This is a genomic window from Streptomyces sp. SID5469 (assembly GCF_009862865.1).
GTDB classification, from domain to species: Bacteria; Actinomycetota; Actinomycetes; order Streptomycetales; family Streptomycetaceae; genus Streptomyces; species Streptomyces avermitilis.
Window position 1 is genome coordinate 4,467,289 of the sequence record NZ_WWIN01000001.1, and the last position, 115,343, is coordinate 4,582,631.

The following is a 115,343-nucleotide window of genomic DNA, read 5'->3' on the forward strand; positions in this document are numbered from 1 at the left end:
GGCTGGCCGAACGGGCGGAGTCGGCGGCGGCACAGAGCCGCTGACCTGACCCGCCCGCAACCTGCCGCGGGTTACCCGCGGTTGCCGACCCCTGACCGCGAACGGGCGCCTACCGGCCGGTACCTTGTGCACAATGTACTTGCGCACTTCGGTGTTGCCGTAGTTCGTCACGTTGTCCGCCCTGGGGGAGGCCCTGCCATGATCGACGGTGCCGCTGTCGACACCCGCCCGACGAAGATCATGTACGTCGCCGAGGCCACCGCACACGGCGGCCGCGACGGCTACGTCACCAGCCAGGACGGCCGGCTGGAGCTGAAGGTCGCGATGCCGCCGGCGCTCGGCGGGAACGGCGACGGCACGAACCCGGAGCAGCTGTTCGCGGCCGGATACAGCGCCTGCTTCCACAACGCGCTGGTGCTGGTCGGCCGCCGCGAGGGCTACGACCTGTCCGGCTCCACGGTCGCCGCGAAGGTCGGCATCGGCCCCAACAAGCAGCGCGGTTACGGCCTCGCGGTCGCCCTCAGCGTGTCCCTGCCGGTGGTGGACCAGGACCTGGCGACGAAGCTCGTGGACGCGGCCCACGAGGTCTGCCCGTACTCGAACGCGACCCGCGGCAACATCGAGGTCACGATCGTGCTGGGCTAGGCACGGCTCAGGAATCGCCGGGGACGGGTGTGTGTTGCATCCACTGTCGTTGAACGGTGGAAGGAGCACGGGCGTGGATGTGAACGGCACGGTGGCCGAGGGCTTCGAGCCGGTCAGGGACGCGTTCGCGCGGAACTTCGAGACGCTCGGGGAGCGGGGCGCGGCCGTCGCCGTGTACCGGGACGGGCGCAGGGTCGTCGATCTGTGGGGCGGCACCCGGGACGTCGACGGTACGGCGGGCTGGGAGCGGGGGACCGCGCAGATCGTGCGCTCGGCGACCAAGGGTGTCGCCGCGGCCGTCCTGCTGATGCTCGCCGAGCGCGGGGAGCTGGACCTGGACGCTCCGGTGGGCCACTACTGGCCGGAGTTCAAGGCGCAGCACAAGGAACGGACGCTCGTCAGCCATGTTCTGTCGCACCGCGCCGGGGTCCCGGTCCTCGACCGCCCGCTGACGCCCGCCGAGGCCGCGGACCCGGACCTCGGCGCCGCCGCGGTGGCCGCGCAGGCGCCCGCCTGGGAGCCGGGTACGGACCACGGCTATCACGCACAGACGTACAGCTGGCTGACGGGCGAGCTGGTCCGCCGGGTCACGGGCCGCGGGATCGGCGAGTGGATCGCGGCGGAGATCGCCGGGCCGCTGGGTCTCGACCTGTGGGTCGGGCTGCCGGCGGCGCGGGCCCACCGGGTCGGCCGGGGCGGACAGACCGAGGCTCCGGCGGCGGACGGCGCCCTGCGCACCCGCCCCAAGCGCGCGGTCGCTCAGGCGTACGCGGACCCCTCCTCCCTCACCCGCCGGGCCTTCGCCGCGATCACCCCGCTCCCGGACGAGAACGACCCCGGCTACCGCGCCGCCGTCCTCCCCGCCTCCAACGGCATCGCGACGGCGGACGCTCTGGCCCGCTTCTACGCGGCGCTGACCGGCGAGGTGGACGGCGTACGGCTGTGGCGGCCGGAGACGGTCGCCCTGGCCCGCGCGGAGCGGTCCGCGGGCCCCGACCGTGTCCTGGTCGTGAACACCCGCTTCGGCCTCGGTCACATGCTGCACGGCAGCGCGTCCCCGCTGCTGTCCCCGGCCTCCTTCGGCCACCCGGGCCGTGGCGGCCCCCTCGGCTTCGCCGACCCCGAGTCGGGCATAGCGTTCGGCTATGTGACGAACGGCTACCGCACGAGCGTCACGGCGGACCCGCGGGCGCAGGCACTGGTACGGGCGGTACGGGCGGCCCTGGGGAACTGAGCGTCACCGGGACCGGGTTCGCGTCACCGGGACCGGGGTTCGCGTTACTGGGTCAACGGATGCGACGTCCGCCCCGACGCGCCGTCGATCTCGTCGTGCGCCTTGGTCAGTAGCTGCATCGCCAGCTCGTTCAGCGCCCGCGCCGCCGCGATCTCCTCGCCGACGCGCGGCTGATTCTCGTCGGAACGGTGACGGCTCGCGTAGCCGTGCGCCCGTACTTCGCTCCCGTCGGGAAGCCGTACGAGGGCCGCCGCGCGGGTGCGCTGGTCGTCCTCCTGGAATTCCAGCTCGACATGCCATCCCACAATGGTGTGCGTCATGACGATCACCTCCGGAACCGGTAATTCCAGAGTGCTCCTCGGGTGGCGTCCGGCGCCAGCGCGGGCCCGAGCCGGTGGCCGCGGGCGAGTACGCGCGGTCAGCCCGCGTGCAGCATCAGGCCGATCCCGACGACCAGCAGGCCGGCCGCCGCGATCCGCGGCGCCCCGAAGCGCTCCTTGAAGAAGACCGCCCCGATCGCCGCGCCCACGATGATCGAGGACTCGCGCAGGGCGGCGATGGGCGCCAGTTCGGCCCGGGTCTGGGCCCACAGGACCAGGGCGTACGCCGCCACGGACAGCGCCGCGCCGACGAGGCCGAGCCCGGCGACCGGCCGCAGCAGCCCCACCGCCGCACCGCGCCAGCGGTACAGCGCGTACGCCGGGATCACCACGCCCTGGATCGCCATCAGCCACGCGATGTACCCGAACGACGAGCCCGAGGCGCGCACTCCGAGGCCGTCCACCACGGTGTACGCCGCTATGGTCAGCCCCGTCGCCAGTGCCGCGCCGATCGCCGCCCAGTTCGGGCGGCGCCCGCGCAGGCCCCACAGCGCCACACCCGTCAGCCCCGCGCACGACACGACGACGCCCGCCGCCGCCCAGCCGTCCGGCACCTCGTGCGCGAAGACCGCCGCCAGCACCGTGACGACGAGCGGGGCGGTGCCGCGCGCGATGGGGTAGGCCTGGCCGAAGTCGCCCAGCCGGAACGATCGCATCAGCAGCGCGTAGTAGGCGATGTGGATGGCGCAGGAGATCAGCAGATACGGCCACGACCCGCCCGCCGGGAGCGCCGCGAACGGGATCGCCGCGAGGCCGATCAGCATGCCGCCGCCCGAGATCAGCGTAAATCCGACCAGCTTGTCCGTGACGCGGTGGGCGATCGCGTTCCAGCTCGCGTGGGTGACCGCGGCGAGCAGGACGGCCGCCGTGACGGCCGGGGTCACGCGGTGCGCTCGCGCACGTCCACCAGGGCGGCCCCCGCGTGGGCGATCAGGGCCTCGGGCTCCATCGGGAACACGGCGTAGGGGGTCCCGGCGGCGGCCCACACCGTGTCGTGCTCCAGCAGCGAACGGTCCGCGAGGACGCGGGTCCTCGTGCGGTGCCCGAAGGGCGGGACGCCGCCGATCGCGTACCCGGTCGTCTCCCGCACGAGGTCGGCCTTGGCTCGCGTGACCTTCGCGGCGCAGAGCTCCCGCCGGACGAGCTCCACGTCGACGCGCGACGCCCCGTCCATGAGGACGAGCACCGGCACCCCGTCCGCCGCGAAGATCAGCGACTTGCAGATCTGGTCCAGCTCGCAGCCGATCGCGGCGGCGGCCTCGGCGGCGGTGCGGGTGCCGTCCGGGAACCGCCGGATCCGTGTCTGCAGGTCACCGAGCCCCATCTCGCGCAGGGCCTCGGTGAATCGGGGGTGGGCGCCGGAGTCTTCCGTGCCTTCGGTGGCAGTCGACGTCGTCATGCACGGCACGCTAGCGGTGCGTGTACCGGGCACGCGAACGGGTTCCTCGCGCGGAGCCCGCCGGTCACTTCCCGGACACGTACGCGAGGAAGCCGGTCCAGGTGGCGGGCGTCAGGGTGAGATGGGGGGTGTGGGGGGTCTTGGAGTCGCGGATGTGGATCGTGGCGGGGGTCGTGGCTATTTCGACGCAGTCACTTGGGTTGCTGCTGTCGCTGTAGCTGCTCTTGAACCAGTGGAGTTCCGAGGTGCTCATAATTCCCCCAGCGCTTGCTCGATGAAGTCCAGCGACTCCCCTGGCGAGAGAGCCTGCGCCCGGATGATGCCATACCGCAGTTCGAGGATCCGGAGCTGCCTCGGGTCGGAGACCGGCCGTCCGCCGAACTCGTCGTCGGTGCGCCCGGCTCCCGTGCCGTCCGCGAACTTCAGTACCTGGATCCGACCGCCCGTACCCGGGTGCTCCGCGCGTGCGGTCGGCATCACTTGGAGTTCGACGTTCGGCAACCGGGCGACCTCCAGGAGGTGTTCCAGCTGTCGGCTCAGCACCATTTTCCCCCCGACCGGACGTTCGAGCGTCACCTGCTCCTGAACAAAGCTGAGTTCGGGACCCGACTCCTTTTCCAGGATGGACTGACGAGCCATCCGTGCGGCCAACGCCCGCTCCATCTCGCCCGCCGACAGCTTGGGCCGCCGTGTCCCCAGCAGCGCCCGTGCGTACTCCGGCGTCTGCAACAGCCCGTGGAGGTTGTGGTTGCCGTACAGCTGAAGCTCAACCGCACGCTCCTCCAGCTGCGCCAGCTCGCGCACCTTCTTCGGATACCGGGCCTTCTCCAGACGGTGGAGGGCGACTTCCTCCTTGCCGTCGAGGCGCAAGGAAAGAAGGATCTGGACAAGCCCCACAGTTGGGCCTACTACTTGGCCCACTTGTACGCCAAGTACAAGCTGCCCCCGGTACTCCTCGTCGTCTGCCAGGACCGGAACACCGCCGCCTGGGCTGCCCTCCCTGTGGATATCGGACCGCCAGAGTGGCCCGCCCTCACGGTGCGTCCCCTGGTCCTGGGGCCGGACAACGTGCCTATGGTCAGCGCCCCGGCCGAAGCCGCCCGCGACATCCCGCTGGCCGTCCTCTCCGCCATGCTGCACGGCCGAGACCGGGGTATCGATGCGATACTGAAAGCGCTGGCAGCGGCCTTGAAGGGCTTGGAAGTCCTCGACCCGGAGACCGCAACGATCTTCGTAGAACTCACATCTCAAGGCTTGGACAAGACCTGGGCCGCCAAAATCTGGAGGGACCTCGTGGCCGTCGATACTTCGTTCTTCACGTCATCGCTGTCCCAGGAGATCCGGGCCGAAGGGGAGGCCAAGGGCCGGGCCGCCGACATACTGCGTATCCTCGACCGCCGCGGCATCCCCGTCGCTGACACCGACCGCGAGCGCATCACCTCCTGCGACGACCTCGACGCCCTCACCCTCTGGTTCGACCGCGCCATCACCGCTGCCTCCATCGCCGAGGTGTTCGCGGAAGACCTGTCCGACCAGGAGCAGTAAGAACAGGCCACGTCAGAGGCAAGACAGGGCGCCCCACCAGCGTGGGGCGCCCTGTCAGCGTCTACGGACAGCTACGGACGGCTCAGACCCGTGCCAGCTTCCGGTCCTCGTCCGCGTCCCCGTCCTTGGGCCGGTCGGTGTCGTGGGCGCGCAGGCCCTCGCCCTCCACGTCCACGTTGGGAAGCGCGCGGTCCAGCCACTTCGGCAGCCACCAGGCCCGCTTGCCCAGCAGCGCGAGCACCGCCGGGACGATCGCCATGCGGACCACGAACGCGTCGAAGAAGACGGCGATCGCGAGCCCGAAGCCGATCATCTTGATCATCGACTCGCTGGAGCCGATGAAGCCGGAGAAGACGGCGATCATGATGACGGCCGCGGCCGTGACCACCCGTGCGCCGTGCTTGAAGCCCGTGACGATCGCCTGGGCGGGCTTCTCCCCGTGGACGTACGCCTCGCGCATCCGGGTCACGAGGAACACCTCGTAGTCCATCGCGAGGCCGAAGACGACGCCCACCATGAAGATCGGCATCATCGACATGATCGGGCCGGTCTCCTCGACGCCCATCAGGCCGGCCAGCCAGCCCCACTGGAAGACCGCGACGACGGCGCCGAGCGCGGCCATCACCGAGAGCAGGAAGCCGAGGGCCGCCTTCAACGGGACCAGGACCGAGCGGAAGACCACGATCAGCAGCAGGAACGCCAGGCCGACGACGAGCGCCAGGTACGGGACCAGCGCGTCGTTCAGCTTCTGCGAGAAGTCGATGTTCATCGCCGTCGTGCCGGTGACCAGCACCTCCGCGTCCGTGCCGGCCTTGATCTCGCCGCCCGCGTCACGGATGGCGTGCACCAGGTCCTCGGTCTTCACGGAGGACGGCTTCGAGTCGGGGACGACCGTGATCATCGCGGTGTCGCCGGCCTTGTTGTACGTCGCCGGAGTCACCGACACGACGCCCTTGAGGTCCTTGACGGTGTCCGTCACCTTGGTGACGGCCGCCTTCGGGTGGGTGCTCGACTTGGCGTCGACGACGACCATCAGCGGACCGTTGAAGCCGGGGCCGAAGCCGTCCGACAGCAGGTCGTAGGCCCGGCGCTGCGTCGTGGACGTCGGCTGCGAACCGTCGTCCGGCAGGCCCAGCTCCAGCGAGGTGGCGGGCACGGCCGCGGCACCGAGCCCGACCACGCCCAGCAGCAGGACCGCCACCGGACGCCGGACGACGAAGCTCGCCCAGCGCGTACCCATGTTCGGCCTGGCCGGCTTCTTCGCCGCGCGCCCGCCGCCGAGCAGCTTGCTCTTCTTGCCCGCCGGCTGCACCATCCTGCCCGTGTAGCCGAGCAGCGCCGGGATCATCGTCAGCGCGATCAGTACGGCGATGGCGACCGTGCCCGCCGCGGCGACACCCATCTTCGTCAGCATCGGGATGTTGACCACGGCCAGGCCGACGAGGGCGATCACGACCGTGAGACCGGCGAAGACCACCGCGGAACCCGCCGTGCCGACCGCCCGGCCCGCCGCCTCCTCGCGCTCCCTGCCCTCGGCCAGTTCGGCCCGGTAGCGGGAGACGATGAACAGGGCGTAGTCGATGCCGACGGCGAGGCCGATCATCATCGCCAGCGTGGAGGTGGTGGAGCCCAGGTCGAGCGCCTTCGCGAGTGCCGTGATCGTGGAGACGCCGATGCCCACGCCGATCAGCGCGGTCAGCAGCGGCAGCCCGGCCGCGATCAGCGAGCCGAAGGTGATGACGAGGACGACCGCGGCGACCGCGATGCCGATGACCTCGGTGGACCCGGTCTCGGGTGCCGCCTGGAGCGCGTCACCGCCGACCTCCACGGTCAGGCCCGTGTCCCGCGCCTCCTGCGCCGCCTCGTTCAGGGCGTCCTTGGAGGCGTCCTTCAGCTCCATGCCGGAGACGTCGTAGCGCACCTGCGTGTACGCGATCGCCCCGTCCTTGGAGAGCGAGTGCGTCTTGAAGGGGTCGGTGACGGAGGTGACCTCCGAGCCGTCGCCCAGCGCCTTGACGGTCTTCTTGACGGCCGCCTTGTTGGCCGCGGCCGACATCTTCTCGCCGCTCGGCGCCCGGAAGACGACCCGTGCGGTCGCGCCGTCGGCGCTCATGCCCGGGTAACGGCTCTCCAGCAGGTCGAAGGCCTTCTGCGCCTCGGTGCCGGGGATCGAGAACGAGCTGGAGCCCGCGGTGGGCGCGGAGGCGGCGCCGACACCCGCGAGCGTCAGCAGCGCCACCCATATCAGGGCGACGAAGTGCCGTCGCCTGAAGGCGAACCGGCCGATTTTATAGAGGAACGTGGCCACGAGGGCGTACTCCCGGTCAGGTCGTGGAGGTGCGTGTGGGCAGGGGTCATCAGCCCGACGACGTGAGCGGTCGCGTCAGGTGGAGCAGGGAATGCGCGGGGAGGGAGGGGAGAGAGGGGAAGCAGGGAATCAGGCGCCGAGGGCGGGGAGGACCACGGCGTCGACGTACGAGGTGAGGAATTCCTGCGTGGGAGGCAGTTCGTCGATCAGGGTGCGGGCCGCGAAGGCACCGATCAGCATGTGCAGCACGTACTGCGTCGCGGGGTTGTCCGCTCTGATCTCGCCCCGGTCGACGGCGCGTTGCAGCAGTCGCTGCATCTCGTTCGTCTCGGGATCGATGATCAGGTCCCGGAAAGCGTCCAGGAGATCGGGGTTCGCGTGCACCGCCACGGCCAGACCCCGCATGAGCGCGGAGTTCTGCTCCATCTCGCAGTTGTTCTCCCGCGTCACGAGGGCGTGGAAGTCACCGCGCAGCGAGCCGGTGTCGACCTCGCCGAAATGCGAGTGCTTCTGGTGCCGCAGCGCCTTCACCACCAGCTCGGCCTTGCCGCCCCACTGGCGGTAGAGAGTGGCCTTGCTGGACCGGGTGCGGGAGGCCACGGCGTCCATGGTCAGGGCGTCGTAGCCGACTTCCCGGAGCAGGTCGAGCACCGCCGAGTACAGCTCGGCCTCGCGCTCGGGCGTGATCCGACTGCGGCGCACCGTTGCGGTCTCAGTCATCGCACTCGCCTCTCCTGCTTCGAACGACACGGTTTCCGGTTGCGTACGTCTACCCGTACGTCTTCCTCGTACCTTCCTGAAGATACCCCGAGAGCGAGCGAAACGAAACCGTTTCGTACGTGTCGTGGGTCACGCACATGTTTTCACAAGTTGCCGGGGCCCGTCGCGCGGAAAAGCATGGGTTAGGTGAACCCCGAGTCCGAGAACGTCCCCGGCTATCTCCGCTTCCCGCATCTCCACGGCGCGCGGCTGTGCTTCGCGGCCGAGGACGACCTGTGGCTGGCCCCCCTCGACGGAGCGGGGCGGGCCTGGCGGATCACCGTCGACCGCACCAAGGTCGGCCATCCGCGCTTCTCGCCCGACGGCCGCCACATCGCGTACACGAGCTGGCGCAGCCTCGTCCCGGAGATCCACCTGGCGCCGGTGGACGGCGGCCCCGGCCGGCGGCTCACCTACTGGGGCAGCACCGACACCCGGGTGTGCGGCTGGTCGCCGCCCGACAAGGAGGGGCACAGCGACATCCTCGCCGTCGCCTCCCACGGCGAGCCCTTCTCCTACTTCACCTGGGCCTACTGCGTCCCCACCGACGGCGACCCCGGCGGCCGGCTCCCCTGGGGCCCGGTCTCCGACATCGCGGTCGCCGACATCGACGGCGAGCGCAAGACCCTGCTGCTCACCGGCACCCCACCGCACGAACCGGCCTCCTGGAAGCGCTACCGGGGCGGCGCGACGGGGCGGCTCTGGCTGCACGGACAGCGGCTCCTCGCGGACATCGACGGGCACCTCGACAGCCCCCTGTTCGTGGGCGGCCGGATCGCGTTCCTCTCCGACCACGAGGGCATCGGGAACCTCTACTCGTGCGCCTACGACGGCTCGGACCTGCGGCGCCACTCGGACCACGACGCGTTCTACGCGCGGCACGCGTCGAGCGACGGCACCCGGGTCGTGTACCAGTGCGCCGGTGACCTGTGGATCGTCGACGACCTGTCCCCCGACTCGGTGCCCCGCCGGCTCGACGTGCGGCTCGGCGGGCCGCGGGCCGGACGCCGTACGTACCAGGTGCCGGCCGCGCAGCACGTCGACGGGATCTCCGTGGACGAGACGGGCCGGGCCAGCGCCGTCGTCGTACGCGGCAGTCTGTACTGGCTCACGCACCGGGACGGACCCGCGCGCACGATCACGGACACGCCGGGGGTGCGGGTGCGGCTGCCCGAGATGCTCGGCTCGGGCGGTCAGGTCGCGTACATCACGGACGCGGAGGGCGAGGACGCCGTCGAGATCGCCCATCTGCCCAGGGTCTCCGGCGAGCGCGAGCCGCGCCGCCTCGCCTCGGGGCGGCTCGGCCGCGTACAGGAACTGGCGGCGGACCCGCGGGGCGAACGGCTCGCGATCGCCTCGAACGACGGGCGGCTGCTGCTCATCACGGTGTCCGAGGCCGCCGGCGAGGAGGCCGGGGCCGACGCCGTGGAGAGCGGGGAGCCGGACGGCGAGGTCACCGAGCTGATCCGGTCGATCAACGGGCCGGTGCGGGATCTCGCCTTCTCCCCGGACGGGGCGTGGCTGACGTGGTCGCATCCGGGCATCGGGCGGTCGCTGCGGCAGATCAAGATGGCGCGGATAAAGGACCGGCTGATCGTCGATGTCACCAACGGGCGCTTCGAGGACGAGAATCCGGTGTTCACCCGGGACGGACGGTATCTGGCCTTCCTCTCCTGGCGCGGCTTCGACCCCGTGTACGACGTGCACACCGGGGATCTGTCGTTCCCGCTGGGCTGCCGCCCGTACCTGGTGCCGCTGTCCTCGGCGACCCTCTCCCCGTTCGCGCTGAACCCGGAGGGGCGGCCGGTGGCCGGCGGTCTCGATCCGGTCGAGGACGAGAGCGGCGACGGCGCGGTGACCGTCGAGCTGGAGGGACTGGAGAGCCGGGTCACGCCCTTCCCGGTCACGGCGTCGAAGTACTCGGCGCTGTATCCCGTCGCGGGCGGCGGCCTGGTGTGGCTGCGGTGGCCGATCTCGGGCGCGCTCGGCGAGACCTTCGCGAACCCCGACGACACCAGCGGCCGGCCGACCCTCGAGTACTTCAACATCAACAAGGCGAAGAAGTCCGAACTCGTCGGCCACCTGGACTGGTTCGCGGTGAGCGGGGACGGGTCACGGCTGGTGGTCGTGGACGAAGGAGATCTGCGGGCGGTGCCCTCCACCGAGTCCGGGGACGGCGACACCACCGTCTGGATCGACCTGCGGCGCATCATGCACGAGGTGGATCCGGGGGCGGAGTGGCGGCAGGCGTACGCGGAGGCGGGCCGGATCACCCGCGCGTACTTCTGGGACCCCGGTATGTCCGGCGTCGACTGGGACGCGGTCCTCGACCAGTACCGCCCGCTGGTCGAACGGGTCGCGTCGCCCGACGAGTTCGCGGATCTGCTGCGGGAGGTGCTGGGCGAGCTGTGCACCTCGCACGCGTATGTGACCCCCGCCCGCCGCAACGAGGGGCCGCGGCACTACCAGCGCTGGCAGGGGCTGCTGGGCGCCAACTTCGTCCGCCGGGAGGGTGGCTGGATGCTGAAGCGGATCCTGCCCGGCGACTCCTCCGACTCCAAGGCCCGCTCGCCGCTGGCCGGTACGGGGATCAGGGAGGGCGCGATGCTGACGCATGTGGACGGGCGCCCGGTGAACCTGGTGACGGGCCCGTATCCGCTGCTCGCGGGGGCGGGCGGTACGACGGTGGAGCTGACGTTCGCCCCCGCGGAGGGGGACGGGCCCCCACGGCGGGTGGCCGTGGTCCCGCTGATCGACGAGCGGCCGCTGCGCTACCAGGACTGGGTGGCCAAACGGCGCGAGGTGGTACGGGAGTTGAGCGGGGGCCACTGCGGCTATCTACACATCCCGGACATGGGCGGCTCGGGCTGGGCCCAGTTCAACCGGGACCTGCGGATGGAGGTGTCGCGGCCCGCGCTGATCGTGGACGTCCGCGGCAACGCGGGCGGGCACATCAGCGAGCTGGTCGTCGAGAAGCTGACCCGCAAGATCCTGGGCTGGGACCTCACGCGCGACGCCCAGCCGGTGTCGTACGCGTCGAACGCGCCACGCGGTCCGGTGGTCGCCCTCGCCGACGAGGCGACGGCCTCGGACGGCGACATGATCACGGCGGCGTTCAAGCTGCTGAAGCTGGGGCCGGTGGTGGGGCAGCGCACCTGGGGCGGCGTCGTCGGCATGACCGGCCGGCACCGCCTCGGCGACGGCACGGTGATCACGGTGCCGATGAACGCGGCGTGGTTCGAGGAGTACGGCTGGTCCATCGAGAACCACGGCGTCGCCCCGGACCTGGAGATCCTCCGCACGCCCCTGGACTGGGCGGAGGGCCGCCATGCCCAGATGGACGACGCGATCCAGCTGGCCCAGGACCTGCTCCGCACCCATCCGGCGGCCACGCCTCCGGACCACCACGACGTCCCGGTCCACACCCGGCCGAAGCTGCCGCCGAGACGATGAACAAGGCAGAAGGAAGGGGTGCCCCCTCGTCAGGGGACACCCCTTCTTCTCGGCTGACCGCGTCAGGCGTCGTAGTCCTGGTTCATGCGGTCGTCCATGTCCTGCTGCGTGTCCTCCAGGCTCTCGCGGGAACGGTCACGCTGCTCGGAGGAGCGCTTGCCGGCCTCTTCCTTGGCCTTCTGCGCCTGGTCCTTGAGCTCGTTCGCCTTGTCCTGGAACTTGTCCTTCTTACCCATGTGGGTTCACTCCCGTACTGATGAGGCGGTCAGGCGCCCCGGTGCTCGTCAAGCTCGTCGAGCGGGTCGTCCATGGGGTCGTCCATGGACTCGCGCATCGGGTCCCGCATGGGCTCGCGCATGGGGTCCCGCATCGGCTCGCGCATGGGCTTCTGCCCCTGCTCGCGGTCCTTGCGGGCCCGCTGGCTCATGTCGTCGCGGTCGCCGGACCTGGCCTTCTTCGCCTTGTCCTTGAGCTCGTTCGCCTTGTCCTGGAACTGGTCCTTCATACCCATGTGGGTTCACTCCCGTGGTGGGTGAGGGGATCGGGCCTCGACCAGACTTGCACGGGGGGACATAGCGCGCATTTCGATCAATTACGCGCTGTGTTCCGCGCCTCCTCATCAGCCGCCCCACCTGCACCGACGAGCTTCGTTCCCACGTTCTTCAGCCGCGGCTCGAAGCGGCGCATCTCCCGCTGCCCCACCGCCCCGATGACCATCGGCAGATACCCGCGCACGCCCTGCATCCCGCGCAGCCACCACTGCGCGTACACATGGCTCGACCTGCGCTCGATCCCGGCCACGATCCGGTCGACCGCGGGACCCAGCGGATACGTCTTGCCGGCCGGCCACGGCAGCCGCTGCCGCAACTCCCGCATCACCTCGTCCTGGTCGGCGCCCCGCACCATGTCCGTGTCGGTCCAGGAGAGGTAACCCACCCCGACCCGCACGCCCTTGTGGCCGACCTCGGCGCGCAGACTGTGCGCATACGCCTCCACGCCCGCCTTCGAGGCGCAGTACGCGGTCATCATCGGCGCCGGGGTGATCGCCGCGAGCGAGGCGATCTGGAGCAGGTAGCCACGGCTCTCCGTCAGCACCGGCAGGAACGCGCGGGCCGTCACCGCCGAGCCGATCAGGTTCACCTCGATCACCCGCCGCCACGCCACCGGGTCGGACTCGGCGAACGGACCGCCGTTCGCCACACCCGCGTTGGCGACCACGATGTCCACCTTCCCGAACCGCTGCTTCACCTCCGCCGCGACCCGCACCATCGCCTCATGGTCGGTGACGTCGGCGTACCAGTGGCCGCTGTCGGTGTGCAGCCGCTCGGCGACCTGCTTGAGCGCGTCCGGCTCCAGACCGACCAGAGCCACCTTCGCGCCGCGTGCCGACAGTTTGCGGGCCAGCAGCTCGCCGACACCGCGCGCGGCCCCGGTGACGACCGCGACCTGGCCCTCCAGGCTCACCCTGCTCATGCGCCCTCCTTGATGTGTACGTATGCCGCGACGAGTTCACGCATCCGGGCGGTGACCAGCTCGGGGGCCTCGACCGGTGTCATGTGCCCGAGCCCCGGCAGCTCGGTGACACCGACGCAGTTCGGCAGCGCGGCGACCAGGGCACGGGCGTGCACCGGCGGTGTCATCCGGTCCTCGGCGCCCACCAAGACCGCCGTCGGCACCGTCAACTCCCGTACGCCGTGGTCGAGATCGAGCAGGCCGAGCACCCGCGACCAGGCGTACCGCACCTGCCGCGGACAGGCGTGCACGATCCGCGCGCACGCCTCGACCATGACCGGGGACGAACCGGCGCCCATGGTGCCGTACTTGAGGACCCGCATCGCCACCGGCGTGACGGGGCCGAGCGGGGCGCGGGAGCGGAGGATCCGCCCGGTGAGCCAGGTACGCAGCCGCCCGGCGACCAGCGGCACCACCTTCGCCTCGGCGACCAGCCTCGAACTGGCCGTGCTGCACAGCAGGGCCGCCGCCGCGTGCTCCCTGAACCGCGCCCGCCCGGCCGTGGCCATCAGCGCCATCCCACCCATGGAGTGCCCGACCAGCACCGCCTTCTCGCCGGGTGCGAGCGTGGCGGCGAGGACGGCTTCCAGGTCGTCGGCGAGCGCCTCGGTGCCGCACAGGGCACTCGCCGGGCTGCGTCCGTGCCCGCGCTGGTCGTAGGCGATCACACGGTGGTCGGCGGCGAGGTCCCGGATCTGCGCCGCCCAGAAGGCGGTCGAGCAGGTCCAGCCGTGCGCGAGGACGACGGCGGGCGCGTTCTCGGGTCCGTGCACCTCGACGTGCAGCCGGGCGCCGTCGGCGGAGACCGCGGTCAGCGCGCGGACGGGGACGGGCGGGGCGTAGGGACCGCTCGCCGCGCCCGTGTGCGTCAGCCTGCTCACGCGTCCGCCTCCGCCTTCGCGCGGACACCCGCGGCGGCGGGCCTCGGAGCCCGTACGACCTCGTACTCCGCGAGGTCCACACGCCGCGTGGCGTTGCGGAACTCCGTCGTCGTCCCCGGCCAGACGGTGGTGTTGACGCCGTTCGCGTCGAGGTACCAGCTCGTGCAGCCGCCGGTGTTCCACACCGTGCGCCGCATCCGCTCCTGGACCTTGCTGTTCCAGGCGTGCACCGCGCCGGGACGGGCGTCGAGGGCGACTTTGCCGCCGAGGACGTCCAACTGCCGTATGAAGTCGGCCAGGTAGTTGAGCTGGGACTCGATCATCAGGATCATCGAGGAGTTCCCGAGCCCGGTGTTGGGGCCGATGATCGACATCCAGTTGGGGAAGCCGGGGGCGGACGCGCCGCGCAGCGCCTTCATGCCGCCGCTCCAGGACTGGGCGAGCGAGGTGCCGTCGGCGCCGACGACCCGCTCGGCGATCGGCATGTCCGTGACGTGGAAGCCCGTACCGAAGACGATCGCGTCGACCTCGGCGCTGCTGCCGTCGGCGGCGACGAGCGTGGATCCGTCGATCTTCGCCAGGCCGCTCGCGACCACGTCGACATTGGGCCGCGCGAGCGCCGGATAGTAGGTGTTGGAGAGCAGGATGCGCTTGCAGCCGATGCGGTAGTCGGGGGTCAGCCGGGCGCGCAGGCCGGGGTCCTCGATGGCGCGCGCGATGTTGCGCCTGGCCAGCCGCTCCACGAGACCGAGCTCGTCGGGGTGCTTGGTGAACGCCTGGACCTGCAACTCCCTGATGCCCCAGAGCAGTCCGCGGCGGACCTGGGTGGTGAACGGCAACATGCGGTGCAGCCCGCGCTCGGCCCGGCCGATGGCGCGATCGACGCGGGGCATCACCCAGGGCGGGGTGCGCTGGAAGAGGGTGAGCTTCGCGACCCGCGGCTGGATCTCGGGAACGATCTGGATCGCGGAGGCACCCGTGCCGATCATCGCGACGCGCTTGCCGCGCAGGTCGTAGTCGTGGTCCCAGCGGGCCGAGTGGAAGACCTTGCCGGGGAAGGTCTCGATGCCGGGCACGTCCGGGATCCTGGGGTCGGACAGCGGCCCGGTGGCGGAGACGACGAGGTCGGCGGTGAGCGTGCCGGTGGCCGTCTCGACCGTCCAGTGGAGCTGGTCCGCGTCCCAGGTCATGCGCTTGACCTCGGAGTTGAAGCGGAGGTGCGGGCGGAGCCGGAAGGTGTCCGTGACGTGTTCCAGGTACGCGCGGATGTGCTCCTGGCCGGAGAAGGTGCGCGGCCAGTCGGGGTGGGGCGCGAAGGAGAACGAGTAGAGGTGGGACGGCACGTCGCAGGCGCAGCCGGGGTAGCTGTTGTCCCGCCAGGTGCCGCCGACGCTGTCGGCCCGCTCCAGGACCACGAAGTCGGTCACGCCCTCGCGGCGCAGCCGCACCGCGGCCCCGAGCCCGCCGAACCCGGACCCGATCACCGCCACCCGCACATGGGGCACCCGCTCGCGCCGCACCTGATCGCCCTCGGTCATCCCGACGCCTCCTAGCCGCACAACCTTGCCGGTGATTACTGGCGCAATGGGGAGAGTAGGGCAGCGCCGTACTGATGGGTAGGGGTCGGGAGCGGGAAAGTTACCGGGAGTACGACGTAGGGTTCGGGCGTGGCAGAGAAGGCAGGCAGGCGTGAGTACCGCATGGAGGAGCTGGCCAAGGAGGCCGGCATCACGGTGCGCACCCTGCGCTTCTACCGCGAGCGCAAGCTGATCCCGCCGCCCCGCCGGGAGGGCCGTATCGCCTGGTACGACGAGACGCACCTGGCCCGGCTGCGCACGATCTCGGGGCTGCTGGAGCGCGGCCACACGCTGAGCGGCATCGCGGAGCTGGCGGAGGCCTTCGACCACGGACGGAACGTGGGGGAGCTCCTGGGCCTCGGCGCGCCCACCGAGGAGACCCCGGTCCGCCTCTCCCCCGAGGAGCTGGCCGACGTGTTCGCCGGCCAGGCGACCCCGGAGAACCTCGCCGCGGCGCTCGACCTCGGCTATCTCGGCACGGACGGCGGCGAGATCGTGCACATCAGCCGGCGCCTGCTGGACGTCTCGGCGGCACTGGTCCGCGAGGGCATCCCGCTCGCCGACGTCCTCGCGGCGGCCGGCCGGGTTCGCGTCCACACGGAGGCACTGGCGGCGCTCTTCACCGACCTGGTCCTGAAGCGAGACCGCACACCGGAGGACCTGCGCCGGCTGCGCCCCCTGGCGAAGAGCGTGGTGGAGGCGGAACTGTCGATGGCACTGGACCGGCGGCTGTCGGCCGCGCGGGATGAGAGGCCGTAGACCCGCGCGGGATCAGAGGCCGTGGACCCGCGGCGGATCAGAGGTCGTAGACCACCGTCACCGGGGCGTGGTCCGACCAGCGCTCCTCGTGCGTGGCCGCCCGCTCCACGAAGCCCTTGACCGCCTTGGCGGCGAGGCCCGGCGTGGCGACCTCGTAATCGATCCTCCACCCTGAATCGTTGTCGAAGGCCCGCCCCCGGTACGACCACCACGAATAGGGGCCTTCGACGTCCGGGTGCAGGGCTCGCATGACGTCGACGTATCCGCCGTCCTCGGGCGAGAGGACGCGGCCCAGCCACTCCCGTTCCTCCGGCAGGAACCCCGCGTTCTTCCGGTTGCCGCGCCAGTTCTTGAGGTCGGCCTCCTGGTGGGCGATGTTCCAGTCGCCGCACACGAGGACCTCGCGGCCGTCGGCGGCGGCGCGCTCGCGCAGGTCCTTCAGGTGGGTGAGGAACTCCCCCATGAACCGGTACTTCTCGTCCTGCCGTTCGGTGCCGACCTCGCCGGAGGGCAGGTAGAGGCTGGCGACGGTGACGCCGGGCAGGTCGGCCTCGACGTACCGGCCGCCGCCGTCGAACTCCGCCGACCCGAAGCCGACGCGGACGCGATCGGGCTCGCGGCGGGTGTAGAGGGAGACGCCCGCGCGCCCCTTGGCGGCGGCGGGCGCGTGGACGACGTGCCAGCCGTCGGGCGCGCGCACGCCCGCGGGCAGCTGGTCCGGCTCGGCCCGTACCTCCTGAAGGCACAGCACGTCCGCGGAGGTCTCCGCGAGCCACTCCACGAAGCCCTTCTTCGCGGCGGCGCGGAGTCCGTTCACATTCACAGAGGTCACAGTGAGCACCCCGGCACGATACTTAATCCAGGAGAGCGGACGTGCGCATAGATGTACGCTTGCGCGCATGACTATCCAGCTTCTCCAGCTTCGCCCCGTCGCCTTCGATCACCCCGACGCCGTCCGGCTCAACGACGAGGTGCAGCTCGAGTACGCCGAGCGCTACGGCGACGACGGCGACGCGACCCCGCTCGACCCGACCATGTTCGCGCCACCGCGGGGGCTTTACCTGATCGCGTACGACGAGCGGGACCAGCCGGTCGCCACGGGCGGCTGGCGCTCCCAGGACGAGAACGGCGAGGGGTACACGGACGGCGACGCCGAGCTCAAGCGGATGTATGTGATTCCCGCCGCACGCGGGCTCGGCCTGGCCCGCCGCATACTCGCGGCCCTGGAGGACGACGCGCGTGCGGCGGGCCGGCTGCGGATGGTCCTGGAGACCGGGGCCAAGCAGCCGGAGGCGATCTCTCTGTACGCCTCCAGCGGCTATGAACAGTGCCCCAAGTTCGGCTACTACCGTTTTCACGAGCTGAGCCAGTGCTTCGCGAAGGCCCTGTGACCCCGGTCACCGTCGCGGGCGGTGGTCAGCCCAGGTTGACGACCGCCTGGTAGTAGGTCCAGGCCGTCGCGTCGCACGACGCCTTCTTCACTCCGGAGTAGGCCGTGCAGACCCGCTTGAGGTCGGCGTAGAAGGCGCTGTCCAGGCGGGACTTGTTGGCGTCGAAGGAGCCGGCCGCCGTGTAGTTGCGGTAGCCGAAGTCGTGCCGGACGCACGAGTTGGCGAAGGGGAAGCCGAACGGGTTGTCCGGCGAGGTGGTGCAGTAGTCGGTGGACCAGTCGAAGCCGTACGCGCTCCAGGCGCCCTGGTCGGCGCGGGCCGCGAAGAAGGCGTTGTAGCTGGCGGCGCTGGTCTGGGTCCAGTTGCTGAGGACCGTCGCCTTGTCGGCGGGTGCGGCGGATGCCGACGTGACGGGTACGAGGGCGGCGGTCAGCGCGAGGGCGGTGGTGGCCAGCGTGGCGGCGACGCGACGGCGCATGGGGGGGGTACCTCCGTGGGAGAGCGCGGGCTGCTCCGACGGGGTCCGCCGAAGCGCGCCCAGCGTTCGCCGGGGGGCTATGGCGGTCGTATGCGGCTCCTATACGGGGAGCCGGCGGGGTGCGTACGTCAACTTGTCTGAGTGCACGCCGACTTGGTGTTCAGATGCGGGACGGGGGGACCGGCCCCCGGGCCTCACGCCCGCAGAAAGGCCAGTACCGCCAGGACCCTGCGGTGGGTCTCGTCCGCCGGGGGCAGGTCCAGCTTGGTGAGGATGCTGCCGATGTGCTTGCCGACCGCCGCCTCGGAGACCACCAGTTCACGGGCGATCGCGCCGTTCGACTTGCCCTGCGCGATCAGTGCCAGGACCTCCCGCTCGCGCGGGGTGAGGCGGGCCAGTGGGTCCCGGCGGCGGCGCAGCAGCTGGCGCACCACCTCGGGGTCGACGACGGTGCCGCCGTCCGCGACCTCGCTCAGCGCGTCCACGAACTCCTCGACCTGGCCGACCCGGTCCTTCAGCAGATAGCCGACGCCCGAACCGTCGCCGGAGTCCAGCAGTTCGGACGCGTACGCCCGCTGCACGTACTGGCTCAGGACCAGGACCGGCAGCGCGGGCTGCTTCTCGCGCAGCCGGACCGCCGCGTGCAGCCCCTCGTCCTGGAAGCCCGGCGGCATCCGGACGTCCGTCACCACGATGTCCGGTGCGTGCTCGGCGACCGCGACGAGCAGCGCCTGCGCGTCGCCGACGGCCGCCACCACCTCGTGACCGCAGCGGGTGAGCAGGCCGATGAGGCCCTCCCGCAGCAACACGCTGTCCTCGGCCAGGACTACGCGCAGGGGTCGGTTCGCTCGCAAGGAATCTCCACACGCAGCAGGGTCGGTCCACCCGGCGGGCTGGACAGCGCAAGTCTGCCATCGAGCACCGACACCCGGTCGGCGAGTCCGGTCAGCCCGCTGCCGTCCGCCGCGTTCGCGCCACCGCCGCCGTCGTCGTGCACCTCGAGGACCAGTCGGCCGTCCCGGTGTCCGCCGCTCACCTCGGCGCGGCTCGCCCCGCTGTGCTTGGCGACGTTGGCGAGGGCCTCGCAGACCACGAAGTAGGCGGCGGCCTCCACCGCTTCGGGCAGCCGGCCGGGCAGCTCCAGGCCTACGTCCACGGGGACCACGGAGCGGTCGGCGGCGTCGGCGACGGCCGCCTCGAGGCCGTAGTCCGCGAGGACCTTGGGGTGGATGCCGTGGATGAGTTCCCGCAGCTCCTCCAGGGCCTTGCCGGCCTCTTCGTGCGCCTTGGCGAGCTGGTCGGCGAGCGGTCCCGGCGGGGCGTCCAGGCGGGCCAGGCCGAGTGTCATCGTCAGGGCGACGAGCCGCTGCTGGGCCCCGTCGTGCAGATCTCGTTCGATGCGGCGCCGCTCGGCCTCGAACGCGTCGACCAACCGGACGCGTGAGCTGGCGAGTTCGGTGACCTTGGCGTCCAGGTCGGCTTCTCTGGAGGCGATCAGAAGCCGCGTCAGTTCCGCCCGGGCGCCGCCCGCGAGGCCCAGCGCGTAGGCGCAGAGCACCAGCAGGACCAGGCCGAGCACGGCGACCCCGAACGCTCCCGGCCAGGTGGTGACCGTCCACTGCTTGAGCACCTTCGCCTCGTCGCCGCCCCCGATGGTGGCCATCAGCAGCGGAGTGGCCACCATCGACACGGGGAACAGCAGGCCCACCGTGACCACGAGGGCGTCGACGGGCCAGAGCAGCCCCGCGAACAGCAGCGCGTAGCCGAGTTCCCGCCAGGTCGCCTGTTCCCGCAGCCGGGTCCGCAGCCAGGCCCACAGCCCGGGGGCGGAAGGCGTGCGGTGCTGGTCCGTCGCCGGGTCCAGGTCGATCAGCGCCAGCCTGCGCCGCTCCATGGAGGCGACCGGGATTCCGGCCAGCGCCACACAGACCAGCAGCGGCAGCCCCACCAGGACGACGGCGAGGGCGCCGCCGATCACGGCCACGGTCACGATCCCCACCAGCGCGGCGATCCCGGCCGCCGCCCCGGTGAGCAGATACAGGACCGACCGCCACGGCCACGACGACAGCAGGAAGCCCGGCCTGGACATGGCCTGCCACACATTCCGAGGGTGCATGGGCTCACCGTAGAAGGGCCGCTCCCGCCGGTGCCATCGGTCCAGTGGGCGGACCGGGGGTAGTGCCAGCCCTACCTTCCGCCGGCAGGGGCGGGCGGAACGTCCCTGGCGGGGACGGCCGAAAGGTCCCTGGCGGGGTCGGCGGACGGGGCACGGGACAGGGCCGCGAGGGCACGATTCACGGGCCGCGGGGTCACGGGGGTGGGGCTGCAGAGACCTGCCACGGCAGCCTGTTGCCATTTTGAAGGCTCAATTCCGCCACACGTTGGCGCAAACAATGACCGTGAGCGGCACGCCCGGCGCGTCGCTTTCGGCCACTGCCGCACAGGGCGGCCACGGCCGTACACCGTGGGGGAGTCACGATGGAATTCCAGCTTCTGGGACCCGTGGAGGCCAGAGAGGGCGCGCGCCGCGTCGCCCTGTCCGGCTCGAAGGTGCACACGGTTCTCGCTGTACTGCTGCTCGCGCGAGGCCGCGTGGTGGGTGACAGCCGGCTGAGTTCGCTGCTGTGGGGGTGGGACCCGCCGGCCACGATGAACGCCCAGATCTACACGTACATATCAAGGCTCAGGAAGCATCTGGGCTCCGATGTCGAGCTCGTCCGCCGGCAGCCCGGGTACCAGTTGCTCGCCGAGGGCTCCCATGTCGACATGGTGGAGTTCGAGCGTCTGGACCGGCTCGGGCGCGGGGCGCTGGAGGAGCGGCGGTTCCCGGAGGCCGGGGAGCTGCTGCGGCGCGCGCTCGACCTGTGGCAGGGTCCCGCGCTCTCGAATGTGACGCCCCATCTCGCCGAGGCCGAGCTGCCGCGCCTCGAGGAGTCCAGGATGAGCGCCCTCGAGCGTCGCATCGAGGCCGATCTCGCCCTCGCCCGGCACCAGCGCCTGGTTCCCGAACTCACCGGCCTGGTGGGCGAGTTCCCGGTGCGGGAGCGGCTGCGCGCCCAGCTGATGACGGCGCTGTACCGGTGCGGCCGGCAGGCCGAGGCGCTGCGCGCCTTCCACGAGGGCCGCGACGTGCTCGCCGAGGAGCTGGGGGTGGACCCCGGCACCGATCTCACGGACACCTACCAGGCCGTGCTGACCGGCGAGCTGAGCCGGTTGCCGCAGCCCGCGCGGCTGCCCACGTCCGCCCCGTACGCGTCGCCGTACTCCGCGCCGTACGCGTCGCCGTCCGCACCCGTCATGCTGCCGCCCGACACCGCCGACTTCACCGGCCGGGAGAACCAGTTCACCGAGCTGTGCGCCCGGCTCGCTCCGCCCCCGGCCGACCGGCGCTCCGCGTTCCGCCCGCGCCGACTGCTGATCACCGGCATGGCCGGTGTCGGCAAGACGGCGCTCGCCGTCCGCGTCGCACACGCCGTCGCCGCCGAGTTCCCCGACGGTCTGCTGTACGCCCGGCTGCACCACGAGGACGGCACCGTCAAGGACTCCTGCGCGGTCCTCGCCCAACTGCTGCGCGCACTCGGCGATCCGTCCGCCGGCCTGCCGGCCCCCGACGGGTCGCCGCTCCAACTGGACGAGCTGATCCGCCGCTACCGCACCCGGACGGCGGGCCGCAGGCTGCTGATCCTGCTGGACGACGCGGCGAACGAGCTTCAGCTGGACGCGCTGCTTCCGGGCACCTCGGACGCCGCCGTCCTCGTCACGAGCCGCAGCAGGCTGTCCGCGGTGCCCGGCTCGCGCACGGTCGCCCTGGACCCGATGGACCGGAAGGAGTCGCTCGCCCTGCTCGCGGCCATCGCCGGGAACGCGCGTCTCGCCGTGGAGCCGGAAGCCGCCCGGACCGTCACCGAGGTGTGCGCGGGGCTGCCGCTGGCGCTGCGGATCGCCGGGACGCGGCTCGCCTCCCGGCCGCTGTGGCCGGCGGCCCGGCTCGCCCGGCGGCTCGCCGACCCGGCCACCCGCCTCGGCGAGCTGCGGGTCGGTGAACTCGACGTACGGCGCCGCCTCGACGCGGCACTGCGGCAACTGCCCGCGCCGGAGCTGGAGCTGCTGCGCACGCTCGTCCGCCGCGGTGCCGAGCCGTTCGCGGCGACCTCGGCCGCGCTGCTGCTCGGTCTGCCCGAGACGGCGGCCGAGGAGTTCCTGGAGCGGCTCGTCGAGGTGTCCCTCCTGGAGATGACCGGCATCGACTCCGCGGGCGAGCCCCGCTACCGGCTGCACGCCCTGGTGCGGCTCGTCGTGCGGGCCGGCCGGGAACAGCGCACGGACCGGCCGTTCACCAGGGCGAGCTGAACCGAACGCGGGAGGTAGGTCTGGCCCTACCCCAAGTCTCGGTTCTGCCGCACTGCGCCGCCCCGCCCTCCCGCGGTTTCGTTGAGTCATCGACATGACGAGAGAGGCGGCGCCCCGATGATGGCTTGGCTGGCCGAGCGCGTCCTGGCCTACGGAAGCTTCGGCATCCTCGCCACGGTGCTGCTGCTGCCCGCGCTGGAGGCGGCCCTGCCGCTGGTCGGCGCGCTGCTGCCGGGGCAGACCGCGGTGGTGATGGGCGGCCTGCTCGCCTGGCACGGGCGCGTTCCCGTCGTGGCGGCCCTGGTGACCGCGGTCGTCGGAGCGGTGCTCGGCAACGTCGCCGGGTACGCCGTCGGGCGGCGCTTCAGCGCCCGGCTCCTCGCGCGGGTACCGGCCGACGGGCGGCGCCGGCGCTACACCGACCGCGCCCTCGGCCTGATCGAACGGCGCGGTGGCAGCGCCGTGTTCGTCGGCCGCTTCACCGCCGTCCTGCGGACCCTCGTGCCCACCCTGTGCGGAGCCACCCGGATGCCGTTGCGCCGCTACCTCGCCTGGTCGGTCGTCAGCAGCGTCGTATGGGCGCCCGCCTTCGTCCTGATCGGGTACGTCATGGGGCCGGCCGGGCCCGGGTGACGCACCTCCTCCGCAAGCTGCTGCCACGGCAGGAACCTGCCGACGCAGCGCCTTATCCGGCCACCCGGCCGCCTCAACAATGGCCACGCCGGGACCAGTTCCCGACGACTTCCGTCCCGCCCTGTCGCGCGGGAGGACCGACACCGAATGAGTGGGACAGATGAGTAACGACGCGATCCAGTTGCGTTCCGTGAGCAGGCGATACGGTGCGGGAGGCGGCGCGGTGACCGCCCTCGACCAGGTGTCGCTCGCCTTCCCCAGGGGCACCTTCACCGCCGTCATGGGGCCGTCCGGCTCCGGCAAGTCCACCCTTCTGCAGTGCGCGGCCGGACTCGACCGGCCCACCTCCGGCTCGGTCACCGTCGGCGACACCGAACTGACGAAGCTCAGCGAGACGAAGCTGACCCTGCTGCGCCGTGACCGCATCGGCTTCGTGTTCCAGGCGTTCAACCTGCTGCCGTCGCTGACCGCGGAACAGAACGTGGCGCTGCCGCTGCGCCTGGCCGGACGCCGCCCCCGCAAGACGGAGGTCCGCGAGGTGCTGGCGCAGGTCGGGCTCGGCGACCGGGCCGGGCACCGGCCCACCGAGATGTCCGGCGGCCAGCAGCAGCGCGTCGCCCTGGCCCGGGCCCTGATCACCCGCCCCGACGTCCTCTTCGGCGACGAGCCCACCGGCGCGCTCGACTCGCAGACCAGCCGGGAGGTGCTCACCCTGCTGCGCGGCATGGTCGACAGCGAGGGCCAGACGGTCATCATGGTCACGCACGACCCGGTGGCCGCCTCGTACGCCGACCGGGTCGTCTTCCTCGTCGACGGACGGGTCAACGGCGAGCTGATCGGGGCGAGCGCCGAGGACATCGCCGCACGCATGACCAAGCTGGAGGCCGCGCCGTGCTGAGCGTCGCCCTGCGCACCCTGCGCGCCCGCTGGGTCACCTTCGTCGGCAGCTTCGTCGCGCTCTCCCTGGGCGTCGGTCTGCTCGCCGTCATGGGCCTGGCCCTCGCGTCGTCCCTGGACGCACCGGACCGCGAGCCCGAGCGGTTCGCCGCGGCCCCGGTCGTGGTGAAGGGACCGGACACCCTGCGCGTGCCGACCCCCATCGGGGACCGGGTCCAGAAGCTGGCCCAGCCGCGCGCCGTACCGGCCGCCCTGAAGACCGAGCTGAAGAAGCTGGGTCCCGTGGTCGAGGACCGTGCCTTCGCCGTACGCGCCCGGGGCGGCCCCGGCGAGCTGGTGGGCCACCCCTGGTCGACCGCCGCCTTCGCCCCGTACGAGATCAGTGCCGGAAGCGCGCCCCGGGCCGCCGACCAGGTCGTCGTCAGCGGCGACTGGGCCACCGTGGGACAGCGGCTGCGGACCGACCGCGGCACCGTGCGGGTCGTCGGCACGGTGGCCGGGCTCGGCTTCGAGAACGCGGTCTTCTTCAGCGACGCGCGGGCCGCCGAACTGGCGCCTGTCAGCGTTCAGTTGGTGGTGGACGCCGACGCGGCCGCCGTGCGGGACGCGGCGCGGGACAGCACCGGGGTGAGCGTGCTCACCGGTGACAGGCGCCGGCTCGCCGACGCCGATCCCGACCGCGACAGCGAGGCCCTGGTCGCGATGAACGCCATGTTCGGCACGGCCGGCGGGGTCACCGCCTTCGTGTCGGTGTTCGTGGTGGCGTCGACCTTCGCGTTCGCCGTCGCCCAGCGGCGCCGCGAGTTCGGTCTGCTGCGCACCGCGGGCGCGACACCGGGCCAGATCCGCCGGATGGTCATCTCCGAGGCGTTCCTCGTCGGTGTCCTCGCGTCCGCCGCGGGCTGCGTGTTCGGCGCGTACGGTGCGCCGCGCCTCGCCCAGTGGGTGGTCGACAACGAGCTGGCCCCGTCCTGGTTCACCATCGGCGACTACACGTGGCCGTACTACATGGCCTTCTGGACGGGCCTGCTCGTGGCCCTGTGCGGCGCGGTGGCCGCGTCCTGGCGGGCCGGCAGGACCGGGCCGACCGAGGCGCTGCGCGAGGCGTCCGTCGACACCAGGACGATGACCTGGGGCCGCTGGCTGTCCGGTCTGGCCCTGCTGCTGACCGCCGTGGGCACGCTGGTCTTCGCGCTGGCCACCGAGCCGGGCGACCTGCTGCACCGCAAGACGTACGTCAGCCGGCCGATGCTGCTGATCACCGCGGTCGCGCTGCTCGCCCCCGTCCTGGTGCGGCCCATGACCCGGCTGATCGCCTGGCTGCCGGCCCAACTGCCGGGCGCCACCGGGATGCTGGTGCGGGAGAACGCCGCCGCGGGCGTGCGCCGTACCGCCGCCGTCGCGGCGCCCGTCCTGGTCACGGTCGCCCTCGCGGGCTCGCTGCTCGGCGCCACGGCGACGCTCAACGAGGCGAAGGCCACCGAGACCCGGGCGCAGACCGCCGCGAACTTCGTGGTGTCGCCGGGGAGTTCCGAGGGCTTCGACGCGGCCGCTCTCACCCGGCTGCGTGAGGTGCCGGGCGCCAAGGTCTCCGCCACCTCCACGAGCGCCGTGTACGTCCTCGAGGACGGCGTCGCGCTGATCAAGTCCGAGGCGCGGGCCGCCGATCCCGCGATGCTCGCCACCACGACGCGGCTGCCGCTGGCGGCGGGCCGGGTGACCGACCTCGACGACGACTCGATCATCGTGAACGAGGAGTGGGCGCGGCACACCGTCGGGCAGAGCGTGGCCGTCTGGCTCGGCGACGGCACGAAGAAGACCCTGAAGATCGCCGCGGTGATGCACACCGGCACCGGCAACAACGGCGTCTACGTCACCCCGGGCAACGCCCAGGGCGCGAGCGTCGACCGGGTCGACGTGTCGGTCGCGGACGGCGCCGACGCCTCGGCCGTGGCCGCCGGTCTGCGCGAGGCCGTGCGGTCCGAGGGCGGACAGGTCCTCACCAAGGACGCGTGGGTGCGGGCGAGCTACCCCGAGACCAACCGGACGACCCGCCTCGGCTTCATCCTGGTCCTCGGTATCGCCCTCGTCTACACGGCGATCGCCCTGGCCAACACGCTGGTCATGGCGACGTCCGACCGGGTGCGCGACCTGGCGGTGCTCCGCCTGGCCGGGGCCACCAGGTGGCAGGTGCTGCGCCTGGTGGGCGCGGAGGCGCTGATGGTGGTCGCGGTGGGCGGGGTGCTCGGGCTGCTGGCCGCGGGGCTCAACCTGGCCGGGATGTGGGGCGCCCTCGGGCTCCTCGAGGTGTGGTCCTCGATCGAGCTCCCCTGGCCGGTGCTCGGCGCGGCGGTGGCCGTCTGCGCCGTCCTGGCGGTCGTCTCGGCGATGGCCCCGGCCGGGGTCTCCCTGCGGCGCAGGGCCGTGGAACTGGCCGGCATGCGGGAGTGAACCCAGGGACCGCGTGCCGGAGGGACCCTCCCCCCGTCGCCTCCGGCGCGCGCCGCGGTCCGGGTCCGATCCGCCGGATCGGCCCGGACCGCAGCACAAAGGGCCGGGGCGCCGACTCCCACGAGGGAGCCGGCGCCCCGGCCTCGGTGCAGTCGGCGTCAGTGCGGTCGGGCTTGGTGCAGCCAGCGTTGGTGGATCGGGCTTGGTGGATCGGGCTTGGTGGAACCGGCTTGGTGGACCGGCGTCGGTGCCGTCGGCCTTGGTGGGCCGGTCGGCGAAGGACAGGCGGCAAGGGGGCAAGGGGCAGCGTCAGGCGGCGGGCGGGCGTGAGGGTTCGGCCATCGCCACCGCGATCTTGCGGGGGCCCGTGAACGGCTCCCGGCCGTGCGCGGCCAGCATGTTGTCGACGATCAGCACGTCGTCGCGCTGCCAGTCGAAGCGCGTCGTCGCCGAGCGGTACGCGGCCCGCAGATGCGCGACCGTCTCGTCCGGGATGCGTCCGCCGTCGCCGAAGTACGTGTTGGTGGGCAGGTCCTCGTCCGGGAAGATCTCCCGCAGCCCCTCCTGGACCTCCGGCGCCAGCGAGGTGACATGCCAGAACGTGGCGTGGTTGAACCACACCTCCTCCCCCGAGCCCGGGTGCGTGTGCACGGCGGCCCGCACCGTCGTCGTCCGCAGCCCCCCGTCCGCGCGCCACTCGGCCGTGATGCCCTTGCCGCGGCAGTACTCCTCGACCGCCGCCGGGTCGCCGGTGCCGAACGCCTCCTGCCAGGGCACGCCGAAGTCCGCGTGGAAGTTGCGCACCACCTGCCAGCCGCCGCGCCGCACGAACTCCTCGCGCACCGCCGGGTCGATGGCCCGGTACACCTCACGGATGTCGGCGAGCGGGGTCGCGCCCCGGGTGTGGGCCGGCTCGATGCAGTAGAAGTACAGCGTGTGCGGCCAGACGGCCTGGTAGGAGTTCTCGTTGTGCAGGAAGATCTCCTCGTCGGCCGGATAGTCGGTCGACGTGTAGACCTGGCCCTTGATGGTGGAGCGGGGCGAGGACCGCTCGGCGTAACTGAGCGGCCTGCTCCCGGAGAACGCCTGGACCACGCCGTCGAAGCCGTCGACTCCGCCGACCTCGAAACCGCGCAGCAGGAGCGCTCCCCGCTCGCCCAGGACCCGCCGGAGCTTCTCCCGGTTCTCGGCGATGTAGTCGTGCACCGGCGTTCCCGGCTGTGCCGTGTACTCGATCGCGGTCATCGGACCAGAACCCCCGTCGCCTTCGCCTGCTCCTGCTGCTGTTCCTGCTGCTGTTCCTGCCGCTCCTCGTCACCGCGCCGCACCACCGGGCCCGTGGAACCGGCCTCCCGGGCCAGCGCCGCGAACACCCCGTCGGCCACCGACAGGTCCTGCACCAGCCAGGTGTCGGGGCCCGTCGGCTCGGTGTGGGTGACCACGACCGGACCGTCGAGGGCGGGCCGTACGTCGACCGCCTTGAGGTCCGTGATGATGCCGACCCCGCTCGCCTTGACCACGGCCTCCTTCCGCGTCCAGCAGCGGAAGAAGGCGTGCGAACGCGCGGCCTCGTCCGGTGCCGACCGGACGTGGGCGAGTTCGGAGGCGCTCAGCACGAGCTTCGAGGCGCCCTCCACGTCCAGGCTGCGGCCGTCCTCCACGTCGATGCCGACCTGCCGGCCGACCACCACCGCGAGCAGCCAGCGCGGCCCGGACCGCGAGAGGTTGAAGTCGAGGTCGGTGGGCGGCCAGTCGACACGGGGTCTGCCGTGCCGTGGATGCGCGCAGCGCGGGCACGGGCGCCTGCCGAGGACGATGTCCCCCGGTGCCACGTCCAGGTACTCGGCGAGCACCCGGCGCAGCGCCGCGTGCGCGGCCGCGTAACGGACCGCGGCCGCGTCCGGCAGGCGTTCGACCAGGTGCCGTTCTTCTTCCGAGAGCAGGTCGGTGTCACCCGGCGCGAGCGCGTCGGGGGCCCGGCCCTGCCAGATGTGGACCGCGTCGCGGTCCCTCAGGTTCTCGTATGCGGCGGTCATCGCCTCAGTCCGTTCCGTCCGTTCCGTCCGTCCGCCTGGTCAGTCCGACATCGCGACCAGCACCCGGCGGTCGCCCACGAAGGGGCGGCGGCCGTGCGCCAGCAGGACGTTGTCGATGAGCAGCAGGTCGCCGGCGCGCCAGTCCACGTCGACGGCGTTCGCGAGGCCGCGGTCGCGGATCTGGGCGACGTACTCCGCGGGGATGGGGCTGCCGTCGGCGAACGTCACACTCTGCGGCAGTTCGTCCTCGGGCAGGATCTGCGCCAGCGCCGCCGCGGTGTCGTCGCCGAGGCCCGCCGGGTGCCACTGGTCGGACTGGTTGAACCACACCTCGGCGCCGGTGACCGGGTGCCGGGTGGTGGCCGGGCGCACCGAGGAGACCCGGATGCCGCCGTCGGCCTTCCACTCCCAGGTGGCGCCGGTCGGGCCGAGGAAGGCCTCCACCTCCTCGCGGCTCGTGGTCTCGAAGGTGTCCTGCCAGCTCTTGCCGAGCCCGTAGCCGTCGTGCAGGTTCTGCACGTAGCGCACCCCGCCCGCGAAGGCCTCGCGCACCTCGGCGTCCAGGGACCCGTACCAGACGGCCGCGTCGACGACGGGGGTCGCGCCGCCGCCGCCGGGCTGCACCTGGCAGTAGAAGGCCAGCCGGGACGGCCAGGCGTGCGCGTAACTCATCTCGTTGTGCATGGAGATGGTGAATTCCCGCGGGTACTCCGTGGAGGTGTACACGTTGCTGCCGACCTTGGTGCGCGGCGAGTTGCCGTGGACGTAGGCGAGCCGGTTGGGCAGCAGCGCGTCGAGCGCCCGGTCGAGGTCCTCGGGGGTGACCCCGAAGCCACGGAAGACCAGGCCCTTCTCCGCCACGAGCAGCTTGCCGAACTCCTCCCCCATGCCGGCCACCCGCTCGACGAGTTCCTCCGCCCCGCCCTCGCACTCGGTCTCGATCTCCAACGGCGTCCAGGTCTGCGTGTCCGTCATGAGTCATTCCTCCAGATCTTTACTGACATCGGCGACCAGTTCGGCTTCCCGCTGCGCGAGATAGAAGTGGTCGCCCGGGTAGGTGCGCAGGGCGAAGTCCCCGGCCGAGGACAGCTCTGACCAGGCGAGGACGCTGTCGCGGTCGCAGCCCGGATCGCTGCGGCCGAGATACGCGGTGACCGGCGACGCCACCGGCTCCGGGGGCGTCGCGGGCCGGTAGCTCTCGATGAGCCGGTAGTCGGCGCGCAGCGCGGGCAGCAGCAGCTCGCGCAGTTCGGGGATGTCGTACGCCTGCGAGCCCAGGTCGCCGAGCCGGCGCACCCCGGCGACGAGTTCGTCGTCGGTGCGCAGATACAGCCCGGAGGGGCGGGCGCGGTGCGGTGCGGAGCGGGCCGAGACCATCAGCCGCCGGGGTACGACGCCGTGCCGGGCCCGAAGCCGCAGGGCCGTCTCGTAGGCCACCGTCGAGCCCATGCTGTGCCCGAACAGGGCGAGCGGGACGTCGAGGTGGGGCAGCAGCGCGTCGGTGACCGCGTCGGCCAGTGTGGCCATGTCGGTGACGCAGGGTTCGGCGAGCCGCTCCTGGCGCCCGGGGTAGCAGACGGCGAGCAGCTCCAGGTCGGACGGCAGACGCGCCGGCCAGCCGTGGTAGAGCTGGGCGTTGCCGCCGGCGTGCGGAAAGCAGACGAGCCGGAGCCGGGGGCGGCCTCCCGACCGGGCCGGGTAGCGCCTGAGCCACGGCTCGCCGCGCACGCCGTGCACACGTCGTTCAGTCATCGGTCCCCCTCTCCTTTCTCCGTCGGCTCCACCGGTTTCTCCGTCGGCTCCACCGGTTTCTCCGTCGGCTCCACCGGATCGACCGGCTCCGCTGTCCGTGGCGTCGCCGCCGTTTCTCCCCTGAGGCCCGGTGCCACCGCCGCGAGCAGGGCCAGTACGGCCATGGCGGCGGCGATCGCGCGGACCGTGGGCAGCGCGCCCCACGCCGTGAGCAGCAGGCCGCCCGCGAACGAGCCGAGCGCGTTGGTGCCCGAGCCGATCAGTCCCGCGGTGGCGGCCACCCGGCCCTGGAACGCGTCGGGGGTGATGCGCACCTGGTAGACGGCGGCGGCGACGTTGAACACGGCGCCGACGAATCCGGTGCCCGCGTACAGCGCGCCGAGGAGCACGGGGCGGGCGGTCAGTGCCATGGCGCCGATCAGCAGCGTCCAGGCGACGGCGCCCCCGATCAGCAGGGTGCGCTGGGACATCAGGCGCTGGAGGCGGCCGCCGGCGAGCGCCCCGCCCAGGCCGCCGACGCCGCCGATGCCCACGACGACCGCGAGCGTCGCCGACGGCAGTCCCGCCTCCTTGATCCGCAGGATCAGGGCGAGTGCCAGCATCTGGAACAGGACGTTGGTGCCGGCGACATAGCCGAGTGCCGCGCGCAGGAACCGCTGGCGCCACAGCCAGCGCATGCCTTCGGCGACCTCACCGGTGAGCCGTCCCGGACGCGCCGGGGCGGTGCGCTCCGCCTGGAAGTCCTTGCGGACGAACAGCAGGGTGACGAGCGAGACGAGGTAGCCGAGCACGCCGAAGCCGAAGGGCAGCCACCGGGCCGCCGAGTGCAGCAGCACCCCGCCCGGCTGGCCGAGCAGACCGGCCGCCCGCCCGCGCGCCTCGTTCTGCGCGAGGGCGGCGGGCAGGTGCGCCGGGTGGACGAGGTTGCGTACGGCGCCGCGTTCGGCGAGCCGGTAGAACACGGCCAGGGCCGATTCGAGGAACGCCACCGCCGCCAGGTGGGCCACGTCCACCCGGCCCGCCGCGAGCGCCAGCGCCACGCTGCCCACCGCGAGGACCCGGCCCGCCTCGCAGCCCAGCATCAGCCGGCGCCGGTCCCAGCGGTCCACCAGGGCGCCGGCCGGCAGCTGCACCAGGAGCAGCGGCAGCAGGGCCGCCGTGGACACCACGGACATCGCCAGCGGGGAGCCGGTGTGCCACAGCACGATCAACGGGTAGGCCACCGCCGTCACCCGCGTGGCGAGGAACGACATGCTCGCGCCGGACCACAGGAGCAGGAACTCCCGGTTGCGGCGCAGCGGTTCGGGTGGGGCGCCGGTCCGGGGACCGGCGCCCTCGACGAGGGTCACGGCCTGCACCACTCCAGCACCGCCATCGCGCTGTGCATCTTGTTCTCCGCCTGCGCGAAGGCGATGCTCGCCGGGCCGTCCAGCACCTCGGCGGTGACCTCGTCACCGCGGTGCGCGGGCAGGTCGTGCAGGAAGACCGCCTTGGGACTGGTCTCCCACAGTGCCGCCGACACCTGGAACGGGGCGAAGATCTCCCGCCAGTCCGGGTCCGGCTTGCTGGTGCCGGTGGTCTGCCAGCGGGAGGTGTAGACGGCGTCCTGATCGGCGGGCAGGTCGTCCATGTCGTGCCGCTCGCGGAACGTGGCGCCGTGGCGGCCGGCCTGGTCGGCGGCGCGTTCGCGGTAGTACGGGGCCAGCCCGTAGCCCGGCGGCGTGCGCAGTTCGAGGGAGACGCCCGGATAGCGAGTCAGTGCGAGCGCCAGCGCCGACGCGGTGTTGTTGCCCTCGCCCACGTACAGCACCCGCAGCCCCTCGATGCCGCCGAAGTGCCCTTGCAGGGTGGTCAGGTCGGTCAGTGCCTGGGTGGGGTGCTCGTCCGCGCTCATCGCGTTGACGACCGCCATCCGGTCCTGCGCGGCCCAGGCCCGCATCTCGGCGGGGTCGCCGGCGGTCCGGGCGACCAGGACGTCGAGCATGCCGGACATGACCCGTCCGGTGTCCTCGCTGGTCTCGCCGGTGTTGAGCTGGAGGTCGTCGGGGCCGTACGCGATGATCTGCGCCCCCAGTCGCAGAGCTCCGCTGGAGAAGGCGGTGCGGGTGCGGGTCGACGTCTTGCGGAAGTAGATGCCGACGACGTCCCCGGCCAGCGGCGCGGGGCGGCCCGCGGTACCGGCCGAGAAGGCGGCGCCACGGAGTACGAGGGAGTACAGGTCGGTGTCGGAGAGGTCGTCGATGGAGATCAGATGCCGTACGGGTGCCACGGTGTCCTCCTGCGGATGGGTCACCTTGCGGATGGGGGCGGGACGGCGTGCGGGCCGTCGTGCGGGCGCTTCGCGGGGGCCGGCCGTCATGCGCGCTCCTCGTCCGTGACGACGGGGGCGAGCACCGCCGGGAGCGCGCCTGCCGGGTCCTCGCGACGCCAGTCGGCGGCGAGCCGGCCGCTGCCGAACGTCGCGTCCCTGCGGCCGAGTTCGGCGGTGAGGTACTTGACGACGGCCTTGCCGGAGTCGGCGTTGGTGAGCGCGACGAACCCGGTGCCGCCGTGCATCCGGCTGATCGCCATGTTCCAGTAGCCCGAGGGTTCGCCGCCGTGGCCGAACTCCAGGTCGTCGCCGGTGTCGTCGACGATGGTGCCGAGCCCGTAGAAGGTGCCGGTCTCGCCCGCGAGCAGTTCCCGGGCCAGGGCCTGCGGGACGAGGGCCCCCGGTGCGCCCAGGAGGGCGTCCCGTACGGCGAGTACGAAGCGGGCGGCGTCGCCCGCCGTGGTCCACAGGCCGGCGGCCGCCAGGTGGGCCCGCTCGCGCCAGCCGCCGCTCAGCGGGGTGCCGTGGGCGTCGTGCCCGAGTGCGACGGGCAGGCCCGCGGTGCGCGGGTGTTCCTGGTCGAAGCTGGTGTCGGCGAGGCCGAGCGGGTCGAGGACCAGCCGGCGCATCAGCGTCTCGAAGGGCTCGCCCGTGACGTCCTCCAGCACCTGCTGGAGCACCCAGTAGTGCGTGCTGCTCTTGCGGAACACCTCGCCGGGCGGCAGTTCCCGCCGTACGCGCGGGGTGGTCACCGGGGGCCTGCCCTCCAGGAGGTCCAGGAGGGTGGGCAGCTGTTCGCCGGGGCGGAACCCGACGCTGCGGTGCCGGGCGAGACCGGCGCGGTGGCCGAGCAGCGTGCGCACGGTGACGGTGCCCGGCGCTGCCGGGTCGTCGGCCAGGTGCCAGGAGGTGAGGTAGCCGTCGATGTCGGCGTCCAGGTCGATGAGGCCCTCGTGGACGAGACGCAGGACCGCGAACGCGGTCAGGTGCTTGCTGATGGAGCCGACCTGGAAGAGGGTGCGCTCGGTCACCGGGTCGCTGCCGCCGGCCTCGAGGGTGCCGTGGCCGCGCAGTTCGGCGACCGCGCCGTCGCGGATGACGGCGAGGGCGACGCCCGGCACATGACGCTCGGCCATGGCGGCCGTGAGCCCCTCGGCGAGCGGATCCCGGTCCTCGCCCCGCACCCCGGGCGCCTCCCGGCGCGCGGCCCCGAGCAACGCGGCGGCCTCGGGCACCACCCCGCTCCCCGCCCGCCCCGGGTCACCCCCGGCGGCCTGCTCCAACAGAGCGGCAAGCAACTCGGCGGAGACGGCGACGGTGGGGGCGGCGGCGTCCACGCCGGGAGCGGGAGTGGGGACGCCGGGAGCGGCAGCGGCAGCGGTGAAGACCACAGCCTCCCCGGAAGAGCCCGCAGCAACCGCAGCGGGGGCGACAGCCTCCCCGGAGGAGCCCGCAGCACCGGAGGCACGAGCGCCCCCAGCCGAGACGGCACCCACAGCAGACCCGGCAGCCTCCGCCGGAGACCCGCCAGCCTCCGCCGAAGAGGCCGGTGCCGTGCCGGCCGAGGCCTGTGTTTCGGCGGCGGCGCCGCTCGTGGCCGACTCCGCGTCGGCCGACTGCGAACCGCCCGCGCGGGCCCCCGCCGCCGTGTCCTCGTCCACCGCCGCCGCCAGGTCGATCAGCGTGTCGTGCTGGTACATGCGGTAGACGGAGACCGCGAGGCCCGCCGCGCGGGCCGCCGCCAGCACCTTGATCATCAGCAGCGAGTGGCCGCCGAGGTCGAAGAAGCGGTCGTGGACGCCGATCTCCTCGACGCCGAGGACCTCGGACCAGATGGCGCCCAGCGCCTTCTCCGTCGGGGTGCGCGGCGGCACATGCGCGGTGCCGCTGCGCAGCGCCCCCCGGCCGGGGACGGGCAGGACCCCCCGGTCGACCTTGCCGTTGGCGTTCAGGGGCAGCGCCTCCAGGGCCACGAACGCCGACGGCACCATGTAGTCGGGCAGCCGCACCGCGCAGTGCGCCGCGAGCTCCTCCGGCCGCGCCCCGGCGCCCGCGGCGGGCGTCCAGTAGCCGACCAGACGCCGGTCGCCGGGAACGGGCTCGTGGACGGTGACGAACGCGTCGCGCACGGCCGGGTGTTCGGCGAGCACCGCCTGCACCTCGCCGAGTTCGACCCGGTAGCCGCGGATCTTGACCTGGTCGTCGACCCGGCCGAGGAACTCGACGTTCCCGTCCGGGAGGTGACGTACGAGGTCACCGGTGCGGTACAGCCGGGCGCCGGGCTCGGCCGCGTACGGGTCGGGCAGGAACCGCTCCGCGGTCAGGTCGGGGCGGCCCGCGTAGCCGCGGGCGACACCCGTGCCGCCGACGTACAGCTCCCCCGTGACTCCCACCGGCACCGGCTGGAGCGCCGAGTCCAGCACGTACACCCGCATGTTGGGCAGCGGACGCCCGATCGGTACGACGTCGCGCCCGACCGGCGCGAGGACGGGGAAGACCGTGGTCCCGACGGAGGCCTCGGTCGGGCCGTACTCGTTGATGAGGCGGCCCGGACCGAGGATGTCCAGGGACCGGTCGGCCGTGGCGCCGGGCAGCGCCTCGCCCGCCACCACCATGACCTCGGCCAGCTCCTGCGCCTGTTCGGTGGTGAGCTGCTCGGCGAGCAGGTCGAGGTGGCCGGGGGTGAGCTTGACGAAGCTGTACGGGGCGCCGGCCAGCAACCGGTGTCCCAGCTCGGCGGGTTCGGTGTCCTGCGGGACGGCGAACACCCGCTGCCCGGTGACCAGCGGCGCCCACAGGTTCGGGACGATCAGGTCGAAGGCGACCGAGGAGAACAGGGGCGCGCCGCCCGTCCCCCGCGAGGCCAGCTCCCGTGCCGCCCAGCCGACATGGCCCGCGAGGCCGCGGTGCGGCACCTCGACGCCCTTGGGCCGGCCGGTCGAACCGGAGGTGAAGATGACGTAGGCGAGCTGGTCGAGGTCGTCGGCGCGGGCGGGCGCGGCCGACGGCAGGGCGCTGACGTCCTCGTCGTCGAGCAGCAGCGACACGGCACCGAACCGGTCCGCGTACGCCGCCGAGGTGACCGCCACCGCGGCGCCCGACGTCCCGACGATCGACGCGACGCGCTCGGCCGGGTAGGACGGGTCGACGGGCACGTACGCGCCGCCCGCCTTCCACACCGCGAGGAGCGCGGCGATCAGCACGGGGCCGCGGTCCAGCTGGACCGCCACCCGGGACTCGGCGCCGACACCGCGCGCCCGCAGCGCGTGGGCCAGCCGGTTGGCGTGCTCGTCCAGTTCGGCGTAGGTCAGGGTCCGCTCGCCCAGGGTCACGGCGGGCGCCCGCGGGGTGCGGGCCGCCTGTTCCTCGAAGCGCCGGAGCACGGAGGCGGTCTCGGCCTCGTACGCCGTGTCGTTCCATTCGACGAGCTGGCGCCGCAGCTCGTCCGCCGGCAGCGGCACGGCCCGGGCGTCGCCCGCCGGGTCCTGTGTCATGGCGGTGAGCACGCCCGCGTACAGCGCGGTGAGCCGGTCGGCGTTCGCCCGGGACAGGGCGTGGGTGTGCGTGGTCATCAGCAGGTAGCCGGAGACAGCGGACACGGCGAGGGAGAACTCCGTGGCGCCCTCGCCCGAGCTGTCGCCGACGTCGACGCGCTCGGTGTCCACGTGGTCGAAGTCCTGGTAGCTGAAGCGCACGTCGAGCAGCCGCTCCACCCCGGCGTCGCGCTGGATCGCCGGCATCGGGTAGCGCCGGTACTCCCACATGCCCGCCTCGTGGGCGAAGACCTCGCGGACCAGCTCCTCCCAGGTGCGGTCGCGGTCGGCGTCGAAGGCGAACGGCAGGGTGTTGAGGTACATGCCGTAGACGCGGTCGGCGCCGGGCGCCTCGGGGCGGGCGCTGAAGACGAGACCCGAGTGGAAGCGGTCCTCCTCGGTCAGCACGCTCAGCGCCTTCAGGTGCGCCGCGAGCAGCACGCTCTTGAGGGAGACCCGGGCCCGCGCGGCCAGGGCGCGCAGCCCCTGCTCGAAGGGGCGCAGCTCCACCGCGACCCGGAAGGTCTCCCGCGGGGCCGAGCGGTCGCCCGCCCAGGCCGCCGGCAGCGCGAAGCGCGCGAAGCCGCCGGTGACGTCACGCCAGTACGCCCGGTCGTGCTCCGACTCCAGGGAGCGCACCTCGGTGGCGACGAAGTCCGCGTAGCGGACGGCGGGCGCGGGGGCCTCGGACGGCTGTCCGCCGTCGCGCAGCCGCCGGTATTCGTCGAGCAGCTCCATCAGCAGCGCGCGGTGGCTCCAGCCCTCCGTGATGGCGTGGCACACCGTGAGGCCGAGGCGCCAGGCGCCGTCCTCCTCGACGTGTGCGGTCATCCGCAGCAGCGGGGCCCGCTCCAGGTCGAACAGGTCGGCGCGTTCCCGGGCGATGAACTCCTCGACGGCGCGCCGCCGCCCCGCCTCGTCGAGCGCGGTCAGATCGTGCACGGCGACGGGGATCGCCGCGTGTGCACGCACCACCTGGAGCGGCTGCGAGAAGCCGTCGAGGTGGAAGGAGGTGCGGAGCATCTCGTGGCGGCCGGCGACCACGGCGGCGGCGCCGCGCAGCGCGTCGGCGGAGAAGGGCGCGGCCTCCGTGATCCGGAACGAGGACACGTTGTGGTAGGCGTGCTTGGTGTCGTCGGCGAGCATCTCCAGGACCATGCCGAGCTGTACCTGCGTCAGCGGATAGGCGTCCACCGCGTCCTCGGGCAGCCGCGCGCGGTCCTCGGCCGGCACCAGCGCGAACCGCGCCACGGGGGTGTCCACCTCGGTCCGGGCGGGGCGCCCGGTCAGGTGCTCGCCGAGGGCGGCGACCGTGCGGTGCTCGAACACGTCGCGTACGCCGATGTCGAACCCGGCGGAGCGCAGTGCCCCGACGAGGGCGACGGCGCGGATGGAGTGGCCGCCGATCTCGAAGAAGCCGTCCTCGACACCGACGCGTTCGAGGCCGAGGACCTGCGCCCACACGGCGGCGATGCGCTCCTCGGTGTCGGTGCGCGGGGCGACGTACCCGTCGTCGTCGGCCGCGGCGGCGTCGGGTGCGGGCAGCGCCTTGCGGTCGATCTTGCCGTTGGCGTTCAGGGGCAGGGCGTCGAGGGCGGTCAGGGTCGCCGGGACCATGTAGTCGGGCAGCCGGTCGGCGAGGTGCTCGCGGACCCCTTCCGCGCCGGCGGGCGCGTAGTAGCCGGCCAGTTCGCCGTCGACGGTCGTCACGAAGGCGTCGCGGATACCGGGGTGGGCGGTGAGCACTGCCTGGATCTCGCCGAGTTCGACGCGGTAGCCGCGGATCTTGACCTGGTCGTCGACCCGGCCGAGGAACTCGACGTTCCCGTCCGGGCGTTGGCGTACGAGGTCGCCGGTGCGGTAGACGCGGGCGCCGGGCTCGGTGCCGTACGGGTCGGGCAGGAAGCGCTCGGCCGTCAGGTCGGGGCGGCCCGCGTAGCCGCGGGCGATGCCCGTGCCGCCGACGTACAGCTCACCCGTGACCCCGACCGGGACCGGCTGGAGCGCCGGGTCGAGGACGTACACCCGCATGTTGGGCAGCGGGCGCCCGATGGGCAGTACGTCGGTCTCGGCGTCCCGCGGCACCTCGTGGACCGTCGTGCCGACGGATGCCTCGGTCGGCCCGTACTCGTTGATCAGCCGGGTGTCCGGGGCGAGCGCGCGCCAGCGCTCCAGGGTGGCGCGGGTGAACGCCTCGCCCGCCACCACCAGCACCGGCGCGAGGGCCGCCGCCTGCTCGGGTGCCAACTGCTGGGCGAGCACGTCCAGATGGCCCGGGGTGAGCTTGATGAAGCTGTACGGGCCCGATGCGACGAGGTGCTCGCCCAGGTCGGCCATGTCGACGTCCTGGCTCACGGTGTGCACGGCCTGGCCGGTGACCAGCGGCGCCCACAGGTTCGGGACGACCAGGTCGAAGGCGACCGAGGAGAACAGCGGGGCTCCGCCGTCCCCCTGGGACGCCAGTTCCCGCGCCGCCCAGGCGACATGGTTGGCCAGTCCCCGGTGGGTGACCTCGACGCCCTTCGGGGTGCCGGTCGAACCCGAGGTGAAGATGACGTACGCGAGCCGGTCCAGGTCGTCGGTCCTGGCGGGAGCGCCGGTGGGCAGGCTGATCAGGGCCCGCACCGGGATCTCCGTGAGGGTCACGGGGGCGCCGGACAGCTCCCGCATGGCGGTGACGCGGTCGGCCGGGTAGGAGGGGTCGACCGGGACGTAGGCGCCCCCGGCCTTCCACACCGCGAGCAGCGCCGTCAGCAGGTCCGGGCCCCGGTCGAGCCGGACCAGGACCCGCGACTCGGCACCGACGCCCAGGCCTCGCAGATGGTGCGCCAACTGGTTGGCGCGCACGTCGAGTTCGCCGTACGAGAGCGTGCCGTCCTGGTGACCGACGGCCACCGCGTCCGGGGTGCGGGCCGCCTGCTCCTCGAAGCGCCGGAGCACGGAGGCGGTCTCGGCCTCGTACGCCGTGTCGTTCCACTCGACGAGCTGCCGCTCCCGCTCCCCCGCCGGCAGGAACGACGCCTGCGCGTCGCCCTCCGGGTCCGCCGCCATCGCCTCCAGGACGCCGCGCAGCATGGCCGCGAGGCGGTCCGTGCCGGCGCGGCTCAGGGCCTTCGGGGACGCGGTGAGGACGAGGTGGCCGACGCGGGCCGAGACGCCGAGCGGGAACTCGGTGGGGCTGTCGTCGATGCTGGCCAGGTAGTCGACCTGGGCGCGGTCGACCTGGTCGAAGTCGTGATAGCTGAACCGCATGTCGATCAGCCGCTCGCCGCCCGCGAGTTCACGCTGGATGACCGGCATGGGATAGGTGCGGTGGGGCCACAGCTCGATCTCCCGGGCGAACACGGCGGCGGCCAGGTCGCGCCAGGTGGCGGCCGTGCGGTCGTACGCGAACGGCAGCGTGTTCAGGTGCATGCCGTAGACGCGGTCGGCGCCGAGCACCTCGGGCCGGGCGTTGCACACCAGACCGCTGAAGAAGCGGTCCTCCTCGGTGAGCATGCTCAGCGTCTTCAGGTGGGCCGCGTGCAGGACGCTCTTGAGGGAGGCGCCCGCCTTCGTGGCCAGGGCGCGCAGCCGGTCCTCCAGGTCGTGGAAGGGCACGGGCACCCGGTACGGGGCGCCGGTGTCGTCCGGGTCGCCGCGCCAGGGGGCCGGCACGGTGAGCCGGGCGTAGCCGTCGACGACCGACTGCCAGTAGGCGCGGGTCCCGGCGGAGTCGAGCACGTCCAGCTCGGCGGCGACGAAGTCGGCGAAGCGGACGCCCGGCACGGGGGCCTCGGACGGCTGTCCGCCGTCGCGGACGCGGCCGTACTCCTCCAGGACCTCCATCAGCAGGGAGTGGTGGCTCCAGCCGTCGAGGATCGCGTGGCACTCGGTGTTGGTGATCCACCAGCTGCCGTCGCCCGCCATGTGTGCGTGCAGGCGCAGCAGGGGCGGGGTCGCCAGGTCGAACAGCTCGGAGCGCTCCTTGGCCGTGAACTCCCGCAGGGAGGAAAGGAGTTCCTCCTCGGTGAGGGAGGTCAGGTCGCGGGCACCGACCGGCATCTCGGCCGTGGTGTGGACCAGTTGCAGGGGCACGGAGTAGCCGGTGAGGTCGACGGAGGTGCGCAGCGCCTCGTGGCGGGCGACGACGGCCGCGGCGGCGGCGCGCAGGGCGTCGAGCGAGAAGGGCCGCTCGTCGCGGATACGGAACGAGGTGACGTTGTGGTACGGGTGCTTGCCGTCGTCCGTGAGCATCTCGACGACCATGCCGAGCTGCACCTGGGACAGCGGGTAGGCGTCGGCGAGCCCGTCGGGCAGCCGGGCCGCGTCCTCGGCGGTGAGCAGGGAGAACGGCTCGGTCCTGCGGTCGGCGTCCTCCGGTGCCGGGCGCCCGGTGACCAGTTCGGCGACGCGGGCGACCGTGCGGTACTCGAAGACGTCGCGCACGGCGAGGTCGTAGCCGATCGCGCGGAGCCGGCCCACCAGGGTGACGGCGCGGATGGAGTGACCGCCGAGCTCGAAGAAGCCGTCCTCGACACCGACCCGGTCGAGGCCGAGGACGTCGGCCCACACCTCGGCGATCCGCTCCTCGGCGACGGTGCGCGGGGCGACGTGGCCGGCGGCGCCGAGGGCGTCCTGGCCGGGGGCGGGCAGGGCGCGCTTGTCGAGCTTGCCGTTGGTGGTCAGGGGCAGCGCGTCGAGGGCGACGAACGCGGCCGGGACCATGTACTCGGGCAGCCGGGCCGCCAGGTGGGAGCGCAGGTCGCCGGGGGCCGGGGCCTGGTCGGCGGCCGGCGTCGTGTAGGCGACGAGGCGCTTGTCGCCGGGGGTGTCCTCGCGGACCAGGACGACGGCGTCACGGACCTGCGGATGCGCGGCCAGCGCGGTCTCGATCTCGCCCAGCTCGATCCGGAAGCCGCGGATCTTGACCTGGTCGTCGATCCGGCCCAGGAACTCCAGGCTGCCGTCGGGCAGCCGGCGCGCGAGGTCGCCGCTCTTGTAGAGACGCGAGCCCGCCGGACCGTACGGGTCCGGGACGAACCGCTCGGCCGTCAGCTCCGGCCGGTTGAGGTAGCCGCGTGCCACGCCGGGGCCGCCGACGTGGATCTCACCGGGCACGCCGACCGGGACCAGCTGTCGGTCCGCGTCCAGGAGGTACACCCGCAGGTCGGCCAGCGGATGGCCGACCGCGTTGCCCGCCCGCGGGTCCAGGTCCCGCTCGGTCAGCCGGTGGTAGGTGGTGTGGACGGTGGTCTCGGTGATCCCGTACATGTTGACGAGCGCGATCCGGTCGAGCCCGAACCGGTCGGCCCAGGGGCGCAGTTCGGAGATCTCCAGCTTCTCGCCCGCGAAGACCACCGCGCGCAGCGACAGTTCGGCGTCCGCGGCGACCAGCGAACGGAAGGCGGAGGGCGTCTGGTTGAGCACGGTGACGCGCTCGCGCACCAGCAGGTCGAGGAACTCCTCCGGGGAGCGGGTGACGTCGTAGGGGACGACGATCAGCCGGCCGCCGTGCAGCAGGGCACCCCACATCTCCCAGACGGAGACGTCGAAGGCGTAGCTGTGGAAGAGGGGCCAGACGTCGGTGTCGGTGAAGGCGTAGTGCTCGTTGCCGCGCTCCAGGAGGCGTACGACGTTGGTGTGGGTGAGGGCGACGCCCTTCGGCCGGCCCGTCGAGCCGGAGGTGTAGATCGTGTAGATCAGGTTCTCGGGGCTGCCGGGCACGCCCGGGTCGGAGTCCGGCCGCGCGGCCAGGTCCGGCGCGTCCGTGTCGAGGAGCAGCAGCTCCACGTCGAACAGATGCGCGTGCTCGGCGGTGGTCACCACCACCGGGGCCTGTGCGTCCCCGACGATGTACGCGATCCGGTCGGCCGGGTTCGCCGGGTCCAGCGGCAGATACGCGGCACCCGACTTGAGGATGCCGAGCAGGGCCGGGATCAGTTCGATGCCGCGCTCCAGGCTCAGCCCGACGAGCGTCTCCGGGCCGACCCCCTTCGCGATCAGGGCGTGGGCGATCCGGTTGGCGCGGGCGTTCAGCTCCGCGTACGTCAGATCCGTCCCCTCGAAGGAGACCGCGACCCCCTCGGGGGTCCGCGCCACCTGCTCCTCGAACACCTCGTGCACGCGGCGCGTCACGGGCTCCACGGCCTCGGGGGCGCCGAGCAGGACGGCCTTCTCCCGCTCGCCCACGATCTCGTACGCGGACAGGCGCGCCCCGGGCGTGGCGGCGATCCCCGTGAGCAGGCGCAGCAGATGGCCGGCGAACCGCTCGACCGTCGCCCGGTCGAACAGCGAGGTGGCGTACTCCAGGTGCCCGCCGAACGAGCCGTCCGCCCGCTCACGTATCTGGAGGTCCAGGTCGAACTTGGCGACCCGGCCCGCGCCCTCGAACGGCGCCACCTCGACGCCGGGGAACGCGAACGCGGAGCTGCGGTCGCCGTGCATCGTGAACGCGACCTGGAACAGCGGGGTGCGGGAGAGGTCGCGCTCGGGGCCGAGGGCGTCGACGACCTGGGCGAAGGCGACGTCCTGGTGGTCGTAGGCGTCCAGGACCGTGGCCCTGGTGCGGGCCAGCAGGTCGGTGAAGGCGGGGTCGCCGGAGAGGTCGCCGCGCATCACCAGGGTGTTGATGCCGTAGCCGATGAGCCGTTGCAGCTCGGGGCGGCCGCGGCCGGAGACCACGGTGCCGACGGCGATGTCCGCGCGGCCGGTGTGGCGGGCCAGCAGGCTCTGGTAGGCGGCGAGGAACAGCATGAACGGGGTGCTGTCGTGCGCGGCGGCCAGCTCGCGCAGCCGGGTGCCCAGCGGGGCGGGCACGTCGAAGGCGACGGCGGAACCGGCGCCGTCGCGCACGGCGGGGCGCGGCCGGTCGGTGGGCAGTTCGAGCGGCGCGAGGTCCGCCAGCCGGCCCTTCCAGTGGTCGAGGTGACGTTCGACGACCTCGCCGGTCAGCTCGGCGCGCTGCCAGGCGGCGTAGTCCGCGTACTGCACGGTGAGCGGGGCCGGGGCCGAGCCCGTGTACAGGGCGCTGAGTTCCTGTCCGAAGACGCCGGTGGACCAGGCGTCGCAGGCGATGTGGTGGAAGACCACCGCGAGGACGTGCTCGTCGTCGGCGAGCCGGATCAGGCGCGCCCGCACCGGCCAGTCGCGGCCGAGGTCGAACGGGCGGGCCAGGTCCGCCTCGACCAGGGCGCGGACCGCGTCGTCGTCCGCGGCCCCGGACCGGTCCAGGGGCAGGGGGCGCGGCGCGTCGATGATCTGGACGGGCTCGTCGCCGTCCAGGGCGTAGCGGGTGCGCAGGATCTCGTGCCGCTCCAGCAGTTGGTGCCAGGCCTTGTCGAGGGCCTCGGTGTCGAGGGCGCCGCGCAGCCGCAGCACCAGCGGGACCAGGTATTCGGGGCTGTCCGGCTCCAGGCGGCTGAGGAACCACATCTGCTGCTGGCCGTACGACAGCGGCAGCGGGCCGTCCCGGTCGGCGCGGGGGATGTCCGGGCGGCGGGTGGCGCCGGTGCGCCGGCCCGCGAGACGGCGGCGCAGCAGTTCGGCGCGGAGCGCGTCGGCATCAGTGCCCGAGAGGACGGGCTTCTCCATTTCCCCGGTGCTCATGCCTGGTGCTCCTTCAGCGCTGGGTTGTTCGTGAGGTGTGTGGTGTCGGTGCGGGCCGCGTCGTCGAGGAGGTCGGCGTCGGAGAGCGCGGCGATCTGGGCGGTGACGCGCTCCTCGACGGTGGCCGCGATACGGGCGACCGTCGGTCCCTCGAAGACCGTGCGGACCGCGAAGTCGATCTCGAACTCCTGCTGGAGGTGGGAGATCAGGCGGATCGCGAGGATCGAATTGCCGCCGATGTGGAAGAAGTTGTCGTGTGCTCCGGCCTGGACGCCGAGCAGTTCGGTCCAGATCTCGGCGACGCGCTCCTCGACGGGGCCGCTGGGTGCGACATGGCTCTCGTCGTCGGCGGTCCGTCCCGGCGCGGGCAGGGCGCTGCGGTCGACCTTGCCGTTGGCGTTGACCGGGATCGTGTCGAGCGCGGTGAAGGTGGCCGGGATCATGTACTCGGGCAGGCGTGCGGCGCAGTGGGCGGCGAGGTCGGGCAGCGGCGCGGCGGCGTCGGCGGGCACCACGTGGGCGGCCAGCGTCGGTTCGCCGTTCTCGGGCCGGTGCACGGTGACGACGGCGTCGCGGACGGCGGGGTGCGCTGTCAGCACGGCCTGGATCTCGCCGAGTTCGACGCGATAGCCGCGGATCTTGACCTGGTCGTCGACCCGGCCGAGGAACGCGACGTTCCCGTCCGGGAGGTGGCGGACCAGGTCGCCGGTGCGGTACATGCGGGCGCCGGGGCCGGTGCCGTACGGGTCGGGCAGGAAGCGGTCGGCCGTCAGGTCGGGGCGGTTCGCGTAGCCGCGCGCCACACCCGTGCCGCCGACGTACAGCTCGCCGGCGACCCCGACCGGGACGGGCTGGAGCGCCGGGTCGAGGACGTACACCCGCATGTTGGGCAGCGGGCGTCCGATGGGCAGTACGTCGGCGTCGGCATGCTCGGGAATCTCGTACACCGTCGTGCCGACGGACGCCTCGGTCGGCCCGTACTCGTTGATCAGCCGGGTGTCCGGGGCGAGTGCGCGCCAGCGCTCCAGGGTGGCGCGGGTGAACGCCTCGCCCGCCACCACCAGCACCGGCGCGAGCGCGCCCGCCTGGGCCGGGGTGAGCTGGAGGGCGAGGATGTCGAGGTGGCCCGGGGTCAGCTTGACGAAGCTGAACGGCTGGGCCTCCGCGAGCCGCTTGCCCAGCTCGGACATGTCGGTGTCCTGCGGCAGCAGGAACAGCCGCTGCCCGGTGACCAGCGGCGCCCACAGGTTGGGGACGACGAGGTCGAAGGCGGCCGAGGAGAACAGGGCGCCGCCGCCGTAGTCCTGCCCGGCGAGTTCGCGGGCCGCCCAGGCGACGTGGTTGGCGAGACCCTGGTGGGTGACCTCGACGCCCTTGGGTGTGCCGGTCGAGCCCGAGGTGAAGATGGTGTACGCGAGCCGTCGCGGGTCCCTGGTCCGGGCGGGCGCGGCGGCCGGGCGCCCGGCGATGTCGTCGGCGTCCGTGTCCAGGAGCAGCAGGCGGGTGCCGGAGGAGGTGAAGCGGGCCGCGTACGCGGAGGTGGTCACCGCCGTGCGTACGCCCGCCGTGTCGCACATCGCCGCGATGCGCTCGGCCGGGTAGGACGGGTCGACCGGCACATAGGCGCCGCCCGCCTTCCACACCGCGAGCAGCGCGGTGACCAGTTCGGGACCCCGGTCGAGCAGGACCGCGACGCGTGACTCGGCGCCCACGCAGCGGGTGCGCAGGTGCTGCGCCAGCCGGTTGGCCGCGGCGTCCAGTTCGCCGTACGTCACGGTCTCGGTGCCGAAGGTCAGGGCGGTGCGCTCGGGGGCGCTGCGGGCCTGCTCCTCGAAGCGTTCGAAGACCGTACGGTCGTCGGTGTCCTCGGCCGTGTCGTTCCACTCGACGAGGAGGCGGTGGCGTTCGTCGGCGGAGAGCAGCTCCAGAGCGCCGAGCGGGGTCTCGGGCTGCTCGGCCACCTGTTCGAGGAGGGTGAGGAAGTGGCCGGTCATGCGCTCGGCGGTGCCCCGCTCGAACAGCGAGGTGGCGTATTCGAGGACCCCGTCGAGGGAGCCGTCGGGCGTCTGCCGCATGAACAGCGACAGATCGGTCTTCGCGACCTGCCAGGCCTCGGCGAACGCGGCCAGGTCACTGTCATGGGTGACGACGCTGGTCACGCCCTCGCTGTGCAGGTCGAAGGCCACCTGGTAGAGCGGGGTGCGGGACAGGTCGCGCTCGGGCTGAAGCTCCTCGACCAGCCGCTCGAAGGGCAGCTCCTGGTGGACGAGGGCGGCGCGGGCCGCGTCCCTGACCCGGCGCAGGGCCTCGGTGAAGCCCAGGTCCGCGGTGAGGCCGCAGCGTACGACGAGGGAGTTGAGGAAGAACCCGACCATGTTCTCGGTCTCGGGCCGGGTGCGGCCGGCCACCGGGGTGCCGACCGGGACGTCCCACTGGCCGGTGTGGCGGGCGACCAGCGTGGCGTACGCCGTCAGCAGCGTCATGAACGGGGTGGCGCCGTGGGCTCGGCCCAACTCGGCTAGTTTGACGGCGAGTTCGGGGGCGACGCGGAACGGTACGACCGCGCCGCGCGGATCACGCACCGCCGGGCGGGGGTGGTCGGCGGGCAGGTCGAGCGGGGCGATGCCGTCGAGGGCGGCGCGCCAGTGGGTCAGCTCGCCCTCGACGACGGCGTCGGTGAGGCGGGCACCCTGCCAGGAGCCGTAGTCCGCGTACTGGAGGGGCAGTTCGGGCAGGTCCGGCGCGCGGCCGGCCCGGTCGGCGGCGCACAGCTCGCGCAGCTCCCGTTCCAGGATCACCGTCGACCAGCCGTCGCAGGTGATGTGATGCATCGTCAGAAGGAGGACATGGTCCTCGCCGGCCACCCGGGCCAGCAGCGCGCGCCACAGCGGGCCCGCGGCGAGGTCGAAGCCCCGCTCGAACTGTGCGCCGAAGAGCGCGGCCACCCCGTCGCGGGCGGTGTCCTCGACGCGCAGCTCGACGGTGCCGGCGCCCGGCGCGTCGATGATCTGGCGCGGCTCGCCGCCCTGGTCGACGTAGCGGGTGCGCAGCGGCTCGTGCCGGGCGGCGAGCGCGTCCAGGGCCCGGCCCACGGTCCCGGCGTCCAGGGAACCCGGCAGCCGCAGGAAGAGCGGGGCGACCCACTCGGGGCTGCCGGGGTGCATCCGGTCCAGGAACCAGAGGCGGCGCTGACCGGAGGAGAGGGGGAGGTCGCCGGTGCGCGGGACGGGGCGGATCTGGGGCCCGTCGTCCACGTCGGCGCCCGTGCCGCCGTGGACGGCTCCGCCCGTGCCGCCCGTGCCCTCGTGCCCGGCATCTGTCGTGCCGCCGGTCACGGCACCGCTCGTCCCGCCGTCGGCCGCCCCCGTGGGTGTGCCGATCAGCTGGGCCTGGGCCTGGACCGTCGTCGCGGCGAACAGGCCGCGCAGGGAGACCTTCTCGCCCGACGCGGCGCGCAGCCGGGCCGCGAGCCGGGTCAGCTGGAGCGACGTGCCGCCCAGCGCGAAGAAGTCGTCGAGCGCGCCGACCCGGTCGAGACCGAGGAGGTCGGCCCAGACCCCCGCGACGAGTTCCTCCGCCGCGTCGCGCGGGGCCGTGTACGTGGGCTGCCCGGCGGCGGCGATCTCGGCCGGGGAGGGCAGCGCGGCCCGGTCGACCTTGCCGTTGGCCGTCAGCGGGAACGCGTCGAGGGTGTGGAGGAATGAGGGGACATGGCTGTCCGGCAGCCGCTCGGCCAGGAAACCGCGCAGCCCGGCCGGGTCCGCCTCGCCGCTGACGGTGAGGTACGCGGCGAGCCGCTTGCCGCCGCCGTCGGCCTCGTACGGCGTGACGACCGCGCCGGTGACCGCCGGGTGCGCGGCGAGCGCGGCCTCGACCTCGGCGGGCTCGATCCGGACGCCGTTGACCTTCACCTGGTGGTCGAGCCGGCCCAGGTACTCGAGGGTGCGGTCGGAGCGCCAGCGCACCTGGTCACCGGTGCGGTAGAGGCGGGCGCCGGGCTCGGTGGCGTAGGGGTCGGGCACGAAACGGTCGGCGGTCAGATCGGGGCGCCCGGCATAGCCGCGGGCCACTCCGACGCCGCCCGCGTACAGCTCGCCGGGAACACCGACGGGCACGGGGACACCGTTCGGTCCGAGGACGAGGACGCGCATGCCGGGCAGCGGGCGGCCGATGGGCACCGGACCCGCGGTGAGCGCGGGGTCGACGAGCTGCGCGGTGATGTCGATGGAGCACTCGGTGGGACCGTAGGTGTTCCAGACCTCCAGGTCCTGGCCCGTCCGCTCACGCAGCCGCGCGACCAGCTCGGCGTGCAGGGCCTCGCCCGCCGAGAACAGCAGCCGCAGCGAGCCGCAGCCGCTCCAGTCACCCTCCTCCACGAGCAGCCGCAGCACCGACGGCACGACCTGGAGCACGGTGACGCCGTGGTCGGCCACCGCGCGCAGCAGCGCGGCCGGGTCGCGCTCGGCGCCCGCCGGGGCGAGCACCACGGTGCCGCCGCCGACCAGCGGCGCGAAGATCTCCCAGCCGGCCGCGTCGAACCCGATGGTGGTCTTCTGCAGAACCCGGTCGGCCGCCCCGAGCGCATGCCGCTGCACGGTCCAGCCGATCCGGTTCGCGATGCCCGCGTGGGTGACCACGACGGCCTTGGGCCGGCCGGTCGAACCGGAGGTGAAGACGGCGTACGCCGCGTTGGCGGGGTCGGCGGCGGGGAGCGGGCCGGCGGGGTCCGAGGACCGGTCCGGGATCTCCTCGGGTCCGACGCGCCGGGCACCGGCGTCGCGCACGGGGCCCGCCAGGGCCGGTCCGGCGACCACCAGGCGCGCCCCGGCCTCCCGGGCCAGGTCCGACAGGCGGGCGGGCGGCTGGGCCGGGTCGAGCGGGACATAGCCCGCGCCGGCCCGCCAGACGGCCAGCAGCGCGACGATCAGATCGACGCCGCGCGGCAGGCTCACCCCGACGAGCGTCTCGGGCCCCGCACCCAGGTCCCGCAGGTGGCGGGCCATGCGCAGGGACGCACGGTCCAGCTCCTCGTACGTCACCGTCCGGGCTCCGTCGACGACGGCGGCCGCGTGCGGCGTACGGAACGCCTGCTCGGCGAAGCGTTCCGAAAGCAGTTCGGCGTTCACGGTAACTCCTGTCACAGACCTGGGTCGGGGTGGGCGGACGGGCTCAGGCCGCGGAGGACTCGTGCATGTGCCGGCGCAGGCTCAGCGGGCGCATGTCGGTCCACACCTCGGCGATCCGGGCCAGGCACTCCTCGCGGCTGCCCTCGGTGCCCTCGGCGTGCCAGCCGGCCGGCAGGTCACGCCCGGCGGGCCACAGCGAGTACTGCTCCTCGTCGTTGAACACGACCCGCTGGACGGGGCCCTCGGACTGCTGTGCGGCCTGCTGTGCGGGCTGGTCCGCGGCCTGCTGTGCGGTCTGTTCTGCGGTCACGGCAACTCCTTGGTCGGTGATCGGTACAAGTGGTCAGGCAAAGGCGGGCAGGAAGTCCTCGACGCGTACGCCGAGGCCGCGCCGGTCGGCCTCCTCGCGCACGAACTCGGCGAGCGCCAGGTCGAGCACGCCCAGACCGAACGGGGAGTAGACGACGGGCCGGTCCGCGGTGCGGCGGAGCGTGGCCGTGCCGCGCAGCAGGGCGCCGATCGGGGCGGCGACGAAGTCACGGTTGCCGGTGGCCTGCTGGGCGAGGTCGAGGGAGGTGCGCTCGCGGCACACGTGGTCGGCGTCGTCGACGACGTTGACCGCCCCGAGGACGGCCTCGGCGGTCAGGTCCCGCAGGGAGATGTGCAGCACGGTGGTGTCCGGGCCGCACGCCGACAGGTCCATGTGCGGGGTCGCGGCGGTGGTGGCGAGGGAGACGAGGCGGTGCTCGCCGAGCGCGGCGGCCAGGTCGGTCACCGGACGGGCCTTCACCCCGGGGACCTCCTCGGCGCACCGTGCGGCGAAGGCCTCGGCGCGGGCCGGGTCCGTGTCGTACAGGGCGGCCTCGCGCAGGTCCGGCAGGGCGGCGGCCAGGAAGCGCAGGATCTCCAGGTTGATCACACCGCAGCCGATCAGCAGCGCGGCGGCGGGCGGGTTGTCCGCGGTGAGTTCCCGGGCGGCGAGCGCCGCGCTCGCGGCGGTGCGCTTCGCGGAGATCACCGCACCCTCGACGAACGCCACCGGGTGCCCGTTGCCGAGGGAGTTGAGGACGACGGCGGCGCTGGCCCGGTCGGTGCCGGCGGCCACGTTGCCGGGGAAGGAGGAGATCCACTTCATTCCGGCGACGGGCCGCTCACCGCCCCGGTAGGCCGGCAGGCCGATGATCCGGTCCCGGCTGTGGTGCTCCTCGGGGAAACGCAGGAACGTCGAGTGCGGCAGGGACGTCTGCCCCTCGTCGTGCAGCCGGTAGGTCTCGGCGACGAGGTCGATGATCTCCGTCTCCCGGCCGGACAGGACGTCCGTCACATCGGCGCGCCGGAGAATCAGCATGGGATTCCTCTCTGCGGGGCAAAGGCCCGGGAGCCGGGGCTCGGGGGCAGGGCTGTTGACCCTGATGGTGCGAGCGCGCGCTATATGCGGCCTATACGGCCCGTTCGGCCTCGACGTCGTACAGCGCGGTGCCCTTGAGCAGCGGCTCCTGGCGTACGTCGACGGTGAAGCCGTGGGCGTGCAGCAGCCGGAGTACGGCGGCCAGGCGGCCGTCCTCGTCGTGCACCTCGGCGACGACGGCGCGCACGAGGGACCAGTGCGCTTCCTCGAGGCCGAGCAGCACGTCGAGTTCGGCCCGCTCGACGTCGACCTTCAGCAGGTCGACGCGTTCGATGCCGTGCCGGCGGACCAGGTCGGAGGCGGTGACGGCCGGCACGGTGAACTCGACGCCCTCGTGCAGCCCCTCGACGAGTTCCTCGGCGTCCTCGGCGTCGACTCCGCTGTTGCGCAGGAAGGCCAGGGTGATCTCGTCGTCGGCGCGCGGGTCGGCGTAGAGACCGGAGTTGCCCGGCGCGTCGGGGTAGTAGGTGAAACGCAGGAGTCCGGGGCGGTCGGAGACGGCCGCGCACTCCGCCTGCCAGCCGGGCGCCGCGTGGTCGGCCAGGTTGCGGCGCAGACAGGCGTGCAGGTCGGGGGCGGGCTCGGCGGCGACGACGCGGACGCCGGGGCAGGCGCGGGCGCAGTGCACCGACATGAGGCCGACGTTGGCGCCGATGTCGAGGAGGGTGTCGCCGGCCCGCAGCCGCCCGGCCGCCCGGTGGTAGGCGCCGGGCGGCTGCATCTCGCGCCACATCGCCACCGCGGCGGGCCCGTTGGTGCACCAGACGGTGGGTCCTTCGGGCAGTTGCTGGCGTACCGGTCCCCCGGCCGCCGCGGACTCCGTACCGGTCATGACACGCCTCCGAGGGCGAGCAGGAAGAGCAGGTCGTCCTGGGCGACGAGCTCCACGTCGGCGGTCCGGGTGCCGGGCGCGTCGAGGGAGACGTCGATCAGGCGGTGCCAGGTGTCGCGGAAGCGCTCCACGGTGGCCGCGTCGAACAGGTCGGTGTTGTAGCGCAGGACCGCCTTGAAGCCCTGGCTGTCCTGGAGGACTTCGACGGTCAGGTCGAGCTGGCCCTCCTGCTGCGGCACGTCGCACAGTTCGGCGCGCAGCCCGCCCAGCCGGACGGGTCCCTCGTAGAGGCCCGGCACGGGCAGCCGGTCGGCGGCGACGAGGGTGCAGGAGATACGGAAGAGCGGCCCGCGCCCGGCCGTCGTGTCCAGGAGCTCGACGGGATGACGGGCGTGGGCGAGACCGGTGCGCAGCCGGCGCTGTGCGGCCTGCGCGGTCTCCAGAAGCGTGGTCGTCGGGCCGAACACGGCCGCCATGGGAAGGGCGTTGACGTAGTAGCCGACCGCTTCCCTGCTGCGCGGGGTGAAGCGGGTGGTGACCGGGCAGCCGATGAGGAAGCCGTCTCCCGCCCCGGAGCGGTGCAGCGCCGTCTGGAACGTGCCGAGCAGCCAGGCGAACGGGGTCAGCGCATGGCGCGCGGCGGCGTCCCGCAGCCGGGCGGCGGTGCGCTCGGGCAGCGCCAGCTCGACGGTGGCGCCGTTCAGGGTGCGCTGCGGCGGGCGCTGCCGGTCGGTGGGCAGGGTGGCGGCGGTCAGCCCCGCGCACACCTGCCGCCAGTACGCGGCGGCCCGCGCGCCGCGCGGGGATCCGATGAACTCCCGCTCCGCACGCACTTGTTGGTCCCAGTCGGTACCGACGGGCAACGGGTCGGGCGTCTCCACTCCCGTGCGCGCCCCGTACTCGGCGAACAGGTCACGGACCAGCAGCCACTGCGAGGTGGCGTCGCTGACGATGTGGTGGGTGGCCGTGACGAGGACGGCGTCGTCGGGGGCCCGGCGCAGCAGCACCGCCCGGAAGGCGCCCTCGTCGGCGATCCGGAACGGCTCCTCGCCGGCGCGCTGGGCCAGCAGGAAGAGCCGCTCGTCGTCGGCGTCCGGCACCTCCCGCACGTCGAGCCGTACGGCCTCGGCCGGGCCGGTGACACGCACCGGGCCCTGCTCGGTGCCGGGGAAGCGGGAACGCAGCAGTTCGTGCCGGCGGACGAGCGCGGTGAGCGCCTCCTGGAGCACCTCGGTGCGCACCCGGTCCCGCAGGCGCACCGCGAGGACCACGTTGTACGCGGGGCTGTCCGGGTCCAGCTGATGGGTGAGCCAGAGACCTTCCTGGCCGGTGGACATGAGCACGGGCGAATCAGTCCTTCCACAGGTGTGCGACGTCTCCGAAGTTCTGGTTCACCCAGGCGTCGGAATAGATGGTGTCGAGATAGCGGTCGCCGCCGTCGGGGAATATGAGGACGCAGTTCGAGCCCTCCGGAATGCGGTGCCGGATCTTCCACAGCGCGGCGACGGTCGCCCCGGACGAGCCGCCCGCGAGGACCGCTTCACGACCGATGAGCCGGCGGCAGGCGACGACGCATTCCAGATCGGATATGTGCACCACCTCGTCGGCCGCCGAGGCGTCCATCAGGGGCGGCACCACGGAGGCGCCGTGCCCCGGTATGAGCCGCTGGGTGGACTCGAGGCCGAAGATCGCGCTGCCCAGGGCGTCCACCGCGACGATCGTGGTGTCCAGGCCGCGGGCCCTGATGTGGTCACGGCAGCCGCGCAGCGTGCCGAAGGTGCTGACCGAGCAGAAGAGGAAGTCGACCGCACCGTCGAGGGACTCCTCGATCTCCCGCATCGTGGTCTCGTGCGCCTTGGGGTTGAGCAGGCTCGCGTACTGGTTGGGCCAGTACGCGTCCGGCGTCGCGGCCACCAGCTCGCGCACCCGGCGCAGCCGCACGGGCAGGAACTCGCCGGTCAGCTCGTCGCGTTCGGTGACGACCTCGACCTCGGCCCGGAACGCGCTGAGGATGGCGAGGTTCTGCTCGGTGGTCTTGCCGTCGACCACGCAGATGAAGCGCAGTCCGAAGTAGCGGCAGATCTGGGCCAGTCCGACGGCCAGATTGCCCGAGCTGGACTCGATGATCACGGTACGGCCGGGCTGCACCTCGCCGCTGCGGATGCCGGCGAGCAGCATGCCGAGGGCGGAACGGTCCTTGATGCTGCCGCCCGGATTGAACCTCTCGATCTTCCCGAATACCCGGGAGCCGAAATCCGGCAGCAGCCTTTCCAATTCCACAAGTGGGGTGTTTCCTACGGTTGACAGAATGCCTGGGAACGTTTTGTCGGGCACGGCTGCCCCTTCCCGGAGAGTCACTGCGGCACAACACAGAATTGACCCGGGAATTCTCTGCGCGAGCACTATGACGCCCCTATACGCCCCGGCGCCCTGTACGCCCCGGTGCCCCGGTGCGCCCCAAGGCCCCCGGCCGGGCGCGCGTTCGGGCCGGGACCGTCCGGGGAGGGGTCCGGACGGCCCCGGCCTGCCGGGGGGAACAGCTGTGCCGCCCCGGCCTGCCGGGGGGACAGCTGTGTGCTTCGGCTCCCTACGCGGCCAGTTCGGCCGCCAGGAACGCGGTGATGGCGTCGACCGTCGGGTGGTCCCAGGCCATGGTCGGCTCGACGACCAGACCGAAGTGGTCCTCGACGTCGCCGCACAAGGACAGGGCGTACACCGAGTCGAGGCCGAGCTCGGCGAGCTGCGCGCCAGCGTCGATGTCGGCGGCGGGGCGCTCCAGGTAGGAGGCGACGCGCTCGGTGAGCCAGGATCGGATCGCCTCCGGGGAGGTGACGGCGGTGGTGGTCTCGGTCATCAGATGGCTCCTTGGACTCCATGGGAGGGGGCGGCCCGGCGGGCGAGCCGGCCGCGGAACAGATCGAGGGTGCGGCCGGTCTCGTGCCGCTCGGCGAGCTCCGCGAACAGCTGCCGGACGGCGGGCTCGGGCAGCGGCCCCCGGCGCAGGCCGAGCCGCTCGGCCAGCCGGTGCAGCGCCGAGGCGGCCCAGAGCGGGTCGGCGACGAAGCCGTCGGAGGGCGTCGCCGCACGCCAGACGCCGAGGCAGGCGGCGGCCGCGAGCAGCAGGGCGTACCGCTGGGCCAGCAGGAAGGCGCGGCGGCCCGCGACCGGGGTGCGGTCGCGCGGCGGCAGGGCGACCGAGCGCCGGGCGAGTTCGTCCAGTTCCCGCGCGAACAGGCCGGCCAGGTCGGCGAGTTCGGCGAGCTCCGGCCGGGACCGGGCCTCTTCGGCCAGCTCACGGGCGAGGACGGGGAGGTGGCCGGCGAGGCTGTCGGCGCCGCGCGCGGTCAGCTCCAGGCGGCCGAAGTCGAGGGCGGGCAGCGGCTCGTGGAGGCGGAACAGCGTCCGCGGCGCCTCCTGGAACGAGGCGTCCCCGCGCAGCGCGGGCTGCCAGGCGCGCTCGGCGAGCCGCGGCAGCTGCGGCACGATGGTGGAGAGGCACACCGCGCCACTGGCGTGCGCGAGGGCGACGACCGGAAGGTCACGAGCGGCCTTCTGGAAGACGGCGTACGGCCCTTCGCGGAGGTAGCTGCGGGCTCCGAGGAGCACGCCGAGCCGGTAGGAGCTGTCCTGGAGGAACCGGGGCACCAGATACTTCACGGCCGCCGACCGCACACTGGCCTCCGCGGGCAGCAGGTGCAGCGACCGGGCGCCGACGACGGACAGCGCGTCACAGATCAGCAGGTCGAGGAAGGCGCCGGTCAGCGCGGAGCGCACCTCGGGCAGTTCGTGCATGGGCTGCCCGTACAGCAGCCGCTGTCCGGCGAAGTCGAGCACCGCGCGCAGCTGGGTGTCACCGACCCCGACGACCATGCCGGGCAACACGCTGCGGGTCACCTGGAAGACCTTGAGCACGGTCTCCATGGCACCGCCCTCGGTGCCGAGCAGCGCGTCGGCGGGGACCGGGCAGGCGTCGAAGTCGACGCCGCCGAGCAGACAGCCCCGTACCCCTGAGGTGGCGTAGCGGGCGGTGCGGTCCACCCGGTCGGCGGGCAGCGCGTCGAGGTCCACCAGGAGGTGGGAGTGGCCGCGGCTGCCGGGGCGTTCGTCGGTGCGGGCGAACACGACCGCCGCCTCGGCCCGGCCCACGTTGTTGACGAGTTGCTTTCCGCCGTCGAGGAGATAGCCGCCGCCGGGCGCGGGGCGCGCGGCGAGCGAGACACGGGAGAAGTCGCTGCCGTGGTCGAGTTCGGTGTACGCGGCGACGATCCGGCCGCCGCCGAGCAGCAGGCCCGCGGCCCGGTACCGCTGCGTGTCGCTGCCGTCCGCCCAGACGGGCAGGCCGGCGATGAAACTGGTGACGCCATGACCGATGCCGAGGGCGCAGTCCCGCCGGAACAGGCTCCGCATGAGCAGCGCGAACCGGTCGGCCCGCACGAAGCGCCCCCCGTACGCCGCGGGCACGAACTCGGCCCCGAGGCCGAAGTCCCGTAGCGCGCGCTCCCCTTCGGGCAGCAGTTCGCCGCGTTCGTCGGCGGCGAGCACGGCATGCAGCCCGAGCGGGTTGGCCGCGTCGTCCGGGTCGCCGAGGAGGGCTTCGAGACGGTCGACGCGGGCGAGGTCCGGGTCGGGACCGGCGGGGTCGAGGGGGGCGTCGGCGGCGCCGGCGGTCAGCAGGTCGGTCATACCGGCTCCTTGGTCGTGGCCGTCGTGACGGTGGGGATGCGGACCGGGGGCACCGCGGCCGGGCGGCCCTCCCCCAGCGGGCACGGCAGCAGCGAGAACAGCGCCCCCTCCTCGAACTGCGCGTGCAGCGCGGGCAGCAGCCGGTCCAGGGCAGGGCCGTCGGCGTCGTCGAGGTCGGCCGTGCCGGTGAGCCGGCGCAGCAGCCTGGCCAGCACCGCGTCCAGCCACGCCGCGTCGGCCCACAACGGCCCCCTCGCGCGTGCGGTGCCCGCGTTCTCCAGCCACAGGTGCAGGCTCGCCGCGCCCGCGTACACCAGGGCGTAGCGGCGGGCCGAGGCGAAGGCCGTCTCCGGTACCGCGCGGGCGCTGTGCCGGTGGGCGGCGAGTTCCCCGTGCACCTCGTCGGCGAGGGCGAGGAGCTGCTCGGCGCGCGCCACGACGGCCGGCGGCGCCGTGGCCCGGGCGCGCTCCACGGCGTCCGGCAGGGACTGTACGACGCTGGAGCCGGAGCGTGCGTAGAGCGTGAGCCGGCCGTGGTCGAGCTCGGGCGTCGGCCCGTCGAGGCGGGCGGCCGCGGCGACCGCGTCCCGGTCGGCGAGTCCCTTGCGGTACCCGCGGGTGAGCACGGGGAACTGGTTGATCAGGGAGTTGAGGTTGACCGCCGTGCTCCCGTCGAAGATGCCGACGATGCGGTGGTCGCGCTCCACCTTCTGGAAGGCTCCGTCGGCGAAGTCCTCGGTGAGCATCGCCCGGGCGCCGAGCAGTCCGCGCAGCTCTCCGACGACCTCGTCGCCGAGGGTCGGCACCAGGTACTTGACCACGGCGGAGACCGCGCTCTGCTCCTCGGTGAGGGTGTGCAGGGAGCGGGTCGCGACGAGGCTGACGGCCTCCATGGCGAGCAGGTCGGCGTAGCTCTCCGCCAAGGTCCGGGCGGCGTGCGGGAGTTCGGCGAGCGGGCGCCGGTAGAGGAGGTGGGTGCGGGCGAAGTCCAGGGCGATGCGCAGTGCGTGGTCGGTCATGCCGAGCGACATCGCCGAGCAGAGCGTGCGGGTGATCTGGAAGCCCTTGAGGATGATCTCCAGTCCCTCGCCCTCGGCGCCGATCAGCGCGTCCTCGGGCAGCTCGGCGCCGGTGAAGGCGATGCCGCTGATGTCGGCGCCGCGCACGCCGTGCGTCGGTACGCCGGCCAGCGGGCGCCAGCTGTCCGGCGCGAGCCGTGCCTTGTCGACGAGGAAGAGACTGAAGCCGCGGCTGCCGCCCGCCTCGTCGGTGCGGGCGAGGACGCAGACCAGTTCGGCCCGCGTCGCGTTGTTGATCAGCCACTTCTCGCCGTCGAGCCGCCAGCCGCGGGGCGTCCGCCCGGCCCGCAGCTCGCCCGCGAGCAGGTCGCTGCCGTGGGCGCGCTCGGTTGCCGCCAGCGAGACCACGGCACCGGCCGTCACCCGCGCCGCGAGCGCCGCGGCCTGCTCGGGCCGGCCCGCGACCCAGACGGAGACGGCACCCAGGTAGGTCTTGACATGGCCGAGGGCGACGGTGAAGTCACGCCGGCCCAGCGTCCGGATCAGCTGCAACAGCTCCTCACTGCCGCGCAGTTCACCGCCGTACCGGGCGGGCGCGAACCAGCGCGGCACGCCCAGGGCGTCCAGCTCCCGGCAGATCGCGGCGGGGAACTCCTCGGCGCGGTCGAGTTCCGCGCTGCGCCGGAAGGAGAACTCCGCGCTCCCGTCCCGGGGATCCCCGAGCCGCACTTCCAGCTCCCGACTGAGCGCATACGGATCCCAGCCCCCCGCACCCACACCCCCACCGACCGACCCGGCCAACTCGTACGCACTCCGGCCGCCGGCGGGCGCTGCGGGCTCGGCGGACGGCGTCGATCGCGTGGATGGTGTCGTTGGCGTGGATGGTGTCGATGACGTGGATGGCGTCTCCCGCGTCCGCCCGCCGCTCCGAAAGGCCGTCGCGAGTTCCGGTGCCAGTTCCTCGTGCAGGGGCTGGAGTTCGCCGCCCTCGAAGAGGCCGCGCATCAGGGTGCGTTGGATCTTGCCGCTCGTGGTGCGCCGGATCCGGCCCGCCTTGACGAGGGCGACGCCCCCGACCCGTACCCCGAGCCGCCGGGCGAGCCCGGCGCGCGCGGTGCGGGCCAGAGCGGCCAGTTCCTCCCCGGACAGCCCCCGGCCGCGCACCTCCTGGACGGCGACGATCTCCTCCGGCGCGTGGGCGCCCCCGGGCCGCACCGCGAAGACGGCGGCGGGCAGGTCGGCGAAGGCCGGTGCGAGGTCGCGCAGTTCGCGTTCGATGTCGTGCGGATACAGGTTCCGGCCGTGCACGATGATCATTTCCTTGATGCGGCCGGTCACATACAGCTCGCCGGCGCGCAGCGCTCCGAGGTCACCGGTGCGCAGGAAGCCCGTGTCACCGTCGGCCGTCGCCGCGCCGAAGGTCCGCCGGGTCTCCTCGGCCCGGTTCCAGTACCCGAGGGCGACACTCCCGCCGCGGATCCAGATCTCACCGACCCGCCCCTCGGACAGTTCGGCCCGCGTCCCGGGGTCCACGACGCGCACATCGAGGCCGCGCACGATGCCGCTGCTCACCAACTCCTGTGCGGTGGAGCCCGGTTCGGCCTCGGCGACCTCGCCGCCGGCCAGTGCCGAGGGGTCGGCGCGAAGCACGACCGGCGGCCGGTCGGCCCGGGTGCCGGAGACATAGAGGGTGGCCTCGGCGAGCCCGTACCCCGGCAGCAGGGACCGCGCCGAGAAGCCCGCGCCCGCGAAGCGCTCCGCGAACCGGGTGAGGGTCGCGGCGTCGACGGGCTCGGCGCCGTTGCAGGCGTACCGCCAGCTCGACAGGTCGAGGCCGGCGGTCTGCTCCTCGGTCAGACGGCGCGCGCACAGGTCGTACGCGAAGTTCGGGGCGCAGCTGATCTCGGCGCGGTGCCGCTCGATCAGCCGCAGCCAGGAGACGGGCCGCTTGAGGAAGTCGGTGGACGACATCAGCACGGCCGTGCCGCCCAGATAAAGCGGGGCGAGCATCATCGCGATCAGGCCCATGTCGTGGTACGCGGGCAGCCAGCTGCACCAGGTCATGCCGCCGTGCCAGCCGTGGCAGTCGCGCATCAGCCGCAGGTTGTGCACGAGGGCGCCGTGCGGCACCATCACGCCCTTCGGCTCACTGGTCGACCCGGACGTGTACTGGAGGAAGCAGAGTGCCTCCGGCCCGACGGGCCACTCGTGCCACGCGTCCGCGTCGCCCGCCTCCTGCGCCGACTCCACGGTGGCGACGGTCAGTTCGGGCAGCGCGTCCCGCTCGCCGTCCAGCCAGCGGCGCACCGCGCCCGCGCTCGCCTCGTCGGTGAGGACCAGGCGGGCCCCGGTGTCCCCGGCGATCGCGGTCGTACGGGCCTCCTGCCGCCCGAACCCCCCGGGCACGGGCACCGGAACGGGCACGGCGCCCACGTAGAGGCAGGCCAGGAAGGCCCGGAGAAAGCCGGTGCCGGGCCCGCAGGAGACCAGTACCCGGTCCCCGGGCGTGACGCGATCGCCGAGCGCGTGCGCGGCGGCGCGTACGGCACGGTCCAGGGCCGCGTACGTCACGTCCTCCTCGGCCGCGCCCGCGCTGAAGCGGACGGCGCTGCGGGTCGGCGTGTCCGCGACCCTGTGGCGCAGCGCGCTGACGAAGCTCTCGAAGCCGGACACCCCAACTACCCACCCTCTGCGGCTTCTCGGAGCCGCGCTCGCCCAGCAGCGGTACGGAACCCCAGGCAACCGCCCCCCGCTATGCGGCACCTATATGCACCCGCCCACGTCAGCGGCCCGGACACGAATACGAACGCGAACGCGAACGCGAACGGGCAGCCGCCCGGCCCGGCCCCCGAGGGGCGACCGCACAACGGCCGCCGCACGGACGCCCGGAGGAAGCGCCGTGCGGCGGCCGGGGGATGCGGCCGGCCCGGGAGACGGGCTCAGCCGCACCCGCCCGCGTGACCGTCGTCGACGGACGCCGCGGGTACGGGAAGGGGGTCCCCGGAGTCGTCCGGGACCCCCGTGAGGTCGGCGGCGGTCTTGGCCGCGAGCGCCGCGGCGAAGGCCGGGAGGCGGTCGACGCCCCAGTACTTGTCGAAGTGGTCGACGAAGAACGGCACGCCGAACACCCCGTCGCGCTGAATCTCCAGAAGCACCCGCACACCCTCCGCGCGAAGCCCCGAGTCGTCGGACGCGGTGGCCAGTTCCTCGGCGTCCAGACCGAGTTCCGCGGCGAAGCCGGCGATCACGGTCCGGTCGCAGATGTCCAGGCCCAGCTCCCAGCGGGCCCGCGCGGCCAGCGCGATGTATTGCGCTCCCACCCCGTGCCGGGCGGCGGCCAGGTAGCCGAGGTGCGGCACCTCCCAGACGGGCTCGCGGTCCACCGGCCAGGTGAACTCCAGCCCCCGCTCGCCCGCCAGCCGCCGTACGTCCTGAAGGATGTACCGGTGCTTCTCCGGGGACATCGGCGTGTACGGGAACGCTCCCCCCGCCTCGGCGAGCAGCTTGCGGCTCAGCTCGTCCGGCTCGAAGAACGGCACCCACTCCACGGCCGCGGCCGTGGCCGGATACCGGTCGAGCAGGTCCCGGTAGGCGAGCCAGGAGTACGGGCTGCGCAGGGAGAAGTAGAAGCGCGGGGGCCGCCTGCGACGGCGCCCCGCGCGCACGGCGGCGCTCACAGCGCGATACCGCCGTCCACCTGGAACACCTGCCCGGTGATGTACGCGGCCTCGGACGAGAGCAGGAAGGCGACCAGGGCCGCCACGTCCTCCGGTCGCCCGAACCGCTTCAGCGGAATCCGGCCCAGCATCTCCTTGGCCACCTTCGGCGGCAGCTCCGAGGTCATGTCGGTGTCGATGAAGCCCGGGGCCACCGAGTTGGCGCGTATCCCGTGCCGGCCGCCCTCCTTGGCGAGCGACCGGGTGAAGCCGATGATCCCGGACTTCGACGCGGAGTAGTTGGTCTGGCCCGCGTTGCCCGCGACCCCGGCCACCGAGGAGAGCGTGACCACGGCCCCGCCGCCCCGCTTGATCATCGGGAAGGCCACCGCACGGCACAGGTTGTAGGTGCCGTCCAGGTTGGTGCGCAGCACCGCGTCCCAGTCCTCGTCCGGCATCAGGACCAGCGGGCTGTCGCGGGTGATGCCGGCCGAGGTGACCACCGCCGAGGCGGGGCCGAGTTCCTCCTCGGCCGCGGTGACGAACTCCCGTACCTGCGTACGGTCCGTCACGTCCACGCGCCGGGACAGCACCCGGCGGCCCAGCTCGCGCACCTCCTTCTCCACCAGGGCCGCCGCCTGGTCGTCGGAGCGGTAGCAGAAGCCGATGTCGTAGCCGTCGCTCGCCAGCCGCGCGACGACCGCGCGGCCGATACCCCGCGAACCTCCGGTGACCAGCGCGACCTTGTCGCCCGGCGCGGCCTGGTCGCCCGGCGCGACCTTGTCGCCCGGCGCGGCCTTGTCGCCCGGCGCGACCTTGTCGCCCGGCGCGACCTTGTCACCCGGCGCGACCTTGTCACCCGGCGCGACCTTGTCACCCGGCGCGGCCTGGTCGCCCGGCGCGACCTTGTCACCCGGCGCGACCTTGTCACCCGGCGTGGACCTGCTCTGTTCGGACATGGGTCCTCTCCTCACACACTCAGCAGGGCACGGTCGGGCGCCGGAAGCAGCTCGGTGACGTCCCGCAGCGCCACCACGAACGATCCGATCCGCAGCACCTCACGGCCGCCGGCGAGCGTCTCGCCGGCGAGGATCGCCGTCTCGTCCACGGACTTCACCAGGCGCACCCGGTGCTCGAGGACGTCCCCCGGATAGGCGCGCTCTCCGATGACCGCATCTCCGATGGAACCGGCCAGCTCGACCTTCCCGGCGAGCACGTCCGGATTGGGGTTCTCCCACACCGAGAGCAGCACCGCGGACTGGGCCCACGACTCGATGACGAGCGAGGTCGGATACGCGTAGTCGGCCGGGGCGGCGTCCTGGCCGAGCGGCGCGTAGCAGGGCTCGTTGCCGGAGACCGCCTTGTACGCGGTCAGCCGCGTTCCGGGCACCACGTCCGCGACCCGGTCCACCAGCAGGATCTCCCCGCGGTGCGGAATGGTGTTCTTGATCCGGTCGATGCCGTGCACGGTCACGGGGTTTCCTCTTCTTCCTGCTTCGCGCGGTAGCGCAGCCGGATGTCGGCGACCTTCCCGCGGTTGGTGGCCACGGCGGCCTTGAAGAGCAGCCCGGCGGCGTTGTCCACGACGGACACGTCGGCGAGCACCCGGTCGCCGGGGTAGACGGGACGGTGGAAGCGGCAGCGGTCCATGGCGGCCAGCTCCAGCTCCGTACCGCTGTCCGCGGTGCCGGCCGTACCGCTGTCCGCACCGCTGCCGGGGTCGGCGCCGTCGTCCTGGGCGCGGCCGTTGTCCTTGGCCCACTGGCGCACCGTGCGGTCCGCCGCCTCGATGAGGAACACGCCGGGCAGCACGGGGAAGCCGGGATAGTGCCCGGCGATGACGGGCCCGTCCACCGGGGCGTCGAAGGCGGTGACGGCGCCCGAGGGACCGGTACGGATCAGCTCCAGGTCGCCCAGCGGCGTCGCGGCGCTCATCGGGTGTCCCCGAGCTTGCTCGTCAGCAGTTCGTACGTGCCCTGCAGCGAGGTGATCGAGGTCAGCTCGGCCTCGGCGAGCCGTACCCCGTATTCCTTCTCCAGCCGCACGGTGATCTCCAGGGCCATCAGCGAGTCGACGTCCAGGTCCTCCATGAAGTCGGCGTCGTCGGTGACCTCCGCGACATCCAGGTCGAGCACATCGGCGACCAGTTCGCGCAGCTGTTCCTTGTCGAGCGCGGTGGTGGTGGTCTCGGGCATGAGGGAGACACGTCCTTCCGGATGGTGGTGGGCATACGCCGGCCGGTGACCGGCGTACGAGTGGTGAATGAGCAGACGGCGCAGCCGCAGCGCCCTGCGGCGCGCCCGGGCGCCCCTCACGGCGTACCGGTACGCAGCACGACCGCACCGGTCTGGCCGTCCGGGTCGACGGAGGTGACGAGCACCGGGGTGCCCTCGCCGCCGGCCGCGACGGCGGCGGCGAGCTGCATCGACGCCGAGGCCGCGCCCAGGTCGCCGGTCAGCCTGCGCAGCCGCAGCCGCGGCGGCCGGTGTTCTCCGAAGAGGTCGGCGAGCGCCGCGTCCTCGCGGGCGCCGAGCTCGCCGCCGCTGTCCGACGGCACCAGCAGGGCGACCTCCTCGGGCCGTACCTCGGCGTTCTTGAGCGCCTCGGTGACCGACCGGGCGACCGCGTCCTTGGCCCGCTCCTGGTCGGTGAAGGCGATGAACCGGGCGGCGAGCAGTGAAGCGAGCGGTGTACGGCCGTGGGCGCGGGCCCGGCCGAGCGATTCGAGCAGGAACAGCGCGCAGCCCTCGCCGAGCGGCCCGGCCGGCTGCCGGTGCGGGCCGCCGGTGCGCGCCCGGTACTCCAGCCAGGCGCGCGCGGTCGAGAACTCCTCGACCGCGCCGCACAGCACGGCCTCGCAGTGCCGCTGCCGCAGCAGCCGGGCCGCGTAGTTGAGAGCCAGCAGACCGGTCGCGGCACCGCCCGCCACCGTGGTGTTGGGGCCGCGGAGCGTGTGCCAGATGGCGCTCTGGCCGGCCGCGCGGTTCATCACGGTGTTGGGGAACAGGGCCGGGTCGACGTGGAACGGCTTGTCGCCGGTCAGGGAGTCCCGGGTGAAGTCCATGATGCTCTGCACGCTGCCGTGTCCGGTGCCGAGCACCATGCCCACGGCCTCCGGGGCGTCCTGGGCCAGACCGGGACCGGCCTCCTCCAGGAGCAGTCCCGCGGTGGCGACGGCGAGCGCGGTGGCCCGGTCCATGGCCCGGGTGCCCTTGCGGCCGAGGACCGCCTTCGCCGCGAAGTCCGGTACGCGGCCGGCCCGTTCGTAGGGTCCGAGGTCCGTGGCGTCGTCCGCGCCGCGCACCGCGTCGACGTCCCCGAGCACCCCCGCGGCGAAGGCCTCGGCGCCGAGTCCGTACGGCGACGCGGCCGACCAGCCGGAGACGACCAGGGTGTCCGGGTCCGCCCCGGTGGCAAGACTGACACTCATCGCTTTCTGCTCCTGTCGGTGAAGGTCGTACGAGGGGAAGCTCAGGGGAAGGTCCTGCTGCCCGGGGGAAAGGTCCGGTGCTCCGGGGGAAGGGTCCGGTGCTCCGGGGGGCGAAGGTCTCGGCGTTCAGCCCCACGCCCCGGCGGCGGCGTGCAGTTCGCCCCCGTCGATGCCGATGGTGTTGCCGGTCAGCCAGGACGACTCGGTGCGGGAGAGCAGCGCGACGGCGTCCGCGACGTCGTCGGGGCGGGTGAGGCGGCCGTGCGGGTTGTTCTCGGCGGCGCGCTCGATGTAGCCGGCGTGCTCCGGGATGCGTTGCAGGGCGGGAGTGACGGTGGTGCCGGCGCGCAGCGCGTTCACCGCGATGCCGCTGGTCGCCAACTCGGCCGCGAGCTGCCGGACATGGGACTCCAGGGCACTCTTGGCGGCGGAGACGGCACCGTAGCTGGGCAGATGCTGGGAGGTGCCCGCACTGGTCATGGCGTAGACCTTCGAACCGCTGCGCAGCAGCCCCGCGGCGAGCAGGTCCTGGGTCCAGTAGACGAGGCTGTGGGCCATCACATCGAGGGTCATCTCCAGCTGCCGTACGCTGATCGGCCGGTCCCAGCCCTCCCTCGGCGTGAACGGGACCAGGGTGCCGAAGGCCAGCGAGTGGACCAGGATCCGGATGCCACCGTTGGCGCCGGTCAACTCGGCCAGTTGCGGGACGAGTTCGGCACGGGTGGCCTTGGAGGCGGCGTTCGTGTTGAAGAAGCGGGCCTCGACGCCGAGGCTCCGGATCTCCTCGACGAGCGCCTCGACCTCCTCGGCGCGCGCCGCCGTGTCGAAGTGCACCCCGGCGACGTGCACGCCTTCCCTGGCCAGACCGAGCGCGATGGCCCGGCCGATCCCGCTGGACGCCCCGAGGACCAGGCACCAGCTCCCCTCAAGCGACTTCAGCATGCGATGGCTCCTGTGTGGTGAGGCGGGACGGACGGGCGGGCGAGACCCGGACGAGGGCGACGTGTCCGGCGCCGGTGGCGCAGACGACGAGCCGGTCGGGGCCGTCCGGCGAGGTGACGGCGTGAGCGAGGGCGAACGCGGGACCGAGACAGCCGACCCGCGGAGTGCCCGGGGGGTGTGCGATCTCGGGTGCCCCCGAGGGCATGGGGAGCCGGGGGCCGGTGGCGGGCAGGCCGGCACCGGGCGCCGCACCGGCGACGGCGAGCGCCACCGCCTCGCCGACGGCGGACTCGTCGAGGACGAGGACGAGGTCGAGGTCGGGGTCGGGGTCGAGGTCGAGGTCGCGGCTCACGGGGACGGGCGGCCCGCCCGCCGGGCCGAGGAGCAGGTCCGCGAGCGCCTCCGACAGATAGGCGGCGGCCCGCTCCCGGCCCGCGCTGTCGCGCAGCGCGCCCGGCGGTACGAACAGGGAGCGGGCCCGCAGTGTGCCGTGCACCCGGGCGCCGCGGGCCCGCGCCGCCGCGAGGGGCTCCAGCGTGAACGCGGCGGCGCCCTGCTCACCACCGCCGCCGCGCACCGCCGGCAGCGGCTCCTCGGCCGCCGCCAGCACAAGCGTGTCGCAGCGGCCGGCGGCCAGCGCGAGCGCCCCCGTGGACAGCGCGTCCGCGGCGGCCGTGCGGGCGGTGGCGACCGTGAGGGCGAAGCCCTTCAGTTCGAGTTCGGCGGCGAGCCGGTTGCCGAGGACGTTGACCGCGAAGTAGGGGGCCGTGGCGGGCGACAGATGTGCCGCGCCGCCGTCCTCGGCGACGGTCGCGTCCATGGCGTCGAAGAGCGAGGCGAGCCCCGCGCCGGTGGCGAGCAGCAGCCCGCGGCGGTCGGCGGGGACCGCGTCGGGCCGTCCGCCGTCGGCGAGCGCGGCCCGCGCGGCGGCCAGGGCGTACTGGGCGGCGGCCGGAAGGTACTTTGTATCCGCGCGGGCCCCAGCCGCTCCCGGTGGTCGAACCACCTCTCGGCGCCGGGCATCGCCGCCCCGCCCGCCGCCGCGGCGACCTCGGCCGTGTCCCCCCAGGGAGAGACGACCCCGGACCCCGGTCACGGCCAGCTCCAACAACCCACCCGGCTCACGACACCCCACCACCCTCCACCGTCCGCCGAACCACGCCTCCCGACCCACCACCGGGCCCCACCACCGCCCCGCCGCCCGCCGAGCCCGACCCGCCGGACACGGAACCCACCCCGCCCCCGGACGCGGCGCCCGCCCGCTCCCCAGCCGCCGAGCCCCCGGAGGGCCCCGTGGGTGTCCCGCTCTCCAGCACCAGCGACGCGTTGTTGCCGCCGAAGCCGTACGCGTTGACCAGCACCCGGCGGGCTCCGTCGGCGAGCGGTACCGCGTCGCCCTGCGGCAGCAGCACCTCGCACTCGGGGTCCTGCTCCTTGAGCGGCACGTTCGGCGGGACCTCGCCGTGCCGCAGGATCAGCGCGGCCGCGACCGCGCCGAGCGCGGCGGACGCCCCGCCCGTGTGGCCGAGCAGTGCCTTGAGGCTGTACAGCGGCACCCGCGCCGCGCGCGGCCCGAGGGCCCGGTGCAGCGCACGGCTCTCGAGGACGTCGTTGAGCCGGGTGCCGGTGCCGTGCGGTACGACGCAGCCGACCGTGTCCGGCGCCGCGCCCAGGGCCTCGCGCATGGCCCGTACGACCTGCTCCGCGTCGGCCTGCGGAGCCGTCGGATGGTCCGCGTCGCAGCTCCATGCCACACCGGTGAGTCGCGGCGCCCCGTCCGGCGAGGACAGCACGCCGCGCGCCCGGGCGTGCGCGGCCGACTCGACGACGAACACGCCCGCGCCCTCGCCGAACACCGTGCCGGCCCGGTCGCGTTCGAAGGGCCGGCAGCGCTCGGGGTCGACCGCGCCGAGCCGGTTGAAGCAGCCGAGCGCGACCCGCGAGTACGCGTCGGAACCACCGGCGATCACCACGTCCGCCTCGCCCGCGCGCACCAGGTCCGCCGCGATGCCGAGGGCGTAGCCGCCGGCCGCGCAGGCGTTGCCGATGTCGTGGACGGTGGCGAACAGACCGAGTTCACCGGCGAGCGCCGAGGCGAGCCGGAACGGCGGCTGCCAGCCGTCGTCCGCGCCCCGCCCGCGCTCGTTGCCGCCGGGCTCGCCCATGCAGCTGCCGAACACGACGGCCGTACGGGCGGCGGCGAGTGACGGTCCGTCGAGTCCGGCGTCGGACAGCGCCTCGGCGGCGGCGAGCGAGGCGAAGCGGGTCGCCCGCTCGGCCCTGAGGTCGGGGTCGGGCACCAGGCTGATCAGCGGCAGGTCCATCCGGGCGAGCGGGTCCGCCGGCCGGTCCGGCAGCCGGGTCCCGGCCGCCGTCATGGCCCGCCACAGGGTGTCGGCGCCCGCACCGTGGCAGGTGACGGCGCCGATCCCGGTGACCACGACCTCGACCTCGCGGTTCATGCCGAACGGCCCTCCAGGGCCGCGTTCATGCGGTCGTCGAAGGAGACCAGGCTCCAGTCGCGGCGGTTCTCGATCACCGCGTAGCCGTGGGTGATCCGCCCGGTCGCGGTCTGCACCAGCTGCCCGTCGCGTACGACGTACGTGTCCATGCGCGAGTCGTACGTGAAGCCCTTGAAGACGCTCTCGACGGTGAGGACGACATACAGGTCCTCCTCCATGCGCGCCTCGTCGAGCACCGTGATGCGCGAGTGCGGCACGACCGGGATCCAGTTCTGCTCGTCGAGCAGGGTCTTGATGGAGACGCCCCGGTCGGCGACGAGCCGGTCCTTGGCCTCCTCCATGAGCCGCAGATAGCCGGACATCTGCTGGCGCTCCGTGAAGTGGCAGTACCAGTAGGGGATACGGAACTTCCAGGCGTACGCGTTGCGCCCGGCCGTCAGCTCCTTGACCAGGTCGTCGGCCGCGAGGTCCACCTCGACGGGTTCCGGGGTCCAGCCGGGCACCGCGCCGAGCCGGTCCACCGCGAACGGCGCGAGCGCGGCCGGGACGGGCAGTTCGCCGCCGCCGCGCGGGTCGAGGCGCAGCTGGACCCGTACGGTCGAGGTGACGGCCTTCAGCAGGGTCTCGCGCCGCACATGGAGCGTGACGGCGAGGACCAGTTCGCCGTCCTTGGCCTTGCGGTGCGGCTTCACCTCGGCGATCGCGGTGTCGTCGATGTGGAAGGCGTGCAGGATGCGGGTGTCGATGTCGACGATGTCCGTGCACAGTCCGTAGGTCTCGTAGACCGTGCCCGGGGCGATCCCGGCCTGCCGCAGATGGTTGAGAACGGCTTCCTCGACGAGGTAGTTGACGTGCTTGAAGCCGATCCAGGTGCAGATGTTGGAGCCCTCGTAGCGGGGGCGGATCTCCAGGGAGCTGGGCTCCTTCAGGGCGAGGACCGCGGCCTCGATGTCAGCCGTGTCAGCGGTGTTCGTGGTCACGTCAACTCCGGTGCGTAGGGGGCGTAGGGATGGACGGAAAGGTGCTCGGAAAGCTCGTCGGAAAGCTGGTCGGAAGGGTGGTCCGAAGGGTGCGGGGAGGTGCCGGCGAAGACCTCGTGCAGCAGCCCGTGCACCGCGTCCGCGAAGCGGTCCGGCTGCTCCGCCATGGCGAAGTGGCCGCAGCCGTCGAAGAGCCGGAACCTGCCGTCGGGCAGCGCGGCGGCCAGCGCGCGGGCGTCGTCCGGCGGCGCCGCGAAGTCCTGCGTCCCCGCCACGACGAGCACCGGCAGCCGCAGCGCGCCGACGTCGAGGAAGGGGCTGCGCAGATACGCGCCGAAGAACTGCTGCCAGCCGTACGGCCCGATCCGGTCCCGCACCCGCAGCGCCATCGCGGCGCGCAGCTGCGGGGCGAGGCGGTCCCCCGCGCTGATCCGCAGGCCCTCGTCGAGGATGCGGTGGAAGCCGCTCAGGTAGTAGGTGGCGTCGTCCCAGGTGAACTCCCCGGGCGTGCGCCGGTGGAAGGGGGCCACCACCACCGCGGCGCGCGGCCCGCGTCCCGCGCCCCGGCGGGCGAGTGCCTCCAGGGCCGGTCCCGCGGTGAAGGAGTGCACGACGATCACGTCGGCACCGCCGGGCACGCTGTCCAGGGCGTGCTCCACATGGTCCGCCGGGTCGTCGCGCAGACTCCAGTCGGGGTCGCCGTCCGCGCTCCAGGGCAGCACGGCCTCCCACAACTCGACGCGTGCCGAGGCCCGCTGCTCGTACGCCCGCCAGACGGAGGCGCATGCCCGCCAGCCCGTGCAACGTGAGCATCCGCACCGGTTCCCGGGTGTCCCGGGCGGCCCGCCGCAGCCGCACGGAGGCGGTGGGCGGCCGGGTGGCGGCGGACGGCCCGGAGCCGGCGGACAGCCCGCTCATCGCACGCCGCCCGCCGGCCGGGGTGCCGCCGCGACCGCCGCGACGGCACCGGGTGCGGTGAGGATCAGGGCCGCGCCCGCGTCGTCGCCGCCCGCGTCGCCGGTGCCCGCGCTGACCAGCGCCACCTCGCCGTCCCCGGGTCCGGTGTCCAGCCAGACGGCGGCCGCGGCGCACTGGAGCACACCGAGCGCACCGGACGAGGGACCGAACAGTGCGGACAGGTCGTGGACGGGGGCGGAGCCGGCCGCCGCGCCGAGGGCCGGCGCGGGGGCGCGTACGCCCTCCGGGTGTTCGGGCACGCACCACAGGCCGACCGGCCCCGGACGCAGCGCCCGGACCTCGGCGACGGCCTCCGCGTGGTCGCCCCGGCGGGCGTACGGGCCGATGGCGGCCAGCGGCCGCACTCCCCTCGCGTGTGCCGAGGAGGGCGACTCGACGACCAGTGCCACCGCTCCGTCGAAGAGCACCGGCGCGCCGAACTCTCCGTACGCCTCATGGTCCGAGGCCTCCGCGGCGTCCGTGACATGGCGCACCGCCGGGTTGTCCGGCTCGACGCCGGCCACGAGCACCCGCTCGACCCGGCCCGCCGCGATCAGCAGGCGGGCCCAGTTGACGGCGTCGAGACCGGAGGTGGGCCCGTTGCACAGGGTCAGATTGGCCCCGCGCAACCCGTGGGTGATGGCCAGCCAGGAGGCGACCACGTTGCTGGAGGTGGCGGGCAGCAGCATCGGGCTGGTCGCCAGATAGGTCGATTCGGCGATCGTCCGCACGGTCTCGCAGACCGTGTCGGCGTTGCCGTAGTTGGTGCTGGCGACGACCCCGGTGGCCTCCCCCGACACCGTCAGCTCACCGGCCGCGTCGACCAGTTCGGCCGCGCGCAGCGCGTCCTTGGCCGCGGCCATGGCGAGCTTGGTGGCCCGGTCCTTGTAGCGCAGGCCGCGCCCGGTGAGGCGGGAGACGGGGTCGGCCGCCGACCGGTGCCCGGCGGGCAGGGGTCCGAACAGGGCCGCCGGGCCGTCGAGGCCCCGTACGGCCGTACCGATTCCGGTGATCACGACGTCCGCCGTGCGCGCGGTACTCACTGGCCCGCTCCTTCTTCGGAGGCCGGCGGGCCGTCGACCCGCTCCACGACCGCGACCGCGTTGAGCCCGCCGAACCCGAACGAGTCGATCTGGGCGATCCGCAGCGGCGCCGAAGCCCGCTCGGCGGTGCCCCGCACCAGGCGGAAGCCCGCGACGGCCTCGACCGGGTCGTCGAGGTACACGGTCGGCGGGATGGTCCCGGTCCGCAGCACGTCGACGGCCGCCACCAGGCTGTGCAGCCCCGACGCCCCGGCGGTGTGCCCGGTCATCGACTTGATCGCGGTCATGTACGGGGAGGGGTCGAGGCCCCCGAACACCGTGCCGAGCGCGGTGGATTCGGCCTCGTCGTTCAGCGGGGTCCCGGTCCCGTGCAGCATGACCAGGTCGATGTCCGCCGGCCGTACGCCGGCCCGCAGATGCGCCTCCTGGACGGCGGCGGCGATGTTCTTGGCGTCGGGTGCCGACGGGTGATGGGCGTCGCAGTTGACGGCGACTCCCCGCACCCGCGTATGGACACGGGCACCGGGTCCCGGGCCGTCGGCCTCCCTGCGCAGCACCACGGCCACCGCGCCCTCGCCCTGGAGCATTCCGCGCCGGGCCCGGTCGAAGGGCCGTACGCGGTCGGGGGCTTCGGGGTAGCAGCGGTCGAGGAGCCCGTACGTGCTCTCGGTGATGGTGTCGACCCCGGCGACGACGACGGTGTCCGCCGCGCCGAGGTCGAGCAGGTCGGCGCCGAGGGCCAGGGCGTAGAGCGAGGCCGAGCAGGCGTTGGCGACGGTGTGGGTGTCGACGGCCCCGAAGCGGCGCCGCAGCATGGTGCCGAAGTGCAGATCGGCGGCGTCGAAGGGGATGCCGTCCCGCCAGGACAGCTCCACCGAGCGCAGTTCGCGCAGGGTGGTGCCGACGAGCACCGGCACCCGCGACAGGTCGTCGCCGAGCCCGGCGTCGGCCGCCGCCGCGGCGACGGCCCGCTCCAGCCAGCGGGTGGCCCGCAGCGGCTCGTCGACGCCCGGCGCAGGACGGTCGTCGATCTCGTACGCGACCTGCGCACGGAAGTTGTCGCGGTCGTAGCCCCGCAGCGGTGCGAGCCCGCTGCGGCCCTCGACCAGCGAACCGAAGATCTCCTCGACGCTGTCGCCGATGCTGGCGACGGCGCCCATCCCGGTCACGATCCAGCTCATGCCGCGCTCCGGTAGGCCCCGAGGATCAGTACGGCGTTGTTGCCGCCGAAGGCGAGGGCGTTGTTCTGCACGACGGACAGTTCCGTCTCGACCGCCTGGTTGGGCACGCAGTCGACACCGCACTCGGGGTCGGTCTCCCGGTGGTTGACCGTCGGCGGGATGAAGCCCTCGGTGATCGCCAGCGCGCAGGCCGCCGCGGAGACCGCGCTGGCCGCGCCCATGCTGTGGCCGATCATCGACTTGATGGAGACGGTGCGCGGCATGGCGTCCTCGCCGAACACCTGGCGGATGGCGCCCGCCTCGGTGATGTCGTTGGCCTTGGTGCCGGTGCCGTGCGCGGAGACGAAGTCGACCTGGTCCGGGGTGATGCCCGCGTTGCGGTGCGCGATCCGGATGGTCCGCGCGATGCTGTCCCGGTCGGGGGCGACGGGGTGCAGCGCGTCGCAGGCGAGCCCGTACCCGAGCACCTCGGCGTAGATCCGGGCACCGCGGGCGAGCGCCGAGTCGAGACTCTCCATCAGGAGGATGCCCGCTCCCTCGCCGGTGAGGATGCCCTCGCGGTCCTTGTCGAAGGGCCGGCACACCTCGGGGGCGATGGTGCCGAGCCGGTAGAAACCGGTGAACGTCTTGCGGCAGGCGGCGTCGGCGCCGCCGCACAGGGCGATGTCGACATCGCCGCTGCGCAGCGCGTCGTAGCCGTAGCCGACCGCGTAGTTGCCCGCCGCGCACGCGGTCGGGATCGTGACGGCCTCCACGTCCTCGAGTTCCAGCTCGCGGACGATGCCGGCGGACAGGCGCCCGGCGGGGATGCGCCGGGCGACGGCCGGTTCGTACTCTTCGGGCCCGTTCTCCAGGCCCGCGGCGACGAGTTGGTCGAGGTCGCGGGACTCGCCGTCCGTGGTGCCGACGGACACCAGGGACCGGCGGGCCCGCACGTCCTCCTCGTGCAGACCGGCGTCCGCGACCGCCATCCTGGCGGCGGCCACCGCGAACTGGCTCGCCCGGCCCAGTTCCTCGGGGTGCTGCCGGTCGAGCCAGCGCTCCGGCTCGAAGTCGGTGACCTCGCAGCCGTTGGCGTGGGCGAACCCGGTCGTGTCGAACGCGGTGATCGGCTTGACGCCGCTGCGTCCCGCACGGAGGCCGGCGGTGAAGGCCTCGACACCGATGCCGATGCTGGTGACCACGCCGAGCCCGGTGATGACCACCCGGCGTCCGGCGGCCTCGGGGCGCGGGTCCTCGGGTCCGCCGTGACCGCGCGCGTCTGTGTTGATCGAAGCGTTCATCGAAGCTCACCCATCTGACGGTCGGGACGGCAGATCAGTTCTGTGCGGCTTCGGACACCACGACGTAGACGCCCTCCAGGTTGACCATGCGGCTGAGCTCGGCCTGGTCGATGGTGACCTTCTGGGTGCGCTCGAGGGCGGCGAGGATCTCGATGGCGCGGAGCGAGTCCGCGTCGTGCTGCTCCTTGAAGAGGCTGGTCTCGGTGACCTCGTCCTCGTCGATCTCGAGAATGTCGCAGACGATCTCCTTGATCTCCTGCTTGCGGGCAGCGTCAAGTCCGGTCGTCACGTTCGCGTTGGGCATCTCGACTCCAATGAGGGATCGGTATCGGAGTCCGGTGACTCCGCCATCCATTCGATGAGTCGAGAGTGGATTCGCCTGCTATACGCGGCCTATACGGTGTCGGATCCCGTCAGCCAGCCGAGCTGAGCGGCCCGCAGCCCCGCCTGGAAGCGGCTGCGGGCGCCGAGCCGGCCCATGAGTTCGGCGGTGATACGGCGCCCGGTGCGCACGGAGACACCGAGCTTGCGGGCGACGACCTCGTCCGTGAGTCCTTCGCCGAGCAGCCGCAGTACGGCCTGCTCCTGTCCCGTCAGCTCCTCCTCCCCGCGGTCCCGGGGCTGCGGCCGGCCGCCGCTGAACGGGATGGCGGACTCCCAGACCCGGTCGAAGAGATCGCCGAGGGTGGCGATGACGCCCGCGCCGCGCAGGACGAGCGCCCCGGCCGCCGAGGCGTCGGGGTCGATGGGCAGTACGGCGTGGGTGCGGTCGAACAGCAGCATCCGGGACGGCAGCGAGGCGGTGGTTCTCACCTGGTCGCCGTGGAGGTGCAGCCACCGCAGATGTTCCACCGTCGCGGGGTCGTTGTGGACGCTGTCCAGATAAATACTCCGCATGACCACGCCCCGCTTGGCCAGATCCTCACAGAGCGGGCGGCTGGCCTGCCGGCTGGCTTCGGACTGCGGGCCTCCGGTCGCAAAGGTCAGCAGCTCCGTGCCGCATTCCTGCGTGAATTCCTCTATGCGGGAGCGGATGTCGTCTATTCCCACGAGACGTTCGACGACGGTGCTGCGCAGTTTCTGCTGGGCCGCGGTGTACTCGTCGACGAAGCGGGCCACTTCTATCCGCGACTCGGCGATGCGCTGCTGGCGCTCCAGGAATTCACTTTCCTGCCGCGCGAGAAGCGCTTGCAGCCCGATCTCCGGACTCACCGCCCGCAGCCCTCCGGGCGCGTCCCACGAAGGTTTGATCAGCGAGAGACGGACACACTCGTCGAGCGCGGAGCGGACCAGATCCTGCTCCCAGCCCAGCGAGGTGACCAGATCTTCCACGCCGAAATCCGGCCGCTTGAGCATGGCCCGGTAGACCTCGGCCGCATGAGCGCCCAGCCCCAGCGGTTCCAGCATGACGCTCCCTCACCCCCGTGACGCGCCTACAAGCCGCCTGGTCATTATGTGGAGGCCGAAACGATTCCGCAACGAAGATGTGGGTGAAGTGGGCAGCAACGAAGGACCCGCTCCGGAGGAGCGGGTCCTTTTCGGTCATGAGTGGCTGAAAATCAGCCCCAGATCGGGTCTCCCTCGTCATCCGCGGGCGAGGTCCCCCAAATCGGATCCCCCGACTCTGCGGCCGCGACGACCGTGTGCGCATTGGCGGCCGACGCACTCGCCGTGCCCATGGCGGCGGTGGCGGCAATTGCCAGCGTGACGACAACGGCGCGCAGCAGATCCTTGCTCATAAAACTATTCCCCCTCGGAATTTTAAATTCCCCTGCGTTTCTCCGGCCGGCTCCCCGCCGTCCGATGTCTGAATTCTTGCCGAGAGGGCAGGCCACTCACCAGGGAAAATGAATGCAGGGAGTTGCGCTGGCAAGGTGCTGACAGCGGAAGGGCCCGCGCCGCTTTTCCGCCGCGCGGCACTCGCGAAGCACGGGGACGCCGCTGAGCAGGGCCTCTCGCCCAGGACTGCGCACTCGGGAACGCCCGTCGGCGGAACTGGCCGGGAACCATCGCCCCACGCTCGCCGGCACCCAGGGGCCCGGTGGCCGAGAAGCACTGCAGCATGATGCCAACAAAGACACCAGCCCTGCCCCAGGGCGGCGTCACGGCCGAAGCGGTGCGCGTTCGTTCCGCACCCACGGCGAACGCCTCAACGGCCCCGCACAGGACACCGATCGCTCCTGGACCCGCACGCGAACCCGGACTTGCGCACGAAGCGCCAAAAACACGAGATCCCGCCCAGCTCCATGAGCTGGACGGGATCTCGTCAACCATCCCCGAGTTGAGACTCAGGAGCGGTTGTTGCGGTGGACCTGTGGGGATTTGAACCCCAGACCCCCTCGATGCGAACGAGGTGCGCTACCAGACTGCGCCACAGGCCCTTGCAACGAGTGAAACTCTAGCATCCCGATCCGGGTGCTTGGAAATCCGTTCCTGGCTGGTCAGCGAAGGGGGACCGATGCGGCGTCACGACGGGTCGGTCCCCGGCGGAACGGAGGCTCACTCGTTGGCCGCGCGCGGCCGTTCCCCGTCCTCGTACTGGTCGAAGAGCGGCGTACGCCCACGCTCCCGGGCCCGACGGGCGGAGGCCGCACGGCGGGCGTCGCTGCGCCCGTCGTCCGCGGCGTCCGCCTGTTCCTCCGCGCCGGGATCACCTGGCGCGGACCCCGCATCGGTGCCCGGACCCGGCTCGCGCTCCCGCGCCGCCGCCCCGGGCTCCACCGCACTGGACGACCGTGCCGAACTCCACGCGTCCGGCGCCCCGAGATCCACGCTCGGCGTGGCCCGCGGAGCGACCGGCGCGGTGACATACGTCGGCAGCGGCACCGGCACCGGGTCCCAGCTGTCGCCGTGGCCCGGCCGGCGCTGCCGCTCGCGCTGCTGGTCGACCCACTCCGCGTGGTCGGTCTGCTCGACGAGCGCCCGGCGGTCCGCCGCGAGCGCGGACAGACCGGGGTCGCTCTGCGGCTCTGGTCCGTCCTCCGGCTCGTCGCCGTCCGCCTCGACGGACGCCCGCCGACGCGGCTGCCGCTCCCGCAACCGCTGCGCCGCCAGCTCCGCCCGCCGCCGGTCCATCGTGTACGTGAACCGCTTGCGCTCCTGCGCCCGCAGATACGCGATGTACCCGCTCAGCAGCACCGCCGGCACCCCGGGCGCCCACAGGAACGCGAGGCCGCCGACCGCGGCGACGATCGCGCCGAGCGTGAAGGCGAGGAACAGCATCATGGTCGTACGCCGCCGGCGCGCCAGCACCTTCGAGCGCCGGGCCCGCGCGGCGGCCTCCGCCGAGGCCGCCCGCCGCGCGGCCGACGCGGACCTGGCCGTCTGTTGCGGCACGGCCTGGGAGGGCGGCACGGACGGCGACTGCGCTCCCGCGCCTGCCCCCGACCGGGCCTGCGCCTGTGCGTGGGCCTGTGCCTGTTCCTGTGCGTGCGCCTGTGCCTGTGCGTGCGCCTGGGGACTCGGGACCGACTTCGACGCCGGCCTGTGGCCGGACGCGGGAGCCGGTACGGAAGCTCCTGCCGACGGGGGCTCCGCCGGGGCCGCCGGATCGACCCGGGTCTGCACCCGCGGCCTGGTCGGCGGCATGGCGAAGGCCCGGACGTCCACCGAGTCGGTGACGGCGTCCGGGTCGGCGCTGGGCTCCCCCTCCTCGGCGGAGCGCGCCTGCAGGTCCTTGGCGTATCGGCGCTCCATGCCCGCCCGTCCGGACAGCAGCCGGATGGCGGTGCTGAAGCGTTCCGTCGGACGGGCCTCGTTCAGCTCGTCCTGCCTACGGAGCCACATCGGCACCAAGTAGGCGGCCCAGGCCCCGACGATGACTGCGTAGATGAGGCCGCTGCTGCTCACGCCTCACACGGTAGAGGGGTTTGCATGAGGCCATCTGCCAATTGCGCCGGTGTGTCGCACGATCTGGCTGATATTTCGAGCTTTTTTTGTGACCGATGCGATCAGCAGGCCGCCGGGACCGCGAATTCAATGACCCGAGACCGACTCAAGTCGATCGCCGAGCGATCATTTTCGAACATACATTTCATTTGCTGGCGTTGCCCGGCTTGCTGGGGTCCTGTCGGCGTGCCTGCTGCTCACGCGCCCTTCGCCACCGGGCGAGGAGCCCCTCCGGCACTTCCTCGGCGGTGAGCGCGAAGACGAGGTGGTCGCGCCAGGCGCCGTCGATGTGGAGATAACGCGGACGCAGCCCCTCCGAACGGAATCCGAGTTTCTCCACCACCCGGCGGCTGGGCCCGTTCTCCGGGCGAATGCAGACCTCGATGCGGTGCAGGCCCACGGTCCGGAAGCAGTGGTCGACCACGAGCCCGACGGCCGTCGGCATCACCCCGCGGCCCGCGACCGCTTCGTCCACCCAGTAGCCGACGTGCCCCGAGCACATCGAGCCCCAGGTGATCCCGGCGACCGTCAACTGCCCGACGAGCCGGCCCTGGTACTCGATGACGAAGGGCAGCATCCGGCCCGCGGCGGCCTCCGCGCGCAGATGGCGGACCATCTGGCGGTAGGTCGGCCGGTGCGCTATCGGGCCGCTGGGCGTGGGCGGCGGGATGGTCGCCTCCCACGGTCGCAGCCAGTCCCGGTTGCGCCGGTTGACCTCGCGCCAGGCCCGCTGGTCGCGCAGCTTTATCGGCCTCAGGACGAGATCGCCGTCCCGAAGCTCGACGGGCCACGATGGGCTGTTCAGCTCGCACCCCCACTGGGTCTGGGGTGGTCACCGCCGCGAATCTGGTCGACGGCGTGGACCAACAGGGGTTCCAGGACGGCCAGTCCGTCCTTCACTCCGCCGGTGGATCCCGGCAGGTTCACGATCAGCGTGCCTCCCGCCACTCCGGCCAGTCCCCGGGACAGCGCGGCGGTCGGCACCTTCTCCCGTCCGAACGCCCGGATGGCCTCAGGAATGCCCGGCACCTCGTGATCGAGCACCGCGCGCGTCGCCTCGGGCGTGCGGTCGGTGGGCGAGATCCCGGTGCCGCCGGTGGTCACGATGACGTCGTACCCGGCCGCGACGCCGCTGCGCAGCGTCTCCTCGACCGGATCGCCGTCCGGCACCACCCACGGCCCGTCGACCGCGAAGCCGAACGTCGCGAGCCCCTCCGCGATCAGGGGCCCGCCCTTGTCCTCGTACACCCCCGCCGCCGCACGGTTGGAGGCCGTGACGACCAGGGCGCTGTACGAGGCGGTCAGTGCACCGCCGATCGACGGCTCGGCGGGCCGCGTCATGACCTGCTCCAGTCGCCCGACTTGCCGCCCGTCTTCTCCTCCACGCGTACGTCCGTGATGACCGCCCCCTTGTCGACCGCCTTGACCATGTCGATCACGGTGAGCGCGGCGACGGAGACCGCGGTCAGGGCCTCCATCTCGACGCCCGTGCGATCCGTCGTCTTCACGGTGGCCAGGATCTCCACGGCGTCGTCCGCGACCGACAGATCAAGCTTGACACCCGACACCGACAACGGGTGGCACAGCGGGATGAGGTCCGGGGTGCGCTTGGCGCCCATGATCCCCGCGATGCGCGCGGTGGCGAGGGCGTCCCCCTTGGGGACTCCCTCGCCGCGCAGCAGTTCGACGACGCGCGGTGAGACGAGGACGCGGCCGCTGGCGCGGGCGGTGCGCGCGGTCACGTCCTTCCCGGACACGTCGACCATGCGGGCGGCGCCCGCCTCGTCGATGTGCGTCAGCCGGTCCTGCGCAGGGGGTCCGGGGGTCTCCCCCCGGGATGGAACAGTCATGTGGTGTGGCGCTCCCGGTCAGGGCCCGTCGCGGTGCGGCGCGTGGCCTGTTGTGCGCGACACGGTACCGCCAACCCGGGGTCCTCAGCCGAGCAGGACCACCTCGACCTCGGTGCCGGGCTCGACCGAGGTGTCGTCCTCGGGGACCACGATCAGCGCGTCCGCCTGCGCGAGGGCCGCGATCAGATGGGATCCGGCGCCGCCCACCGGGGTCACCTCGCCGTCCGCGTACGTCCCTCTCAGGAACTGCCGGCGGCCCGCGGGCGAGGTCAGCGCCTTGTCCGTACGGAGAACGGCCCTGGTGGTGGGCCGGTGCACGTCCTCCAGGCCCATCAGGGTGCGGATCGCGGGGCGGACGAACAGCTCGAAGGAGACATACGAGGAGACCGGGTTGCCCGGGAGCGCGAGCAGCGGGGTGTGGTCGGGCCCGACGGAGCCGAAGCCCTGGGGCTTTCCCGGCTGCATGGCGAGCGTGCGGAACTCGACGCCGCTGCCCGCCTCGTCCTCGTCGCCGACGGTGGAGAGAGCCTCCTTGACGACGTCGTACGCCCCTACGCTCACCCCGCCCGTCGTGACCATGAGGTCGGCGCGGACGAGCTGGTCCTCGATGGTGGAGCGGAGCGTCTCGGCGTCGTCGGCGACCGCTCCCACCCGGTAGGCGATGGCTCCGGCGTCCCGCGCGGCGGCGGTGAGGGCGAAGCTGTTGGAGTCGTAGATCTGGCCGCTGCCCAGTTTCTCGTCGGGCTGGACGAGTTCGCTGCCGGTGGACAGGACGACCACGCGCGGGCGCGGGCGCACACGCACGGTGCCGCGGCCGATGGCGGCGAGCAGGGCGATCTGCGGCGGGCCGAGGACCGTACCGGCGGCCAGGGCGCGGTCGCCGGCCCGGACGTCGCTGCCCAGCGCGCGCACGTGTGCGCGGGCCTCGGCCGGGCGGTGGACGGACACCTGACCCGAGGCGCCCTCGGGGGCCGCGCTGTGGGCGCGCATCCCGGAGACCGGGCCTTCGCCCAGCCCGCCGTCGGTCCACTCCACGGGGACGACGGCCTCGGCGCCGGGCGGCAGCGGGGCGCCGGTCATGATCCTGGCGGCCTGGCCGGGGCCCACGTGGAGCAGGTCGGCTTGGCCCGCCGCGACATCGCCCACGACCGTCAGGACGGCCGGGAACCCCTCGCTCGCGCCCGCGACATCGGCCACCCGCACCGCGTACCCGTCCATCGAGCTGTTGTCGAACGGCGGCAGGGAGACCGGCACCGTGACGTCCTCGACCAGGACGCAGCCCTGGGCGTCGAGGAGTTGCAGCTCGATGGGTTCGAGGGGACGGACGGTGGCGAGGATGTCCTCCAGGTGTTCGGTCACCGACCAGAGGTGGTCCTGGCCGGTGGCACGGGTCGCGGCGCTGCTCAAATCGCTACATCTCCTCGGCTACGTAACTGCGAAGCCAGGTCCGGAACTCCGGCCCCAGGTCTTCACGTTCGCATGCGAGTCTGACAATGGCACGCAGATAGTCGCCGCGGTCGCCGGTGTCATAGCGGCGGCCCTTGAAGACGACGCCGTGCACCGGGCCGCCGACCTTCTCGTCGGCGGCGAGCTGCTGGAGGGCGTCGGTGATCTGGATCTCGCCCCCGCGGCCCGGCTCGGTCTTGCGCAGTATGTCGAAGATGTGCGGGTCGAGGACGTAACGTCCGATGATCGCGTAGTTGCTGGGGGCATCCGCCGGGTCCGGCTTCTCGACCAGGTCCGTCACCTTGACCAGGTCGCCCTCGTCGGTGGCCTCCACGGCCGCGCAGCCGTAGAGGTGGATCTGCTCGGGCGCGACCTCCATGAGCGCGATGACGCTGCCGCCGCGCTGTTCCTGGACCTCGACCATGCGGGCCAGCAACGGGTCGCGGGGGTCGATCAGGTCGTCGCCGAGGAGCACGGCGAAGGGCTCGCGGCCGACGTGCGGTGCGGCACACAGGACGGCGTGGCCGAGGCCCTTCGGGTCGCCCTGGCGCACGTAGTGCATGGTCGCGAGGTCGCTGGACTCCTGGACCTTGGCGAGCCGGCTGGCGTCGCCCTTCTTCTGCAGAGCCGACTCGAGCTCGTAGTTGCGGTCGAAGTGGTCCTCGAGGGGGCGCTTGTTGCGGCCGGTGATCATCAGGACGTCGTCGAGACCCGCGGACACGGCCTCTTCCACCACATACTGGATCGCCGGCTTGTCGACGACCGGAAGCATCTCCTTGGGAGTGGCTTTGGTGGCCGGCAGGAAGCGTGTGCCGAGGCCCGCTGCGGGGATGACAGCCTTGGTGATCCTGGGATGCGACTCAGTCATGCCCGCCACCATATCCGGTGGCTATGTGCGGAATCTGTGGGTCCGATTAATTCACTCTCATATGAGCGCATTAGAAAGGATACGGGAGAAACCTGTGAGTCACCTGAGGCCCGGCTCTGATCCTGACAAGCGAATGTTGCGGCGAGAGTTCCTTGTGGTGAGAAGCCGGTTGACGGCGGATGACGTGCGGGAAACGGCGTCCGCTCTCGCGGCCCGGGCCCTGGAACTGCCGGAGCTGGCGCACGCGCGCACGGTGGCGGCGTACGTCTCCGTGGGGAGCGAGCCGGGCACCCTCGCGCTCCTGGACGCGCTGCACGCGCGCGGGGTGCGCGTGCTGCTGCCGGTCCTCCTGGCGGACAACGATCTCGACTGGGGTGCGTACGCCGGACAGGGCTCACTCGCCCGCGTCCGGCACGGCGGGAAGATGGCCCTCCTGGAGCCGGCGGGCACCCGGCTGGGCCCGTCTGCCGTGCTCGGCGCCGACGCCGTCCTGCTGCCCGGCCTCGCGGTGGACTCCCGGGGGATGCGCCTGGGCCGCGGCGGGGGCTCGTACGACCGGGTACTGGCCCGCCTGGAGCGCGCGGGCGTGGATCCGGCCCTGGTGGTGCTGCTGTACGACACGGAGGTCGTGGACCGCGTACCGGAGGAGCCGCACGACCGGCCGGTGCACGCGGCGGTGACGCCGTCGGGGGTGCGCCGCTTTCGGGCCGCGTCCTGAAGCGCATGGACGCGAAATGGCCCTCCACGCGTGCGTGGAGGGCCATTTCAGTGGCTCATGGCCGGTGCCTCACGGCTTCAGTACCAGCGAGTCGCTCGTGCTCCCGTCGACCGCCTTCTCGGAGAAGGCCCACGGCAGCAGCTCGCCCTTGGCCCACTTGTCCGTCTGGTCGGTGTAGTGGGCGCTGAAGGCGTGTCCCGAGGCGCCGGACAGGTTGATCCACTTGGACTTGTCGAGGTCCCCGAGGTTGACCACCATGCGCATGGACGGCACCCAGACGACGCCGTAGCCGCCCGCCGCGTTCCAGCCGGACGCGTTGACCGTCGCCTCGCCGCCGCTGAGCTTCCAGGGGCCGCGGTTGAGCACGTACTTCACGACGTCCGGACCTTCGGTGCCGAGGGTCTGGTTCTTCAGGAACAGGCGGTGCAGCCGGCCCCAGCTCCAGGTGTCCATGTTCTTGCCGAGCTTGGCGGTCAGCTCCCAGCGGGCGTCCTTCATCGCCCGTGCGAACAGCTCGTCACGCGTGTCGGTCGCCTCGTCGGTGCGCGACTTGGGCGACGTCCACCAGTCGTTGTTCTCGTCGTCCATGAGGGAGCGGACCACCTCGAACCAGCGGTCTCCGCCGTCCGGCTGTGCCTGGTCCGCGTCGCGCTGGCCGCACTCGCGCACCTTCTGGTCCTGGTCCGCGGGACCGGTGCTTTCGGCCGGATCGACGTACAGGCACTGGCCCTGGACCCGCAGCTCCTTGGGCAGCTTGTTGCCGAAGGCGAGCTTGAGGACGTTGCGCCACACCGCGTTGAAGTACGCGGCCGCCGCCGAGTCGGCGTCCTGGGTGTAGTCCCAGCCCTCGAGGAGCTTCTGCGCCTCACGCACATGCTTGTCGGCGACATCGAGCTTGAGCAGCTTGGGCACCAGGAGCTTGGCGATCTCGCTGCTGTTGTCGAGCTGCATCTGGCGCATGTCGTCGGTCGAGATCTTGCCGCCGCCCTTGATCTTCGACTCGATGAGATCGGCGATCCGCTGGCTGCGGGAGCCGTAGCCCCAGTCCGTGGTGAGCGTGTAGGGGTACTTGTCCTTGTCGACGACGGCCTGGTTGGCGGTGACGATGTAGCCGCGGTCCGGGTTGTACTCGTAGGGCAGCTCGTCCTGCTCGATGTAGCCGGTCCACTGGTACTTGGAGTCCCAGCCGGGCACCGGGAGCGAGCCGTCGTCACCCTTCGCGCGCGTGGGGATCTTGCCGGGCAGCTGGTAGCCGATGTTGTCCTTGTCGGCGTAGACCAGGTTCTGCGAGGGCACGTCGAAGGACGCGGCCGCCTTGCGGAACTCCGACCAGTTCGCCGCCTTGTCCAGCTCGAAAACGGCGTCCATGGAGTTGCCCGGCGCCAGGGCGGTCCACTTCAGCGCGATGCCGTAGCCGTCGCCGCGGTCGGGCGCCGCCGTGTCGACGGTGGCCTTCTTGCCGACCTTGACGAGTTCGTCGTTGCGGTCGGACAGCAGGGGTCCGTTGTTGGTCTCGCGGACGACGATCGTCTTGCTCCTGCCGCCCGCGACCTTGATGGTCTCGTCGTGGGACGTGAACGGCAGCACCTTGTCGTCGTACAGGTAGCCGTCGCCGCTGAGCTTCTCCAGGTAGAGGTCGGTGACGTCGACCCCGGAGTTGGTCATGCCCCAGGCGATGGCCTGGTTGTGGCCGATGACCACGCCGGGCATGCCCGCGAAGGTGTAGCCGGAGACGTCGTACTGGCACTTGCTGGAGACGCTGCGGCAGTGCAGGCCCATCTGGTACCAGACCGACGGCAGCGAGGCCGACAGGTGCGGGTCGTTGGCCAGCAGCGGCTTGCCGGTGATGGTGTGGTCGCCGGAGACGACCCAGGAGTTGGAGCCGATGCCGTTGCCGTTCACGCCGACGGCGGTGGGGACGTCGTCCAGGAGCTTGTAGAGGCCCGTCAGCTGGCTCTCCAGGGCCGAGGGGTCCGAGGCCGACGTGGAAGTCCCCGAGGCCGAGGTCGAGCCCGTGGTCCCCGAGGTCCCCGAGGTCCCCGAGGTCCCGGTCGACGTCCCCCCGGTCGTGGACTGCGTGCCCGTGGAGCCACCCTGCTCGAACGCCTTGGTGAGCTCGTTGTACTGGCCCTCCTGGACGATCGTCTTGTTACGGCTGTACGGGTAGTCCGGGTACAGGTCAGCGATCTGCTTGGGGCCCAGGCGGCTGGTCATCAGGGAGCGGTCGATCTCTTCCTGCATGTTGCCGCGCAGGTCCCAGGCCATCGCCTTGAGCCAGGAGACCGAGTCGACCGGGGTCCACTTCTGGGGCTGGTAGTCGTTGGTGAAACCAAGGGCGGCGTACTCCAGGGAGATGTCCTTGCCGTCCTTGCCCTCGAGGTAGGCATTGACTCCCTTGGCGTACGCCCGGAGGTACTTCTTCGTGGCGGCCGACAGCTTGGTGTCGTACTCCTTCTTCGCCACCCGGTCCCAGCCCAGGGTGCGCAGGAACTCGTCCTTCTTGACCTGCCCCTTGCCGAACATCTCCGACAGGCGCCCCGAGGTCATGTGGCGGCGCACGTCCATCTCGTAGAACCGGTCCTGCGCCTGGACGTAGCCCTGCGCCATGAACAGGTCCGCGTCGGACGAGGCGTAGATCTGCGGGATGCCGTAGCCGTCGCGCTTCACGTCGACCGGCCCGGCCAGGCCGTCGAGGGTGATCGAGCCCTTGGTCTGCGGGAACGAGGCGCGGACCGTACTGATGCTCCAGTACGCACCGAAGCCGATGCCTCCGATGATGGCCAGAACCAGGACGATCACGAGCAAACGGGCTTTGCGCCCCTTCTTCCTGCCGGACTTGCCGGGCTGCTCACCGGAAGAGGCGGTGGTGTTGGGGGGCATCGCTGTCCTTGCTGTCCTAACGCGAGCGGCAGGCGGGGCTGTGCATTTGACTGAGCGCTGGAGCAACCATAGGCGCAGGGCCAACCGCGCCTTGACGCGGAGTCGGTAACCGAGGCGGACGGGAGTTCGATCTTGCCTCTTCGAGTGTCAAGAAAGCGTCAAGAGTTAGGTAAGGTAACGAAGTACTTGCCGTGAAGTGACCGGTAGAACCGGCCTCACGTGCTCGGATCGCATTCACATGCTCGGATCGAAGCGTTCACATCGCAGCGCTCGATTGGCGAGAAGGGAACAGCCGCTGACTGTCCACCACCTCAACCAGCTCCTGCTCGTCTGCTCGCTCGTCCTGCTCATCGCGGTGGCGGCGGTTCGGATCTCGTCACGCAGCGGGCTCCCCAGCCTGCTCGTCTACCTGGGCATCGGCATCGCCATGGGCCAGGACGGGGTCGGCGACATCCACTTCAACAACGCCGAGCTGACCCAGGTCATCGGGTACGCGGCCCTGGTCGTGATCCTGACCGAGGGCGGTCTCGGCACGAAGTGGAAGGAGATCAGACCGGCGCTCCCGGCCGCCTCCTCCATGGCGTTGGCCGGCGTCGCCGTGAGCGTCGGTGTCACGGCCGCGGGCGCGCACTGGCTGATCGGTCTGGAGTGGCGGCAGGCGCTCATCATCGGGGCGGTGGTGTCCTCGACGGACGCGGCGGCGGTCTTCTCGGTCCTGCGGAAAATCCCCCTCCCCGCGCGCGTGACGGGTGTCCTGGAGGCCGAGTCCGGCTTCAACGACGCTCCGGTGGTCATCCTCGTCGTCGCCTTCTCCACGGCCGGGCCGGTCGAGCACTGGTACGCGCTGCTCGGCGAGATAGCCCTGGAGCTGGCCATCGGCGCGGCCATCGGCATCGCGGTGGGCTGGCTCGGCTCCTGGGGCCTGCGGCACGTGGCGCTGCCCGCCTCCGGCCTCTACCCCATCGCCGTGATGGCCATCGCGGTCACCGCGTACGCGGCCGGAGCGCTCGCACACGGCAGCGGCTTCCTCGCCGTGTATCTGGCCTCCATGGTGCTCGGCAACGCCAAGCTGCCCCACTGGCCCGCCACGCGCGGCTTCGCCGACGGACTCGGCTGGATCGCCCAGATCGGCATGTTCGTCCTGCTCGGTCTGCTGGTCACCCCGCACGACCTGGGGGACGACATCTGGCCCGCGCTCCTCATCGGCCTGGTGCTGACCATGGTCGCGCGGCCGCTGAGCGTCGTGATCAGCCTGGCGCCGTTCCGGGTGCCATGGCAGGAGCAGGTCCTGATGTCCTGGGCCGGGCTGCGCGGCGCCGTGCCCATCATCCTGGCGACGATCCCCATGGTGAACGGTGTCGAGGACAGCCGCCGCATCTTCAACATCGTCTTCGTCCTGGTCATCGCGTACACCCTCGTCCAGGGGCCGACGCTGCCCTGGCTGGCCCGGAAGCTGCACCTGGACACGTCGGCCGGCCAGGCCGCCGACCTGGGCATCGAGTCGGCACCCCTGGAGCGGCTGCGCGGCCATCTGCTGTCCGTCGCGATCCCCGAGGGGTCGAAGATGCACGGCGTCGAGACCAACGAACTGAGGCTGCCCGCGGGGGCCGCGGTCACCCTCGTCGTCCGGGAGGGGAAGTCGTTCGTTCCGCTGCCGACGACGGTGCTGCGCCGCGGCGACGAACTCCTGGTCGTGACCACCGACCCCGTCCGGGACGCGGCGGAGGCACGGCTGCGGGCCGTGGGCCAGGGCGGCAAGCTGGCCGGATGGCTGGGCACCGGGGCACCGGACGACCGGCCGGGGCGTTGAGCGCGCGCTGGGCTTGAGCGGCCGCCCGCCTGTCGGGCAGGCCGTTACGGGCACGTTTCGCACGGTTCACACCTCCGGTAATCGGAGGCTACGGCCCCCATGGTGCCCGTTTTCACAGGTGTACCGGCAGCCGACCCCTGTACGATGAAGGCAGACCTAGATCGAACCAACTCTGCCTGACGCAGAGCTGGCGCGACCGTATGGCGGCCGGGACACCCTCGCAGTGGGCGCCGGTATCTACCGCAGTTCCGCGCAAGAGGACAGCTCTCGGCGCCCCCGCACGGGCGCGCTACCAGGCGGCAGAAAGGCACGGGCCGTGGCATCCACGGTCACCTCCGGGACGTCGAAGACCTCGCCGCCCCCGGACTCCTCCCGCCCGGGATACGGCCGGCTGCTGCGCACCCGCGGCGCCTGGACGTTCCTGCTCCCCGGCTTCGCCGCACGCCAGCCGTTCGCGATGCTGACCATCTCCATCGTGCTCCTCGTCCAGCACACCACCGGCTCGTACGGGGCCGCCGGCGCCGTGGCGGCCGCCACCGGCGTCTCCATGGCCCTGTTCGCCCCCTACAGCGGCCGTCTCGCCGACCGCCACGGGCAGCGCGCGATCCTGCTCCCCGGTGTCCTGGTGCACACCCTGGCGGGCCTCTCCCTGACGGCGCTGGCGCTGACCGGCGCCCCCTTGTGGGCACTGTTCGCCGCCGCCGTCCCGACCGGCGCCTCGGTGCCGCAGGTCGGGCCCATGGTGCGTGCCCGGTGGGGCGTGAAGCTCCAGGACTCGCCCCTGATGACCACCGCGGCCGCCTTCGAGTCCGTCACCGACGAGCTGACCTTCGTCCTCGGCCCGCTGCTGGCCACCGCCCTGTGCACCGCCGTGAACCCGGCCGCGGGCCTGCTCACCGAGGCCACCCTGACCCTCGTCGGCGGTCTGCTGTTCGCGGCGCAGAAGAGCACCCAGCCCGCTGTCGCCCCCGACCGGCACGCGCGCGTGGAGCACGCCTCCGCCCTGCGCGTCCCCGGAGTGCGCGTTCTGATCGTGACGTTCCTGGGCATCGGCTCGGTCTTCGGCGGCATGCAGGTGTCGCTCGCCGCGTTCTCCGAGTCGATCGGCGAGCCAGGCCTGAACGGCGTCCTGTACGGGACCTTCGCGGCCGGCAACATGCTCTCCGGCATCGTCTGCGGCGCCATCGCCTGGAAGATCGCCCCGCAGCGCCGCCTGGTCATCGGGTACGCGGCCCTCGCCCTGGCCGCCTCCGGCCTGTGGACCGCCCACTCCGTGGTCGTACTCGCCGGAATCGGCCTCCTCGTGGGCATGTGCATCGCGCCCGCCCTGATCACCGGCTACACGCTGGTCGAGGACCTGGTCCCGGCGACCGCGCGCACCGAGGCCTTCACCTGGCTGACCGGCGCGGTCGCGCTCGGCCAGGCGGCGGCCGTCACGGTCGCCGGCCAGCTGGAGGACCGGCTGTGGGACGGCGCCGGATTCCTGGTCCCGATGGCCGGTACGGTGCTGGCGCTCGCGACCCTCGTGTGCTTGCGTTCACGGCTCGCGCACCGGCCCGCGGGCCGCACGGTCGCACGTGGCGTCGGTCACCGAGTGCCGGTGACGGTGGACTGATCGCGGGGAATACGTCACTATGGACCGTCGTTAGCACTCACTGAGTGAGAGTGCCAGGAGGAAGACAAGTGCCGACCTACCAGTACCAGTGCACCGCGTGCGGCGAGGGCCTCGAGGCGGTGCAGAAGTTCACTGACGATGCCCTGACCGAGTGCCCCAGCTGCGCCGGCCGCCTGAAGAAGGTGTTCTCCGCGGTCGGCATCGTCTTCAAGGGCTCCGGTTTCTACCGCAACGACAGCCGCGGCTCGTCCTCGAGCAGCAGCCCGGCCTCGTCCGCGAAGTCGTCGGGTTCTTCGTCGTCGTCCGACTCGAAGGCGTCGTCGGACTCGAAGTCGTCGAGCTCTACGTCCTCGTCGGACTCGAAGGCGTCGTCGACGGGATCCTCGTCGGCGGGCAGCACCGCCGCCTAAGGCTTTTCTCCCGAGACCCTGCCGTCCTGCGACGGCGGGGTCTTCGGTGTTTCGGCGCCAGCTAGGGTGCTGGTCATGGCGAACGCAGAGATCGGTGTCATCGGCGGCTCGGGCTTCTACTCCTTCCTCGACGATGTGACCGAGGTCCAGATCGACACCCCGTACGGGCCGCCCAGCGACTCCCTCTTCCTCGGCGAGATCGCCGGCCGGCGGGTCGCCTTCCTCCCCCGCCACGGCCGCGGCCACCATCTGCCGCCGCACCGCATCAACTACCGCGCCAACCTGTGGGCGCTGCGCTCCGTCGGCGCGCGCCAGGTGCTCGGACCGTGCGCGGTGGGCGGCCTGCGCGCCCAGTACGGGCCCGGCACACTCCTCGTGCCGGACCAGATGGTGGACCGTACGAAGGCCCGTGCCCAGACGTACTTCGACGGGCTGCCGCTGCCCGACGGGAGCGTGCCGAACGTCGTGCACGTCTCGCTCGCCGACCCGTACTGCCCCGTCGGCCGCAAGGCCGCGCTGGCGGCGGCGCGCGGCCGCGACTGGGAACCGGTGGACGGCGGCACGCTGGTCGTGGTCGAGGGACCGCGGTTCTCCACCCGCGCCGAATCACTGTGGCATCAGGCGCAGGGCTGGTCCGTGGTGGGCATGACCGGGCATCCCGAGGCCGCGCTCGCCCGTGAACTGGAGCTGTGCTACACGTCGCTGACGCTGGTCACCGACCTCGACGCGGGTGCCGAGACCGGTCAGGGCGTCTCGCACGAGGACGTCCTGAAGGTGTTCGCCTCGAACGTGGACCGGCTGCGGGATGTGCTGTTCGACGCGGTGGCGGCCCTGCCGGCGAACGACGCGCGGGACTGCCTGTGCACGACGGCGCTCGGCGGCATGGATCCGGGGTTCGAGCTGCCGTAGCAGGGGTTCGGGCTGCCGTAGCAGGGGGTTCGGGCGGGCGTAGCAGGGGGTTCGGGCGGGCGGAACTTCCCGTTCGGGTGAGCGAGTTGTCCACAACTCGTCGGTAGTCCACGGGCTCCGGCAGGATCCGCCGCGAAGCCTCATCGTGGGATCGCAAGCCGATCTCTCGTCGCAGGTGGTGGTCACCATGGCTCAGCCCTTCTCGCACACCCACTTCTCCCCCGTCTCCCGCCCGCCCGGCACACAAGCGCCTCCGACCTGTGAGGTGCCGCACTTCGCTCCCCTGCGGGTGCGCGGCGGGCGGTACCGACTGCGCCGTCTCGCGCGGCACCGGCAGCGCGCCGTGGCCGCGGGACTGGCGGTCACGGCGGCCGCGCTGGTGGCGGCGGGCCCGCAGGACCCGGGACGGTCGCGCGGACACCCGGACCCGGGCCCGCCCGCTCACGCGGCCTCGGAGGCGGACCCCGTACGGCGGGGGCGCACGGTCCGGACGGTCACGGCACCGGTGCGGATCGCGGACGCGGCCACCGTGCGGCTCCTGCGGCCCGGCGACCGGATCGACGTGGTCGCGGCGGACAGCGGCGGTGAGACCCGGGTGGTGGCGACCGCGGCCCGCGTGACCGAGGTGCCGGACACCGGCGAGGGCATGGCCGAGAGCGGCGCCCTGGTCGTCCTCTCCGTACCCCGGGCAACGGCGGCGCGACTGGCCGGAGCGAGCACGACCTCACGGCTGGCGGTGACCCTGTGCCGAACCTGCTGAAAGGCCTCGCCGTCCGGGTATCAGGTTCCTTCTCGGTGTCACCCGATTGGACAGACGCGGGACTCCCTGACGTAGGTTGCGGAGCTGTTTGTTCCACAACTTGTGCAGGCGTAGAGGGGCCCTCTGGTGAGCGAGAAGAAGGAGACGGGCGTCCTGGCGGGCTTCAAGGCCTTCCTGATGCGCGGAAACGTCGTCGACCTGGCAGTGGCGGTGGTCATCGGCGCCGCCTTCACCAACATCGTCAACTCGGTGGTGAAGGGGATCATCAACCCCCTGGTGGGCGCGTTCGGCACGAAGGACCTCGACAAGTACAGCTCGTGCTTCAGGGCCCCCTGCCAGGTGGCGAAGGACGGCACGGTCACCAAGGGCATACCGATCATGTGGGGCACGGTGCTCAGCTCGACGCTCAGCTTCGTGATCACCGCGGCCGTCGTCTACTTCCTGATGGTCCTGCCGATGTCCAAGTACCTGGCCCGCATGGAGGCCCGTCGCAAGGCGAAGGCGGGCATGCAGGAGGTGATCGAGGTGACCGAGCTGCAAGTACTCAAGGAGATACGCGACGCCCTGGTGGCCCAGCGCGGGCCCGGACACAGCCAGGACTGACGAGGAGAATCCGGGCCGGCGCCAAGGCCAGGGCCCGGGGAGTGCGGGCCCGCGCTCAGATGTGGTGGGGCGGCTTCTCGTCGAGGAAGCGCTTCAGGTCGGCCGCGCTGTCGCTGTCGACGCCGGGCCGCTCGCCCCACCCACGGTCCGTGTCGTCCGAGGACTGCTGGCTCAGCGGGTCGTCGAAGATCAGCGCGGCCTTGGGGACACTGGGTTCGGGGGCGGTAGTCATGCCTCCAGAGTACGGGGCCGGACGTCAGCCGGTGCCGGAGCGCCCGGCGATCGGCGGGGCACACGCCGACTTCCCGGCGTCCTTCTGCTGTGCTTGGCCCCATGACCTCGTCCCCTCCTCCCCCGTCGGCCGCGGAACCCACTCCCCCGGCCCGACCGACCCCGCTCAGCCCGCTGCGCCCCATGACCGCCCGCGGACGCGGCGAGGCCCACCGCGTCGCATCACCGCTGGAGCTGTTCTTCGACCTGTGTTTCGTCGTGGCGATCGCCCAGGCGGGCGTCCAGCTCGTCCACGCCGTCGCCGCGGGGCACTCGGGCCAGGGCATCCTCAACTACGCGATGATCTTCTTCGCCATCTGGTGGGCGTGGATGAACTTCAGCTGGTTCGCCTCCGCCTACGACAACGACGACGCGCTCTACCGGATCGTCACCCTGGTGCAGATCGCCGGGGTCCTGGTACTCGCGGCAGGGGTGTCGAAGGCGTTCGAGGAGCACGACTTCCTGGTCGTCTGGCTCGGCTACGCGATCATGCGGTTCGCCATGATCGCGCAGTGGCTGCGCGCGGCGCGGGCCGGCCGGGGAGCCGAGAGAACCATGGCACTGCGGTACGCGGGCGGCGTGTTCCTGTGCCAGGTCGGCTGGCTGGGCCTGCTGGTCCTGCCGGAGCACGCGCGCCCGTGGGTCTTCCTGGTGATGGCGCTGCTCGAGCTGAGCGTTCCGGTGTACGCGGAGAAGGACTTCACGACGTCCTGGCACCCGCATCACATCGCCGAGCGCTTCGGCCTGTTCACGATCATCGTGCTGGGCGAGACGATCGCCGCGGCCACGGTCGCCGTGAAGTCGGCCGTGGACGAGCACAACGCGCTGGGCGAGCTGCTGCCCATCGCGATCGGCGGGCTGTTGATCGTCTTCGCCGCGTGGTGGATCTACTTCGTGGTACCGATCCACGGCCATCTGCGGTCCAACAGGGAGAGCTTCCTGTGGGGATACGGGCACTACCTGATCTTCGGCTCGGCGGCGGCGATCGGCGCGGGACTGGAGGTCGCCGTCGAGGAGGCGGTCGGCAAGGCGCACGTCTCGACACTGACCGCGTCCGCCGCGGTGACCCTGCCGACGGCGCTCTACCTCCTCACCGTATGGGTGCTGCACTCCCGTTACTTCAAGGTGGGTATCGCCCAGCAACTCGTGCTGCCGACGGCCGCGCTGCTGGTGATCGTGTGCACGTTCCTGGGCGAGTGGGCGGTCCTCGGCGCGGGGATCGTGTCCGCGGGGGCGGTGGCGAGCGGGGTGATGCTGACGGTACGCATGGCCGCGCGGCAGAAGGGCAGAGCGGCGACAACGGCATAACGAAGGCCGGGGGCGCAGGAAGACTGGCCCCATGACAGTTGACGCTCTGACAGATGTCGCGGGCCTGCGCGTGGGGCACGCCACGCGGACCGGCGGCGGTTGGCTCACCGGGACCACGGTCGTACTCGCCCCCGAGGGCGGCGCCGTCGCGGCCGTGGACGTACGCGGTGGCGGACCCGGCACCAAGGAGACCGATGCGCTGGACCCGCGCAATCTGGTGCAGCGGGTCGAGGCGGTCGTACTGACCGGCGGCAGCGCATACGGGCTGGACTCGGCGTCGGGCGTGATGGCCTGGCTGGAGGAGCAGCGGCGCGGAGTGCGCGTCGGCCCGGACCCGGCGCATGTCGTGCCGGTCGTGCCGGCGGCCTGTGTGTTCGACCTGGGCCGTGGCGGAGACTTCCGGGCGCGGCCGGACGCGGCCACCGGGCGGGCCGCGGTGGAGGCCGCCGCCGCGAGCGAGCCGGGCGCCCCCGTGCCGGAGGGATGCGTGGGCGCCGGTACGGGAGCGGTGGTCGGGCAGGTCAAGGGCGGGGTAGGCACGGCGAGCACGGTGCTCGGCTCGGGAATCACGGTGGCCGCGCTGGTGGTGGCCAACGCGGCGGGTTCGACGGTGGATCCGGAAACGGGGGTGCTGTACGGGGAGTTGTTCCAGGGACGTGTCGTGTATCCGGCGGACGGGGTCCACGAGGCCGCCCGGCGGCGGCTGGCCGAGACGGCCGCGAAGAACGCGCCGCCTCCGCTGAACACCACCCTCGCGGTGGTGGCCACCGACGCCGAGCTCACCAAGGCGCAGGCGCAGAAGCTCGCGGGCACGGCACACGACGGGATCGCGCGGGCCGTGCGGCCGGTGCATCTGCTCAGCGACGGCGACACGGTGTTCACGCTGGCGACCGGCGCCCACCCGCTGCCCTCCGACAGCCCCCTGGCGCTCAACGAGGTGCTGGCGGCGGGCGCGGACGTGGTGACGCGGGCGATCGTCCGAGCAGTACGGGCGGCCGAGTCGGCGGACGGTCCGGGCGGGACGTGGCCTTCGTACGGGGAGCTGTACGGGAGCCGGTAGTGGTCGGGCGGTGGGGGCGGGGAGGGGAGGGGGCCCGGAGGGAGCGGCGGGGGGAGGGGGGAGGGGCCCCCGGGGGAGGACCTCCGAGGGGGTGGGCGATTGTCCCGGTTCTGTCACGCGATGGCGTTCACCGGAAGCGGTGGGAACCCTTCCTCGCGGCGTTCGCTCTTTCTCGGCGTACCGCGCGGAGCACGCGGCACGCCCGTCCCGCCCCTCACGACCATCTGGAGAAGCCCGTGGCAACGCCGAACATCGCAGCACGGCGCGCAGTGGTGGCCTGTGCCGCCCTCGTGGTCGGCGCTCTCAGTCTCACCGCCTGCGGTGGCAGCGCCGACGCCAACGTCGGTAAGGGGGACGGCAAGAGCGGCAGCGGCTCGGGCAACACGTCCACCGCGAAGATCACCATTTCGGCGAAGGACGGCTCGACGGGCGCGTCGATCAACGCGACCGGTGTGAAGGTCAGTGACGGGAAGCTGACCGATGTGAAGATGACGGTGGCGGGCGCCGGTACGGCCGTGTCGGGGGCGATATCCGCGGACGGGAAGAGCTGGAAGCCCGCCAAGCAGTTGGACCGCGGGGTGAAGTACCAGATCTCCGCCACCGCCAAGGACGCGAGCAACCGCACCGCGGCCGCCAACTCGATCTTCACCACGGTCAATTCGGCCAACAGTTTCATCGGCACGTACACACCCGACAACGGGAGCACGGTCGGTGTCGGGATGCCGGTCTCCTTCAACTTCGACAAGGTGATCGGCGACAAGAAGGCCGTGCAGTCGCACATCACCGTCAGTTCGAGCAGCGGGCAGCGGGTGGTCGGGCACTGGTTCGGGGCGCAGCGGCTCGACTTCCGGCCCGAGGCGTACTGGAAGGCCGGTTCCAAGGTCACGATGAAGATCGACCTGGACGGGGTCGAGGGCGCGAACGGCGTCTTCGGGGTGCAGAAGAAGACGGTCACCTTCACCGTCGGGCGTTCCCAGGTGTCGACGGTCGATGTCAGTACGCAGACCATGACAGTGGTGCGGGACGGCAAGACCGTCAAGTCGGTCCCGATCTCGGCGGGCAGCCCGCAGCACACCACGTACAACGGGCAGATGGTGATCTCCGAGAGGTTCGCGCAGACGCGGATGAACGGCTCGACGGTCGGTTACGGCGGCGAGTACGACATCCCGGACGTGCCGCACGCGATGCGTCTGACGAGCTCCGGAACCTTCATCCACGGCAACTACTGGTACAACCGCGGCAACCCGCCCTTCGGCAGGCAGGGCACCAGCCACGGCTGTGTCGGTCTCGCCGATGTGCAGGGGGCGCAGGGCGACACGGTCGCGAAGTGGTTCTACGACAACTCGCTCGTCGGGGACGTCGTGACGGTGAAGAACTCCCCCGACAAGACGGTCGCGCCGGACAACGGTCTGAACGGCTGGAATATGTCGTGGAGCGCGTGGACCGCCGGAAGTGCCGTCTGACCAGGGCTTATTGAGGGCCGCTTCGGGGCGGGGCGGACGTTCGGGCGGGCCGTGCGGGAACTTGCCGCATGGCCCGCCCGTTTTCCGTCCACACGTTTTCTCGGTTCGTGGGCACGATGTCCGACCGAGGGGCTACGGTATGCACCCACAAGGTGACATGCAGCAACGCCGGGAGAAGCCTTGAGCGTTCCGTACGAGACAGCAGCGTACGAACCACCCGAGTCGCCCGAGTCTCCGGAGGAGCATCTCGCGCGACTCCTCGGCCGTGCGCTGAACTCGTTCGAGCTGCCCGACGAGACGATATGGCGGCTCGACTGCGCGCTGGCGCACGACAGTTCGCTGCACTCCGCGCACCACAGCGCGGGGCTGCACCGGGAGACGTACCGGCACACCTGGCTGCTCGCCGACGGCTCGGCGGTCACGCTGTGGGAGCTGGTGCACAACACGGCGCCCGGCAGCCATCCGCAGCACGAGGTGTACGTGGACGAGGAGGAGTTGCTGGCGGCCACGGCCCGGCTGCCGCTGCCGCCGGACGCCCCGGACTTCGAACTGCCGGTGCTGGTGCAGTTGTCGCCGATCCCCGAGCCGCGCCACGCCTACCTGCCCGAGAACTCCGCGGACCACGCGCGTCGGCTGCTGCGCCGTGCGGAGAACCCGGATCCGCCGGACGCGGACCTCGCCTCGCTGCTGCTCGGCTCGGCGTTCGCGCACCAGATCACCCAGGCCTTCGGGCGCCCGTGCCGGGCCGGCCAGATGAGGCTGTGCTTCTCGCTCTACGAGCACGCGTTCCTGCTCCGTGACGGACGTGAGCTGTCCCTGTGGGAGGTCGAGCACACGGCGACGCCGGACGGGCGGCACATGTGCGAGGTGTACGCGTCGGAGGAGGCGGCACGCGAGGCGATGGAGCGGCGGGCGGCGACGCTGGGCTGAGGCCGCGAAGCCGACGCCGGTGGGCTTCTTTACCGACAGCGCCTTTGCCGACAGCGCCTTTGCCGACAGCGCCTTTGCCTACGGGGCCTTTGTCTACGAGACCTGCGCGACCGACGCGCCCTAAGAGCGGCCGTCGCTGAACTGGCGTACCAGACCGGCGAAGGCGTCGCGTTCGGCCGGGGTCAGGTCGACGGATTCCAGCGCGGGGCCCGCCTGGCGCTGGCGGGGCAGTGCCCGCAGCACGTCGCGGCGGCGGTGGGCGCCGCGGTGCCGTACTCCGTGCCCGCCGCGTGGGGCACGGGGGGCGCGTGGGGCACGCAACAGGCGTATCAGGCCGGCGATCCAGACGCCCATGGCCAGGGCGAGGACGGTCACACCGGTCAGTTGGAGGATCGACGCGTGCTCGGGCATGAGTTCCAGTAGACACCACGGCCCGCCGCTTCAGCCCCGGACCGTGACCTATCTCGCAGGTCCGGCGAAGGGTTCACCGCGGCCGCAAGGGGGGCAATCGGCCGATCGCATATCCCTGCCAACAGGGGCAAAACAGTCGGCCGCAGCTCCCGTTCTCGGCGGGGCTGCGGCCGACTGTGCTCAGCGGATGTCGCTCAGGCCGCGACCGGCTGCTTGGAGTCGGTCTTGGCCGGTATCGGCGCCTGTGCGGCCTCCTTGGTGACGTCGTCGGGGCTCTGCTTGCGCATGCCCTTCAGGGCGACCACCAGGGCGGTGGAGACGCAGACACCTGCCGCGATGGCGACCAGGTACAGCAGCGGGTTGCCGATCAGCGGGACCACGAAGATGCCGCCGTGCGGGGCGCGCAGCGTGGCGCCGAACGTCATGGACAGGGCGCCGGTGACCGCACCGCCCGCCATGGCCGAGGGGATGACGCGCAGCGGGTCCGCCGCCGCGAACGGGATCGCGCCTTCGGTGATGAAGGAGGCGCCGAGGACCCAGGCGGCCTTGCCGTTCTCGCGCTCGGTCTGGGTGAAGAGCTTGCCGCGTACGGTCGTTGCCAGGGCCATGGCCAGCGGCGGAACCATGCCGGCCGCCATCACCGCGGCCATGATCTTCATCGCCGAGTCGCTGGGGCCGGCGACCGCGATACCGGCGGTGGCGAAGGTGTACGCGACCTTGTTGACCGGGCCGCCGAGGTCGAAGCACATCATCAGGCCGAGCAGCGCGCCGAGCAGGACGGCGTTGGTGCCGGTGAGGCCGTTCAGCCAGTCGGTCATGCCCTTCTGGGCCGAGGCGATGGGTTTGCCGATCACGACGAACATCAGGAATCCGACGATCGCCGCGGAGATCAGCGGGATCACCACCACCGGCATGACGCCGCGCAGGGCCGCGGGGATCTTGACCTTCTGGATCCCGATCACCACACCACCGGCGATGAGACCGGCGGCCAGGCCGCCGAGGAAGCCCGCGTTGATGGTGAGGGAGATCGCGCCGCCGACGAAGCCGGGCACGAGACCCGGCCGGTCCGCCATGCCGTACGCGATGTAGCCGGCCAGGACCGGGACGAGGAAGCCGAAGGACACGACGCCGATCTGGAAGAACAGCGCGCCCCAGCTGTCCGCCTGGGTCCACAGGAAGTGGTCCATGACCGACGGCGCCTTGTTGATCTTGTAGCCGCCGATCGCGAAGCCGAGGGCGATCAGCAGACCGCCGGCCGCGACGAACGGAACCATGTAGCTCACGCCGCTCATCAGCCACTTGCGCAGCTTGGTGCCGTAGCCCTCGCCCGACTCGCCGCCGCGCTCGACCGGTGTGGCGGCGGCCGACCCGGAGGTCACCTCGCCGCGCTCGGCCTTGCCGCGGACCTCGGTGAGGAGTGCGGCGGGACGGTTGATTCCGGCCTTCACTCCGACGTCGACGGTGGGCTTTCCGGCGAACCGGTCCTTGTCCCGTACGGGTACGTCGTGCGCGAAGATCACGCCGTCCGCCGCCGCGATGACGGCCGGGTCGAGGCGGGTGAAGCCGGCCGAGCCCTGTGTCTCGACGACGATGTCGATGCCCGCCTCGCGGCCCGCGTTCTCCAGCGACTCGGCCGCCATGTAGGTGTGCGCGATGCCGGTGGGGCAGGAGGTGACGGCGACGACACGGAAGGGACGCGCGTCGTTGTCGCTCGGTGCGCCGTCGGTGGCGGCGGCGCCCGGCGCCGGGGCGGAACCGTCGTCGACGGTCGCGCCCGGCACCGGGGCCGTGCCCTCCGTGGCGGTGCCGGCGGAGGCCGCCGCAATCGGCTCCGCCACGGAGTTCTCGGAGGTGCCGGCGGCCGGGGTCTCGTCGCCGCGGATGAGTGCGGCGGCGGCGGCCGCGTCGTCCACGGCCCGCAGTGCGGAGGTGAACTCGGCGTTCATCAGCTGCCGGGCGAGGGAGGAGAGGATGGTGAGGTGGGCGTCGTCCGCGCCTGCCGGGGCGGCGATCAGGAAGATCAGGTCGGCGGGGCCGTCCGGCGCGCCGAAGTCGATCCCGGCCGCGCTGCGTCCGAAGGCCAGCGTGGGCTCGGTGACGTGTTCGCTGCGGCAGTGCGGGATGCCGATGCCGCCGTCGAGGCCGGTCGGCATCTGCGCCTCGCGGGCGGCGACGTCGGCGAGGAAGCCGTCCAGGTCGGTCACCCGGCCCTTCGCCACCATCCGCTCGGCGAGGGCACGTGCCGCCGCCTCTTTGGTCTGGGCGGACAGGTCGAGGTCGACCAGGTCCGCGGTGATCATCTCGCTCATCGCGGGCTCCTTCGCACGCGTATGGCCCGGGGGGACTGGTGGGCACAGGTGGGGACGGGGGTGTTGCGTTCGTATGTGACGGAAATCCGGGGAGTGTCACATGCGCCGAGGGGGGTGGTGCGGTTGCGGGCGGGGCTGGGGAATCCCCGCCGCTTCAGGGCCGGGGCGCTCATGACACCGGCTCCGTCAGTACGCGGTCCACGGGCACCTCTGCCGTGACGGTCACGGCGGAGGGGTCGAGGTCGGCCGGCTTCGGCATCACGCTGCCGGGCAGCTGTACGGCGGCGGCGCCATGGGCGACGGCGGAGGCGAGGGCGTCGGCTCCGCTGCCGCCGGCGATGAGGAAGCCGGCGAGGGAGGAGTCGCCGGCGCCCACGTCGCTGCGTACGGCGTCGACGCGTGCGCTGCCGAACCAGGTGCCCGAGGCGTCGACGAGCAGTTGCCCGTCCGCGCCGAGGCTGGCCAGTACGGCGCCGGCGCCGAGACCGCGCAGTTCTTCGGCGGCCTTGACGGCGTCGCCGACGGTGGCGAGGGGGCGGCCGACCGCCTCGGCGAGTTCTTCCGCGTTGGGCTTGACGACGTCGGGCCGCTCGCGGAGGGCTTCCAGCAGGGCGGGTCCTGAGGTGTCCAGCGCGATCCGGGCGCCGGCCGCGTGGGCCCGGGCGACCAGGTCGGCGTACCAGGAGGGGGCGAGGCCGCGCGGGAGGCTGCCGCAGCAGGTGATCCAGGTGGTGTCGCCGGCCCGGTACTGCTCACGGACCGTCTCCAGGAGCAACTCGGCCTCGGCGGGCGTGAGTTCCGGCCCGGGGGCGTTGATCTTCGTGAGTGTGCCGTCGGGTTCGGCGACGGAGATGTTGGAGCGGGTGGCTCCGGCGACCGGGACCGGCGCCACGTCGATGCCCTGGGCGTCGAGCAGTGCGGCGACGAAGGCGCCGGGCGCGCCGCCGAGCGGGAGCACGGCGACGGTCCGCTGTCCGGCCGCGGCGACGGCCCGGGACACGTTCACACCCTTGCCGCCCGGGTCCATGCGTTCGCCGGTGGCCCGGATGACCTCGCCGCGGTCGAGCGACGGGACCTCGTACGTACGGTCGAGGGAGGGGTTCGGGGTGACGGTGAGGATCATGCGCGCACTACTTCCGTGCCGCCGCGCTCCATGGCGGTGGCGTCTTCGGGGCTCAACCCGCTGTCGGTGATCAGCAGGTCCACATCACCGAGGTCGCCGAAGCGGGCGAAGTGCTCCTGGCCGTGCTTGGAGGAGTCGGCGAGCAGCACCACGCGGCGTGCGGCACGGACGGCCGCGCGCTTGACGGCGGCCTCGGCGAGGTCGGGGGTGGTCAGTCCGTGCTCGGCGGAGAAGCCGTTGGCCGCGACGAACAGGACGTCGGCGCGGATCTCGCTGTACGCGCGCAGGGCCCAGGCGTCCACGGCGGCCCGCGTACGGTGCCGGACGCGCCCGCCGACCAGGTGGAGCTGGATGCCGGGGTGGTCCGCGAGGCGGGCGGCGATGGGCAGGCTGTGGGTGACGACGGTGAGCGTCGCGTCCAGGGGCAGCGCCCCGGCCAGGCGGGCGACGGTCGATCCGGCGTCGAGGATCATCGTGCCGTCGGCCGGCAGCTCGGCGAGGGCGGCTTCGGCGATGCGGTCCTTCTCGTCGGCGGCCGTGCTCTCGCGCTCGGCGAGGTCGGGCTCGAAGTCGAGGCGCCCGGCCGGTATGGCACCGCCATGCACGCGACGGAGGAGGCCGGCGCGGTCGAGGGTCTTCAGATCGCGGCGGATGGTCTCCGCGGTGACCTGGAACTCCTCCGCCAGGGATACGACATCCACCCGCCCGCCGTCACGGGCGAGCCGGAGAATCTCCTGCTGCCGCTCCGGTGCGTACATGTCCGTTCGCCTCCGCTTCATGCCCGAACCTGTGGTTTCAATCGGAGGCTACGCGCGGATTTCCGGAAAGTAAACAGGTTCGGGCGCGATGTGGGCACAAACGGGCGTCTGACTGTGTGAAGGCGAGAGACCCATGGCACGGGGCTCGAAGACAAGAGGCTCGAAGACAAGAGGTCGAACGCTGGAGATCGAACGCTGGAGATCGAACGCTGGAGATCGAAGCAGGAAAGAGGTCTGGGAAGAAGGAGAAGCGGGCCGCGCTCAGGCGCGACCCGCTTCCGCGGTGGTGGTGAGACCCCGAAATCAGGGATGAGAACCCTGGGTCAGGGGACGAGCACCGGCTCCTTCTCCCCCAGGGTGTCCGCGGCCCCGGCCCCCTCCACGTGCTGCGCCGGCCGCTTCGGCAGCGCGAACATCAGCAGGAAGATGACCGCCAGCACCACCGCCACCCACCCGAGCGCGTGCTGGAAGGCGTGTGCGAAGGCCGGCCCCACCTGGGCCCGGGTAAGACGGTCGCCGATCTCGCCGAAGAAGACCACCGAGACCAGACCGAGCCCCAGCGCGTTGCCCATCTGCTGGACCGTGTTGATCAGGCCCGAGGCCGAGCCGGAGTGCTCGCGCGGGACCTCCGACAGCACCGCGTCCGTCAGCGGGGCCACGATGAAGCCCATGCCCGCGCCCATGACCACCAGCGGAAGAGCCATCTGCCAGGAGGCGATGGCCATCCCGTAACGGTCGGACTCCCAGATGTAGAGCAGCACGCCGAGGGCCATGAGCAGCGCGCCCGCCTGCAGCACCTTGCGCCCGAAGCGCGGGACCAGCAGCTGCACCGACATGCCCGCCGCCGCGGACACCGCGATCGAGAAGGGCACCCCGGTCAGGCCCGCCCGCAGCGCGCTCCACCCCAGCCCCATCTGCATGTAGAGCGTCCAGACCAGGAAGAAGATGCCGAGGGCGATACCGAAGACGGTCTGTACGGCGATGCCCGCCGCGAAGCTCTTCACCTTGAACAGCGACAGCTCGACCAGCGGCGACCCGTCCCGCGCCGTCTTCCGCCTCTCGTACGCCACCAGCGCCGCGAAGACGACCAGCGCGCCCGCCATCGACACATGCCCCCACAGCGGCCAGCCCAGCTCACGGCCGCGGGTCAGCGGGTAGAGCAGCATCAGCAGGCCGAGCGTGACGAGGGCGACGCCGACGAGGTCGAGCTTGAGGGCGCGCGGGGCCTTGGACTCGGTGATGAACCGACGGCCCAGGATCAGTCCGGCCACGCCCACCGGCAGGTTGATGAGGAAGATCGGCCGCCATTCAAGGCCGAAGAGGTTCCACTCGGTGAGCAGCGCGCCGAGCAGTGGACCGGAGACGGCGCCGAGCCCCACGATCGCGCCGAAGAGACCGAAGACCTTGCCCCGCTCGTGTGCCGGGAAGGTCGCGTGCACGATCGACAGCACCTGCGGCACCATCATCGCGGCCATTCCGCCCTGGAGGATGCGCGAGGCGACGAGCATCTCCGGGTTCGCGGCGAAGCCGCACAGCGCCGAGGCGAGCGTGAAGCCGCCTATGCCGATGAGGAAGAGCCGCTTGCGGCCGTGAATGTCGCCGAGCCGCCCGCCGGTGATGAGCCCGGCGGCGAAGGCCAGCGCGTATCCCGCCGTGATCCACTGGATCTGGCCCCACGAGGCGCCTGCGTCCCGCTGGATCGACGGGATCGCGATGTTGACGATCGTGACGTCGACCAGGTCCATGAAGGCCGCTGTCATCACGATCGCGAGCGCGAACCAGCGGCGCCGGTCGGCCGCGGCGGCCGGGCTGTTGAGAGGGGTCTCGGTGGAGGTCATGCTCCGAAGGTAGGACACCATTAGGTCAGATCATGTCCTAGATGTGCGGCACTCTGGGAAACATGACGACGGACACCCCGGCCAGGCTGCTCCAGCTCCTCTCCCTCCTCCAGACGCCCCGCGAGTGGCCGGGCGGTGAGCTCTCCGACCGGCTCGGGGTGTCCCGGCGTACCGTCCGGCGTGACATCGACCGGCTGCGGGAGCTGGGCTATCCGGTGCAGGCGACCAAGGGGTCCGACGGCGGATACCGGCTGGTGGCGGGCAAGGCCATGCCGCCGCTCGTCCTCGACGACGAGGAGGCCGTGGCGATCGCGGTGGGGCTGCGGGCCGGGGCGGGGCACGCGGTCGAGGGCGTGGACGAGGCGTCCGTACGGGCCCTCGCCAAGCTGGAGCAGGTGCTGCCGTCGCGGCTGCGGCACCGCGTGTCCACGCTCCAGGCCGCCACCACCCCGCTCACCAGCGGCGACGGCGCGAGCATCGCACCCGAGACGCTGACCGTGATGGCTTCGTCGATCGCCGGCCGAGAACGTCTGCGGTTCGCCTACCGCTCCGGGGACGGAACGCCGTCCCGCCGCCAGACCGAGCCGTACCGGCTGGTCTCGACCGGGCGTCGCTGGTACCTCGTCGCATACGACCTGGACCGCGAGGACTGGCGTACGTTCCGGGTCGACCGGGTCAGTGAGCCGTTCGCGACCGGCGCGCGGTTCACGCCGCGGGAGCTGCCTACGGGGAACGCGGCGGAGTTTCTGCGGCAGTCGATGTTCCGGCGGCAGGAGACGTACGAGTTCGAGGTGACGTTCGCCGCGCCCGCGGAGTTCGTCGCGGCCCGCCTGCCCAACTGGCTCGGCGCGCCCGAGCCGATCGACGAGCACAGCTGCCGGCTGCGCGCTTCCGCCGGCGACTCCGTGGAGTGGCTGGCGGTGCGGATCGCCATGGTCGACTGTGAGTTCACGGTGCAAGAGCCGCCGGAACTGGTGGGGTGCGTAAGGGAGTTGGGGGGACGACTGACCCGGGCGGTGGGCGCGGACGACGGGTGGGCGACGGACAGCCGGTGACACAGCCGGTCACTCAGCCGCTGACTGCGGGTGCGGGCGGGCGCCGGGTGGCTCAGAGTTCGTCCCACGGGAAGTTCCGCAGGGTCTCGAGGTTGCGTACGGCGAGATCCGCGGGCCCCTGGGGACCGACGGCCGGTGCGTCGTCCGCCGCCCAGCTCTCCACCGCCACCCGGACGGCGGCGCCGGCCACGGCGGCGGCGAAGCGGACGGCCGGGGAGTCCGGGGCGGCCACCACCCCGGGCCGGGCCGCCAGCACCTCCGCCAGTTCCCCGTCCGCGGCCTGGCAGATCTCCGCCCACACCTTCGCGAGCGCCGGGTTGGTGCCGGTGAGGCGCAGGAGGGAGCGGACCCACTCCAGGGAGGTGTGGGACACGCCGACGCCGGGGGTCAGGGTGCGGACCACGGCGTGGTGCAGGGCGTCCGGGACGGAGAGTGCGGCGGGGGCTTCGCGCACCGCCTCCGCCCACTTGTGGGCGCCCGCCGAGAAGAGGGGGGCGAGCGACTCCTCCTTGGTGGCGAAATAACGGTAGAAGGTGCGGGGCGCGACCCCGGCGGCGCGGGCGATGTCCTCGGCGCGGGTGGCACGCAGCCCGTCCGCCATGAAGAGTCCCGCGGCGGCCCGGGCGATCTCCATCCGGGTCGCCGCCTTGCGCCGCTCGATCAGGGACGCGCCTGCGGAAGCTTTCGACGTGCGGCCGGCGGAAGGGCCGGTCGCACGGTTGGTACCGGTCACGGACGGCAGGTTATGCCGCTGTGGCACAATCTGCCATCCGGGTCGCCCCGGGGTTCAGGTTCGGGGCGACCCGTCGGCGTGTGCCCGCAAAAGGAGCCGAGCTCCGGTGCCAGGGGGGGAGGCACCGAAGCTCGGCTCGGGAGAGTCGAGCTTCGGCGCCGGGGGGGGTGGCGCCGAAGCTCGGCTCGGGAAGAGTCCCGGCGCCGGGGGGAGTGCGTCGGGACTGTGGTTCTGGTGGGGGCTGCGGGCTCGCGGCCCGGCCCCCGAATTTCCTGGGCCCGGAGGTCTTGTGCCCCGGGTCCAGCCGGTTGAAGCGACGTAACACGCCATGTCTGTGCGGCGCGGCCGAAGCTGTGACACCCGAGCCGCACGGGGGGTGTGCGGCGGGTGGGGCCGCACTTCCAAGCCATCGGGGCTCGGCTCCTCTTGTCGTGCGGGCGTCGGCCGCCGGGAGCCTGCCGCCGGCCGCGCTTCCAAGCCGTCGCCGCCGCAGGGCCGCGCTTCCAAGCCGTCGCCGCCCCCGGCCCACCGGCCGGGCACACGCGGCCCGCGTCCCTCCGCGAACGACCACCGTCGGGCAGCCACGGCCCGCCACCGTCCGACCGCCTGGGCCCACCGCCAGGCGACCGCCGCGACATCGACTCACCCGTTGAGCAACCGCCGCAACCGCCGTGCCGCCCTCAAGCGGCCGCCCCGGGCAAGCAGGGACACCGCCATCGGGCACTCCCGACCCGTGACCCTCGATCAGGCACTTCTCGGCAGCCCGCGCGGGCCATCACCCCAGACCTCGGGCAACCGATCCGACACGCACCCTCCGGAACTCGGGCACCGCTCAGGCGCACCCCTCAGGCACCCTCCGCCGCACTCGAGCGATCGCCGGGCAACCGCCGGGCAACCGCCGAAGACCCCTTACGCCGCCGCGTCGAACCCGGTGCTCCGGGCCAGCTTCTTCAGTTCCAGCAGGGCGTGCTTCTCGATCTGGCGGATGCGCTCGCGTGTGAGGCCGTGCTCCTTGCCGACCTCCGTCAGCGTGCGCTCCCGGCCGTCGTCGATGCCGTACCGCATCTTGATGATCGAGGCCGTGCGCTGGTCGAGGCGGCCGATGAGGTCGTCGAGCTCCTCGCTGCGCAGCAGCGTCAGCACCGACTGCTCCGGCGATACCGCCGACGTGTCCTCCAGGAGGTCGCCGAACTGCGTCTCGCCCTCGTCGTCGACATGCATGTTCAGTGAGACCGGGTCGCGCGCCCAGTCCAGGACGTCCGTGACCCGCGCCGGGTTCGAGTCCAGCTCGGCCGCGATCTCCGCGGGCTCCGGCTCACGGCCATGCTCCCGGTTGAACTCGCGCTGCACTCGCCGGATCCGGCCCAGCTCCTCCACCAGGTGGACGGGCAGACGGATCGTCCGCGACTGGTCGGCGATCGAGCGGGTGATGGCCTGCCGGATCCACCAGGTCGCGTACGTCGAGAACTTGAAGCCCTTGCGGTAGTCGAACTTCTCGACCGCGCGCACCAGGCCCGCGTTGCCCTCCTGGATCAGGTCGAGCAGCGGGAGCCCGCTACGGGGGTAGCGGCGCGCCACGGCCACGACGAGCCTCAGGTTGGACTTGATGAAGACGTCCTTGGCCCGCTCGCTGTCGGCGACGAGCGATTCGAGTTCCTCGCGAGTGGCCTCCGCCCTGGGCTCCTCCTCGCCGTCGAGGATCTGCCGCGCGAAGACACCTGCCTCGATGATCTGGGACAGTTCGACTTCCTTGGCGGCATCGAGCAGTGGCGTACGGGCTATCTCGTCGAGGTACATGCCGACCAGGTCGCGGTCGGCGATTTCGCCGCCTACGGCGCGAACGCTGCTTGCCGCGTCGGTCCCGCCGGCGGCGGACTTACGACGGGCGACGGCACGGGTTGCCATGCGTGCTCCCTTGCGATGGTGGGCTGACGGATGGTCCTGTGGCGCTGGTGACACCCTTCCGGGTGCCCCGCTTCCGAAGGAAACAACGACTGGAATCCGGACAGAATTCCCAACCCGCCCTTCGATTTTTCTGATCATGCAGTACCCTGTCCGGCCACGAGGGGAGGCGGGATGCCGTCGGAACGTACAGAGGTGCAGGTCAGGTCGGGAGTCGAGGCCGACCTCAAAGCCCTCACCGACATCTACAACCACTATGTACGTGAGACGCCCATCACATTCGATACCGCCGCCTTCACGCCGGAAGAGCGCCGCCCTTGGCTGCTCTCCCACCCTGAAGACGGACCGCACCGGCTGATGGTTGCCACGGGCGCGGACTCACAGGAGATTCTTGGGTACGCCACCAGCAGTCCTTTCCGCGCCAAGCCCGCCTACACCACCTCCGTCGAGGTGACCGTCTACGTCGCCCCGGACGCGGCTGGCCGTGGCATCGGCACGCTCCTCTACGGCGCCCTCTTCGAGGCGCTGGCGGGCGAGGATCTCCACCGCGCCTACGCGGGCATCGCCCAGCCCAACGAAGCGTCCACGCGGCTGCATGAACGCTTCGGGTTCCGGCATGTCGGCACCTACCGGGAGGTGGGCCGCAAGTTCGGACGGTACTGGGACGTGGCCTGGTACGAGAGGGAGCTGTAGCCGTACGCCGACCAGCAGCCGTACGCCGTTCAGCCGAACTGCACCGACCGCTTCGCCAGCCCCAGCCAGAAGCCGTCGATCACGGACTTCTGGTCGTCGAGTTCTCCCGTCGCGTCCGCCGCGCCCATCGTCACGAAGAGCGGAGCGAAGTGCTCGGTACGCGGGTGGGCCAGCAGGCCGGCCGGGGACTTGCGGGTGAAGTCGAGCAGTGCGTCCCAGTCACGGGTGTCCAGAGCCCGGTGTCCCCAGTCGTCGAACTCGACCGACCAGGAGGGGATGCCGCCCTGGCGCAGGGCCGCCAGGTTGTGCGTGAAGAAGCCGGAGCCGACGATCAGCACGCCCTCGTCGCGCAGCGGCGCCAGCTTGCGGCCGATCTCCATCAGCTTCACCGGGTCGAGCGTCGGCATCGAGATCTGCAGAACCGGGATGTCGGCGTCCGGGAACATCTCCACCAGCGGGACGTACGCGCCGTGGTCGAGGCCGCGGTCCGGGACGTCCTGGACGGGGGTGCCGGGGGCGCGCAGCAGCTTGCGGACCGACTCGGCGAGCGCGGGGGCGCCGGGAGCGTCGTACCGCACCTGGTAGTAATGCTCCGGGAAGCCCCAGAAGTCGTGGACGAGAGGGACCCTCTCGGTGGCGGCTAGGGCGAGCGGGGCCTCCTCCCAGTGAGCGGAGACCACGAGGATCGCTCTGGGACGTGGCAGGTCCGCCGACCAGGCGGCGAGTTCGCCGGGCCAGATCGGGTCGTCCGCGAGCGGCGGAGCACCGTGGCTGAGATAGAGCGCGGGCATGCGCTCCTGGGCGGCGGCGGACATGACTGCGGCTCCCTTCGGAGGATCGGCGGCCGACGCTGGACGAAGGCCGCGTGCAGCCCGAAACCTATATTTGAAGTCTCAAGCTTTCCACCGCACAGCTTACGCGCAATTTGTTTAATATTCAAGGAGGAGGCTCGTACAGTGGGGTACATGAACACGGCATCCGCACCCGCACCCGCGTCAACGTCGACGTCCGCGACCGCGTCCGCAGAGGAGCCACGCTGGCTCACCGAGGACGAACAGCACACCTGGCGCTCCTACATGCACGCGGTCACCCTCCTGGAGGATCACCTCGACCGCCAGCTCCAGCGCGACGCGGGCATGCCGCACATCTACTACGGCCTGCTCGTCCAGCTCGCCGAGGCACCACGGCGGCGGCTGCGGATGACCGAGCTGGCCATAAGCGCGAAGATCACGCGCTCCCGCCTCTCGCATGCCATCGCACGGCTGGAGAAGAGCGGCTGGGTGCGGCGCGAGGACTGTCCCTCGGACAAGCGGGGCCAGTTCGCCGTCCTCACCGACGAGGGGTACGAGGTACTGCGGAAGACCGCGCCGGGACACGTCGCGGCCGTCCGCCAGGCCCTCTTCGACCGCCTCTCCCCCGAACAGCAGAAGTCCCTCGGCGAGATCATGCAGATCATCTCCGAGGGACTCCAGCCGAAGGAGGCGGGCGCGGACCTGCCCTGGCTCCGCTGAGTCCGGAACCAGGGCAGGTCCTGGGGTTCGTACGTATGAGGCGTCCCCACCCCTCGTACGTACGAAGACCGAAGGGGTACCGCCGCGGGTACCGCCGGTGTCAGTGGGCGATCACCGGCACCTTGAACTCGTCCTCGACGCCGTCGCCCTCACCCGAGCCGGAGACCGAGGAGGTGTCCGGGCGGCCGGCGTTGACGAAGGTCGCGGCGATCGTCGCGGCGGCCACGAGGATGCCCACGGCGAACCAGATCGCGCTGGTGTAGCCGTGCACCATGCCCTCCAGCTGGACCAGCTGCTGCTGCGGCTTGGCGGCCGCACCGGCGATGTGGTCCTTGATGTACGAGGTGGTGGCCGAGGCGGCGATCGTGTTCAGCAGCGCCGTACCGATCGCGCCACCCACCTGCTGCGAGGTGTTGACCATCGCGGAGGCGACACCGGCGTCACGGGGCTCGACGCCCAGCGTGGCCAGGGACATGGCCGGCATGAACGCCGTACCCATGCCGAGGCCGAGCAGCAGCTGGGCCGGCAGGAGCAGCCCCGCGTACGAGGAGCCGATCTCCAGCTGGGTCAGCAGCAGCATGCCGACCGCGGCGGCCAGGAAGCCGGGGCCCATCAGCAGCCGCGCCGGAACGCGGGTCATCAGGCGGGCGCCGATCTGCGTGGAGCCCGTGATCATGCCCACGATCATCGGCAGGAAGGCGAAGCCGGTCTTGACCGGCGAGTAGCCCTTCACGATCTGGAGGTAGTAGGTCAGGAAGAGGAACAGGCCGAACATCGCGATGATCGCGAGACCGAGCGAGAGGTACACGCCGCCGCGGTTGCGGTCGGTGATCACGCGCAGCGGCAGCAGCGGGGCCTTGACCTTGGACTCGACGAACACGAAGGCCGCGAGCAGGACCGCCGAAGCGACGAACATGCCGATCGTCGTGGAGTCGCTCCAGCCGTTGGACTCGGCGCGGGTGAAGCCGTAGACCAGGGAGACCAGACCGAGGGTGGACAGGACGACGCCCGGGATGTCGAGCGGCGAACGGTTGCGGCCGCCGGCCGGCTCACGGATGACGAAGTACGCACCGGCCGCCGCGATGATCGCGAACGGGATGTTCACGAAGAACGTCCAGCGCCAGTTGAGGTACTCGGTGAGGAAGCCGCCGAGGATCAGGCCGACGGCGCCACCGCCACCGGCGATCGCACCGTAGATGCCGAACGCCTTGGCGCGCTCCTTGGCATCGGTGAACATCACGGCCAGGAGGGAGAGCGCGGCGGGCGCGAGCAGCGCGCCGAACGCGCCCTGGAGGGCACGGGCCCCGAGCATCGTCGCCTCGCCCTGCGCGGCGCCGCCGAGGGCGGACGCGGCGGCGAAGCCGATCAGACCGGTGACGAAGGTCCGCTTGCGGCCCCACAGGTCGGCGATGCGGCCACCGAACAGCAGCAGACCGCCGAAGGCGAGCGCGTAGGCCGTGATGACCCACTGGCGGTTGCCGTCCGATATCCCCAGGTCCTGCTGGGCGGACGGAAGCGCGATGTTCACGATGGTGGCGTCGAGGACGACCATCAGCTGGGCGAGCGCGATGAAGACGAGCGCTTTCCAGCGGTTGGAATGGGCTTCGGCCTCGGAGGCCTGCGCCGCCTTTGCCGTGGCTGTTTCAGACATGGGGGTACCCACTTCGGTACTTCGTAACGGAAAAAGGTCAGGGAAAGGGCACGGCTCGTCGACGGTGACGGCCGGGAAGTCTGTGGTCTGTCGCTGGTGACGCGTCAGCGTCGGTGGTGACTGGTGACTGGTGACGCGTGACGGGCCACTGGCGACTGACGTCAGTGGTGACTGGTGAAAGAGGCCGAACTCATCGGCTGGTCATCGGCTGGTCGGTCAGGCCTGTCGAAGATCCTCCATGGTCGCGGCCGTGCCGGGCAGGGTGGAGCGGGCCGGGGCCCGCAGCCCGTCCAGGAACAGCTGCAGGTGGCGGTGGACGAAGCGGTCGAGGCTCATGCACCCGGTTCCGGCGGGCGGGCGGCTGAGCTGGGCCACGCCGATCATCAGATCGCCGACGGCCACATCGGGGCGGAGCTGTCCGGCCGTGCGGGCGCGCTCCATCAGCGAGGCGACCAGCTGCTCGATCCGTTCACCTGCCGCTTCCAGATCGGGGTGGTGCTGGTCGAACGTGCTGGAGACCATCGGGCACAACGCGCTGATGCGTTCATCGGCGGCGGCGTGCACGAAGCGGGACAGCGCCTCGAAGGCGTCGCCGGTCTCGGCGAGCGCGCGCTCGGCCTCCTCCGACGTACGGTCCATGACCGAGCAGACGACTTCCCGCACCAAGGCATCGCGGTCCGGGAAGTTGCGGTACACCGTGGCGTTGCCGACGCCGGCCCGGCGGGCGATCTCGTCGAGCGGCACGTCCGGGCCGAACTCGACGAACATCTCGCGGGCGGCGGTGACGATCCGCTCCCGGTTGCGCACGGCATCGGCGCGCGGCCGGGGCACTCGGCGCTGCACGGGGGCGGCGGTCTCCACGGCGTACTCCTTGAGGCAAGAGGTCGATCGTCGGATGGTTCATCGTGTGTGACCCGCGATCCGGGGATTCCCTCCCCGTTTCGCTGGACACCTGGCTAAACGGGGAAACCATCCCCGGTTATTTCCCACCCGGAAGAGATTTGATGTGACCTGAGTCACACCCCTTCGGTGGTAAACCGCTCGATCGGTCTCCTTCAACGCGCGCCCCCGAACCCGTCGACACAGGGTGATCGCAAGGGTGCAGTCGGAGACCGGCGGCTGCCGCGGAGCGAAGGGCCCCCGTATGCAGTCGTCCCGCCGCCGGATACGCCCGCGCCGTGTCGCCGCGCTCGCCTCGGTCACCGTTCTGACGCTGGCGGTCTCCACCTCCGCCGGTACCGGACATCTGACGGCGGGCTCCACGACGGCGGGCCCCATCGCACCGGCCCGCTCCACGGCGCTCGGCTCCTGCATGATCCGCGGCGGAATGGGCGTACAGATGGCGGAGGGCATCCCGACCCCGGCCGGTTACTCCCGCTCCACCGGCACGGTCCGCGCCCTGACCCTGATGGTCGACTTCTCCGACGCGCCCGGCCAGGGCAGCGCGCTCGAGCGCCTCGCGGAGTTCTTCCCGCAGACCCAGAACTGGTTCAAGGTCAGCTCGTACGGCCGCCTCGACTACCGGCCGGAGGCCCCGGTCACCCACTGGCTCCGGATGCCCAAGCCCTTCGGGGCGTACGGGATCGAACGCGGCGCACCCTTCGACCCCGGCTACCGCGGTCTGGTCCAGGACATAGTGGCGGAGGCCGATCCCGAGGTGGACTTCCGCCAGTACGACCTGCTGAACGTGCTGATCACCCCGAACGCGGGCCCCTCCGCCCTGGACACCGTGCTGTCGGTGACCTTCGCGGGCAACACCGAGGCGCCGGTCGCCGACGGGGTGCCCGTGGCCAACGCGTCGTTCGTCTACAGCCGCCAGGACGACGGCTCCGGCTCCTACGCGGAGACCGGCTACCGGGTGCTCCCCCACGAGAACGGCCACACCTTCGGGCTGCCCGACCTCTACACCCAGGACGGCGGCGGCGCGGTCGGGCACTGGGACATCATGAGCGAGGACTGGGGGGCGGACAACGATCTGCTCGCCTGGCACAAATGGAAGCTCGGCTGGCTGGACGACTCCCAGGTCCGCTGCGCCTCGGCACCCGGCACCGCGGAGTACACCCTCACCCCGCTGGCCCGGCCCGGCGGCGTCAAGCTCGTCGTCGTGCCCCTCAGCACCACCACGGCGTACGCGCTGGAACTGCGCACCCCCGAGGGCAACGACGCGGACGTGTGCCGCCCCGGCATCCTCATCTACAAGGTCGACGCGGACATAGACACCGGCAACGGGCCCATCAACGTGTTCGACTCCACGCGCGACAGCGGCGGCTGCACCCGCAGCCCCAACGTCCACGCCGAACTGTCGGACGCCCCCTTCATAGCCGACGAGTCCTTCAAGGACCCGGCCAGAGGAATCACCATCACGGTCATCGCGGCGGACCCCTCCGGGGACTACCGGGTCCAGGTGTCGCGGCGTTGAGTCGAGGGGACAGGCGAGGACGGGGCGAGGACGGGGCGGGGACAGGGGCGAGGACGGGGGGCTCGGCACGAGGACGGCGGAGGGCTCGGCACACGTGCTCCGCGCGGCCACCGGGCGGCGTACGTCTCTCGGCGGACGTGGCGGGCGCGGCATTACCGTGAGCGCATGTCCCCGAACGTCACCGCGGCCCCCGACAGCACCGCCGTACCCGCCGAGGCCGTCGCTCCGCTCACCCGCGGCATCACCGTCCTGCGGCGGCTCACGGAGGCCGACGGGAGGGCCAGCCTCAGCGGCCTGGAGCGGGCCAGCGGGCTCGCCCGGTCCACCGTCGACCGGATCACGGCGACGCTGGCGCGCATGGGGTACGTACGACTGGACGGCCGGGACGCCGTACTCGCACCACGGCTGATGGAGCTGGGCAACGCGTATCTGGCCGCGCTGCGGCTGCCGAAGCTGCTGCACGCCCAGGCGGACGCGCTCGCCGACGAGCTGGACGAGTCCGTGTCCCTCGCCGTCGGCGACCGGGACGGGATCCGCTTCATCCACCAGGCGACCCGGCGCCGCGCCATGTCCCTGAGCTTCCGCATCGGCGACCTGCTGCCCGCCGAACGCACCGCGCCGGGCCCGCTGTTCGCCACCGAATGGGATGCGGCCGAGTGGCAGCGGTGGCGCGAGCGGCGGGCGGCGGACCCCGAGGACCGCGGCTTTCCGGCGGTTCCGGCCCGCAGCCGCCCGCTGGAGGACGACGACAGGGGCGAAAGGTCCTCGGGACGGCGCCGAGGCGGCACCCTGGGCGACGACTTCGAGGAGCGTACGGCGGCGGCCCGAAAGCAGGGCTGGGCACTGGACGACCAGCTGATCGAGCCGGGTCTTGTGGCCCTCGCCGTGCCCGTACGGGACCCGGACGGCCGTATCGCCTGTGTCGTCAGCGTGGTGAGCCACACCAGTCGGCACACCGCGGCCGGCCTGCGGGACGCCCTGCTGCCGCGGCTGCGCACGTCGGTCGACGCGATGGAGCGGGAGCTGCGCGAGGCACCGCCCGCCGAGCCTGCCGCGCCCGCCGACCCGTCCGGGCTCGCCGCCTGGACCGGCGCCTCCAAGCAGGAACTGGGCCGGGAGTTCGTCGAGTCGCTGGCCCGCGGTCTCACGGTGATCACCTCGTTCGGGGAGGGACGCTCCGCGCTGACGCTCACGGAGGTCGCCCGGGCCACGGGGCTGGCCCGGGCGACCGCCCGGCGCGCGCTGATCACCCTGGAGCACCTCGGGTACGTCACCGCACAGAGCGGGGTCTTCCGGCTCACCCCGCGCGTCCTCGGCCTCGGCTTCCCGGCACTGTCCCGGACGACACTGCCGGACGTCGCCGCCCCGCACCTGGCGGCGCTGTCGCGGCGGGTGCACGAGTCGGCGTCGCTCGCGGTCCTTGCGGGCGACGAGATCCGCTACACCGCCCGGTTCACCACCAGCCGCGTCATGAGCGTCAACATCACGGTCGGTACGCGACTGCCCGCCTACGCGACCTCGCTGGGCCGGGTGATGCTGGCGGACCTGCCCGAACCGCACCTCCCCGACCCGTCCGACCTGGTCGCGCCCACGCCCCGTACGGTCACGGACCCGGAAGAACTGCGGGCCGTGCTGGATCGCGTACGGCGGGACGGATACGCCCTGGTCGACGGGGAGCTGGAGGAGGGGCTGCGGTCGATCGCGGTGCCGGTGCGGGAGCGCGGGGGGCGGGTGGTGGCGGCGGTGAACGTCGCCCTGCACAGCAGCCGTCGTACGCCCGAGGAATGTGTCGAGGAGGTCCTGCCGGAACTGCTCGCGACGGCCTCGCGGATCGAGGCGGATCTGCATATCGCGGGCCGGTTCAGGGAGGTGCCGGGGGCCTGACGGCATGCGCGACGCCCGAGCCGCGCGGTACGGCTCGGCGGCGGCAGCGGGCAGCGCGGGCGGCGGCAGTGACCGGTGCCTGGCCTCCGGGGGTACCGCGTCGGCGAAGTGGTGACGGGCGCCACAAACAAACCGCTATGCTGGTTTCTTGCAGGGCCCTCTGGTCAGCCGCCTTCCGCGAGGAGTCACCGGTGACGAAACAGGAACGCGCCGCCCGCACCCGCCACGCCCTCATCCGCTCCGCCGCCCACGCCTTCGAACGGCAGGGCTACACACAGGCGAGGCTGGCCGACATCAGCGCCTGCGCCGGTGTCAGCCCCGGCGCACTGCACTTCCACTTCGAGAGCAAGGCAGAGGTGGCCAGGGCGGTGGAGGCGGCGGCGGGGGTGAGCCTGCGCCGGGCGGCCTGGCTGGCCCAGCCGCCGGGCACGAACGCGCTGCAACGGCTGACGAACACGTCGCACGCCCTGGCCGAGCGACTGCGCGGGGACGTCGTCGCCCGCGCGGGCTTCCGGCTGAACTGCGAATCGGCGGGCGGCGGCGCGCTGAATCTGCTCCGGGAATGGCAGACCTGCGTGGAGCAGCTGCTCGCGGAGGCCGCCGAGGAGGGGCTGCTGGCCCGGCGCCTCGTCCGCGCCGACACGGTCAGCGCGGTGGTGGCCGCGACCACCGGTTTCGAACTGCTCGGCCGCCGGGACCCCGAGTGGCTCTCCGGCCAGTCGCTGGCCGCGTTCTGGCGGGTACTGCTGCCGCGCGCGGCCACGGCGGCGGCCCTGACCGCGGTGGACCCGGACGGGACGTGCCCCAGCCGGGCGGAGACGCGGACCCCGGCGACCACCGCCGGATGAGCCGTACGGCAGCCGCTCCCCGGCTGCAGGCCCCCGGGTCCGTCAGCGCGTCTCCGGCGGCCTGCCCGACGCCATCAGCCCCTCCAGCGCCGTCGGCGTCGCGAGCCGTGGCAGCAGCAGCGTCCAGAAGCGGGTGAGGGTGGTACGGGAGAGCCACTGCCCCTCATGGCCGCCGAGGACGGCGAAGCCGATCGTCGCGCCGACCACCGCGGTCACCGCGTCCCGGACGGCCAGGTCGCGGGCGAGCAGGCCCTCCCGCTCGGCCCGGGCGAGCACCTCCGTCACCCACTCCTGCCATCTGCGGTACAGGTCCTCGCCGCGGCCGACGGCCTCCGCACCGTCCCCCAGCGCGAACCCCGCCCGCAGCACGGCATCGTGACCGAGGCCGCGCAGGAGGGCATGACTCGTGTCGATCAGCGTCTGCAGCGCACTGTTCTGCCGAGACGCCGCACCCTGCTTCGACGCCGCCTCGTCACGCCGGGGCACATCCCAGCGACGAGGCGCTTCGATGCGCCGAAGCGAAGCCCCGCGCTCCGGCGCCCCCTCG

At 72.4% G+C, this 115,343-nt stretch carries 94 protein-coding genes, 1 tRNA gene and 2 pseudogenes (2 of these 97 only partly in view); 28 read left to right on the forward strand and 69 right to left on the reverse strand.

All coding sequences use genetic code 11. The features are described from left to right. The 3 genes from GTY58_RS18850 to GTY58_RS18860 all read left to right on the forward strand — a co-directional run. Nucleotides 1-44 carry the final stretch of a MarR family transcriptional regulator gene (locus GTY58_RS18850; RefSeq protein WP_010985040.1) on the forward strand. It extends 418 nt beyond the left edge of the window, so the window shows 44 of its 462 coding nt (coding positions 419-462); its start codon lies off the left edge, out of view; the stop codon is at nt 42-44. Nucleotides 45-198: 154 nt separating this feature from the next. Then, nucleotides 199-645 carry an organic hydroperoxide resistance protein gene (locus GTY58_RS18855; protein ID WP_037644815.1) on the forward strand — a complete coding sequence of 149 codons (447 nt, stop codon included), beginning with the start codon at nt 199-201 and terminating at the stop codon, nt 643-645. 73 nt (nt 646-718) lie between these two features. Beyond that, the gene (locus GTY58_RS18860) at nt 719-1,879 is read left to right on the forward strand and encodes a serine hydrolase domain-containing protein (protein WP_037644813.1); all 1,161 of its coding nucleotides are present in this window, start codon (nt 719-721) and stop codon (nt 1,877-1,879) included. Nucleotides 1,880-1,923: 44 nt separating this feature from the next. Here the strand turns inward: GTY58_RS18860 and GTY58_RS18865 are convergent, their stop codons facing one another. The 5 genes and pseudogenes from GTY58_RS18865 to GTY58_RS18885 all read right to left on the reverse strand — a co-directional run. Beyond that, nucleotides 1,924-2,199, reverse strand: coding sequence for a DUF1876 domain-containing protein (locus GTY58_RS18865; protein ID WP_010985043.1), 276 nt, complete (start codon nt 2,197-2,199; stop codon nt 1,924-1,926). Nucleotides 2,200-2,297: 98 nt separating this feature from the next. Then, a complete protein-coding gene (locus tag GTY58_RS18870; RefSeq protein WP_010985044.1) occupies nt 2,298-3,143 on the reverse strand; it encodes a DMT family transporter in 846 nt (281 codons plus the stop codon). After that, nucleotides 3,140-3,658, reverse strand: coding sequence for a YbaK/EbsC family protein (locus GTY58_RS18875; protein ID WP_037645178.1), 519 nt, complete (start codon nt 3,656-3,658; stop codon nt 3,140-3,142). The genes GTY58_RS18870 and GTY58_RS18875 overlap by 4 nt, the downstream gene beginning before the upstream one ends. Nucleotides 3,659-3,722: 64 nt before the next feature. Then, entirely contained in the window at nt 3,723-3,911 is a 189-nt protein-coding gene (locus GTY58_RS18880) for a DUF397 domain-containing protein (RefSeq protein ID WP_010985046.1), read from the reverse strand. Further along, nucleotides 3,908-4,489 (reverse strand): annotated as a pseudogene (locus GTY58_RS18885) (DUF5753 domain-containing protein); the annotation flags it as partial. The gene GTY58_RS18880 and the pseudogene GTY58_RS18885, both read right to left, overlap by 4 nt. A 3-nt stretch (nt 4,490-4,492) precedes the next feature. Here GTY58_RS18885 and GTY58_RS18890 point away from each other — a divergent pair. Beyond that, nucleotides 4,493-5,203: a hypothetical protein gene (locus GTY58_RS18890; RefSeq protein WP_242432312.1), complete on the forward strand. Its 711-nt coding sequence runs from the start codon at nt 4,493-4,495 to the stop codon at nt 5,201-5,203. Between the two features lie 82 nt (nt 5,204-5,285). Here the strand turns inward: GTY58_RS18890 and GTY58_RS18895 are convergent, their stop codons facing one another. Both GTY58_RS18895 and GTY58_RS18900 read right to left on the reverse strand, forming a co-directional pair. After that, nucleotides 5,286-7,511, reverse strand: a complete 2,226-nt coding sequence (locus tag GTY58_RS18895; protein ID WP_010985049.1) for an MMPL family transporter — start codon at nt 7,509-7,511, stop codon at nt 5,286-5,288. A gap of 129 nt (nt 7,512-7,640) precedes the next feature. Next, on the reverse strand, nt 7,641-8,231 hold the full coding sequence (locus GTY58_RS18900) for a TetR/AcrR family transcriptional regulator (protein ID WP_010985050.1): 591 nt from the start codon (nt 8,229-8,231) through the stop codon (nt 7,641-7,643). Between the two features lie 186 nt (nt 8,232-8,417). Between GTY58_RS18900 and GTY58_RS18905 the strand changes: the two genes are divergently transcribed. Beyond that, on the forward strand, nt 8,418-11,723 hold the full coding sequence (locus tag GTY58_RS18905) for a S41 family peptidase (RefSeq protein WP_010985051.1): 3,306 nt from the start codon (nt 8,418-8,420) through the stop codon (nt 11,721-11,723). A 62-nt stretch (nt 11,724-11,785) separates the two neighbouring features. Here the strand turns inward: GTY58_RS18905 and GTY58_RS39690 are convergent, their stop codons facing one another. The 5 genes from GTY58_RS39690 to GTY58_RS18925 all read right to left on the reverse strand — a co-directional run bounded on the left by GTY58_RS39690 (nt 11,786) and on the right by GTY58_RS18925 (nt 15,654). Next, complete coding sequence (locus GTY58_RS39690; RefSeq protein WP_010985052.1) at nt 11,786-11,959, reverse strand: hypothetical protein; 174 nt, start codon at nt 11,957-11,959, stop codon at nt 11,786-11,788. Nucleotides 11,960-11,988: 29 nt separating this feature from the next. Next, a complete protein-coding gene (locus GTY58_RS18910; RefSeq protein ID WP_010985053.1) occupies nt 11,989-12,234 on the reverse strand; it encodes a hypothetical protein in 246 nt (81 codons plus the stop codon). 77 nt (nt 12,235-12,311) lie between these two features. After that, nucleotides 12,312-13,196: an SDR family oxidoreductase gene (locus tag GTY58_RS18915; RefSeq protein ID WP_010985054.1), complete on the reverse strand. Its 885-nt coding sequence runs from the start codon at nt 13,194-13,196 to the stop codon at nt 12,312-12,314. Further along, nucleotides 13,193-14,116 (reverse strand): alpha/beta hydrolase, encoded by a 924-nt coding sequence (locus GTY58_RS18920; RefSeq protein WP_010985055.1) that lies wholly within the window; start codon nt 14,114-14,116, stop codon nt 13,193-13,195. Before GTY58_RS18920 ends, GTY58_RS18915 begins: the two co-directional genes overlap by 4 nt. Next, entirely contained in the window at nt 14,113-15,654 is a 1,542-nt protein-coding gene (locus tag GTY58_RS18925) for an NAD(P)/FAD-dependent oxidoreductase (protein WP_042493250.1), read from the reverse strand. Before GTY58_RS18925 ends, GTY58_RS18920 begins: the two co-directional genes overlap by 4 nt. Before the next feature lie 129 nt (nt 15,655-15,783). Between GTY58_RS18925 and GTY58_RS18930 the strand changes: the two genes are divergently transcribed. Continuing rightward, nucleotides 15,784-16,452 carry a MerR family transcriptional regulator gene (locus GTY58_RS18930; protein ID WP_010985057.1) on the forward strand — a complete coding sequence of 223 codons (669 nt, stop codon included), beginning with the start codon at nt 15,784-15,786 and terminating at the stop codon, nt 16,450-16,452. A gap of 37 nt (nt 16,453-16,489) precedes the next feature. On the opposite strand, the gene GTY58_RS18935 is transcribed toward GTY58_RS18930, so the two are convergent. After that, complete coding sequence (locus tag GTY58_RS18935; protein ID WP_037644809.1) at nt 16,490-17,293, reverse strand: exodeoxyribonuclease III; 804 nt, start codon at nt 17,291-17,293, stop codon at nt 16,490-16,492. 58 nt (nt 17,294-17,351) lie between these two features. On the opposite strand from GTY58_RS18935, the gene GTY58_RS18940 reads away from it, so the two are divergent. Then, nucleotides 17,352-17,843: a GNAT family N-acetyltransferase gene (locus GTY58_RS18940; protein ID WP_010985059.1), complete on the forward strand. Its 492-nt coding sequence runs from the start codon at nt 17,352-17,354 to the stop codon at nt 17,841-17,843. A gap of 25 nt (nt 17,844-17,868) precedes the next feature. Here the strand turns inward: GTY58_RS18940 and GTY58_RS18945 are convergent, their stop codons facing one another. From GTY58_RS18945 to GTY58_RS18955, 3 genes are all read right to left on the reverse strand, one after another. Beyond that, complete coding sequence (locus GTY58_RS18945) at nt 17,869-18,321, reverse strand: phospholipase (protein ID WP_010985060.1); 453 nt, start codon at nt 18,319-18,321, stop codon at nt 17,869-17,871. A 194-nt stretch (nt 18,322-18,515) separates the two neighbouring features. Continuing rightward, nucleotides 18,516-19,175 (reverse strand): response regulator transcription factor, encoded by a 660-nt coding sequence (locus tag GTY58_RS18950; protein WP_010985061.1) that lies wholly within the window; start codon nt 19,173-19,175, stop codon nt 18,516-18,518. After that, nucleotides 19,148-20,410, reverse strand: a complete 1,263-nt coding sequence (locus GTY58_RS18955) for a sensor histidine kinase (RefSeq protein WP_037644806.1) — start codon at nt 20,408-20,410, stop codon at nt 19,148-19,150. Before GTY58_RS18955 ends, GTY58_RS18950 begins: the two co-directional genes overlap by 28 nt. Nucleotides 20,411-20,799: 389 nt before the next feature. Between GTY58_RS18955 and GTY58_RS18960 the strand changes: the two genes are divergently transcribed. The 4 genes from GTY58_RS18960 (at nt 20,800) to GTY58_RS18975 (ending at nt 26,652) form a co-directional block, all read left to right on the forward strand. After that, complete coding sequence (locus tag GTY58_RS18960) at nt 20,800-22,671, forward strand: AfsR/SARP family transcriptional regulator (RefSeq protein WP_037644804.1); 1,872 nt, start codon at nt 20,800-20,802, stop codon at nt 22,669-22,671. A 117-nt stretch (nt 22,672-22,788) separates the two neighbouring features. After that, a complete protein-coding gene (locus GTY58_RS18965) occupies nt 22,789-23,304 on the forward strand; it encodes a DedA family protein (RefSeq protein ID WP_048894562.1) in 516 nt (171 codons plus the stop codon). A gap of 160 nt (nt 23,305-23,464) precedes the next feature. Further along, nucleotides 23,465-24,202, forward strand: a complete 738-nt coding sequence (locus tag GTY58_RS18970) for an ABC transporter ATP-binding protein (protein WP_037644802.1) — start codon at nt 23,465-23,467, stop codon at nt 24,200-24,202. Continuing rightward, nucleotides 24,196-26,652 carry an FtsX-like permease family protein gene (locus tag GTY58_RS18975; RefSeq protein ID WP_010985066.1) on the forward strand — a complete coding sequence of 819 codons (2,457 nt, stop codon included), beginning with the start codon at nt 24,196-24,198 and terminating at the stop codon, nt 26,650-26,652. Before GTY58_RS18970 ends, GTY58_RS18975 begins: the two co-directional genes overlap by 7 nt. Nucleotides 26,653-26,961: 309 nt before the next feature. Here GTY58_RS18975 and GTY58_RS18980 read toward each other — a convergent pair whose 3' ends face one another. The 40 genes and pseudogenes from GTY58_RS18980 to galU form a co-directional block, all read right to left on the reverse strand. Beyond that, nucleotides 26,962-27,897 carry a TauD/TfdA family dioxygenase gene (locus GTY58_RS18980; protein WP_010985067.1) on the reverse strand — a complete coding sequence of 312 codons (936 nt, stop codon included), beginning with the start codon at nt 27,895-27,897 and terminating at the stop codon, nt 26,962-26,964. Further along, the gene (locus tag GTY58_RS18985; protein ID WP_010985068.1) at nt 27,894-28,688 is read right to left on the reverse strand and encodes a 4'-phosphopantetheinyl transferase superfamily protein; all 795 of its coding nucleotides are present in this window, start codon (nt 28,686-28,688) and stop codon (nt 27,894-27,896) included. Before GTY58_RS18985 ends, GTY58_RS18980 begins: the two co-directional genes overlap by 4 nt. A gap of 39 nt (nt 28,689-28,727) precedes the next feature. After that, the gene (locus tag GTY58_RS18990; protein ID WP_010985069.1) at nt 28,728-29,663 is read right to left on the reverse strand and encodes a TauD/TfdA family dioxygenase; all 936 of its coding nucleotides are present in this window, start codon (nt 29,661-29,663) and stop codon (nt 28,728-28,730) included. 3 nt (nt 29,664-29,666) lie between these two features. Further along, nucleotides 29,667-30,440 (reverse strand): alpha/beta fold hydrolase, encoded by a 774-nt coding sequence (locus tag GTY58_RS18995; protein ID WP_042493257.1) that lies wholly within the window; start codon nt 30,438-30,440, stop codon nt 29,667-29,669. Beyond that, nucleotides 30,437-31,789 carry an MFS transporter gene (locus GTY58_RS19000; RefSeq protein ID WP_010985071.1) on the reverse strand — a complete coding sequence of 451 codons (1,353 nt, stop codon included), beginning with the start codon at nt 31,787-31,789 and terminating at the stop codon, nt 30,437-30,439. Before GTY58_RS19000 ends, GTY58_RS18995 begins: the two co-directional genes overlap by 4 nt. After that, nucleotides 31,786-32,799, reverse strand: a complete 1,014-nt coding sequence (locus GTY58_RS19005) for an ornithine carbamoyltransferase (RefSeq protein WP_107083269.1) — start codon at nt 32,797-32,799, stop codon at nt 31,786-31,788. The genes GTY58_RS19000 and GTY58_RS19005 overlap by 4 nt, the downstream gene beginning before the upstream one ends. After that, nucleotides 32,796-43,871, reverse strand: coding sequence for a non-ribosomal peptide synthetase (locus tag GTY58_RS19010; RefSeq protein ID WP_052295932.1), 11,076 nt, complete (start codon nt 43,869-43,871; stop codon nt 32,796-32,798). Before GTY58_RS19010 ends, GTY58_RS19005 begins: the two co-directional genes overlap by 4 nt. Then, nucleotides 43,868-48,997 (reverse strand): non-ribosomal peptide synthetase, encoded by a 5,130-nt coding sequence (locus GTY58_RS19015; RefSeq protein ID WP_010985074.1) that lies wholly within the window; start codon nt 48,995-48,997, stop codon nt 43,868-43,870. Before GTY58_RS19015 ends, GTY58_RS19010 begins: the two co-directional genes overlap by 4 nt. Nucleotides 48,998-49,040: 43 nt before the next feature. After that, a complete protein-coding gene (locus tag GTY58_RS19020) occupies nt 49,041-49,220 on the reverse strand; it encodes an MbtH family NRPS accessory protein (RefSeq protein WP_242432316.1) in 180 nt (59 codons plus the stop codon). 120 nt (nt 49,221-49,340) lie between these two features. Continuing rightward, nucleotides 49,341-50,345 (reverse strand): 2,3-diaminopropionate biosynthesis protein SbnB, encoded by a 1,005-nt coding sequence (gene sbnB, locus GTY58_RS19025; RefSeq protein ID WP_010985076.1) that lies wholly within the window; start codon nt 50,343-50,345, stop codon nt 49,341-49,343. Between the two features lie 91 nt (nt 50,346-50,436). After that, nucleotides 50,437-51,237, reverse strand: a complete 801-nt coding sequence (locus GTY58_RS19030) for an FkbM family methyltransferase (RefSeq protein ID WP_010985077.1) — start codon at nt 51,235-51,237, stop codon at nt 50,437-50,439. Further along, nucleotides 51,234-52,574 (reverse strand): condensation domain-containing protein, encoded by a 1,341-nt coding sequence (locus GTY58_RS19035; RefSeq protein WP_010985078.1) that lies wholly within the window; start codon nt 52,572-52,574, stop codon nt 51,234-51,236. The genes GTY58_RS19030 and GTY58_RS19035 overlap by 4 nt, the downstream gene beginning before the upstream one ends. A gap of 13 nt (nt 52,575-52,587) precedes the next feature. Beyond that, nucleotides 52,588-53,640, reverse strand: coding sequence for a 2,3-diaminopropionate biosynthesis protein SbnA (sbnA, locus tag GTY58_RS19040; RefSeq protein WP_308698971.1), 1,053 nt, complete (start codon nt 53,638-53,640; stop codon nt 52,588-52,590). A gap of 184 nt (nt 53,641-53,824) precedes the next feature. Continuing rightward, nucleotides 53,825-54,091, reverse strand: coding sequence for an acyl carrier protein (locus GTY58_RS19045; protein ID WP_010985080.1), 267 nt, complete (start codon nt 54,089-54,091; stop codon nt 53,825-53,827). Further along, nucleotides 54,091-55,920, reverse strand: coding sequence for an acyl-CoA dehydrogenase family protein (locus GTY58_RS19050; protein ID WP_010985081.1), 1,830 nt, complete (start codon nt 55,918-55,920; stop codon nt 54,091-54,093). Before GTY58_RS19050 ends, GTY58_RS19045 begins: the two co-directional genes overlap by 1 nt. After that, nucleotides 55,917-59,612 carry an AMP-binding protein gene (locus GTY58_RS19055; protein ID WP_052082285.1) on the reverse strand — a complete coding sequence of 1,232 codons (3,696 nt, stop codon included), beginning with the start codon at nt 59,610-59,612 and terminating at the stop codon, nt 55,917-55,919. Before GTY58_RS19055 ends, GTY58_RS19050 begins: the two co-directional genes overlap by 4 nt. 266 nt (nt 59,613-59,878) lie before the next feature. Beyond that, the gene (locus tag GTY58_RS19060; RefSeq protein WP_242432310.1) at nt 59,879-60,616 is read right to left on the reverse strand and encodes a 2-hydroxychromene-2-carboxylate isomerase; all 738 of its coding nucleotides are present in this window, start codon (nt 60,614-60,616) and stop codon (nt 59,879-59,881) included. After that, the gene (gene fabG, locus GTY58_RS19065) at nt 60,613-61,332 is read right to left on the reverse strand and encodes a 3-oxoacyl-[acyl-carrier-protein] reductase (protein WP_037645152.1); all 720 of its coding nucleotides are present in this window, start codon (nt 61,330-61,332) and stop codon (nt 60,613-60,615) included. Before fabG ends, GTY58_RS19060 begins: the two co-directional genes overlap by 4 nt. Nucleotides 61,333-61,565: 233 nt before the next feature. After that, nucleotides 61,566-62,069, reverse strand: coding sequence for a 3-hydroxyacyl-ACP dehydratase (locus GTY58_RS19070; protein WP_242432309.1), 504 nt, complete (start codon nt 62,067-62,069; stop codon nt 61,566-61,568). Beyond that, a complete protein-coding gene (locus tag GTY58_RS19075) occupies nt 62,066-62,530 on the reverse strand; it encodes a dehydratase (RefSeq protein WP_010985086.1) in 465 nt (154 codons plus the stop codon). The genes GTY58_RS19070 and GTY58_RS19075 overlap by 4 nt, the downstream gene beginning before the upstream one ends. Continuing rightward, the gene (locus tag GTY58_RS19080; RefSeq protein WP_010985087.1) at nt 62,527-62,790 is read right to left on the reverse strand and encodes an acyl carrier protein; all 264 of its coding nucleotides are present in this window, start codon (nt 62,788-62,790) and stop codon (nt 62,527-62,529) included. The genes GTY58_RS19075 and GTY58_RS19080 overlap by 4 nt, the downstream gene beginning before the upstream one ends. 116 nt (nt 62,791-62,906) lie before the next feature. After that, nucleotides 62,907-64,025 carry a beta-ketoacyl synthase N-terminal-like domain-containing protein gene (locus GTY58_RS19085; protein ID WP_010985088.1) on the reverse strand — a complete coding sequence of 373 codons (1,119 nt, stop codon included), beginning with the start codon at nt 64,023-64,025 and terminating at the stop codon, nt 62,907-62,909. Nucleotides 64,026-64,151: 126 nt separating this feature from the next. Next, on the reverse strand, nt 64,152-64,967 hold the full coding sequence (locus GTY58_RS19090) for an SDR family oxidoreductase (protein ID WP_010985089.1): 816 nt from the start codon (nt 64,965-64,967) through the stop codon (nt 64,152-64,154). Then, complete coding sequence (locus GTY58_RS19095) at nt 64,951-65,973, reverse strand: beta-ketoacyl synthase N-terminal-like domain-containing protein (protein WP_052295933.1); 1,023 nt, start codon at nt 65,971-65,973, stop codon at nt 64,951-64,953. The genes GTY58_RS19090 and GTY58_RS19095 overlap by 17 nt, the downstream gene beginning before the upstream one ends. Nucleotides 65,974-66,088: 115 nt before the next feature. Next, nucleotides 66,089-67,429, reverse strand: a complete 1,341-nt coding sequence (locus GTY58_RS19100) for a beta-ketoacyl synthase N-terminal-like domain-containing protein (protein WP_063774049.1) — start codon at nt 67,427-67,429, stop codon at nt 66,089-66,091. Next, complete coding sequence (locus GTY58_RS19105) at nt 67,426-68,409, reverse strand: hypothetical protein (protein WP_010985092.1); 984 nt, start codon at nt 68,407-68,409, stop codon at nt 67,426-67,428. The genes GTY58_RS19100 and GTY58_RS19105 overlap by 4 nt, the downstream gene beginning before the upstream one ends. Continuing rightward, a pseudogene (locus GTY58_RS19110) lies at nt 68,406-69,182 on the reverse strand (alpha/beta fold hydrolase); the annotation flags it as partial. The pseudogene GTY58_RS19110 and the gene GTY58_RS19105, both read right to left, overlap by 4 nt. Nucleotides 69,183-69,323: 141 nt before the next feature. Continuing rightward, nucleotides 69,324-70,409: a beta-ketoacyl synthase N-terminal-like domain-containing protein gene (locus GTY58_RS19115; RefSeq protein WP_010985094.1), complete on the reverse strand. Its 1,086-nt coding sequence runs from the start codon at nt 70,407-70,409 to the stop codon at nt 69,324-69,326. Continuing rightward, the gene (locus GTY58_RS19120) at nt 70,406-71,590 is read right to left on the reverse strand and encodes a beta-ketoacyl synthase N-terminal-like domain-containing protein (protein ID WP_042493262.1); all 1,185 of its coding nucleotides are present in this window, start codon (nt 71,588-71,590) and stop codon (nt 70,406-70,408) included. Before GTY58_RS19120 ends, GTY58_RS19115 begins: the two co-directional genes overlap by 4 nt. Continuing rightward, nucleotides 71,587-72,873, reverse strand: a complete 1,287-nt coding sequence (locus GTY58_RS19125; protein WP_010985096.1) for a beta-ketoacyl-[acyl-carrier-protein] synthase family protein — start codon at nt 72,871-72,873, stop codon at nt 71,587-71,589. The genes GTY58_RS19120 and GTY58_RS19125 overlap by 4 nt, the downstream gene beginning before the upstream one ends. Before the next feature lie 34 nt (nt 72,874-72,907). Further along, nucleotides 72,908-73,177 carry an acyl carrier protein gene (locus GTY58_RS19130; protein ID WP_042493265.1) on the reverse strand — a complete coding sequence of 90 codons (270 nt, stop codon included), beginning with the start codon at nt 73,175-73,177 and terminating at the stop codon, nt 72,908-72,910. 89 nt (nt 73,178-73,266) lie between these two features. Continuing rightward, the gene (locus GTY58_RS19135) at nt 73,267-74,280 is read right to left on the reverse strand and encodes a LuxR C-terminal-related transcriptional regulator (RefSeq protein WP_010985098.1); all 1,014 of its coding nucleotides are present in this window, start codon (nt 74,278-74,280) and stop codon (nt 73,267-73,269) included. A gap of 152 nt (nt 74,281-74,432) precedes the next feature. Beyond that, complete coding sequence (locus tag GTY58_RS19140) at nt 74,433-74,612, reverse strand: hypothetical protein (RefSeq protein WP_037644796.1); 180 nt, start codon at nt 74,610-74,612, stop codon at nt 74,433-74,435. Nucleotides 74,613-75,180: 568 nt separating this feature from the next. After that, a tRNA-Ala gene (locus GTY58_RS19145) sits at nt 75,181-75,254 on the reverse strand. 118 nt (nt 75,255-75,372) lie between these two features. Then, complete coding sequence (glpR, locus tag GTY58_RS19150) at nt 75,373-76,722, reverse strand: gephyrin-like molybdotransferase receptor GlpR (RefSeq protein WP_010985099.1); 1,350 nt, start codon at nt 76,720-76,722, stop codon at nt 75,373-75,375. A gap of 184 nt (nt 76,723-76,906) precedes the next feature. Further along, entirely contained in the window at nt 76,907-77,566 is a 660-nt protein-coding gene (locus GTY58_RS19155) for a GNAT family protein (protein ID WP_037644793.1), read from the reverse strand. After that, the gene (locus GTY58_RS19160; RefSeq protein ID WP_010985101.1) at nt 77,563-78,102 is read right to left on the reverse strand and encodes a MogA/MoaB family molybdenum cofactor biosynthesis protein; all 540 of its coding nucleotides are present in this window, start codon (nt 78,100-78,102) and stop codon (nt 77,563-77,565) included. The genes GTY58_RS19155 and GTY58_RS19160 overlap by 4 nt, the downstream gene beginning before the upstream one ends. After that, on the reverse strand, nt 78,099-78,611 hold the full coding sequence (gene moaC / locus GTY58_RS19165) for a cyclic pyranopterin monophosphate synthase MoaC (RefSeq protein WP_010985102.1): 513 nt from the start codon (nt 78,609-78,611) through the stop codon (nt 78,099-78,101). The genes GTY58_RS19160 and moaC overlap by 4 nt, the downstream gene beginning before the upstream one ends. An 84-nt stretch (nt 78,612-78,695) precedes the next feature. Next, on the reverse strand, nt 78,696-80,018 hold the full coding sequence (glp, locus tag GTY58_RS19170; protein WP_037644791.1) for a gephyrin-like molybdotransferase Glp: 1,323 nt from the start codon (nt 80,016-80,018) through the stop codon (nt 78,696-78,698). Between the two features lie 4 nt (nt 80,019-80,022). Continuing rightward, nucleotides 80,023-80,925, reverse strand: coding sequence for a UTP--glucose-1-phosphate uridylyltransferase GalU (galU, locus tag GTY58_RS19175; protein ID WP_010985104.1), 903 nt, complete (start codon nt 80,923-80,925; stop codon nt 80,023-80,025). 133 nt (nt 80,926-81,058) lie between these two features. Between galU and GTY58_RS19180 the strand changes: the two genes are divergently transcribed. Next, nucleotides 81,059-81,643: a 5-formyltetrahydrofolate cyclo-ligase gene (locus GTY58_RS19180; protein WP_042493270.1), complete on the forward strand. Its 585-nt coding sequence runs from the start codon at nt 81,059-81,061 to the stop codon at nt 81,641-81,643. A gap of 69 nt (nt 81,644-81,712) precedes the next feature. On the opposite strand, the gene GTY58_RS19185 is transcribed toward GTY58_RS19180, so the two are convergent. Then, nucleotides 81,713-84,523 carry a penicillin acylase family protein gene (locus GTY58_RS19185; protein WP_010985106.1) on the reverse strand — a complete coding sequence of 937 codons (2,811 nt, stop codon included), beginning with the start codon at nt 84,521-84,523 and terminating at the stop codon, nt 81,713-81,715. A 238-nt stretch (nt 84,524-84,761) separates the two neighbouring features. Between GTY58_RS19185 and GTY58_RS19190 the strand changes: the two genes are divergently transcribed. From GTY58_RS19190 to mscL, 6 genes are all read left to right on the forward strand, one after another. Continuing rightward, nucleotides 84,762-86,333: a potassium/proton antiporter gene (locus GTY58_RS19190; protein ID WP_010985107.1), complete on the forward strand. Its 1,572-nt coding sequence runs from the start codon at nt 84,762-84,764 to the stop codon at nt 86,331-86,333. A gap of 316 nt (nt 86,334-86,649) precedes the next feature. After that, nucleotides 86,650-87,948 carry an MFS transporter gene (locus tag GTY58_RS19195; RefSeq protein ID WP_010985108.1) on the forward strand — a complete coding sequence of 433 codons (1,299 nt, stop codon included), beginning with the start codon at nt 86,650-86,652 and terminating at the stop codon, nt 87,946-87,948. 68 nt (nt 87,949-88,016) lie between these two features. Further along, on the forward strand, nt 88,017-88,358 hold the full coding sequence (locus GTY58_RS19200; RefSeq protein ID WP_010985109.1) for an FmdB family zinc ribbon protein: 342 nt from the start codon (nt 88,017-88,019) through the stop codon (nt 88,356-88,358). Between the two features lie 75 nt (nt 88,359-88,433). Next, the gene (locus GTY58_RS19205) at nt 88,434-89,267 is read left to right on the forward strand and encodes an S-methyl-5'-thioadenosine phosphorylase (RefSeq protein WP_010985110.1); all 834 of its coding nucleotides are present in this window, start codon (nt 88,434-88,436) and stop codon (nt 89,265-89,267) included. 187 nt (nt 89,268-89,454) lie between these two features. After that, nucleotides 89,455-90,027, forward strand: a complete 573-nt coding sequence (locus GTY58_RS19210; RefSeq protein WP_037645130.1) for a hypothetical protein — start codon at nt 89,455-89,457, stop codon at nt 90,025-90,027. Nucleotides 90,028-90,153: 126 nt separating this feature from the next. Continuing rightward, nucleotides 90,154-90,630: a large conductance mechanosensitive channel protein MscL gene (gene mscL, locus GTY58_RS19215; RefSeq protein ID WP_010985112.1), complete on the forward strand. Its 477-nt coding sequence runs from the start codon at nt 90,154-90,156 to the stop codon at nt 90,628-90,630. A gap of 55 nt (nt 90,631-90,685) precedes the next feature. Here the strand turns inward: mscL and GTY58_RS39695 are convergent, their stop codons facing one another. Then, nucleotides 90,686-90,862, reverse strand: coding sequence for a hypothetical protein (locus tag GTY58_RS39695; protein WP_010985113.1), 177 nt, complete (start codon nt 90,860-90,862; stop codon nt 90,686-90,688). Nucleotides 90,863-90,963: 101 nt separating this feature from the next. Between GTY58_RS39695 and GTY58_RS19220 the strand changes: the two genes are divergently transcribed. The 4 genes from GTY58_RS19220 to GTY58_RS19235 all read left to right on the forward strand — a co-directional run bounded on the left by GTY58_RS19220 (nt 90,964) and on the right by GTY58_RS19235 (nt 95,661). Then, complete coding sequence (locus GTY58_RS19220; RefSeq protein ID WP_037644785.1) at nt 90,964-92,208, forward strand: low temperature requirement protein A; 1,245 nt, start codon at nt 90,964-90,966, stop codon at nt 92,206-92,208. 31 nt (nt 92,209-92,239) lie between these two features. Beyond that, nucleotides 92,240-93,268 carry a P1 family peptidase gene (locus GTY58_RS19225; protein WP_010985115.1) on the forward strand — a complete coding sequence of 343 codons (1,029 nt, stop codon included), beginning with the start codon at nt 92,240-92,242 and terminating at the stop codon, nt 93,266-93,268. A 236-nt stretch (nt 93,269-93,504) separates the two neighbouring features. Beyond that, nucleotides 93,505-94,731: an Ig-like domain-containing protein gene (locus tag GTY58_RS19230; RefSeq protein ID WP_010985116.1), complete on the forward strand. Its 1,227-nt coding sequence runs from the start codon at nt 93,505-93,507 to the stop codon at nt 94,729-94,731. Nucleotides 94,732-94,911: 180 nt separating this feature from the next. Continuing rightward, complete coding sequence (locus GTY58_RS19235) at nt 94,912-95,661, forward strand: DUF6227 family protein (protein WP_010985117.1); 750 nt, start codon at nt 94,912-94,914, stop codon at nt 95,659-95,661. Nucleotides 95,662-95,781: 120 nt separating this feature from the next. Here the strand turns inward: GTY58_RS19235 and GTY58_RS19240 are convergent, their stop codons facing one another. The 5 genes from GTY58_RS19240 to GTY58_RS19260 all read right to left on the reverse strand — a co-directional run bounded on the left by GTY58_RS19240 (nt 95,782) and on the right by GTY58_RS19260 (nt 102,100). Then, the gene (locus GTY58_RS19240) at nt 95,782-96,072 is read right to left on the reverse strand and encodes a hypothetical protein (protein ID WP_010985118.1); all 291 of its coding nucleotides are present in this window, start codon (nt 96,070-96,072) and stop codon (nt 95,782-95,784) included. Between the two features lie 194 nt (nt 96,073-96,266). After that, nucleotides 96,267-98,381, reverse strand: coding sequence for a fructose-specific PTS transporter subunit EIIC (locus tag GTY58_RS19245; protein ID WP_010985119.1), 2,115 nt, complete (start codon nt 98,379-98,381; stop codon nt 96,267-96,269). A 169-nt stretch (nt 98,382-98,550) separates the two neighbouring features. Beyond that, nucleotides 98,551-99,504: a 1-phosphofructokinase gene (gene pfkB / locus GTY58_RS19250; protein ID WP_010985120.1), complete on the reverse strand. Its 954-nt coding sequence runs from the start codon at nt 99,502-99,504 to the stop codon at nt 98,551-98,553. After that, a complete protein-coding gene (locus GTY58_RS19255) occupies nt 99,501-100,262 on the reverse strand; it encodes a DeoR/GlpR family DNA-binding transcription regulator (RefSeq protein WP_010985121.1) in 762 nt (253 codons plus the stop codon). Before GTY58_RS19255 ends, pfkB begins: the two co-directional genes overlap by 4 nt. Before the next feature lie 323 nt (nt 100,263-100,585). Next, a complete protein-coding gene (locus GTY58_RS19260) occupies nt 100,586-102,100 on the reverse strand; it encodes an MFS transporter (RefSeq protein WP_010985122.1) in 1,515 nt (504 codons plus the stop codon). A gap of 62 nt (nt 102,101-102,162) precedes the next feature. Here GTY58_RS19260 and GTY58_RS19265 point away from each other — a divergent pair, with 62 nt between their 5' ends. Beyond that, the gene (locus tag GTY58_RS19265) at nt 102,163-103,155 is read left to right on the forward strand and encodes a YafY family protein (protein ID WP_010985123.1); all 993 of its coding nucleotides are present in this window, start codon (nt 102,163-102,165) and stop codon (nt 103,153-103,155) included. Between the two features lie 52 nt (nt 103,156-103,207). On the opposite strand, the gene GTY58_RS19270 is transcribed toward GTY58_RS19265, so the two are convergent. Together GTY58_RS19270 and GTY58_RS19275 are read right to left on the reverse strand one after the other, a co-directional pair. Continuing rightward, complete coding sequence (locus GTY58_RS19270; RefSeq protein WP_037645128.1) at nt 103,208-103,789, reverse strand: TetR family transcriptional regulator; 582 nt, start codon at nt 103,787-103,789, stop codon at nt 103,208-103,210. Nucleotides 103,790-104,797: 1,008 nt separating this feature from the next. Next, nucleotides 104,798-105,793 carry a sigma-70 family RNA polymerase sigma factor gene (locus tag GTY58_RS19275; protein WP_010985125.1) on the reverse strand — a complete coding sequence of 332 codons (996 nt, stop codon included), beginning with the start codon at nt 105,791-105,793 and terminating at the stop codon, nt 104,798-104,800. A 171-nt stretch (nt 105,794-105,964) separates the two neighbouring features. On the opposite strand from GTY58_RS19275, the gene GTY58_RS19280 reads away from it, so the two are divergent. Then, on the forward strand, nt 105,965-106,483 hold the full coding sequence (locus GTY58_RS19280) for a GNAT family N-acetyltransferase (protein WP_010985126.1): 519 nt from the start codon (nt 105,965-105,967) through the stop codon (nt 106,481-106,483). Nucleotides 106,484-106,512: 29 nt separating this feature from the next. Here GTY58_RS19280 and GTY58_RS19285 read toward each other — a convergent pair whose 3' ends face one another. Next, on the reverse strand, nt 106,513-107,298 hold the full coding sequence (locus GTY58_RS19285; RefSeq protein ID WP_037644779.1) for a class III extradiol ring-cleavage dioxygenase: 786 nt from the start codon (nt 107,296-107,298) through the stop codon (nt 106,513-106,515). 150 nt (nt 107,299-107,448) lie between these two features. Between GTY58_RS19285 and GTY58_RS19290 the strand changes: the two genes are divergently transcribed. Beyond that, on the forward strand, nt 107,449-107,994 hold the full coding sequence (locus GTY58_RS19290) for a MarR family transcriptional regulator (RefSeq protein ID WP_037644777.1): 546 nt from the start codon (nt 107,449-107,451) through the stop codon (nt 107,992-107,994). A gap of 100 nt (nt 107,995-108,094) precedes the next feature. Here GTY58_RS19290 and GTY58_RS19295 read toward each other — a convergent pair whose 3' ends face one another. After that, nucleotides 108,095-109,645, reverse strand: coding sequence for an MFS transporter (locus GTY58_RS19295; RefSeq protein ID WP_010985129.1), 1,551 nt, complete (start codon nt 109,643-109,645; stop codon nt 108,095-108,097). Nucleotides 109,646-109,861: 216 nt separating this feature from the next. Then, nucleotides 109,862-110,506 carry a TetR/AcrR family transcriptional regulator gene (locus GTY58_RS19300; RefSeq protein ID WP_010985130.1) on the reverse strand — a complete coding sequence of 215 codons (645 nt, stop codon included), beginning with the start codon at nt 110,504-110,506 and terminating at the stop codon, nt 109,862-109,864. Between the two features lie 283 nt (nt 110,507-110,789). On the opposite strand from GTY58_RS19300, the gene GTY58_RS19305 reads away from it, so the two are divergent. From GTY58_RS19305 to GTY58_RS19315, 3 genes are all read left to right on the forward strand, one after another. Continuing rightward, complete coding sequence (locus GTY58_RS19305) at nt 110,790-112,064, forward strand: M6 family metalloprotease domain-containing protein (RefSeq protein ID WP_037644775.1); 1,275 nt, start codon at nt 110,790-110,792, stop codon at nt 112,062-112,064. 165 nt (nt 112,065-112,229) lie between these two features. Next, complete coding sequence (locus GTY58_RS19310; RefSeq protein ID WP_010985132.1) at nt 112,230-113,948, forward strand: IclR family transcriptional regulator C-terminal domain-containing protein; 1,719 nt, start codon at nt 112,230-112,232, stop codon at nt 113,946-113,948. Nucleotides 113,949-114,139: 191 nt separating this feature from the next. Then, nucleotides 114,140-114,796 (forward strand): ScbR family autoregulator-binding transcription factor, encoded by a 657-nt coding sequence (locus GTY58_RS19315; protein WP_010985133.1) that lies wholly within the window; start codon nt 114,140-114,142, stop codon nt 114,794-114,796. 42 nt (nt 114,797-114,838) lie between these two features. Here GTY58_RS19315 and GTY58_RS41665 read toward each other — a convergent pair whose 3' ends face one another. Then, nucleotides 114,839-115,343, reverse strand: partial view of a helix-turn-helix domain-containing protein gene (locus GTY58_RS41665; RefSeq protein ID WP_010985134.1) — the 3' portion only. It continues 359 nt past the right edge of the window; the window shows 505 of its 864 coding nt (coding positions 360-864); its start codon lies off the right edge, out of view — the gene reads right to left on this strand; its stop codon occupies nt 114,839-114,841.

Bases quoted from the DNA above. Each gene is read 5' to 3' on its own strand.
- GTY58_RS18855 (WP_037644815.1), top strand. From the start codon at position 199: ATGATCGACGGTGCCGCTGTCGACACCCGCCCGACGAAGATCATGTAC.
- GTY58_RS18865 (WP_010985043.1), bottom strand. From the start codon at position 2,199: ATGACGCACACCATTGTGGGATGGCATGTCGAGCTGGAATTCCAGGAG.
- GTY58_RS18875 (WP_037645178.1), bottom strand. From the start codon at position 3,658: ATGACGACGTCGACTGCCACCGAAGGCACGGAAGACTCCGGCGCCCAC.
- GTY58_RS18880 (WP_010985046.1), bottom strand. From the start codon at position 3,911: ATGAGCACCTCGGAACTCCACTGGTTCAAGAGCAGCTACAGCGACAGC.
- GTY58_RS18900 (WP_010985050.1), bottom strand. From the start codon at position 8,231: ATGACTGAGACCGCAACGGTGCGCCGCAGTCGGATCACGCCCGAGCGC.
- GTY58_RS39690 (WP_010985052.1), bottom strand. From the start codon at position 11,959: ATGGGTAAGAAGGACAAGTTCCAGGACAAGGCGAACGAGCTCAAGGAC.
- GTY58_RS18910 (WP_010985053.1), bottom strand. From the start codon at position 12,234: ATGGGTATGAAGGACCAGTTCCAGGACAAGGCGAACGAGCTCAAGGAC.
- GTY58_RS18915 (WP_010985054.1), bottom strand. From the start codon at position 13,196: ATGAGCAGGGTGAGCCTGGAGGGCCAGGTCGCGGTCGTCACCGGGGCC.
- GTY58_RS18925 (WP_042493250.1), bottom strand. From the start codon at position 15,654: ATGACCGAGGGCGATCAGGTGCGGCGCGAGCGGGTGCCCCATGTGCGG.
- GTY58_RS18940 (WP_010985059.1), top strand. From the start codon at position 17,352: ATGACTATCCAGCTTCTCCAGCTTCGCCCCGTCGCCTTCGATCACCCC.
- GTY58_RS18945 (WP_010985060.1), bottom strand. From the start codon at position 18,321: ATGCGCCGTCGCGTCGCCGCCACGCTGGCCACCACCGCCCTCGCGCTG.
- GTY58_RS18955 (WP_037644806.1), bottom strand. From the start codon at position 20,410: ATGTCCAGGCCGGGCTTCCTGCTGTCGTCGTGGCCGTGGCGGTCGGTC.
- GTY58_RS18960 (WP_037644804.1), top strand. From the start codon at position 20,800: ATGGAATTCCAGCTTCTGGGACCCGTGGAGGCCAGAGAGGGCGCGCGC.
- GTY58_RS18965 (WP_048894562.1), top strand. From the start codon at position 22,789: ATGATGGCTTGGCTGGCCGAGCGCGTCCTGGCCTACGGAAGCTTCGGC.
- GTY58_RS18970 (WP_037644802.1), top strand. From the start codon at position 23,465: ATGAGTAACGACGCGATCCAGTTGCGTTCCGTGAGCAGGCGATACGGT.
- GTY58_RS18980 (WP_010985067.1), bottom strand. From the start codon at position 27,897: ATGACCGCGATCGAGTACACGGCACAGCCGGGAACGCCGGTGCACGAC.
- GTY58_RS18985 (WP_010985068.1), bottom strand. From the start codon at position 28,688: ATGACCGCCGCATACGAGAACCTGAGGGACCGCGACGCGGTCCACATC.
- GTY58_RS18990 (WP_010985069.1), bottom strand. From the start codon at position 29,663: ATGACGGACACGCAGACCTGGACGCCGTTGGAGATCGAGACCGAGTGC.
- GTY58_RS18995 (WP_042493257.1), bottom strand. From the start codon at position 30,440: ATGACTGAACGACGTGTGCACGGCGTGCGCGGCGAGCCGTGGCTCAGG.
- GTY58_RS19005 (WP_107083269.1), bottom strand. From the start codon at position 32,799: ATGACGGCCGGCCCCCGCGAAGCGCCCGCACGACGGCCCGCACGCCGT.
- GTY58_RS19010 (WP_052295932.1), bottom strand. From the start codon at position 43,871: ATGAGCACCGGGGAAATGGAGAAGCCCGTCCTCTCGGGCACTGATGCC.
- sbnB (WP_010985076.1), bottom strand. From the start codon at position 50,345: ATGCTGATTCTCCGGCGCGCCGATGTGACGGACGTCCTGTCCGGCCGG.
- GTY58_RS19030 (WP_010985077.1), bottom strand. From the start codon at position 51,237: ATGACCGGTACGGAGTCCGCGGCGGCCGGGGGACCGGTACGCCAGCAA.
- GTY58_RS19035 (WP_010985078.1), bottom strand. From the start codon at position 52,574: ATGTCCACCGGCCAGGAAGGTCTCTGGCTCACCCATCAGCTGGACCCG.
- GTY58_RS19045 (WP_010985080.1), bottom strand. From the start codon at position 54,091: ATGACCGAGACCACCACCGCCGTCACCTCCCCGGAGGCGATCCGATCC.
- GTY58_RS19050 (WP_010985081.1), bottom strand. From the start codon at position 55,920: ATGACCGACCTGCTGACCGCCGGCGCCGCCGACGCCCCCCTCGACCCC.
- GTY58_RS19075 (WP_010985086.1), bottom strand. From the start codon at position 62,530: ATGAGCGCCGCGACGCCGCTGGGCGACCTGGAGCTGATCCGTACCGGT.
- GTY58_RS19080 (WP_010985087.1), bottom strand. From the start codon at position 62,790: ATGCCCGAGACCACCACCACCGCGCTCGACAAGGAACAGCTGCGCGAA.
- GTY58_RS19085 (WP_010985088.1), bottom strand. From the start codon at position 64,025: ATGAGTGTCAGTCTTGCCACCGGGGCGGACCCGGACACCCTGGTCGTC.
- GTY58_RS19090 (WP_010985089.1), bottom strand. From the start codon at position 64,967: ATGCTGAAGTCGCTTGAGGGGAGCTGGTGCCTGGTCCTCGGGGCGTCC.
- GTY58_RS19100 (WP_063774049.1), bottom strand. From the start codon at position 67,429: ATGAACCGCGAGGTCGAGGTCGTGGTCACCGGGATCGGCGCCGTCACC.
- GTY58_RS19120 (WP_042493262.1), bottom strand. From the start codon at position 71,590: ATGAGCTGGATCGTGACCGGGATGGGCGCCGTCGCCAGCATCGGCGAC.
- GTY58_RS19125 (WP_010985096.1), bottom strand. From the start codon at position 72,873: ATGAACGCTTCGATCAACACAGACGCGCGCGGTCACGGCGGACCCGAG.
- GTY58_RS19130 (WP_042493265.1), bottom strand. From the start codon at position 73,177: ATGCCCAACGCGAACGTGACGACCGGACTTGACGCTGCCCGCAAGCAG.
- GTY58_RS19135 (WP_010985098.1), bottom strand. From the start codon at position 74,280: ATGCTGGAACCGCTGGGGCTGGGCGCTCATGCGGCCGAGGTCTACCGG.
- GTY58_RS19140 (WP_037644796.1), bottom strand. From the start codon at position 74,612: ATGAGCAAGGATCTGCTGCGCGCCGTTGTCGTCACGCTGGCAATTGCC.
- GTY58_RS19160 (WP_010985101.1), bottom strand. From the start codon at position 78,102: ATGACGCGGCCCGCCGAGCCGTCGATCGGCGGTGCACTGACCGCCTCG.
- moaC (WP_010985102.1), bottom strand. From the start codon at position 78,611: ATGACTGTTCCATCCCGGGGGGAGACCCCCGGACCCCCTGCGCAGGAC.
- galU (WP_010985104.1), bottom strand. From the start codon at position 80,925: ATGACTGAGTCGCATCCCAGGATCACCAAGGCTGTCATCCCCGCAGCG.
- GTY58_RS19180 (WP_042493270.1), top strand. From the start codon at position 81,059: ATGTTGCGGCGAGAGTTCCTTGTGGTGAGAAGCCGGTTGACGGCGGAT.
- GTY58_RS19185 (WP_010985106.1), bottom strand. From the start codon at position 84,523: ATGCCCCCCAACACCACCGCCTCTTCCGGTGAGCAGCCCGGCAAGTCC.
- GTY58_RS19190 (WP_010985107.1), top strand. From the start codon at position 84,762: ATGCTCGGATCGAAGCGTTCACATCGCAGCGCTCGATTGGCGAGAAGG.
- GTY58_RS19205 (WP_010985110.1), top strand. From the start codon at position 88,434: ATGGCGAACGCAGAGATCGGTGTCATCGGCGGCTCGGGCTTCTACTCC.
- GTY58_RS19210 (WP_037645130.1), top strand. From the start codon at position 89,455: ATGGCTCAGCCCTTCTCGCACACCCACTTCTCCCCCGTCTCCCGCCCG.
- GTY58_RS39695 (WP_010985113.1), bottom strand. From the start codon at position 90,862: ATGACTACCGCCCCCGAACCCAGTGTCCCCAAGGCCGCGCTGATCTTC.
- GTY58_RS19220 (WP_037644785.1), top strand. From the start codon at position 90,964: ATGACCTCGTCCCCTCCTCCCCCGTCGGCCGCGGAACCCACTCCCCCG.
- GTY58_RS19225 (WP_010985115.1), top strand. From the start codon at position 92,240: ATGACAGTTGACGCTCTGACAGATGTCGCGGGCCTGCGCGTGGGGCAC.
- GTY58_RS19240 (WP_010985118.1), bottom strand. From the start codon at position 96,072: ATGCCCGAGCACGCGTCGATCCTCCAACTGACCGGTGTGACCGTCCTC.
- GTY58_RS19245 (WP_010985119.1), bottom strand. From the start codon at position 98,381: ATGAGCGAGATGATCACCGCGGACCTGGTCGACCTCGACCTGTCCGCC.
- pfkB (WP_010985120.1), bottom strand. From the start codon at position 99,504: ATGATCCTCACCGTCACCCCGAACCCCTCCCTCGACCGTACGTACGAG.
- GTY58_RS19255 (WP_010985121.1), bottom strand. From the start codon at position 100,262: ATGTACGCACCGGAGCGGCAGCAGGAGATTCTCCGGCTCGCCCGTGAC.
- GTY58_RS19260 (WP_010985122.1), bottom strand. From the start codon at position 102,100: ATGACCTCCACCGAGACCCCTCTCAACAGCCCGGCCGCCGCGGCCGAC.
- GTY58_RS19265 (WP_010985123.1), top strand. From the start codon at position 102,163: ATGACGACGGACACCCCGGCCAGGCTGCTCCAGCTCCTCTCCCTCCTC.
- GTY58_RS19270 (WP_037645128.1), bottom strand. From the start codon at position 103,789: ATGGAGATCGCCCGGGCCGCCGCGGGACTCTTCATGGCGGACGGGCTG.
- GTY58_RS19275 (WP_010985125.1), bottom strand. From the start codon at position 105,793: ATGGCAACCCGTGCCGTCGCCCGTCGTAAGTCCGCCGCCGGCGGGACC.
- GTY58_RS19280 (WP_010985126.1), top strand. From the start codon at position 105,965: ATGCCGTCGGAACGTACAGAGGTGCAGGTCAGGTCGGGAGTCGAGGCC.
- GTY58_RS19285 (WP_037644779.1), bottom strand. From the start codon at position 107,298: ATGTCCGCCGCCGCCCAGGAGCGCATGCCCGCGCTCTATCTCAGCCAC.
- GTY58_RS19290 (WP_037644777.1), top strand. From the start codon at position 107,449: ATGAACACGGCATCCGCACCCGCACCCGCGTCAACGTCGACGTCCGCG.
- GTY58_RS19295 (WP_010985129.1), bottom strand. From the start codon at position 109,645: ATGTCTGAAACAGCCACGGCAAAGGCGGCGCAGGCCTCCGAGGCCGAA.
- GTY58_RS19305 (WP_037644775.1), top strand. From the start codon at position 110,790: ATGCAGTCGTCCCGCCGCCGGATACGCCCGCGCCGTGTCGCCGCGCTC.
- GTY58_RS19310 (WP_010985132.1), top strand. From the start codon at position 112,230: ATGTCCCCGAACGTCACCGCGGCCCCCGACAGCACCGCCGTACCCGCC.